This window comes from Brevibacillus sp. HB1.2 (assembly GCF_013332495.1).
Classification (GTDB): Bacteria; Bacillota; Bacilli; order Brevibacillales; family Brevibacillaceae; genus Brevibacillus; species Brevibacillus porteri.
The window spans coordinates 1-114,137 of record NZ_JABMIU010000011.1 but is presented as its reverse complement, the minus strand read 5'-3'; the positions used below and the strand labels follow the sequence as shown (position 1 = coordinate 114,137).

121 protein-coding genes and 2 riboswitches (1 of these 123 running past the window's edge) are annotated in these 114,137 nt (G+C 46.9%); of the genes, 92 read left to right on the top strand and 29 right to left on the bottom strand.

Going from position 1 to position 114,137, the window contains the following annotated elements:
• The 4 genes from HPY28_RS22110 to HPY28_RS22095 all read left to right on the top strand — a co-directional run.
• Positions 1–135: the 3' end of a sulfite exporter TauE/SafE family protein gene (locus HPY28_RS22110; RefSeq protein ID WP_173622922.1), read on the top strand. 690 nt of this gene lie to the left of the window's left edge; the window shows 135 of its 825 coding nt (coding positions 691–825); its start codon lies off the left edge, out of view; its stop codon occupies positions 133–135.
• A 24-nt stretch (positions 136–159) separates the two neighbouring features.
• Positions 160–1,614 carry a bifunctional metallophosphatase/5'-nucleotidase gene (locus HPY28_RS22105; RefSeq protein WP_174231420.1) on the top strand — a complete coding sequence of 485 codons (1,455 nt, stop codon included), beginning with the start codon at positions 160–162 and terminating at the stop codon, positions 1,612–1,614.
• A 47-nt stretch (positions 1,615–1,661) separates the two neighbouring features.
• Positions 1,662–1,901, top strand: coding sequence for a DUF6154 family protein (locus HPY28_RS22100; protein ID WP_007715645.1), 240 nt, complete (start codon positions 1,662–1,664; stop codon positions 1,899–1,901).
• 124 nt (positions 1,902–2,025) lie between these two features.
• Complete coding sequence (locus HPY28_RS22095; protein ID WP_017251406.1) at positions 2,026–2,328, top strand: YunC family protein; 303 nt, start codon at positions 2,026–2,028, stop codon at positions 2,326–2,328.
• A 73-nt stretch (positions 2,329–2,401) separates the two neighbouring features.
• Here the strand turns inward: HPY28_RS22095 and HPY28_RS22090 are convergent, their stop codons facing one another.
• Positions 2,402–3,415, bottom strand: a complete 1,014-nt coding sequence (locus tag HPY28_RS22090; protein WP_174231419.1) for a DUF2804 domain-containing protein — start codon at positions 3,413–3,415, stop codon at positions 2,402–2,404.
• 159 nt (positions 3,416–3,574) lie between these two features.
• Here HPY28_RS22090 and HPY28_RS22085 point away from each other — a divergent pair, with 159 nt between their 5' ends.
• Entirely contained in the window at positions 3,575–4,669 is a 1,095-nt protein-coding gene (locus HPY28_RS22085) for an HD-GYP domain-containing protein (protein ID WP_017251404.1), read from the top strand.
• Here the strand turns inward: HPY28_RS22085 and corA are convergent, their stop codons facing one another.
• From corA to HPY28_RS22070, 3 genes are read right to left on the bottom strand one after another with little or no spacing between them, the layout of a single operon-like run.
• Positions 4,670–5,605, bottom strand: a complete 936-nt coding sequence (corA, locus tag HPY28_RS22080) for a magnesium/cobalt transporter CorA (protein ID WP_174231418.1) — start codon at positions 5,603–5,605, stop codon at positions 4,670–4,672. It lies immediately after the preceding gene.
• The gene (locus tag HPY28_RS22075) at positions 5,568–5,744 is read right to left on the bottom strand and encodes a hypothetical protein (protein WP_173622924.1); all 177 of its coding nucleotides are present in this window, start codon (positions 5,742–5,744) and stop codon (positions 5,568–5,570) included. The genes corA and HPY28_RS22075 overlap by 38 nt, the downstream gene beginning before the upstream one ends.
• Before the next feature lie 47 nt (positions 5,745–5,791).
• On the bottom strand, positions 5,792–6,472 hold the full coding sequence (locus HPY28_RS22070) for an NAD(P)H-binding protein (protein ID WP_174231417.1): 681 nt from the start codon (positions 6,470–6,472) through the stop codon (positions 5,792–5,794).
• A 118-nt stretch (positions 6,473–6,590) separates the two neighbouring features.
• Between HPY28_RS22070 and HPY28_RS22065 the strand changes: the two genes are divergently transcribed.
• Both HPY28_RS22065 and HPY28_RS22060 read left to right on the top strand, forming a co-directional pair.
• Positions 6,591–7,382 carry a hypothetical protein gene (locus tag HPY28_RS22065; RefSeq protein WP_174231416.1) on the top strand — a complete coding sequence of 264 codons (792 nt, stop codon included), beginning with the start codon at positions 6,591–6,593 and terminating at the stop codon, positions 7,380–7,382.
• Between the two features lie 124 nt (positions 7,383–7,506).
• Positions 7,507–8,823 (top strand): globin-coupled sensor protein, encoded by a 1,317-nt coding sequence (locus HPY28_RS22060; protein WP_174231415.1) that lies wholly within the window; start codon positions 7,507–7,509, stop codon positions 8,821–8,823.
• Between the two features lie 20 nt (positions 8,824–8,843).
• Here HPY28_RS22060 and HPY28_RS22055 read toward each other — a convergent pair whose 3' ends face one another.
• Positions 8,844–9,311 (bottom strand): cysteine dioxygenase, encoded by a 468-nt coding sequence (locus HPY28_RS22055; RefSeq protein WP_173622925.1) that lies wholly within the window; start codon positions 9,309–9,311, stop codon positions 8,844–8,846.
• A 401-nt stretch (positions 9,312–9,712) separates the two neighbouring features.
• Between HPY28_RS22055 and HPY28_RS22050 the strand changes: the two genes are divergently transcribed.
• The 17 genes from HPY28_RS22050 to HPY28_RS21970 all read left to right on the top strand — a co-directional run bounded on the left by HPY28_RS22050 (position 9,713) and on the right by HPY28_RS21970 (position 28,433).
• Entirely contained in the window at positions 9,713–10,903 is a 1,191-nt protein-coding gene (locus HPY28_RS22050) for an MFS transporter (RefSeq protein WP_174231414.1), read from the top strand.
• 51 nt (positions 10,904–10,954) lie between these two features.
• A complete protein-coding gene (yunB, locus tag HPY28_RS22045; protein ID WP_174231413.1) occupies positions 10,955–11,680 on the top strand; it encodes a sporulation protein YunB in 726 nt (241 codons plus the stop codon).
• Between the two features lie 133 nt (positions 11,681–11,813).
• Positions 11,814–12,809, top strand: a complete 996-nt coding sequence (locus HPY28_RS22040; RefSeq protein ID WP_174231412.1) for an ABC transporter substrate-binding protein — start codon at positions 11,814–11,816, stop codon at positions 12,807–12,809.
• On the top strand, positions 12,806–14,992 hold the full coding sequence (locus tag HPY28_RS22035) for a sensor histidine kinase (RefSeq protein ID WP_174231411.1): 2,187 nt from the start codon (positions 12,806–12,808) through the stop codon (positions 14,990–14,992). The genes HPY28_RS22040 and HPY28_RS22035 overlap by 4 nt, the downstream gene beginning before the upstream one ends.
• Positions 14,993–14,999: 7 nt before the next feature.
• Positions 15,000–16,379 carry a sigma-54-dependent transcriptional regulator gene (locus HPY28_RS22030; protein WP_174231410.1) on the top strand — a complete coding sequence of 460 codons (1,380 nt, stop codon included), beginning with the start codon at positions 15,000–15,002 and terminating at the stop codon, positions 16,377–16,379.
• A 158-nt stretch (positions 16,380–16,537) separates the two neighbouring features.
• Positions 16,538–17,470 (top strand): c-type cytochrome, encoded by a 933-nt coding sequence (locus HPY28_RS22025; RefSeq protein WP_174225580.1) that lies wholly within the window; start codon positions 16,538–16,540, stop codon positions 17,468–17,470.
• A gap of 240 nt (positions 17,471–17,710) precedes the next feature.
• Positions 17,711–18,409, top strand: a complete 699-nt coding sequence (locus tag HPY28_RS22020) for a hypothetical protein (RefSeq protein ID WP_174231409.1) — start codon at positions 17,711–17,713, stop codon at positions 18,407–18,409.
• Positions 18,410–18,437: 28 nt separating this feature from the next.
• Positions 18,438–19,220: a hypothetical protein gene (locus tag HPY28_RS22015; protein WP_174231408.1), complete on the top strand. Its 783-nt coding sequence runs from the start codon at positions 18,438–18,440 to the stop codon at positions 19,218–19,220.
• 85 nt (positions 19,221–19,305) lie between these two features.
• Positions 19,306–19,848 carry a YdbC family protein gene (locus HPY28_RS22010; RefSeq protein WP_174231407.1) on the top strand — a complete coding sequence of 181 codons (543 nt, stop codon included), beginning with the start codon at positions 19,306–19,308 and terminating at the stop codon, positions 19,846–19,848.
• Entirely contained in the window at positions 19,845–20,507 is a 663-nt protein-coding gene (locus HPY28_RS22005) for an HAD family hydrolase (RefSeq protein ID WP_017251389.1), read from the top strand. The genes HPY28_RS22010 and HPY28_RS22005 overlap by 4 nt, the downstream gene beginning before the upstream one ends.
• Before the next feature lie 73 nt (positions 20,508–20,580).
• Positions 20,581–20,729, top strand: a riboswitch (FMN riboswitch).
• Positions 20,730–20,840: 111 nt separating this feature from the next.
• Positions 20,841–20,985: riboswitch (FMN riboswitch) on the top strand.
• A 133-nt stretch (positions 20,986–21,118) separates the two neighbouring features.
• Positions 21,119–22,225 (top strand): bifunctional diaminohydroxyphosphoribosylaminopyrimidine deaminase/5-amino-6-(5-phosphoribosylamino)uracil reductase RibD, encoded by a 1,107-nt coding sequence (gene ribD, locus HPY28_RS22000; protein ID WP_174231406.1) that lies wholly within the window; start codon positions 21,119–21,121, stop codon positions 22,223–22,225.
• 19 nt (positions 22,226–22,244) lie between these two features.
• On the top strand, positions 22,245–22,901 hold the full coding sequence (locus HPY28_RS21995) for a riboflavin synthase (protein WP_173622933.1): 657 nt from the start codon (positions 22,245–22,247) through the stop codon (positions 22,899–22,901).
• 16 nt (positions 22,902–22,917) lie between these two features.
• Entirely contained in the window at positions 22,918–24,117 is a 1,200-nt protein-coding gene (locus HPY28_RS21990) for a bifunctional 3,4-dihydroxy-2-butanone-4-phosphate synthase/GTP cyclohydrolase II (RefSeq protein WP_173622934.1), read from the top strand.
• A gap of 15 nt (positions 24,118–24,132) precedes the next feature.
• Positions 24,133–24,597 (top strand): 6,7-dimethyl-8-ribityllumazine synthase, encoded by a 465-nt coding sequence (gene ribH / locus HPY28_RS21985; protein ID WP_017251385.1) that lies wholly within the window; start codon positions 24,133–24,135, stop codon positions 24,595–24,597.
• A 124-nt stretch (positions 24,598–24,721) separates the two neighbouring features.
• Positions 24,722–26,224, top strand: a complete 1,503-nt coding sequence (locus tag HPY28_RS21980) for a spore germination protein (protein ID WP_017251384.1) — start codon at positions 24,722–24,724, stop codon at positions 26,222–26,224.
• Between the two features lie 5 nt (positions 26,225–26,229).
• Entirely contained in the window at positions 26,230–27,318 is a 1,089-nt protein-coding gene (locus HPY28_RS21975; protein WP_174231405.1) for a GerAB/ArcD/ProY family transporter, read from the top strand.
• Positions 27,315–28,433 carry a Ger(x)C family spore germination protein gene (locus HPY28_RS21970; protein ID WP_173622937.1) on the top strand — a complete coding sequence of 373 codons (1,119 nt, stop codon included), beginning with the start codon at positions 27,315–27,317 and terminating at the stop codon, positions 28,431–28,433. Before HPY28_RS21975 ends, HPY28_RS21970 begins: the two co-directional genes overlap by 4 nt.
• A gap of 23 nt (positions 28,434–28,456) precedes the next feature.
• On the opposite strand, the gene HPY28_RS21965 is transcribed toward HPY28_RS21970, so the two are convergent.
• The 3 genes from HPY28_RS21965 to HPY28_RS21955 form a co-directional block, all read right to left on the bottom strand.
• Positions 28,457–29,989, bottom strand: a complete 1,533-nt coding sequence (locus HPY28_RS21965; protein WP_174231404.1) for an aldehyde dehydrogenase family protein — start codon at positions 29,987–29,989, stop codon at positions 28,457–28,459.
• A gap of 3 nt (positions 29,990–29,992) precedes the next feature.
• A complete protein-coding gene (locus tag HPY28_RS21960; RefSeq protein WP_174231403.1) occupies positions 29,993–30,604 on the bottom strand; it encodes a TetR/AcrR family transcriptional regulator in 612 nt (203 codons plus the stop codon).
• A 107-nt stretch (positions 30,605–30,711) separates the two neighbouring features.
• The gene (locus tag HPY28_RS21955) at positions 30,712–31,719 is read right to left on the bottom strand and encodes a M23 family metallopeptidase (RefSeq protein WP_017251379.1); all 1,008 of its coding nucleotides are present in this window, start codon (positions 31,717–31,719) and stop codon (positions 30,712–30,714) included.
• 206 nt (positions 31,720–31,925) lie between these two features.
• Here HPY28_RS21955 and HPY28_RS21950 point away from each other — a divergent pair, with 206 nt between their 5' ends.
• The 4 genes from HPY28_RS21950 (at position 31,926) to lipA (ending at position 36,937) form a co-directional block, all read left to right on the top strand.
• Positions 31,926–32,477, top strand: coding sequence for a DJ-1/PfpI family protein (locus HPY28_RS21950; RefSeq protein WP_017251378.1), 552 nt, complete (start codon positions 31,926–31,928; stop codon positions 32,475–32,477).
• Positions 32,478–32,613: 136 nt separating this feature from the next.
• Entirely contained in the window at positions 32,614–33,741 is a 1,128-nt protein-coding gene (locus HPY28_RS21945) for a metallophosphoesterase family protein (protein WP_174231402.1), read from the top strand.
• The gene (locus HPY28_RS21940) at positions 33,738–35,933 is read left to right on the top strand and encodes an ATP-binding protein (protein WP_174231401.1); all 2,196 of its coding nucleotides are present in this window, start codon (positions 33,738–33,740) and stop codon (positions 35,931–35,933) included. The genes HPY28_RS21945 and HPY28_RS21940 overlap by 4 nt, the downstream gene beginning before the upstream one ends.
• A 101-nt stretch (positions 35,934–36,034) precedes the next feature.
• Positions 36,035–36,937, top strand: a complete 903-nt coding sequence (lipA, locus tag HPY28_RS21935; RefSeq protein ID WP_017251375.1) for a lipoyl synthase — start codon at positions 36,035–36,037, stop codon at positions 36,935–36,937.
• A gap of 70 nt (positions 36,938–37,007) precedes the next feature.
• Here the strand turns inward: lipA and HPY28_RS21930 are convergent, their stop codons facing one another.
• Positions 37,008–38,000: a YhcN/YlaJ family sporulation lipoprotein gene (locus HPY28_RS21930; RefSeq protein WP_174231400.1), complete on the bottom strand. Its 993-nt coding sequence runs from the start codon at positions 37,998–38,000 to the stop codon at positions 37,008–37,010.
• Between the two features lie 79 nt (positions 38,001–38,079).
• On the opposite strand from HPY28_RS21930, the gene HPY28_RS21925 reads away from it, so the two are divergent.
• Positions 38,080–38,745 (top strand): YutD family protein, encoded by a 666-nt coding sequence (locus tag HPY28_RS21925; RefSeq protein ID WP_174231399.1) that lies wholly within the window; start codon positions 38,080–38,082, stop codon positions 38,743–38,745.
• Positions 38,746–38,812: 67 nt separating this feature from the next.
• Here the strand turns inward: HPY28_RS21925 and HPY28_RS21920 are convergent, their stop codons facing one another.
• The 3 genes from HPY28_RS21920 to glpX all read right to left on the bottom strand — a co-directional run bounded on the left by HPY28_RS21920 (position 38,813) and on the right by glpX (position 40,699).
• Positions 38,813–39,289 (bottom strand): hypothetical protein, encoded by a 477-nt coding sequence (locus HPY28_RS21920; RefSeq protein WP_174231398.1) that lies wholly within the window; start codon positions 39,287–39,289, stop codon positions 38,813–38,815.
• Between the two features lie 153 nt (positions 39,290–39,442).
• The gene (locus HPY28_RS21915) at positions 39,443–39,712 is read right to left on the bottom strand and encodes a DUF3055 domain-containing protein (RefSeq protein ID WP_017251371.1); all 270 of its coding nucleotides are present in this window, start codon (positions 39,710–39,712) and stop codon (positions 39,443–39,445) included.
• Positions 39,713–39,724: 12 nt separating this feature from the next.
• Positions 39,725–40,699, bottom strand: coding sequence for a class II fructose-bisphosphatase (gene glpX, locus HPY28_RS21910; protein WP_173622943.1), 975 nt, complete (start codon positions 40,697–40,699; stop codon positions 39,725–39,727).
• 270 nt (positions 40,700–40,969) lie between these two features.
• On the opposite strand from glpX, the gene HPY28_RS21905 reads away from it, so the two are divergent.
• The 4 genes from HPY28_RS21905 to HPY28_RS21890 all read left to right on the top strand — a co-directional run bounded on the left by HPY28_RS21905 (position 40,970) and on the right by HPY28_RS21890 (position 44,594).
• Complete coding sequence (locus HPY28_RS21905) at positions 40,970–41,404, top strand: DUF86 domain-containing protein (RefSeq protein ID WP_017251369.1); 435 nt, start codon at positions 40,970–40,972, stop codon at positions 41,402–41,404.
• A gap of 108 nt (positions 41,405–41,512) precedes the next feature.
• Positions 41,513–42,142 (top strand): helix-turn-helix transcriptional regulator, encoded by a 630-nt coding sequence (locus HPY28_RS21900; RefSeq protein ID WP_026043310.1) that lies wholly within the window; start codon positions 41,513–41,515, stop codon positions 42,140–42,142.
• 307 nt (positions 42,143–42,449) lie between these two features.
• Positions 42,450–43,679, top strand: coding sequence for a DUF4073 domain-containing protein (locus HPY28_RS21895; RefSeq protein ID WP_174231397.1), 1,230 nt, complete (start codon positions 42,450–42,452; stop codon positions 43,677–43,679).
• A gap of 135 nt (positions 43,680–43,814) precedes the next feature.
• Positions 43,815–44,594 (top strand): TIGR01457 family HAD-type hydrolase, encoded by a 780-nt coding sequence (locus HPY28_RS21890; protein WP_174231396.1) that lies wholly within the window; start codon positions 43,815–43,817, stop codon positions 44,592–44,594.
• Here the strand turns inward: HPY28_RS21890 and HPY28_RS21885 are convergent.
• Positions 44,589–45,104, bottom strand: a complete 516-nt coding sequence (locus tag HPY28_RS21885) for a phosphatidylglycerophosphatase A family protein (RefSeq protein ID WP_017251365.1) — start codon at positions 45,102–45,104, stop codon at positions 44,589–44,591. The genes HPY28_RS21890 and HPY28_RS21885 overlap by 6 nt on opposite strands.
• A gap of 164 nt (positions 45,105–45,268) precedes the next feature.
• Between HPY28_RS21885 and HPY28_RS21880 the strand changes: the two genes are divergently transcribed.
• From HPY28_RS21880 to HPY28_RS21870, 3 genes are read left to right on the top strand one after another with little or no spacing between them, the layout of a single operon-like run.
• Positions 45,269–46,354 carry a protein kinase family protein gene (locus HPY28_RS21880; protein WP_017251364.1) on the top strand — a complete coding sequence of 362 codons (1,086 nt, stop codon included), beginning with the start codon at positions 45,269–45,271 and terminating at the stop codon, positions 46,352–46,354.
• Positions 46,311–47,270, top strand: a complete 960-nt coding sequence (locus HPY28_RS21875) for a 2-hydroxyacid dehydrogenase (protein ID WP_174231395.1) — start codon at positions 46,311–46,313, stop codon at positions 47,268–47,270. Before HPY28_RS21880 ends, HPY28_RS21875 begins: the two co-directional genes overlap by 44 nt.
• Positions 47,267–48,187, top strand: a complete 921-nt coding sequence (locus HPY28_RS21870) for an alpha/beta hydrolase (RefSeq protein ID WP_174231394.1) — start codon at positions 47,267–47,269, stop codon at positions 48,185–48,187. The genes HPY28_RS21875 and HPY28_RS21870 overlap by 4 nt, the downstream gene beginning before the upstream one ends.
• A 51-nt stretch (positions 48,188–48,238) precedes the next feature.
• On the opposite strand, the gene HPY28_RS21865 is transcribed toward HPY28_RS21870, so the two are convergent.
• On the bottom strand, positions 48,239–48,466 hold the full coding sequence (locus HPY28_RS21865) for a NifU family protein (protein ID WP_007715787.1): 228 nt from the start codon (positions 48,464–48,466) through the stop codon (positions 48,239–48,241).
• A 195-nt stretch (positions 48,467–48,661) separates the two neighbouring features.
• Between HPY28_RS21865 and HPY28_RS21860 the strand changes: the two genes are divergently transcribed.
• The 10 genes from HPY28_RS21860 (at position 48,662) to HPY28_RS21815 (ending at position 58,279) form a co-directional block, all read left to right on the top strand.
• Positions 48,662–49,585 (top strand): PLP-dependent cysteine synthase family protein, encoded by a 924-nt coding sequence (locus HPY28_RS21860; RefSeq protein ID WP_174231393.1) that lies wholly within the window; start codon positions 48,662–48,664, stop codon positions 49,583–49,585.
• Position 49,586: 1 nt separating this feature from the next.
• Complete coding sequence (locus HPY28_RS21855) at positions 49,587–50,720, top strand: bifunctional cystathionine gamma-lyase/homocysteine desulfhydrase (protein WP_017251361.1); 1,134 nt, start codon at positions 49,587–49,589, stop codon at positions 50,718–50,720.
• Positions 50,721–50,749: 29 nt separating this feature from the next.
• A complete protein-coding gene (locus HPY28_RS21850; RefSeq protein WP_106834341.1) occupies positions 50,750–51,085 on the top strand; it encodes a YuzD family protein in 336 nt (111 codons plus the stop codon).
• Between the two features lie 133 nt (positions 51,086–51,218).
• Positions 51,219–52,361, top strand: a complete 1,143-nt coding sequence (locus HPY28_RS21845; RefSeq protein ID WP_254613172.1) for a hypothetical protein — start codon at positions 51,219–51,221, stop codon at positions 52,359–52,361.
• A gap of 184 nt (positions 52,362–52,545) precedes the next feature.
• Positions 52,546–53,439 (top strand): hypothetical protein, encoded by an 894-nt coding sequence (locus HPY28_RS21840; protein WP_174231392.1) that lies wholly within the window; start codon positions 52,546–52,548, stop codon positions 53,437–53,439.
• 144 nt (positions 53,440–53,583) lie between these two features.
• Positions 53,584–53,925 (top strand): hypothetical protein, encoded by a 342-nt coding sequence (locus HPY28_RS21835; protein WP_173622947.1) that lies wholly within the window; start codon positions 53,584–53,586, stop codon positions 53,923–53,925.
• 140 nt (positions 53,926–54,065) lie between these two features.
• Complete coding sequence (locus tag HPY28_RS21830; protein WP_174231390.1) at positions 54,066–54,971, top strand: ATP-grasp domain-containing protein; 906 nt, start codon at positions 54,066–54,068, stop codon at positions 54,969–54,971.
• Between the two features lie 15 nt (positions 54,972–54,986).
• Positions 54,987–55,745: a carbon-nitrogen hydrolase family protein gene (locus HPY28_RS21825; protein WP_173622949.1), complete on the top strand. Its 759-nt coding sequence runs from the start codon at positions 54,987–54,989 to the stop codon at positions 55,743–55,745.
• A 424-nt stretch (positions 55,746–56,169) separates the two neighbouring features.
• Complete coding sequence (locus HPY28_RS21820) at positions 56,170–57,039, top strand: tetratricopeptide repeat protein (RefSeq protein ID WP_017251352.1); 870 nt, start codon at positions 56,170–56,172, stop codon at positions 57,037–57,039.
• A gap of 10 nt (positions 57,040–57,049) precedes the next feature.
• Positions 57,050–58,279: an AAA family ATPase gene (locus HPY28_RS21815; RefSeq protein WP_173622950.1), complete on the top strand. Its 1,230-nt coding sequence runs from the start codon at positions 57,050–57,052 to the stop codon at positions 58,277–58,279.
• A gap of 161 nt (positions 58,280–58,440) precedes the next feature.
• Here the strand turns inward: HPY28_RS21815 and HPY28_RS21810 are convergent, their stop codons facing one another.
• On the bottom strand, positions 58,441–59,508 hold the full coding sequence (locus HPY28_RS21810) for an NAD(P)/FAD-dependent oxidoreductase (RefSeq protein ID WP_017251350.1): 1,068 nt from the start codon (positions 59,506–59,508) through the stop codon (positions 58,441–58,443).
• A 173-nt stretch (positions 59,509–59,681) separates the two neighbouring features.
• On the opposite strand from HPY28_RS21810, the gene HPY28_RS21805 reads away from it, so the two are divergent.
• Positions 59,682–59,945 (top strand): YuzB family protein, encoded by a 264-nt coding sequence (locus tag HPY28_RS21805; protein ID WP_173622952.1) that lies wholly within the window; start codon positions 59,682–59,684, stop codon positions 59,943–59,945.
• Positions 59,946–60,050: 105 nt separating this feature from the next.
• Here HPY28_RS21805 and mqnE read toward each other — a convergent pair whose 3' ends face one another.
• Positions 60,051–61,154, bottom strand: coding sequence for an aminofutalosine synthase MqnE (mqnE, locus tag HPY28_RS21800; RefSeq protein WP_017251348.1), 1,104 nt, complete (start codon positions 61,152–61,154; stop codon positions 60,051–60,053).
• 336 nt (positions 61,155–61,490) lie between these two features.
• On the opposite strand from mqnE, the gene HPY28_RS21795 reads away from it, so the two are divergent.
• From HPY28_RS21795 to HPY28_RS21775, 5 genes are all read left to right on the top strand, one after another.
• Positions 61,491–61,712: an aspartyl-phosphate phosphatase Spo0E family protein gene (locus tag HPY28_RS21795; protein WP_017251347.1), complete on the top strand. Its 222-nt coding sequence runs from the start codon at positions 61,491–61,493 to the stop codon at positions 61,710–61,712.
• A gap of 147 nt (positions 61,713–61,859) precedes the next feature.
• The gene (gene erpA / locus HPY28_RS21790) at positions 61,860–62,219 is read left to right on the top strand and encodes an iron-sulfur cluster insertion protein ErpA (RefSeq protein ID WP_017251346.1); all 360 of its coding nucleotides are present in this window, start codon (positions 61,860–61,862) and stop codon (positions 62,217–62,219) included.
• A 175-nt stretch (positions 62,220–62,394) separates the two neighbouring features.
• Positions 62,395–62,979 carry an RNA polymerase sigma factor gene (locus HPY28_RS21785; RefSeq protein WP_173622953.1) on the top strand — a complete coding sequence of 195 codons (585 nt, stop codon included), beginning with the start codon at positions 62,395–62,397 and terminating at the stop codon, positions 62,977–62,979.
• Positions 62,954–63,871: a hypothetical protein gene (locus HPY28_RS21780; RefSeq protein WP_174231389.1), complete on the top strand. Its 918-nt coding sequence runs from the start codon at positions 62,954–62,956 to the stop codon at positions 63,869–63,871. The genes HPY28_RS21785 and HPY28_RS21780 overlap by 26 nt, the downstream gene beginning before the upstream one ends.
• Positions 63,872–63,990: 119 nt before the next feature.
• The gene (locus tag HPY28_RS21775) at positions 63,991–65,472 is read left to right on the top strand and encodes a DUF4153 domain-containing protein (protein ID WP_174225562.1); all 1,482 of its coding nucleotides are present in this window, start codon (positions 63,991–63,993) and stop codon (positions 65,470–65,472) included.
• A gap of 27 nt (positions 65,473–65,499) precedes the next feature.
• Here HPY28_RS21775 and HPY28_RS21770 read toward each other — a convergent pair whose 3' ends face one another.
• The gene (locus HPY28_RS21770; RefSeq protein WP_174231387.1) at positions 65,500–66,090 is read right to left on the bottom strand and encodes a hypothetical protein; all 591 of its coding nucleotides are present in this window, start codon (positions 66,088–66,090) and stop codon (positions 65,500–65,502) included.
• A gap of 54 nt (positions 66,091–66,144) precedes the next feature.
• On the opposite strand from HPY28_RS21770, the gene HPY28_RS21765 reads away from it, so the two are divergent.
• From HPY28_RS21765 to HPY28_RS21750, 4 genes are all read left to right on the top strand, one after another.
• Positions 66,145–66,450: a metallophosphoesterase family protein gene (locus HPY28_RS21765; RefSeq protein WP_254613171.1), complete on the top strand. Its 306-nt coding sequence runs from the start codon at positions 66,145–66,147 to the stop codon at positions 66,448–66,450.
• Positions 66,451–66,569: 119 nt separating this feature from the next.
• Positions 66,570–66,953, top strand: coding sequence for a cupredoxin domain-containing protein (locus tag HPY28_RS21760; protein ID WP_017251340.1), 384 nt, complete (start codon positions 66,570–66,572; stop codon positions 66,951–66,953).
• A gap of 392 nt (positions 66,954–67,345) precedes the next feature.
• Entirely contained in the window at positions 67,346–67,705 is a 360-nt protein-coding gene (locus tag HPY28_RS21755; RefSeq protein WP_007716752.1) for a hypothetical protein, read from the top strand.
• A gap of 42 nt (positions 67,706–67,747) precedes the next feature.
• Positions 67,748–68,368: a hypothetical protein gene (locus tag HPY28_RS21750; RefSeq protein WP_017251339.1), complete on the top strand. Its 621-nt coding sequence runs from the start codon at positions 67,748–67,750 to the stop codon at positions 68,366–68,368.
• 30 nt (positions 68,369–68,398) lie between these two features.
• Here the strand turns inward: HPY28_RS21750 and HPY28_RS21745 are convergent, their stop codons facing one another.
• Both HPY28_RS21745 and HPY28_RS21740 read right to left on the bottom strand, forming a co-directional pair.
• A complete protein-coding gene (locus HPY28_RS21745) occupies positions 68,399–68,689 on the bottom strand; it encodes a hypothetical protein (RefSeq protein WP_017251338.1) in 291 nt (96 codons plus the stop codon).
• Positions 68,690–68,804: 115 nt separating this feature from the next.
• Positions 68,805–69,815 (bottom strand): NAD(P)/FAD-dependent oxidoreductase, encoded by a 1,011-nt coding sequence (locus tag HPY28_RS21740; protein WP_017251337.1) that lies wholly within the window; start codon positions 69,813–69,815, stop codon positions 68,805–68,807.
• Positions 69,816–70,164: 349 nt separating this feature from the next.
• Between HPY28_RS21740 and HPY28_RS21735 the strand changes: the two genes are divergently transcribed.
• The 6 genes from HPY28_RS21735 to HPY28_RS21710 all read left to right on the top strand — a co-directional run bounded on the left by HPY28_RS21735 (position 70,165) and on the right by HPY28_RS21710 (position 73,736).
• Positions 70,165–71,355 carry an NAD(P)/FAD-dependent oxidoreductase gene (locus HPY28_RS21735; RefSeq protein ID WP_017251335.1) on the top strand — a complete coding sequence of 397 codons (1,191 nt, stop codon included), beginning with the start codon at positions 70,165–70,167 and terminating at the stop codon, positions 71,353–71,355.
• A 4-nt stretch (positions 71,356–71,359) separates the two neighbouring features.
• A complete protein-coding gene (locus HPY28_RS21730) occupies positions 71,360–71,611 on the top strand; it encodes a hypothetical protein (protein ID WP_017251334.1) in 252 nt (83 codons plus the stop codon).
• Positions 71,612–71,676: 65 nt separating this feature from the next.
• Positions 71,677–72,153 carry an NUDIX domain-containing protein gene (locus HPY28_RS21725; RefSeq protein WP_174231385.1) on the top strand — a complete coding sequence of 159 codons (477 nt, stop codon included), beginning with the start codon at positions 71,677–71,679 and terminating at the stop codon, positions 72,151–72,153.
• 181 nt (positions 72,154–72,334) lie between these two features.
• A complete protein-coding gene (locus HPY28_RS21720) occupies positions 72,335–72,478 on the top strand; it encodes a YuiA family protein (RefSeq protein WP_238144523.1) in 144 nt (47 codons plus the stop codon).
• 203 nt (positions 72,479–72,681) lie between these two features.
• The gene (locus HPY28_RS21715) at positions 72,682–72,942 is read left to right on the top strand and encodes a YuiB family protein (RefSeq protein WP_017251331.1); all 261 of its coding nucleotides are present in this window, start codon (positions 72,682–72,684) and stop codon (positions 72,940–72,942) included.
• Positions 72,943–73,100: 158 nt separating this feature from the next.
• Positions 73,101–73,736, top strand: a complete 636-nt coding sequence (locus tag HPY28_RS21710; protein WP_017251330.1) for a 3D domain-containing protein — start codon at positions 73,101–73,103, stop codon at positions 73,734–73,736.
• A gap of 89 nt (positions 73,737–73,825) precedes the next feature.
• Here HPY28_RS21710 and HPY28_RS21705 read toward each other — a convergent pair whose 3' ends face one another.
• Both HPY28_RS21705 and HPY28_RS21700 read right to left on the bottom strand, forming a co-directional pair.
• Positions 73,826–74,596 (bottom strand): cobalamin-binding protein, encoded by a 771-nt coding sequence (locus tag HPY28_RS21705; protein WP_173622960.1) that lies wholly within the window; start codon positions 74,594–74,596, stop codon positions 73,826–73,828.
• A 12-nt stretch (positions 74,597–74,608) separates the two neighbouring features.
• Positions 74,609–75,085: a divergent PAP2 family protein gene (locus HPY28_RS21700; RefSeq protein ID WP_015892987.1), complete on the bottom strand. Its 477-nt coding sequence runs from the start codon at positions 75,083–75,085 to the stop codon at positions 74,609–74,611.
• A gap of 153 nt (positions 75,086–75,238) precedes the next feature.
• On the opposite strand from HPY28_RS21700, the gene HPY28_RS21695 reads away from it, so the two are divergent.
• The 6 genes from HPY28_RS21695 (at position 75,239) to HPY28_RS21670 (ending at position 80,162) form a co-directional block, all read left to right on the top strand.
• The gene (locus HPY28_RS21695; protein WP_017251328.1) at positions 75,239–75,613 is read left to right on the top strand and encodes a DUF309 domain-containing protein; all 375 of its coding nucleotides are present in this window, start codon (positions 75,239–75,241) and stop codon (positions 75,611–75,613) included.
• A gap of 49 nt (positions 75,614–75,662) precedes the next feature.
• Positions 75,663–77,159: a leucyl aminopeptidase gene (locus HPY28_RS21690; protein ID WP_017251327.1), complete on the top strand. Its 1,497-nt coding sequence runs from the start codon at positions 75,663–75,665 to the stop codon at positions 77,157–77,159.
• Between the two features lie 46 nt (positions 77,160–77,205).
• Positions 77,206–77,637 carry a CoA-binding protein gene (locus HPY28_RS21685; protein ID WP_174231384.1) on the top strand — a complete coding sequence of 144 codons (432 nt, stop codon included), beginning with the start codon at positions 77,206–77,208 and terminating at the stop codon, positions 77,635–77,637.
• A gap of 30 nt (positions 77,638–77,667) precedes the next feature.
• Positions 77,668–78,264 carry a sulfite oxidase-like oxidoreductase gene (locus HPY28_RS21680; protein WP_174231383.1) on the top strand — a complete coding sequence of 199 codons (597 nt, stop codon included), beginning with the start codon at positions 77,668–77,670 and terminating at the stop codon, positions 78,262–78,264.
• A 695-nt stretch (positions 78,265–78,959) separates the two neighbouring features.
• Positions 78,960–79,538 carry a zinc metalloprotease gene (locus HPY28_RS21675; RefSeq protein ID WP_017251324.1) on the top strand — a complete coding sequence of 193 codons (579 nt, stop codon included), beginning with the start codon at positions 78,960–78,962 and terminating at the stop codon, positions 79,536–79,538.
• Positions 79,539–79,556: 18 nt separating this feature from the next.
• Positions 79,557–80,162 (top strand): hypothetical protein, encoded by a 606-nt coding sequence (locus tag HPY28_RS21670; RefSeq protein WP_017251323.1) that lies wholly within the window; start codon positions 79,557–79,559, stop codon positions 80,160–80,162.
• A gap of 499 nt (positions 80,163–80,661) precedes the next feature.
• Here the strand turns inward: HPY28_RS21670 and HPY28_RS21665 are convergent, their stop codons facing one another.
• On the bottom strand, positions 80,662–82,374 hold the full coding sequence (locus HPY28_RS21665) for a methyl-accepting chemotaxis protein (RefSeq protein ID WP_173622962.1): 1,713 nt from the start codon (positions 82,372–82,374) through the stop codon (positions 80,662–80,664).
• Between the two features lie 609 nt (positions 82,375–82,983).
• On the opposite strand from HPY28_RS21665, the gene HPY28_RS21660 reads away from it, so the two are divergent.
• Complete coding sequence (locus tag HPY28_RS21660) at positions 82,984–83,406, top strand: PLAT/LH2 domain-containing protein (RefSeq protein WP_017251320.1); 423 nt, start codon at positions 82,984–82,986, stop codon at positions 83,404–83,406.
• Between the two features lie 252 nt (positions 83,407–83,658).
• On the top strand, positions 83,659–85,455 hold the full coding sequence (locus HPY28_RS21655; RefSeq protein ID WP_371813523.1) for an FG-GAP-like repeat-containing protein: 1,797 nt from the start codon (positions 83,659–83,661) through the stop codon (positions 85,453–85,455).
• A gap of 59 nt (positions 85,456–85,514) precedes the next feature.
• On the opposite strand, the gene HPY28_RS21650 is transcribed toward HPY28_RS21655, so the two are convergent.
• Positions 85,515–87,332 carry an APC family permease gene (locus HPY28_RS21650; protein WP_017251318.1) on the bottom strand — a complete coding sequence of 606 codons (1,818 nt, stop codon included), beginning with the start codon at positions 87,330–87,332 and terminating at the stop codon, positions 85,515–85,517.
• Between the two features lie 209 nt (positions 87,333–87,541).
• A complete protein-coding gene (locus HPY28_RS21645; RefSeq protein ID WP_238144522.1) occupies positions 87,542–88,432 on the bottom strand; it encodes a hypothetical protein in 891 nt (296 codons plus the stop codon).
• A 127-nt stretch (positions 88,433–88,559) separates the two neighbouring features.
• On the opposite strand from HPY28_RS21645, the gene HPY28_RS21640 reads away from it, so the two are divergent.
• Complete coding sequence (locus tag HPY28_RS21640; protein WP_173622964.1) at positions 88,560–89,153, top strand: YdeI/OmpD-associated family protein; 594 nt, start codon at positions 88,560–88,562, stop codon at positions 89,151–89,153.
• A 79-nt stretch (positions 89,154–89,232) separates the two neighbouring features.
• On the opposite strand, the gene HPY28_RS21635 is transcribed toward HPY28_RS21640, so the two are convergent.
• On the bottom strand, positions 89,233–90,054 hold the full coding sequence (locus HPY28_RS21635) for a DUF2785 domain-containing protein (protein ID WP_017251314.1): 822 nt from the start codon (positions 90,052–90,054) through the stop codon (positions 89,233–89,235).
• Positions 90,055–90,317: 263 nt separating this feature from the next.
• On the opposite strand from HPY28_RS21635, the gene HPY28_RS21630 reads away from it, so the two are divergent.
• Together HPY28_RS21630 and HPY28_RS21625 are read left to right on the top strand one after the other, a co-directional pair.
• Complete coding sequence (locus HPY28_RS21630; RefSeq protein WP_017251313.1) at positions 90,318–90,893, top strand: sigma-70 family RNA polymerase sigma factor; 576 nt, start codon at positions 90,318–90,320, stop codon at positions 90,891–90,893.
• On the top strand, positions 90,883–91,953 hold the full coding sequence (locus HPY28_RS21625; RefSeq protein WP_017251312.1) for a hypothetical protein: 1,071 nt from the start codon (positions 90,883–90,885) through the stop codon (positions 91,951–91,953). Before HPY28_RS21630 ends, HPY28_RS21625 begins: the two co-directional genes overlap by 11 nt.
• 275 nt (positions 91,954–92,228) lie before the next feature.
• Here HPY28_RS21625 and hcp read toward each other — a convergent pair whose 3' ends face one another.
• Positions 92,229–93,524: a hydroxylamine reductase gene (hcp, locus tag HPY28_RS21620; protein ID WP_174231382.1), complete on the bottom strand. Its 1,296-nt coding sequence runs from the start codon at positions 93,522–93,524 to the stop codon at positions 92,229–92,231.
• 145 nt (positions 93,525–93,669) lie between these two features.
• Between hcp and HPY28_RS21615 the strand changes: the two genes are divergently transcribed.
• Positions 93,670–95,169, top strand: coding sequence for a nitrate/nitrite transporter (locus HPY28_RS21615; protein ID WP_069848614.1), 1,500 nt, complete (start codon positions 93,670–93,672; stop codon positions 95,167–95,169).
• 83 nt (positions 95,170–95,252) lie between these two features.
• Here HPY28_RS21615 and HPY28_RS21610 read toward each other — a convergent pair whose 3' ends face one another.
• Positions 95,253–95,960, bottom strand: coding sequence for a Crp/Fnr family transcriptional regulator (locus HPY28_RS21610; protein ID WP_017251308.1), 708 nt, complete (start codon positions 95,958–95,960; stop codon positions 95,253–95,255).
• A gap of 185 nt (positions 95,961–96,145) precedes the next feature.
• On the opposite strand from HPY28_RS21610, the gene HPY28_RS21605 reads away from it, so the two are divergent.
• The 10 genes from HPY28_RS21605 to HPY28_RS21560 all read left to right on the top strand — a co-directional run bounded on the left by HPY28_RS21605 (position 96,146) and on the right by HPY28_RS21560 (position 103,582).
• Entirely contained in the window at positions 96,146–97,186 is a 1,041-nt protein-coding gene (locus HPY28_RS21605; RefSeq protein WP_173622969.1) for a hypothetical protein, read from the top strand.
• The gene (locus tag HPY28_RS21600) at positions 97,173–99,347 is read left to right on the top strand and encodes a molybdopterin oxidoreductase family protein (protein ID WP_174231381.1); all 2,175 of its coding nucleotides are present in this window, start codon (positions 97,173–97,175) and stop codon (positions 99,345–99,347) included. Before HPY28_RS21605 ends, HPY28_RS21600 begins: the two co-directional genes overlap by 14 nt.
• Complete coding sequence (locus HPY28_RS21595; RefSeq protein ID WP_173622971.1) at positions 99,340–99,909, top strand: 4Fe-4S dicluster domain-containing protein; 570 nt, start codon at positions 99,340–99,342, stop codon at positions 99,907–99,909. Before HPY28_RS21600 ends, HPY28_RS21595 begins: the two co-directional genes overlap by 8 nt.
• A 16-nt stretch (positions 99,910–99,925) precedes the next feature.
• Positions 99,926–100,459 (top strand): Rieske (2Fe-2S) protein, encoded by a 534-nt coding sequence (locus HPY28_RS21590; RefSeq protein ID WP_007716653.1) that lies wholly within the window; start codon positions 99,926–99,928, stop codon positions 100,457–100,459.
• Positions 100,443–100,646 (top strand): hypothetical protein, encoded by a 204-nt coding sequence (locus HPY28_RS21585; RefSeq protein WP_017251304.1) that lies wholly within the window; start codon positions 100,443–100,445, stop codon positions 100,644–100,646. Before HPY28_RS21590 ends, HPY28_RS21585 begins: the two co-directional genes overlap by 17 nt.
• 28 nt (positions 100,647–100,674) lie before the next feature.
• Complete coding sequence (locus HPY28_RS21580; protein WP_174225548.1) at positions 100,675–100,992, top strand: hypothetical protein; 318 nt, start codon at positions 100,675–100,677, stop codon at positions 100,990–100,992.
• A 57-nt stretch (positions 100,993–101,049) separates the two neighbouring features.
• On the top strand, positions 101,050–101,562 hold the full coding sequence (locus tag HPY28_RS21575; protein WP_254612919.1) for a hemerythrin domain-containing protein: 513 nt from the start codon (positions 101,050–101,052) through the stop codon (positions 101,560–101,562).
• Between the two features lie 163 nt (positions 101,563–101,725).
• The gene (locus HPY28_RS21570; RefSeq protein WP_017251301.1) at positions 101,726–102,010 is read left to right on the top strand and encodes a DUF4183 domain-containing protein; all 285 of its coding nucleotides are present in this window, start codon (positions 101,726–101,728) and stop codon (positions 102,008–102,010) included.
• 107 nt (positions 102,011–102,117) lie between these two features.
• A complete protein-coding gene (locus HPY28_RS30755; protein WP_017251300.1) occupies positions 102,118–102,519 on the top strand; it encodes a DUF4183 domain-containing protein in 402 nt (133 codons plus the stop codon).
• A gap of 163 nt (positions 102,520–102,682) precedes the next feature.
• Positions 102,683–103,582, top strand: a complete 900-nt coding sequence (locus HPY28_RS21560; RefSeq protein WP_174231380.1) for an SDR family oxidoreductase — start codon at positions 102,683–102,685, stop codon at positions 103,580–103,582.
• A gap of 7 nt (positions 103,583–103,589) precedes the next feature.
• Here HPY28_RS21560 and HPY28_RS21555 read toward each other — a convergent pair whose 3' ends face one another.
• Positions 103,590–104,189 (bottom strand): undecaprenyl-diphosphatase, encoded by a 600-nt coding sequence (locus tag HPY28_RS21555; protein ID WP_174231378.1) that lies wholly within the window; start codon positions 104,187–104,189, stop codon positions 103,590–103,592.
• Between the two features lie 142 nt (positions 104,190–104,331).
• Positions 104,332–105,009, bottom strand: coding sequence for a hypothetical protein (locus HPY28_RS21550; protein WP_254613170.1), 678 nt, complete (start codon positions 105,007–105,009; stop codon positions 104,332–104,334).
• Positions 105,010–105,273: 264 nt separating this feature from the next.
• Between HPY28_RS21550 and HPY28_RS21545 the strand changes: the two genes are divergently transcribed.
• The 8 genes from HPY28_RS21545 to HPY28_RS21510 all read left to right on the top strand — a co-directional run bounded on the left by HPY28_RS21545 (position 105,274) and on the right by HPY28_RS21510 (position 114,095).
• Positions 105,274–106,119, top strand: a complete 846-nt coding sequence (locus HPY28_RS21545) for a MurR/RpiR family transcriptional regulator (RefSeq protein WP_026043306.1) — start codon at positions 105,274–105,276, stop codon at positions 106,117–106,119.
• A 129-nt stretch (positions 106,120–106,248) separates the two neighbouring features.
• The gene (locus HPY28_RS21540) at positions 106,249–107,580 is read left to right on the top strand and encodes an ABC transporter substrate-binding protein (protein WP_174231374.1); all 1,332 of its coding nucleotides are present in this window, start codon (positions 106,249–106,251) and stop codon (positions 107,578–107,580) included.
• 29 nt (positions 107,581–107,609) lie between these two features.
• Positions 107,610–108,557: a carbohydrate ABC transporter permease gene (locus HPY28_RS21535; RefSeq protein ID WP_174231372.1), complete on the top strand. Its 948-nt coding sequence runs from the start codon at positions 107,610–107,612 to the stop codon at positions 108,555–108,557.
• A 17-nt stretch (positions 108,558–108,574) separates the two neighbouring features.
• The gene (locus tag HPY28_RS21530; protein WP_069848585.1) at positions 108,575–109,402 is read left to right on the top strand and encodes a carbohydrate ABC transporter permease; all 828 of its coding nucleotides are present in this window, start codon (positions 108,575–108,577) and stop codon (positions 109,400–109,402) included.
• Between the two features lie 23 nt (positions 109,403–109,425).
• On the top strand, positions 109,426–110,388 hold the full coding sequence (locus tag HPY28_RS21525) for a GNAT family N-acetyltransferase (protein ID WP_174231370.1): 963 nt from the start codon (positions 109,426–109,428) through the stop codon (positions 110,386–110,388).
• Positions 110,389–110,418: 30 nt separating this feature from the next.
• The gene (locus HPY28_RS21520; protein WP_174225543.1) at positions 110,419–112,032 is read left to right on the top strand and encodes a glycoside hydrolase family 3 protein; all 1,614 of its coding nucleotides are present in this window, start codon (positions 110,419–110,421) and stop codon (positions 112,030–112,032) included.
• Positions 112,033–112,070: 38 nt separating this feature from the next.
• Positions 112,071–112,985, top strand: a complete 915-nt coding sequence (gene murQ, locus HPY28_RS21515; RefSeq protein ID WP_174225542.1) for an N-acetylmuramic acid 6-phosphate etherase — start codon at positions 112,071–112,073, stop codon at positions 112,983–112,985.
• Between the two features lie 174 nt (positions 112,986–113,159).
• Positions 113,160–114,095 (top strand): cation diffusion facilitator family transporter, encoded by a 936-nt coding sequence (locus HPY28_RS21510; protein WP_069848577.1) that lies wholly within the window; start codon positions 113,160–113,162, stop codon positions 114,093–114,095.
• Positions 114,096–114,137 lie beyond the last annotated feature (42 nt).

Sequence of the window (114,137 nt, the reverse complement as noted above, 5' to 3'; positions counted from 1 at the left end):
CCAGGAGCATGGGCGGGCGGAAAGCTCGGAGCGATTGTTGCCAGTAAAATGAAGGGGCGCACCATCGTGCTATTTTTGCGTGTTCTGATATTGGGAATTGCCATACAAATGATCGGAGAAGCGATTTTTGGATAATGAGACGAGAGGGAGGGGAAAGTCGTGGCTGACACCTGTACCTTACACATTTTGCACACGAATGACTTGCACAGCCATTTTGATACGATGCCGCGAATTGCAACCTGCCTGAGGAAGCACCGAGAAGAGTGGGAGGCCAGGGGAGAGCATGTGCTGACGGTCGATATTGGAGACCATATGGATCGAATGGATATCCGATCGGAAGCGAGCTTTGGGAAAAGTAACGTCGAGATCATGAACAGAAGCGGGATTCAATACGCGACGATTGGAAACAACGAAGGCATCACACTCCCAAAAGACAAGCTGAATGAACTGTACACAGATGCGCGTTTTGCGATCATTACGGGCAATCTGTTTGAACCGACAACAAATTCTGTCCCGTCTTGGGCTGTACCATACGCCATTCATACCGTAGGCGAGCTGCGGCTGGCGATCTTGGGAATGACGATTCCCTTTGGCCCTTCCTATCAAAGTATGGGATGGGAGATCAAGGAACCGATCCCGATTTTGCGTGAGCAGATTGCGGCACTGCGCTTGTCTGTGGATGTTGTCATTTTGCTATCGCATCTTGGCTATCAGACGGATTGTGTGCTGGCAAAGGAAGTCGATGGGCTCGATATCATTTTGGGCGGACACTCTCACCGGACGCTGCCTCATGGAGAACGTATAGGCGGTACCTTAATCACACAAGCGGGGCGATTTGGCGAGTATGTCGGTCATGTAGAGCTCGTCTGGAACGGGATTCATAATGGCATCAAAGACGTGCGCGCAGAGCTTTTTCACACAGAACAGTACCAGTCAGACGAATCATTGAGCCAGTTCATTGAGAGTGAAAAAGTATGGGCAGAGAATCGTTTGTTTCAGCCGATAGTTCAATTGGAGCAAGACATGCACATAGGCTGGACGGAGGAGACCCCCTATGGTTCCTTCATCGCAGCGAGTATTCGTAAATGGACGGGTGCTGAGATCGGCATGGCAAATGGAGGGCTGTTACTTGCTGATTTGCCGCGGGGTAGCTTGTCCTTTGCCGATTTGCTGCACAGTATGCCTCACCCGATCAATGCCTGTGCGGTCACGATTACAGGCGAGCAGCTCACCACAGTTCTGGAGCAAGCGATTCAACCGGAAATGGTTCACCGGGAGCTGCGAGGGTACGGTTTTCGCGGTAAAATAGAAGGCTGGATGTGTGTGGACGGATTGTACATCCGCTACAGTGAGGATGACCAACCGCAAATTATCCAGATTGAAGTCAACGGGCAACCGCTTGATCGCGAGCGTCTGTATCGAGTCGGGACGATCGACATGTTTATGTACAATCGCATGTTTCCCGATTTGCTGCTCGGCAGTGAGGTTACATTTTTCTTGCCCGAGATGCTGCGTGAAGTGCTCGCCACCACGATAAAGGATCAACAGATGCTGCAAAATGCGTTTCGTCCACGTTGGGAAAAGATATCGTCAACGTCAAAAAACCAATCGTAGAGACCGGTTTTTCGGGAATGCTATCGAAAAACGGGAGGAGACGAGCGATGCGCTTCATAGATGAAGTATACGAGCTGTACAGAGGACATTTTAATGGCGATGAAGAAGACATTACAGCAGTTGTCGTCGGCATTCTCGCGGAGCAGTCTCGGGATGATTTGCTGGACTTGGTCGAGGAAATGGACGAGGAAGAGCTGTTTCATATGCTCGCGACGTATATGATTGAAGTCATGAAACGAAAAGTCGCGATGGAGGATGAGCACTTTCCGACAAGCGTCATGCATTAACGTAAGATCAAGTTCGTGATCAAAACATAACTTTTTGAACCACCTCTTAGAGACCTCACCTTTCTCTTCTGAATGTCATAGGATGGTAACGCCAACAGACAGGAGAGAAAAAGGAGGAATCTTGATGGTCGAGGTAGTGCCAATCCACTTTCCAGAGGGGACGGCTATTGCTGTCACCGTTCGATTGCCCAAGACGACGCTATTGGCTGTAACGACCGATCATGGCTACATCATGTGTGGAGCACTGGATGTGGGGCTCTTGAACGAGCGGTTAGCAGCGAGGGAAATTCTTGCCGGTCGTGCGGTAGGGGTCAAGACCATACAGGAATTGCTGGATGCGCCGCTGGAGTCTGTGACGACGACGGCGGAGCAGAAGGGGATTACGGCTGGTATGACTGGTCGGGATGCTGTTGTGAAAATGCTGTAAACAAAGAATGGTTTGCCCATAAGAAAAAACCTTTGTCCCATGACAAAGGTTTTTTAGTTTTTTCTGGCCTTGTTTACCAACGGGCTGATTGTTCTTCACAGATTCCGATCTTGCTTTGCACCGCAATGGTTTTTCCATCATCTGTTGAGATCGTCCCGTCGTAACGGCCGATTACTTGATGCAAAGTGGTTCGCACCAACGCAAAATTTTTGTGCTCGGTTCGAGCAAAGAGCGGCGTAAAGGTGAGGCGTACCGCAGAAGATTCTTCACTCGCAAGCGTCCAAGGGAGCATCCGGTTGTCAGGATCGTAGGAAAAACGAATCTGTTCGCTCAGCTTGTAGAGGACACCATCAATCATCAAGCCATTTTCCGTCATACCCGTTCCGTCCGTCCAGCCTCTGCCAAAGTTAAAGCCTGCGACACCCTTCGCGTGACGGAAAGAGCAGGTCGTCCAGTTCCAACGAGTGTGGTATGGCCAAACGCCACGTCCAAAATCCAGACTGGCAAAGGTATTCTGCCGATCGAGCAAATAGGTTTTCCCGTTATAGGCAATGGTGCCGTGCACAGGCCGGGCCGTTTGCTTCGAAGTGAACTGAAAGCGCTCCGCACTCCACGGTATCACGACATTTAAGGATTCGGATGGCGGATCAATCACGATGTCGAGCGAGAGAGTTTTATCGCCGGGACATATGGCAGTCGCTTCTACGCTCGTTCCGCTGGCTCCTGGCTGAAAGGAGACAGAGAGCTTGCGACTCACAAAATGACAAGGCTCATCTACGGTGGCACCCAGTCGAATCCCTGCACCAAAAGGAACCGTTACGGCACTGTCCGCGGTCTCCCCTGTCGTTAGATCAATAAAATGGACAAAGGCAATGCCAGCGTAATCCAGATTGACCATCGCAATCGACATCGCACATTCAGGTGCAGTGATAAACCAAAAATTCCATTTTTTCCGGCGAAGCCAATGCCCGCTAAATTGGCAGTCATGCAACGGATAACGGGACCAACCAATCGCTTCGGGAAGCAAGCGGCCATCCTGATCACATAATGAAAGAGGCTGCGTTAATTCTTTTTCGATAAGCGACATACGATCGTCTCCCTTGCAAACAAGGATTCTTCCAGACAAACTCGTCTCCAGTGTCTTTCCTCGGTAGACATAAAAAGAAAATCTAGAAAAAATTTCATGTAGAATCAAGTCGAATCACGCTATAATAGGGATACCCTGAGGAAAGGCGAAGGAAAGGAAATGCGACTGAAATCCATTCAAAAATGCCAGCCGGGTGATAAACTGGCTCGTTCCATCTATACAGAGAACGGAACGATTCTCGTTGGCGCTGGAGTAGAACTAACCCAACGAATGATAACTCGACTCAAAAACAAAAACGTGAACAGTCTCTACATCCAAGACAAGCGCACGGATGATATTATTGTGGAGACAGTCATTTCCGAAAATACTCGCAGACAAGCAATGTCCATGATTCACGATACATTCCGAACCGTTCATCAAGTTCCGGATAAATGGCAGCAGCTTTTTTCGGACAAGGGTTTGGGACGTAAGCTGCGGGATGTCATGCAAACCGTTGCGGATGAATTAAACAGTAGTGATTCAGCCATGAATTTATTGGCAGATGCTTGCGCCTTCGACAATTACATATTCACGCACTCATTTAACGTTGCCTTGTATAGCACAGCTCTCGCCATAAATACTGGCTGCTCGGAAAAAGATGTGTTGGAGATTAGTATTGGCGGTATGCTCCACGACATAGGAAAAGTGCATATCCCAGACGACATTTTGCAAAAACCGGGCCGCCTTACGCAAGAAGAATTTGAAATCATGAAAAGACATGCAGAGATCGGTTTTGAAATGCTGCGTCGTCAAGACGACATCCCTTTGCTTGCAGCCCACTGTGCTTTTCAGCATCACGAGCGCTGGGATGGCTCCGGTTATCCGCGGCACCTGAAAAAAGAAGAGATTCATCCGTTTGGTCGCTTGATGGCAGTGGCCGATGTATTCGATGCCCTGACGTCACATCGGGTATACCGTCGCGGAATGCTCCCTCATGAAGCGATGGAGGTGCTCTACTCCGGTTCAGGCAAACTGTTTGACCATGTGTATGTAGAGGCTTTGCGAAATACGATTGCACTCTACCCTGTTGGTCTGACCGTCAGCCTGAACAATGGTATGTCTGGTGTCGTCGTCGATTCGAACAAAGGAATGCCGAGCCGTCCGATCGTCAGAGTCCTGGTGGATGAAGAAGGTCGGGATGTCGAGCAACCCTATGAGTGTGACTTGTCCAAAATGCTGACGCTCATGATCATCGCCTGTGGAGATTTGGTATAATCAGAGCCAGTCTTTCTTTTTGAAAATGAAAAACATCGTCGTACCGATGGCCGCCATACATCCCAGCACGATGTAGTAGCCGTAGGGTGAACGCAACTCAGGCATCACATCAAAGTTCATCCCGTATATACCGGTCACAATGGTCAACGGCATAAAAATCGTCGTCAAGGCGGTAAAAACACGCATAATATCGTTGGCTCTGCCAGCAAGCGCCGCTTGATACGCTTCGCGCAAGTTTCCGATGAGTTCGCGAAAAGCTTCAAAGCTCTCTACAATTTTGCTGGCATCCTCTACAATATCGCCAAAGTACTTCCGCAAATAAGGTTGAATCAGCGGGAGTTCTTTTTTATGTAGGGCGTCAATCAAATCCCGCTGGGGAACGAGCATTTTACGGGCGTACAAGATTTCACTGCGCAGCCCGATAATTTGATCCAGATGGGATTTTTTCGTGTGCATCAAAATTTGTTCTTCCAGATCTTCAAGCAGGTCTTCAATTTTTTCCGTCACATCAAAGTAACGATCGACAATTTGATCTACCAAGTAGTACAGAAACGCATCGGGCCGATTGACTTCTTTTTCTCGGATGATTGACAGCATGGTAGTGAATTCGGGGGCCTCCTGCTTCGTTACGGTGATAATGGTGCTGCTGCCCAAAAAAATATTGATCTCGCGTAAGAAGATATCATGATTGTGGAAGGTAATGCCATTGATGACCATAAAGTAATGATCATCGTAATGTTGCAGCTTGGGCCGCTGTTCTTCCTCGTCGATGCAGTCCTCGACAGCCAGATGATGCAGTCCGAACAGCGGCTGTAAAATATCCAAATCGAATGGTGCGGCATGAATCCAGTAAAACCCGTTCACAGGTGGAGTAGCAGCCTCTTCGATGTCTTCTATCTCAGTGATGATTCCGTTTTGTACGAGTCTGATCTTCATGAACGATTCTCCTGCTAGTGGATTCGGTTGCGGCGGGTAGACGGGGCCAGATCTGTGTGAGAATCAGTTCATAAGCAGAACGAAGTGCTCGGCGACTAGGCGGAGCCTGTGATGCACGCTGTTGCTTGGGAGTCGTCATGCCAATTCGCCTCCTCGATAAAAGCCTTCATCCTATACGTATGAACGTCAACTCGTCCTTTTTCCCGCTGCGGCTAACTGTGGTAATTCCCTTGATTCGTACACATGCGCACCTGCCAGTCCAAGAGAGGCGATGTGATGCATGGCTCCTGCGACATCTGTTGCAGTGACAGGTTGATAGGCGCGTAACGGTCCGATCCAGAGAAACGAAAGTGAGTGTGATAGCTTCGCACCGAGCTCTTCCGATCGCCGGTGTTCCTGTCGCGGGCCCAGTAAAAGGGAAGGGTGGAACAAATGCAGACTCGGAAGCGCCAACTCGCGCAGTGCTTCCTCCAGCTCACCTTTTACACGATTATAGAAAAAGACGGATCGGCTATTTGCGCCGATTGCTGTGATGATGAGAAACTGGCTGGCTCCTTCTTTTTTTGCCAATCGAGCAATTTCGAGCGGGTACTGATAATCCACTGTGCGAAACGCCTCGCGACTACCAGCCTTTTTCATGGTTGTCCCCAAGCAGCAAAAGATGTCTGCTCCTTCTAAAAACTGTCGGCAATCCCCCAACTGACGAAAGTCAATGACGACTGTCTGCAAGCGAGGATGCGTGAAAGGGAGCGCGTTGCGGACGACAGCGATGATTTTTCCATATGCGTCATCTTTTAAGAGATGTTGTAGCAATGCACGGCCGACGAGTCCGGTCGCTCCAAATAATACCGCACGTTTCATTGCCATAGTGTTCCTCACTTTCTGCGATCCCTCTCTCTTATTTTACCGTTTCGAGCGGTTTGACCAAAGCCATTTTTTGCATACTACAGGTAAGCTGAACAGATGAAAAGGTGGATGTATCGATATGTGGACAAACAAGAGGGTAGGTATGATTGGCTGTATCGTATGGATGTTGACAGGAGCCGGGTGGGGACAAGTCGCTCTTGCCTTGGAGGGGAGAGACGTACAGCCTCCTCCAACTGTGTTCGAGCAAATCCAGATCAAACGGCAGGATGTGACAGGCGATGGTCGGCCGGATTTCGTTACGTTGCTAGGAAAGAGGTTTGCGGCAGACAGTCCTTACTTCGAGCACCTAAAAATCATGGTTCAAGATCCCGTTGCGAAAAAAACAACCTTTTTTACAACACCGTATGGCGCTTATCAGCCGGAGATGTTCTTTTGTGATTTTACCGGCGGGGGTGTGCAACAAATTTTACTTCAGGCGCCCACTGGGGGTAGTGCAGGGACGTCTGAGTTTTATTTGTTCGCAGACAAGGACAATAAGCCGGCGATTCTGCCTGTTCCTCAGCCCTTGACGATTTCGGGCTCCTACCAGGATCAATACAAAGTGTCATTGACGATCAAGGAGACGGGGGAGACTGTCGTTCTGGATTTGTCAGATCGCAAAAAAATCTATGAAGAAAATGGAGTATACAAGAACGGGAAGCTAGTTTCTCCAGTAGAGGTCATGCCTAACACGTTCAGCGTACTCATGCCCATCGATGAGAATCGTGATGGTATTTGTGAATTAAAAGGAGAACAAAGAGTCAGCGGTGTAGCCAATGCGGATACGATCGCGTATGTGGAGTCGTACTGGAAGTGGGACAAGACAAGCTGGAAGCTGCAACGGGCAGTCGTGAGGAAAGCGGAAATGTAGGTGTTTGCTAGGCTCAAACAACCGCCCATAGCCCATGTGGGCGGTTTACACCCGTTTGCAAAGGGGTATATAATTGAAAGGATATTTCAGAGATATATGTACTCGGATAAAAGGAGTTCAGGCTATGAGCACATGTCCGTTTTCCACCTTTTTTGGTTTGAAAGGGAAAGGAAAAAGTGAATCTTTTTTTCAGGGGGTGAAGGAAAAGGGGGAAGTGCACATTGTAGGGAAAAGTACCCTCGCGAAGCAACTAGCAATGATCAATTTGACCGAAGAAGAATTGGCCATTGTGAAAGCACTTCAGCCACTTATCATTCAAAATATTGACGCTATTGTCGACTATTTTTATACCAGTATTGAAAAAGAACCGCTTTTAATGAAGATTGTAAACCAAAACAGTACGATTGAACGGTTGAAATTAACGTTGAACCGCCATATCTGCGAAATGTTTAGCGGACGCATCGACAGCGCTTACATTGAACAGCGCAGTAGAATTGCGGTTATTCATATGCGAATAGGCTTGGAACCAAAATGGTACTTGAGTGCATTTCAAAACATGATGGTTTCCTTGATTGATCTCTTGCATAAAAATATCGCGGACAAGGACGAATTCGTACAAGCCCTCACGGTCGTCACGAAGATTCTCAGCATCGAACAGCAAATTGTGCTGGAGGAATATGAAAACGAGCATGAAAAGGCGCGGCGAGCGGAACAAGACAAAAAGGACGAGCTGCGAACCCTCCTGACCAATTCTGCGCATGAGCTGGCAGCGGTCTCAGAAGAAAACAGCGCGTCTGTTGTACAATTGACAGAACAGTCGAGAGAAGTGCTTCGTTTTGCTGAAAATGGCACGGGCTTTTCCACGAAAGCACAAGACCTGTCCCGTGAAGGCAAAGAAAAGCTGGAAAAACAACAGGAACAAATGTGCTTGATTCAGAGCAGCGTCAAGCAAATCTCGGAAGAAATGAACGCGATGGAGAAAAACGCAGAAAAAATCCAAGGGATTGTAGAGGTCGTGACGGCAATTGCTGAGCAGACGAATCTTTTGGCGCTAAATGCTGCGATTGAAGCAGCACGTGCGGGCGAACAGGGACGCGGATTTGCCGTCGTAGCTGATGAGGTACGCAAGCTGGCAGAACAGACCAAAAAGTCGGTTTTCGGTGTGCGTGAGCTGATCGAGAAGACGAACCAACAGACAGTGGTCCTCTCGTCTGTCGTGGTAGAAATTCAGGCGCTGGTCCAATCGAGCACTGCGGTAGTAAACGAGACGAATGCCTTTTTTGAAGGAATCATGAGCGCTGTCTCAGACAGTAAAGAACAGAGCTCACGGATTCAGCGGGAGCTGGAAAACTTCTTCAAAGTCATGGAAGATATGAACCAAGCGGTGGCACAGGTAGCCAGCTCTGCGGATGAACTATCGGAAATAACGGAAAACCTGTAAAAAATAGTAAGTTTTTTAGTTCAAAGGGAACAATAGTGGCGGCAATTACGCAATGGAGGACTGTAGACGTTTAGGGAAACAACCGGACTTTGTCCATTGTTGCGAATAGCGTGGATTTCCCCAGGCTCTACAAAATAGTATTCACCCGTACTGACATGAGTGGTTTGTGCTCGTTGTACTTCATTTTCATTATTCGTTTGGACATAAATCATATTCGTTAGCGTACCTGAGACTACCAATTCCCATCCAAAAGAGTCACCGTGATTATGGGGAATGGATTCCTGATCTGTCGGTAGATGGATCAAGACAACCTCTACATGTGGCGTGGAGAATAATACTTTGCGTCCATAGGGCAGGTTTAGTGGCTCCGGGATGTATGGACCGAGTTGTTCCATGCAGGGAGACAAGGAAATGAGAGCGTGTCTAAGCTGGGCAGGAGTAGGTGAAACGAGGGACCCAAATGCTTGTTCCAGACGTTCCAGATTCATAAAAAACCTCCCAAACGAAAGTCATACTTCCTACACCATATGATCAAATTTCAAGAGTAGTGATAGCCTGAGCTCGTCCAAAAGGGAATTATTTACCATTATTATTACATTGTAAATCAACAGGATTACTTGAATTTAGGGCGCTTTTAAAGAAAAAGCGTCCTTTTTTGTGCTATCGACAATCTGCTGGCCCACCACCTATTATGGAAGTACGGCAATAAATGCCGTACAGGACGATTTGGGGAACGTCCCCCTTCCGAATGTTTCGAGTAACATAAGCTTTTTTTGATTTTCATTCAAGAGGAGGCATGCGCATGTCAACTGCCATAATCAGTGTACGCACCCACTAGAGGGGGGCGTTGATTCAAACCACCTGTCATGATCGGGAGGTTTGGATGTAGATGAATATGAAATGGTATTTGTATGTCAATGCGTTGTCCTCCTTGGGATCACGGATGAATTTGATTGCGTGTAGCGCGTTGATTTTTACATTTGAACATAGTGCTTATTGGATGACTGCTTTTTTCGTTGCAAGACAGCTAGGGGGGATGCTGTTTAGTCCTCTGGCAGGCATGTTGGCTGATCGAATGGACAGAAGGCGTACCATGATCGTAAGCGACTTGGGGGCCGGTCTTGCTATTTTGGCCATCGCATTTTATCCGACACCGTATCTATTAATCGCAGCGGCTTTTCTCAATGGAATGCTGTATACGCTGTTTCATATTAGCTTTCAGGCATCCTTGCCACAAATATTTGGGAGTGAGCAACTGGTTCAGGTCAATGGATTAAAGGTCAGGCTGGAGTCATTGGTAGGCATCATGGGCTTCATGCTGGGAGGATGGCTGACAGATCACTATGGTTATACGATTGTGATCGCTTTGGATGCTGCCAGCTTTCTTTTCTCTGCATGGATTCTGACGAAACTTCGTTGGGAGGAGAAGGAGAATGCTGCGCTTGCTACTTCATCTGACGCGGATATCAGAGGAAAAGCAACGAGTGGCTTTCGTGTCACCCTTCGTTACTTGCGGGACACACCCGTACTTCTGACGATTAGTCTGTTAGCTTTTCTCGTATCGCTGAGTACATCTGCGTATAATTACGGGTTGCCTTTTTTGGCGGATCAGTTGCGCGGTAGTGACGCTACCTTGCACGGATTGATGTGGACGGCGATGAGCGTCGGAGGTTTGATTGGCTCCTATGTGGCAGCTCGTTTGCAGGTGAAGTTGGTGAATGGGATGCTCGCTGCTTATGCTGTTTTTTCCGTGGGGATTGTAGGTGCATTCGCGGCAAACCATGCTGTGGCTGTGCTATTGCTCTTGATTTTCGCGGGTCTATTTTCCGGCGCAGCACAGGTTTATGAGAGCACACTTTTGCAACAAGCCCAAAATGAGCTGCGCGGCAAGGTGATGGGGGTGCAGGGGCTCTTGAGTCGAAGCGGGTACTTCGCTGGTTTTCTCATGGCTCCATTCTTGGCGGGTGCCTTCACTTTATTGGGGATGCTGGTCTTTGCTCAATTGATGTTTGTCGCAGGGCTGATCGGATTTGGCTTGTACCTTGTTATTTCTCCCAAAAAATCGAAATCGGTCTCCTGATACACGTAGTCTTTTTTTCACCTTCTAGCCATAGGATGTACCAGTTGGGAGGTGTCGGGATTGGCCGTATTTCGACCCCGGCGGCGTTGGAGAAACCCGCTTTCACGTACGAAAGCGTTTTTGATCGCGTTGGTTATCTTTTTTGTTTTGACGATACAGACACTTGTGTTTTTGCAAAATCGATTGGAGCCTACTCTCTTGATCCTGGCTACGCAAAAAGCTGAACAATTGGCGAAAGAAGCGATAACAGATGCCGTAACCAAGCGGATTTCACAGCAAGGCGTCGACTTCAATCAGATTGTCAAAATCGAGAAGAACAACGAGGGGCAGATTCAGGCGTATCAGTTCAACTTCAAGGAATATGCGAGAATCGTGGGCGAAACAACAGCGAGAGTCCAGAACAAGCTCCAAGAGTTCGAACAAGATAAAGTAGACCGCACGATCCCGTTTGGTTTGGCTACCGGAAACTCCTTTTTGGCATCGATGGGGCCGAATTTGCCAGTGACTTTCGTGCCCATCGGCTCGGTCAAGACCAAGCTGGAGACAGAGCTGAAAGAAGCAGGCATCAACATGGTGCTGGCGACGGTATATATTTTTGTGGAGGTCGATCTGCGCATTGTTATCCCTTTTGCGACTGAGGAGCAGACGGTCACGACGAAAATCCCGATCACCCACTCCTTGATCATTGGCGATGTACCGACGTATTTGTACAACAACCCGGAAGGCAAGCCGGATGTGCCGCGGATTCCTGGGGATGTACCGAATAGCACTCCGTAATCGCGGAATAGGAAAAAGCGGCAGCTCTTGGCTGTCGCTTTTTTTGTTTTTTTTCGTTAGAGACCAAGGTTTGTTAATTATTCACATTTTCTGCAATCATTTGCCGCTATGATGAGAGATGGATGTGATACCTATGAAGAAACAAAGGAAAATCCTCTTTCTCATCTTGTTAGTGGCAGGAACTCTGCTCGATTGGTCCAGTAGTCAGCAAAAACAGGACGTCGATCTTTACACGATAGGAATTGTGATTGCCAATGAGGATAGAAAAGATAAAGTAGCGGGATTAAAGGCGGGATTGCAATCGTTAGGTCTCAGTGAAGGCGCACGTGTTCAGTATGTGCCCGTTTATTTGAATGCGGTTCAGACGCTAGAAGAGGAGCGCTCCCTTGTCCAGGACTTGATATCAAAAAAGCCTGATGTAATCGTAACGACAGGAGCGCATGAGACCTTTTTGATTCAACAGGAGACAACGACGGTTCCGATTGTTTTTATTGGTGTCGCCTCAATGGCAGAGCTACCGCTTGTTGAGACTGAGGGAACGGTTACGTGTGGCATCAGTAATGGCCAAATGAATGTCATTGGGAAAAGATTGGAGCTGACAACTCGTTTGTTGCCTGACGCCAATCGCTTTCTGGTCATTGCCGATTCTCATGCTCCTACGACAGAGCAAGCCATCGTAGAAGCACAATCAGCTGCTGTTTCGCTTGGCATTCGCTTACAAGTGAAGCAGGTTGCCTCCCCAAAAGACTTAGAGCAGTTGCTCAGTGGGCTCTCTCCAGGAGAATACGATGCCATGCTCCCTTTACCTAGCTACGTTCTGGAAGATGCGCTTATCGATTGTTTACCTCTTTTGATCGAGAAGCAATTGTTTGTCATGGGCGCATACCCCGAGCAGGTGAAGGCTGGTTTGTATGCCGCTTACGGCGTTTCTTTTCATGCACAAGGCATGCAGGCTGCTCATATGGTGGCTCGGGTGTTGGATGGAGTCCCTCCTACCGCTCTGTCAATCGAATGGCCGAATGACGTGCGGTTAGCTATCAATGCCACTTCCCTGTCTAAGCTTCCTATTACCGTAACCGACCAACAGTGGTCACTGGCACAAGAATGGTATGGAGTGAGGAACAAATGAGGAGGAGCAGACTACCGCGCATCAATCGACTGAAGACAAAAATGCTCCTGTTTGGGCTATGCATGTCCATCATCCCTTTTCTAATTCTTGGTTATTTCAATTTAAATACCAGTAAAGAAAAGGTTCGAGAAGAGGTAGACAGAGCCAATCAGATCTACGTGGAAAATACGTTGGCGCAGTTAGATATGCTTTTTTTACATACGACCCAATCCATGCAGGTGGTTCAGCAGCGTTTTCTCAATGAGCGCCCTAGCGATGACGATGCTTATTTCTTGCTGAATACGTTATTGAAAACGTCACCTTACATGGAGGAAGTCGCGCTTTTTCATCAGGATGGAGAGCCGCAGTATTTGCTGAATCGCTGGAAACACCATAGGCAGGACACACCCAAGGAGAGAGACACCCAACTTCTTTCCACGATCCAGTCGGGAAAACCATACATCGGAAGCATTGTCCGATCAGCAGAAGGGAAGCTACTGGTAACTGTCGCGATCCCTCATGTATCTGCCAACGGTGTAAAAGGCGGCATGTACGCAAAGCTCAATGTAAAACAGTTACTCGAACAAGTCACACTGCGAGCTCGCTATGAAAACGAGGCCTATTTGTTCGTCACAGATGGGAAAAGCGATAGGTTTGCCGATCCGTTTATGCTGGGAAAGCCTTCTGATGGCTCTTTGACCTATTATGAACAAGCGGTTCCTCCCTCCTGGACACTACCAGATCGAATGGAAAAGCCTGTTATCCGTACGTATCAAGCTTCCAATGGAGATGTCATGGTCAACTATGCCATGCGCTCTTCGGTCACACATTGGGTCATTATGCTGGAGCAGTCGAGCCAAACGGCGTTTGCTGCCTTTTCAAAATTGGAACAATCTCTGCTCTTTACGACCTTATTTATCGCTCTGATCGTTCTGGGGATTAGCATTGTGTTCTCTGTCTCGTTTAGTCGATTAATGGAAAAGATCGAATCGGCTGTGCAAAAAATCGCAGGTGGCGACTTATCCGTACGAATACCAGTGACGACCTCAGATGAAATTGGCAGGCTAGCAGCGTCCTGTAATGCAATGGCACAAAGTCTGGAGATGAAGACCAATCAGCTTCTCGAAGAAAAGAAACGGCTTGATCTCGTCGTCAGTGGTATGGGGATGGGGCTGATTCTCGTAGATGAGTCGTTTCGCATTCGCTGGATTAACCAAACAGCGTCGGCGTGGTTCCAGGATGCGTCTAATCTCCTGGGAAAAGACTGCCATCAGACGATTGGTCAACAATTCAGTTCATGCAGTGGTTGCATGCTCCGAACGCGACAAATGGTAAACGAAAAACAGACTGACCTTATTTCCTCCAGAGTCGATCAGGATGGACGTGTCCGTTCTTATCGACATCAGGTTTTCCCTCTGCATCCGGAGAAAGAGTCGTCTGCTTTTCTAGAGGTCATCGAGGACATCACGGAGAAACGAGAGCTAGAAGCCGCTATCGCACAAGCGGACAAGCTCGCTGCTATTGGACTATTGGCGTCGGGCATCGCCCATGAAATCAATAATCCATTAGGTATTCTGTCGGTGTATGGACAAGACTTGCGAGACCGTCTCGTGGACGAGGATATTCGAGATTTGCAGGATACAGGAGAGCTTACCCAATACTTGGACACGATGGATAAACAAATTAACCGTTGCAAGGAAATCACGACCCGATTGCTGCATTTTTCGGGGAAATCACCCGTTACCGTAGAAAAAGTAGATATTCATCAAGTCCTATCAGACATTCTCATTCTTCTGTCCCATGAAATACGTGTCAAACAGGTAACGGTGAACCAGTCTCTGTTGGCCTCTGCTCCGTATCTTCTCGCTACGCCTGGACAACTTCAGCAGATCGTGCTCAATTTGTTAACCAATGCGCTGTACGCGACCACAGAGCGAGGAAATATCGAGATAGCAACTGATTCTCCATCGAATGATCGACTCCGTCTGTGGATCAGAGATGATGGATGCGGTATACCCGCAGCAGATTTGCCCCATGTTTTGGAGCCGTTTTATACAACCAAGCCTCCTGGAAAAGGGACTGGTCTCGGGTTATCGGTCTGCTACGGGATTGTGACGAATTTAGGCGGAGAAATCGAGATCGAAAGTACACCAAACAAAGGCACGACTGTTACGGTCATCCTGCCGTCAGCAAAGGGGGAATGAACAAAAGATGCACGCAGACACACGTATACTCATCGTTGATGACGAAGCAGATTTCCGCCATCTATTAACCAGTCGATTAAAGAGAAAGGGATATACCACGCTGGAAGCATCTGACGGAATCAGCGCACAGAAGCTAGTAACCAGCGAAACGATTCATGTCATTCTGCTTGATTTGAAAATGCCCGGGATGGACGGCCTCTCCTTTTTGCAATGGTGCAAGGAAACCTCTCCTGCCATTCAAATCATTGTTGTGACCGGACACGGAACAATCGAAACAGCTATCGAAGCGATGAAGCGCGGCGCTTATGATTATTTGACAAAGCCTTACAACCTCAATGAATTGGAGGTTTTGATTTCCAAGGCCGTCGAAAAACAGCTGTTGACCGAGGAAAACCAACAGTTGAAAGAAGCGCTATCGACAAACGGGAAAACGACGTTTCAAATCGTTGCGGAAAGCCCGAGGCTAAAAGAGGTCCTAGCAACTGCTAGGCGAGTAGCCAGCACGGATTTTCTCGTTCTCTTAAAAGGGGAAAGTGGAACAGGGAAGGATGTCATCGCGAGACTCATTTATGAATGTAGTGAGCGAGCAGCAGAGGCATTCGTACCGATCAATTTGGGGGCGATACCTGAAACGATGCTGGAAAGTGAACTGTTCGGGCACGAAAAGGGAGCTTTTACAGGCGCAACGGCGCAGAAAAAGGGACTGGTAGAGATTGCCCATCTGGGGACGCTCTTTTTGGATGAAGTAGGGGATTTGCCTTTTCCTTTGCAGGTCAAGCTGCTCCGTTTTCTGGAAACCGGCGAATTTCGCCGAATAGGGAGCCCGATTCTGCACAAGGTGGATGTTCGTATCATTGCTGCTACCAATGCTGATCTGGAGAAGAAAGTGGAAGAAGGAACGTTTCGATCCGATCTTTATTTCCGGCTGCATGTCATGGATATAACGATTCCACCTCTCATAGAGAGAAGAGAGGACATTTTGCCACTGTCGGCTTTCTTTTTGAATCGACTCAAGCGTAAGTATCCAGTCAAACCGCTTTCTGTGAAAGCGCAGGCAGCTCTTTTGGCCTACTCATTTCCTGGGAATGTTCGGGAGTTGGCTCATATGATCGAACGGGCTGTCGTTTTGGCAAAAGGGGAGGAAATTGACGACAAGGATCTCTTTCCTCACGAACAGCCAGTACCTCACAACCCGTCAGATAGGAAGCTTATTTCATCAGCAGAATCTGGGGAGGAAGAGGCGTTTTTACTGAAAAATGTAGAGCGAGAACATATCAAGCATGTGCTGGACGTTCTGCAATGGAACAAAACCAAGACAGCGGAAAAGCTGGGGATCAGCGTACGCAATCTGTACCGAAAAATTGAAGAGTATGAGCTGCGACCGTGACATTTTGTCGCGTACTGACCATGACATTTTGGCATGGTCTTTTCTTTTTCTTGCTATTCGGAAGCGTTAGGCCGTTCGTTTTCCTGCATCTATCGTATGGCACGCCTCTTGCTACTCTCCTGTAGTGAATGCACGATCAACATGGAGGAGTGAGACCTATGATTAAAAAAGAGAAGACAGGCTGGAAGAAGCTGTCTATGGTAGTAGTGGCGATGCTGGTTTTTGCAGGCTGCGCTACACAGCCGACTGCTCAACCCACCCCAACAGCGAGTGAGGCCAAAGATAAAACAGCGAGTGGGGCAACTGGAGCGAGCAATCTAGATACCTACACCCCGCCTAGTATGGACAAGGTACCAGAGGGGCCATTGGGAGAATCGATTAAGTATGGACATAAGTTAATGAATGAAACGAGTACAGCGATCCCTGAATACACAGGGAATAAGCTCTCCTGCTCCAGCTGTCACGGGAATGCCGGAATGGATGCTACCTCTCCTTTAACGGGTGTCACCGCAGTCTATCCCCAGTACATTCCAAGGTCTGGCAAAGTGCTTACCATTGAGGATCGCATTAATGGTTGTTTTCAACGAAGTATGAACGGAAAGCCATTGCCTTACAACAGCGATGAAATGAGAGCGATGGTTGCCTATCTGACGTATATCTCAACAGATGTACCAGTAGGAATTAAAGAGCGTCCGTGGATAGAGAAAAATGATATGAAGAGCGTACCTCAACCGAATGTGGCAAATGGAGAAGCACTCTTTCAAAAATCGTGTTTGCAATGCCATGCAGCTGATGGTTCAGGAACAGGACCAAACTCTGGACCAGCGCTATGGGGAGATAACTCCTTCAATATTGGTGCAGGTATGGCCCGAATTTCCAAAGCTGCTGGCTACATTCAGCGCAATATGCCTCTAGGTGAAATGGGCGGTATCAAGCAAGGCTCGTTAACGGATCAAGAAGCAGCGGACCTAGCAGCCTATATCTTGTCCAAGCCACGTCCAGACTTTGCCAAAAAGGCACAGGATTGGCCAGCTGGAGGAGTTCCAAAGGATGTGCCGTATGAAGTAGACAGCGCCAAGAAGAAGCAATAGGAACTCGGCATCTGACCCCTAAAAGGGGCTGTCCCTTTCGTTTGCACATAATTTGAGCAACAGTAGATGAAAAGAACAGAGGCAGTTCTCAAGTAGAAATATCTACTGTTGGGATAGCCTCTGTTTTTTGTGCTTAACAATACATTGTGAGAATTATCTCTATTTTTATGGAATATTTGTAAAATATTGGTATAATAAACCGGAATAGTAAAAATATAAAAATAAGGAAGGTAAACGGGAATGAACAAAAAATCAAAACTGTTTTCAGTAGCAATGGCTACAATTATTGGTGCTTCTCTTGTAACTTCTGGGGGATTACAAGCAAATGCAAAAACTGATCATAATATTGGCAATATTCAGGGTGGCTATTATTACATCGATGGAATTGAGTATAAAGTACCGAACAGCGAGATTTATAATTTCGTAAATGAAAATAGAATCACGAATTTGCCGCATGTTACCTCAAATACATCAACGACGTCATATAGAGGGGATGCGCGTAAAGTAAGACCCACAGCTGGGTGTGATCAAGGTGAATGGGTATTTACAGCGAAAAGAACAGCAAGCGGCTTCAAACTAGGGGATTCTGGAACGAGAGTTATCAATAAAACCAGTAGAGATTTGACTGAAACGTCGAAATTAAGTTTCAGCACTACGATTTCAGGTAAAGTTACTGGATCAGGAAAATGGAATTGGGGTGTAATCGAAGCGACAGCAGGCTTCGAAATAGGCGGTAGCATAACATGGACGACAGAAGAGTCAACTACCATTACAGTAGGCCCTGGTGAGTGGGGATGGATTGATTATGGTGCTTATACGGAGACTTGGGAAGGAGACCATTACTATGTAACCCCCACTTGCAAAATTCAAGACAAAAAGAGAATCAAGGTAATAGGTCCAAAACACAAAGCCAAACTAGCAAGAACTGAAAAATTCTAATTACTGCTAAGAAGGAGAAGAGTTGAGAATGAGAAATAGACTCCTAATACCCATAATACTCCTAGCTGTATGCAGCCTCTTATTAGGGTGCCAAGAAGATAAACTTAAGGATCCGAACGATAAAGTGCTACCTAATAATACTGCAGCTCCAAAACCGGAGGATCATGCATTAAAAGAAGTGGAGTGGGTAAAGGTTGTTGATCCACCTCAAAATGTCTCTTCTCCTTCTGAAGCTGTCGTCCATCAATACGAGGTTGGGTTTAGAGATGGAACCACAGAATTTCCTAAGAAGGATTCTGTCATTTTCGAAACGACCCTTGGAGAAAAGAGTATAGTGGCTATACGTTCTCCAGAGGGGAAAAACAATTTTGCTGTTTTTTTGTATGAACATAATCCCTCATCTAGTTGGGGAGTTTATGGGCTTGTAAGGTTGTTGGGGAATACAGAGTTTACAGATAAAGAGGGTTTACAATTACCTTTCGAAAAGTTCAATGCAACAAAAATGAATATTCCAGAAAAAGAAGTGAATGCTTGGGTGTTTGCAAACGAAAAAGAGATCGTTACGATTACCGTATATAAACGCTTTCCGTTTACACCCAGTTCTGATCGAGAAACAGTCTTACTAAAAAATGGCAACGAAGCATATATAGGTAAGGATCATTTGAATAATAGCTACTTGTATTACTTTGATACTGAAAAGATAATTGTTGTTTCAGGTAATGTAGCCAAGCAGAAATTTATTGATGCAGCAAATTCTTTACCCCCTGTTACTTCTGCATTGTTTCCTAGCCCGAAGAAAAAGGAACAATAAAGGAAAATCCGTAGTGTGTGGAGAAGAGCGACAGTGTAGAACTGTTGCTTTTCCTTTTTTGTAAAAGATCGTAGGAGGCTTGGAAATGCTGATCAAATGGATTACATGTAAAGTAACGGAAAATCAGAAGCAATCGTTTTCCCATGCCCAAGCGAAATGGAGATCATTAGAGGACATAAAAGGCTTTCTGGGACAAGTCGGAGGGTGGAATCAGCATCAGCCGTTGGAAGCTTGTATTCTTACTGTTTGGGAGAGTAGAGAGCACTATCAATCTTTCATGGAGCAGGATCACGATCCTATTTTTCATCAGACAGGGCAGAGCCAGACATATGAAGCCATTTCTGTACAGCTTTTCTCGAAGCTCACAGACAGCGATGATCGTCAGTTGCTGGATGGATTAGAGAGCGCTCAAGTTCTTCGCGTAGTCTGTGGAAGCGAAAACAACGTACTCGCAAAAGCTGGGGCAGAGCCGGGAGGGATCGTTGGACAAAGCCTGAAGGACAGCAAGCAATATATAGCGGCGATTTTCTGGATTAATGATCAACTGGCACCGACGGGCGACGCTCAAGCCTACACCGTTGCTCTTGAACAGACATGGCGAGTTGTTAAAAAAGGAGACCACAAATGAGTAAATCCTATCCAAAAGGCATTATTTTCGATATGGACAATACCTTGCTGCAATCCCGAATCAACTTTGCCGCGATGAAACGGGCCATTTTTCAACTGTGGGCGAACAATGGAATTGTAGAGCCGACTCTCGATTGGGAGAAGTATACCGCATCACAGCTCATTGAGATTGGCAGAAAATCGGAGCAGATGACGAGTGAATTGGAACAAGCTATGTGGGAAGCAGTAACCGCGATTGAGAAGGAAGGCATGCATGGAGCTGTATTGGAGAAGCATGCGGTGGAAGTGCTGGATCGCTTGAAAGAGAACTACTATTTGTATATCCTGACCAACAACGCCTACGCCGCGGCAGAGGAGGCGTTGAACGAGACGGGAATCGCCTCCTACTTTGACGAAATCGTCGCCCGCGAGCAGATGACGACCTTGAAGCCATCTCCATCGGGCATTCACTATATTCGCAGCTGCAAGCCGGGCTGGCCTGTTTCAGCTTGGACGATGATCGGGGATTCGTGGATCGATGGTAAGGCAGCCTGTGACGGACAAGTCGCTTTTATTGCCTATCAAGGGAACGAGCAGGATATGGAGCAAAATGGCGTTGTGCCAAGGGCGTACATAAATGATTTGAAACAACTCCTGACTGTCCTTGAAGAGTGCGAGTAAGGGGAATGTGCACTTCTCCAATAAATGATTACAGACAATAGCGAAAAATGTGCTATACTTTGCCTAACTGAATACCAGCCTTCAGGGTAGGGTGCAATTCCCGACCGGCGGTAATGACGAACGCACGTCTGAGCCCGCGACTCGCTATCGTAAGCAGTTGATAGCGACTGACTTGGTGCAAATCCAAGGCCGACGGTACAGTCCGGATGGGAGAAGGTATTTGGAACGGCCTGTTTCGCTGTTTTTTCAAAAAACGGTAGAAACAAGGCTTCTTTCTGAACGCCCTGAGCATAATATTCATGGGCGTTTTTATTTTTCATAAAACCTCATAGCGACAATCTTCAGGGCAAGGTGAAATTCCTGACCGGCGGTAATGGCGTACGTACGTCTGAGCCCGCGACTCGCTGACCACGCTTGCAGCGACTGATCTGGTGAAAACCCAGAGCCGACGGTACAGTCCGGATGGAAGAAGATTTTTGTGCTTTCTTCATTTGTTTTTTTCGAAAAACGGATGAGGTAAGGCTTCTTTCCCTATGCCCTGAAACGCTTTGAGGTTTCAAGGGCTTTTTGCGTTGTGCTTGGCTGGAATGCTGGACAGAAAGGAGTGCGGTATGGAACAGGACAGCAAGTACATGGAACTGGCGCTGGAACTGGCACGATCGGCACGAGGCCAAACCAGTCCGAATCCCATGGTCGGAGCTGTGGTTGTGAAGGATGGAACCATCGTGGGAATGGGAGCACATCTGCGGGCAGGAGAGCCCCATGCGGAGGTGCACGCACTGCGGATGGCTGGGGAAAAAGCGCAAGGTGCGACCGCGTACGTGACGCTTGAGCCTTGCAGTCATTACGGGAAAACACCGCCGTGTGCAGAGGCGTTGATTACAGCTGATGTACGTCGTGTTGTTGTAGCGACACTCGACCCGAATCCGCTGGTGGCGGGACGAGGAATGGAGATGCTGCGGGCAGCAGGGCTGGAAGTGGCGGTGGGCGTGAGCGAAGAGGAAGCGAGGATGCTCAATGAGGTCTTTTTCCATTACATTCAGACCAGACGTCCATTTGTGACGGTAAAGACGGCCAGTACATTGGACGGGAAAATCGCTTCGTTCACGGGACACAGCAGGTGGATTACTGGAGCAGAGGCTCGGGCAGAGGTGCATGAACTGCGCCGGCAGCACGATGCGATCCTGGTCGGGGTTGGGACGATTCTCACTGATGACCCACTGTTGACGGCGCGCCAGGAAGAGCAGCGTTTTGGAAGCCAGCCAGTTCGAGTGATTTTGGACAGCCAATTACGGACGCCGCTGGATGCCCATGTCGTCCAGAATGCAGATGCGAAGACGTGGATCTTTACGACAGATGCAGCCCCAAGGGAAAAGCAGGAGCTGCTTGTGGCAAGAGGAGTAAGGGTCATCACAACGGCAGGGCCAATTCGCGTGGAAAAGGTGCTGGATACGTTGGGTGAGCTGGGGATTACCTCGTTGCTTGTGGAAGGCGGGCAGGAAGTCAATGGCTCCTTTTTGCAGGCGAGAGCGATTCAAAAGGTCGTGAGCCATATCGCGCTAAAGCTGATCGGAGGAAGTGGCGCGCCTTCGCCATTCGGTGGTCAAGGCTTTGCGACGATGGGAGAGGCGGTACCGCTGACAAATGTCTCGATCACGCCGATCGGGAAAGGTGATATACAGATCATCGGGTACCCACAATGGGAGGATCAGACGTAGCAAATGAGGAGGAGAGAGCATGTTCACGGGACTGGTCGAAGAAGTGGGCGTGTTGGAATCGATTCAAGGGAACGAGCAGGCGAGTCGACTGGTCATCCGCGCACAGCAGGTACTCGAAGGGGTGAAGCTCGGGGACAGTATCTCGGTCAATGGCATTTGCCTTACGGTTACTTCTTATACGAATCGTCAGTTTAGCGTCGATGTGATGCCAGAGACGATGAACAAGACGAGCTTACGGCAATTACGCAGCGGGCAGCGAGTGAATTTGGAGAGAGCGATGCGACTGGGTGACCGTTTTGGCGGGCATATCGTCTCCGGACATGTAGATGGGACCGGAATGGTTGCTTCACGAGAGGTGAATGCGAATGCTGTTGTGTTTCGGATGGAGGCCCAACCGCAGCTGTTGAAGTATGTTATTGCCCGTGGATCGATTTGCATAGACGGCATCAGTCTCACCGTGGTGGACGTAAACGATAACGGTTTTACCGTTTCGATCATTCCGCATACGCTGGCGAATACGAGTCTTGCAGACAGACGACCTGGGGACTTGGTAAATCTCGAAACAGATGTTATCGGCAAATATGTGGAGCGTTTGTTAGGCTATCAAAATCATGGCGGTACAGAAAAATCTGGCGGGCTCAGTCTAGCCTTTTTGCAGGAAAACGGCTTCGCGTGAGGAGGAGGGAGAAAGCATGTTTCATCGCATAGAAGAAGCATTGGAAGATTTGCGTCAGGGTAAGGCGGTCATCGTGGTAGATGATGAGGATCGGGAAAACGAAGGGGATTTTGTCTGCATGGCCGAAGCGGCTACGCCTGAAATGATCAACTTCATGGTTACACATGGGAGAGGACTCGTTTGCGTACCGGTGACAGAAGAGCACGCAACTCGCTTGCAGCTCCATCCGATGGTGAAGTCCAATACAGACAAGCAAGGAACGGCTTTTACCGTGTCCATCGATGAAGGGAGTACACACACAGGGATATCCGCTCATGAGCGCTCTTTGACGGTCTTGGCGATGCTGGACGATCAGAAGACGGCAGAAGATTTCCGCAGACCGGGACATATTTTTCCGTTGATCGCGAAGTCTGGCGGTGTATTGCGCAGAGCGGGACATACGGAGGCGGCAGTTGATTTAGCTCGCTTGGCGGGGAGCATTCCAGCGGGAGTCATTTGCGAAATTATGAACGAGGATGGCTCTATGGCACGTCTGCCGCAATTGGTAGAGATCGCGCGCCGCTTTGATCTCAAGCTAATTACGATTGCAGACTTGATCGCGTATCGGATGAGGACGGAATCCATGGTGAAAAGGGAAATCGAAGTGCAGCTTCCGACTGCCTACGGTGATTTTCGGATGGCGGCCTATACGAACGAGCTGGATGGAAAAGAGCATGTGGCTCTCATCAAGGGAGAGATTGGACCGGATGAGCCTATTCTCGTCCGCGTTCACTCGGAGTGCTTGACAGGAGATATTTTCGGCTCTCATCGCTGCGATTGCGGTCCACAGCTACACGCTGCTTTGGAACAGATCGAAGCGAGCGGACGCGGCATTTTATTGTACATGCGCCAAGAGGGCAGAGGTATTGGCTTGCTGAATAAGCTGCGTGCCTACAAGCTGCAAGAGGAAGGCTTGGATACCGTAGAGGCCAATGAAAAGCTAGGGTTCGCCGCTGATCTGCGCGATTACGGTATCGGTGCGCAAATTTTACGTGATCTAGGAGTGCAACGCATGCGGCTTTTGACCAACAACCCACGAAAAATCCGCGGGCTTATCGGTTACGGATTATCAGTGGAAGAACGGGTGCCGCTTCAAATGCCGGAGCATCTGCACAACAAAAAGTACCTATCAACAAAACAAGAGAAGCTGGGTCACCTGCTTCATCTGCACGGATAAGGAGAGGGAATAAGCATGAAAACATTCGAAGGACATTTGATTGGAACAGGTTTGCGTGTAGGGATTGTGGCAGGACGCTTTAACGAATTGATCGTGAGCAAGCTGGTCGGAGGGGCTCTCGATGCCCTGAAGCGTCATGGCGTAGAAGATGAGCAGGTAGACGTGGCATGGGTACCGGGGGCATTTGAAATTCCGTTGATCGCTAAGAAAATGGCGGAATCCGGTCGCTATGATGCGGTTGTTACATTAGGAGCTGTCATTCGTGGCTCCACTCCGCACTTCGATTACGTCTGCAATGAGACCGCAAAAGGAGTTGCGTCCTTATCTCTATCGACTGGGATACCCGTTATTTTTGGTGTTTTGACGACAGATAATATCGAGCAAGCCATCGAGCGAGCGGGAACAAAAGCAGGCAACAAAGGCTGGGAAGCAGCAACGGCAGCGATCGAAATGGCTAATTTATCTAAGCAGTTTGCTTAATCATTTCATAGGGAACGAGATGTTTCGACGGGGGCTACGGCTCCCGTTTTCTATTTTTTTGGATAAAATCACCACGGACAGGTCAAAGTAAGAAAGATTTTCCTGAAAAAAGGGGGGATCTAGCGTGAAGCCGACTGATTGGTGGAGAGCGCAAGTACAGGCCATACAAGCAAAGCGGCGCATCGGTTCGGTTCATGCGCGGCGAAGCGAACAAATTACACCCGATATGGTAAAACAATGCATGCAAAACGTGGATGACCTCAGTAGCTTGTCATTGAAGATGAATGACGAAGAGGTACACGTTTTTTTTCTCGATACGCTGGTGGATGTGTCCCAGATTTATGAGAATGTCTTTCTTCCGTTGCAGCGTTCCGATGGTAGAGATCCGATGCAGGCGCTTCCTTTCTCACAGGAATGTCTTCTTGACGATATGGAGACGTTGATGAGTAACTTGCTACGCGGTCATACCATCTTGTTTTTCCTGGAAAGAGACCTCATTCTGCATGTGAATACATTTCAGGTCGCGCACCGTTCCATTACGAAATCCGAGACAGAGGCGACCGTCCTTGGACCGCAAGACTCCTTTGTTGAAATGCTGGAGATCAATTTGTCTTTGCTTCGGAGAAGACTGGCTACGCCTCATCTGAAAGTATCGAGCTACACGATTGGTACCCAGGCGCAGAACAAGGTAGCTGTGATTTATTTGGACAATATCGCGAACGCGGAAAATGTGGAGCGCGTGAAAAAAAGGATCGACAATGTCATTTACCACGGATTTGTCGGGATGCCTATATTGAAGCAAATGCTGGAGGACAAGCCATACTCTCCGTTCCCGCAGTTTGGCTTGACGGGTCGGCCGGACAATGCAACAGCAGCTTTGTTGGACGGTAGAATCGTGATCATGCTGAATGGCAGTCCGGATGCCGCGATCTGTCCGACTTCCTTTTTGGAGATGTTTAGCAGTCCTGAAGACTTTTACAATCGCTGGTCAACGGCGAGCCTGCTGCGGATGATTCGCTTTTTCGGTTTATTTATCACCATTATGCTCACATCCAGTTACGTCTCTGTCTTGACGTATCATCCGGAAATGCTTCCCCCCGCTTTACTGACGATTTTGTCTGAATCGCGCAGCCGGGTGCCATTTCCGCCTATGATCGAGGTGCTCATTATTGAGCTTGTCATCGAGATCCTGCGGGAAGCGGGGATACGCATGCCGACTAAAATCGGCCAGACCATCGGTATCGTTGGCGGTATCGTGATCGGGACAGCGTCTGTACAAGCGGGGTTAGCCAGTAATATCTTGATCGTCCTTGTTTCTGTATCGGCACTGCTTTCTTTTGTGCCACCCAATTTTTTGATGAGTAATGCGATTCGGCTCGTTCGTTATGGTTTCATCTTGATGGCAGGTGCATTGGGCATGTACGGCCAGATACTGGCACTGGCGTTTTTATTCGCGCACTTGCTCAATCTGACTTCACTCGGGACGCCGTACATGGCTCCGGGGGTTCCGCGTCAATGGACTGATTTGATGAATAGTCTGGTACGTGCACCATTGAGGTTTATCGTCAATCGCAACCGCATGTCCCGGGCAAAGCAAAAGCATGTCCGGCCAGTTGGGGAGGACTAGGGTAGATGGATAGAGGGAGAATTCACAGCCTGAATCCGATCCTGGTAATCGGATTGATTATGAATACGATGGTAGGGGTTAATTTACTTGGACTGGCTCATCATGCGAGCAAAATGGGCTACAATCTGTGGTGGTCTCCGATTTTGCTGGGATGTATCGTCAGCTTAACGCTAATCCCGATGATGGCCTTGTGCCGTCGCTATCCAGAGGATAATCTTTTTCGGATTCACGAAAAGCTGTTGGGAAAATGGCTGGGAGGCTGTTTCAATATCCTGATTATCGTCTACGCCATTCTGAATGTATCTACTGCGAATGAAGGATATATCAGGTTGGTGCAAACCTCCATGCTGAACAATCAGACTGTCACATTGCCCTTGCTAGGATTGACATTAGTCATGGTCTACATTACAAACGGCGGCATCAAATTGATCGCGCGCTTTTGCCTGCTAACGTTCTTTTTTACGGGCTGGATGATTTTTCTTTTGCCGTACGGATTTCAAAAGGGAGGAATGATGCATATTTTTCCTCTTTTTCATACAGATTGGCGCAGTATAGCCGAAACGGTGCACAATTCTTACGCGAGCATGCTTGGGTATGAATTGGTCTTGTTTTTTTACCCCTATATCCAAGAGAAGAACAAGGCACACAAGCATGTGCTAATTGGGGTATGGATCGTTGTTTTGTTGTACGTCATGATTCTGCTCACGAGTGTGTCTTATTTTTCCGAATGGCAAATGGACAATCTCATTTATCCCATTTTGAATTTGTTTAAGGCTGTAGAGCTGTCTTTTTTGGAGCGGATCGAAAATCTCGGGATTGGTCTCTGGGTCTTCCTCATTCTCAGTACGAGTACGGGATACTTGTGGGTTGCGCGTACCGGCCTCGAAGAAATGGCAGACAAGACGAGGCTGTGGCATCTACTTGTACCGACAATCATTTCGTTTCTATTCATTGTGGGGCCATTATCTGTAGAAAAACAACGCTACATTTATGACAAGGTGACTGTTTATATGGCCTATGGATTGATCTTGTGGCCGATTTTTTTGTTATTGCTGCATTCCTTGAGGTTTGGTAGAGGAGAGCGAGTATCATGAAGAGGGCGAGCTGGCTCATTGTTTCGGTTATCCTCTTGCTCAGCCTTTGCGGTTGTGGGCGCGAACTCGAACGGCCGGCACTGGAAGACATGGCCATGATTGGGGTTATGGGCTTCGATTATGTGGATCGTGAAAAGATAGATATCACCGTAGCGGTACCGGTTCCCTCCAAAAATAAGGAATCGACACAGGTGTACTCGACTCATGCCTCGATGACGAGCGAGGCAATGCTGAATCTCGCAACAAAAGCAGAGAGGACCATGTCCCTCTCGCAATTGCGTGTGATTTTGTTCAGTGAAGAATACGCCCGCAAAGTCGGGATTGGAAAAGTCATCCTTGATCTCTATCGCAATCCGATTGTAGGAGAAAATGTATACATTGCCGTCGTAAAAGGAAAAGCGAAAGATGTCATCAAAGGAACCTATAACCACAGGCCGGAAATCAACACGTATTTGAACAACTTGCTTCGTCCGCGAGTGGAAACGGCCTTTTCGTCTTTTTCGACCATTCACGATTTTGTTTTTATGATGACCAGCAACACGATGGACCCCAATCTTCCTTATCTCATTCACAGCAACGGAGAGATTCAGATCATCAAGGCGGCTCTTTTTCGAGTAGACAGGATGATCGGAATGTACACGCAGCGAGAGGGGAAGCTGGTTCAGGGGTTTTTGGGAAGAGAACGCTTGCCCCGTATGAGCTTCGAGTTCCAGCACGAGACGAAGACAGGTAAAAAACAAACGGAAAAGGTCGTCTTCGATTTTGTGCGAGCAAAAACGAAGGTAAGAAGCAAAGGCAGCCTGAAAAAGCCTGTCATCAATATCGAGCTTCGGATAAGAGGGATGCTGGTAGGCTATTCAGGCAGCAAGGATTTGGAGAAGCGGGCTCAATTTCGGACCATGGTTCAAGAACTTGAGAAAAGAATCAAAAAGGAAAGCATGGAGATGCTGGTACGTTTTCAAAAGCAAGGGGTTGACCCGGCGCAGCTCGAGGAGAGCATTCGCCAAAAATATGATGGCAAATGGACACGGCAAACGGGTCTCGCCCTTTATAGAAAAGCGAAAATCAACGTTAAGGTTCATGTGGATATCGTCGGTTTTGGCACACTGAAATAAGGAGCGATAGCATTCCGGCGTGGTTAGAACAGACGCTTGAATTCGCGCCAGATCGCACCCAAAGTCCGACGATTTACATTTTGGAGCTTGCCGTACAAGAGGTTCGTCAATCCAACAAAGGTGAGCTCCTGATCTTTCGTATACGGATACCAATTGAACTCACGCTTGCGTTTGCCCGGATCATGGATGACAGAGATGCTGTGCGTAAAGGCTTGCAATCCGGAAGGTCCGCGATAACGGCCGATGCCACTCTGTTTGACCCCGCCAAAAGGAAGATGGGGATTGGCGTAGCTGATAATGACGTCATTGATACACACATTGCCGCTTTCGAGCTGACGAGCTACGCGATCCGCTTTTGTTTTATCGGCTGACCATATCGAGGCATTCAGCCCGTACGGTGAGCTGTTAGCCAGGCGGACAGCCTCCTCTTCGGTGGCAAAAGTCATGATCGGCAATACCGGACCAAAGGTCTCTTCCCGCATGATTTTCATGTCAGATGTCACGTTTGTGAGAATGGTCGGCGCGATATACATGCTGTCAGAGGAAGGGAGTCCTCCGGTGACTGCTGTCGCGCCCGCAGCCAGTGCTTCGTTCACATGCTCACGGACAATTCCGATTTGTTGGGAAGACGTCATCGAACCGACCTCGGCCTGATTCGGATAACTTTGGCGCAATGCTTTTGTCTTTTCGGTGACCAGCTTGAGAAATTCAGGATAGACCCTTTCATGGACAAAAAGCCGTTCAACAGACATACATACCTGTCCGGAGTTCGTAAAAGCCCCCCATACCGCACCATTTGCTGCCCGTTCCAGATGAGCGTCTTCAAACACGATCATCGGGTCTTTTCCGCCAAGCTCCAGTTCTACCGGGATCAAATGCTCCGATGATGCCGCCATAATTTTTTTGCCTGTCGCGACAGAGCCTGTGAAAAAGATTTTATCTGGGCGAGCAGCTACCAGCGCCTGTCCAGCTTCGCGTCCTCCATGCAGAACGGTAACGACTCCATCCGGCATAGAAACAGCGGAAAACACCTCTTCCATGAGCAGTCCGGTAGAAGCAGTCACCTCGGAAGGTTTTAAAATAACGGTATTGCCTGCTACGAGGGCAGATAATACGGGAATAACGGCAAGCTGAAATGGATAATTCCACGGAGAGATAACCGCGACGACACCCATCGGCTTGTAGTGGATATACGATTTCTTCGGCCACAGCACGAGGGAGGTTGGTACCGGCTGATCGGCAAGCATCTGATAAGCATGTTTTTCATAAAACCGAATCGTGTCGACAGTGACGAAAATTTCGGTCATGTACGCTTCCAATGTAACTTTTCCGGTAGCCTCACTAATTTTTCGGGCGATTTCTTCGCCGTGATCGACTAAATAGTGCCGCAGCCGTGTCAAATAGTCCAGACGCTCAGCCAACGATGTAGTGGACCAAGCTGGAAAGGCGAGACGCGCACATGCCATCGCGTCTTTTACTTGTTCTGGAGTCGCTTCCTGTAAAGAACCAAGCAGCTCACCAGTGGCGGGATTTTGCATGGACATGATTGCCATCATGATTCACCTCGATTCAGAAGAGAAGAGTGTATGCATCAAATAGGCAAAGGTCTGTTCAAAACGGGCAATCGCTTCTTCCGGCTTCTGTGACTCATCGAGCAAAAATTGAAAAAGGAATCCGTCGATTGCAGAGTAAATGAGGGAGATTGCGGAGTCTTCGTCGATGGTCAATGAGGATTGTTCTTCGCACTGTAACCGTACGAGCATACGAGAGATGAGCTGATGCAGACGGGACCGAATGACTTTTACCAGCTCACCAAACGCAGGAACGTACATGGCCTGAACCTGCAAGTCATACCAGAGTCGATGCAGCTTCCGATCCTCTTGTAGACTCCGGCACAAGACACGAGCTAGAGCTGCTGACCATTCACCAGATGGAGCTGCGATCACTTCGCGTTCCAACTCTTCCATGAAACGTCCTTTGTAGCTAGAGATGACAGCGAGCAAAAGCTCTTCTTTGCTTGCGAAGTAATAATGCAGAATGCCAAGTGAGACGCCAGATTCCTTGGCTATGTCGCGCAAGGAAACATGTGCATACCCTTTTTCAGCCAGACAAGCAGTCGCTTGCTCAATCAAAAATGCCCGTTTTGCTTCGGCTTTTTTCTGGGTAGTCACTTTTTCACCTCTTTTTTTGGACGACTGTCCAGTTTTTCTATTTTTATTGTATTTTTACGGATGATGTCTGTCAATGAAAAGAGCTGCCCATAAAAAAAGAAGCGGCTTCATTGCCGCTTCTTTTGCCGTTCCCAACGACGTAAATACGGATAAGGATCAAATGACCAATCTGCGCCACCTGTTTCCCGATACATACCGTAGTGCAAATGGGGAGGGAATTTGCCTGAGGTGCCGGGCTTCCCATATCCAGAGCTGCCGATATATCCGAGCACTTCTCCTGGCTCCACGATGTCACCCGGCTTCAATCCCTTTTTAAACGAGGAAAGATGTGCGAAGTAATGGTACACATTGCCCATGTCACGCATGCCGATCCGCCATCCGCCAAACCTGTTCCAGCCGATTACCTCAATGACTCCGTACGCTGTGCTGAGTACTGGGGTGCCGTGACTCGCAAAAATATCGGTCCCCTCGTGGATCCGACGACCACCCCAGCCACGTGGAGCCCCCCATGTACTGCGGTAGCTGTAATCGTACCTCGCGGGGATAGGAAAATGCCGCTCATCCAGGTGCAGATGGTGATACTTTGCATACACCTGCGCGAACTGCCTGATCGTCTTCACAGAACGATCCCGCTGGTAGTACGACCAAAGACCAATTTGCCAATCCTCGTGGGAGAAGCCGTATTGGGATAGGTAGTGAATGAAGGTAGTGAGTGCATCGAGATCGTTGTGACGATCTGCGACACCATCGCCATCTCCATCCATCCCGATGCCTTTAAAAAATTGGATGGATACCGGATTCGTATCCTCTGCATCAGGATTGAATGCACCTGCCCAACGATCGCTTGGAATGTCCACGGCTGTTAGTCGTGAAACGTTTTCTTGCTCCTGCTTCTTCCGGCGTATTTTCATGGTTCGCTCGTATTGATCAATGGCTGCTAAATAATTCCACGGAATGCCGTACATCGATTCCAAGCGCAAAAAAACTTGCAAGCGCTCTTGCAGAACCGGGTCTTGCTCATTGGCGGAAGGAGCAACTCCGGCGACGGATTCTAGTGGTGAAATAGCTGCAACCACGCACAAGCTGATCTGAATGATTAGGCGGAAAACTCGCATGCCGTCTCCCTCCAGCCTCGTAGTCTTTTGTTGTAGTTTCTGCCAGTTGGAGTGGATTATCCAAGATACTTTTGGAAAGCGTTTTGGTTGTTGTCGAGGAAAGTTTTGTAAATTTGCAGGATAGGAGGCAGGAGCATACCGTACAGCCAAAGAATTGAAATCAGGAGGAGTGTATTCCTTAAAAATCGTCATGAGGAGGCTGTGTGATGAGCAAAAAAGTGTTGATTGTAACAGGTGATGCTGTAGAAGCACTGGAGGTTTTCTATCCGTATTACCGCTGCTTGGAAGAAGGGTATGAAACGGTCATTGCAGCACCCAGCGTGAAAACCCTACACACCGTTTGCCATGATTTCGAAGCACACAGTGAGACATACACAGAAAAGCCAGCTTATCAGCTTCCCGCCCATGCTGCATTCTCAGATATTAACCCTGAGGCGTTTGACGCCTTGATTATTCCGGGTGGACGGGCACCTGAGCATATCAGGCTCAATGAGCACTTGAAGCCGATTGTGGCGCACTTTTTCGAGACCAACAAGCCAGTCGCAGCCATCTGCCATGGTTCCCAAGTATTGACCATCGTTCGCGAGCACTTAGCCGGACGTGAAATCACAGCTTACCAGGCATGCAGACCCGATGTAGAGGCGTGCGGAGCGATCTACCAAACAGAAACGCTCCATGTCGATGGCAATCTTGTTTCCGGACATGCATGGCCAGACCTGCCAGGCTTCATGCGTGAATTCCTTCGTTTGCTCAAGTAAAAACCAAATCCCCCCAACTTCCGTCACTGCTGGCGGAAGTTTTTTCGTTCTGATAGATGCTTTTCATCCAGCCTTTTCCTCTGTATCATAAAGGGAAAGTATGTTCGTCTGTTTCATGTGAGGAGTGGAATTGATCGTGCTGTCATTTATTCATACAGCGGATGTCCATCTGGATGCGCCGCTTCAAATGTTGGGGGAGCGTTACGAGCTGCGTCAGGATGATTTTCGTCAAACGATGAAAAGAATCCGTGACCTCGTCCGAGAAAAGGAAGCAGACTTCTGGCTCATTGCCGGAGATTTGCTGGAATACCACGGGGGAAGACGATCAACTGCGATGTTTTTACGTGATCTTTTTGCCAGCATCGCACCAATTCCTGTTGTGATCGCACCTGGCAATCACGATCCGTGGCGAGCAGATTCGTTTTATCAAACGTTGGAATGGTCAGGGAACGTCTACTGGTTTACACCCGAGTGGGGTGTGTATGAATTTCCCGAAAAGTCGTGCGTGATCTATGGCTGGGGCTTTGGGCAGCCACATGTGTACGAGTCGCCACTTGAGACGTTTCCAGGCAAATTGGAAGGGTATACCCATCATTTGATGGTTCTGCATGCCAGTGTGCTTTCCGATTCAGGTACCGAAGAGCATCATCCGTATGCGCCTGTCACCTTGCAGCAGCTCGTACAGACGGGCATGGACTATGTTGCGATGGGACACATTCACAAGCCGGAGCAATTCATACATCCTGTCAAAAAACAACCGTTCGCAGCTTACCCCGGCTCTCCAGAAGGATTGACGAGTAAGGAAGCGGGAGAACGTAATGTTTTGTATGGAGAGCTAGATCATGATGGCAGATTGCGGCTCACGGCGATTCCTGTCCAGTCACGCAAAATTAGAAAGCTGGATATCAAAGGGAATGGAGTCGAAACGACTGAGCAGCTCATTGATCGGATGGAGCAGCAACTCGCAGAGGAAAAGGATTCCGATATGATGTACATCACGCTGACTGGAGAACGTGCTGCGCATTTTCAGCCTCCATTGTCCGTCCTTCAACAGCGATTTTCCCGTTTTTTTGTGCTGCAGCTGACAGACCGGACCTGGCCTGATGTGGATGAGGACAAGCTGATCGCAGAGGGTGGCGTCTGGGGGAGATGGCTTTCCAAGCTGGCAGAGGCGGAGTCCCGTGCGCAAAATGAGGACGAGCGAGAAATCGTCAGATTAGCCAAGCAAGAGGCTTTGGCGCGGATTGGAGGGACCATTCGATGAAAATAGAGGAGCTAGTGCTGGGGGGCTTCGGAAAATGGCAGGATGCTACCTTTCGTTTTGCTCCAGGCATCAATCTGTTTTATGCCCCTAATGAGTCAGGAAAATCAACGATCCTACAAGGTATTTTCGCTGCCTTGTATGGAATGAAGCGTGATTACGTCAAATCGGCGAGATACTTGCCTGAATATGAAAAATACCGTCCGTGGCAGAGTGGTGCGTACGAAACGATCATTACGTACAAATTAGCGGGCAAAACCTATCGCCTCCATCGTCAGTTGACGAAGGAACGGGAGGATGCGCGCCTCTTTTTGGACCCCGAATGGACGGAAATGACTGATCTTTATTTGGAAGACAGACGCAAGGAACGGAATTTTATCGAAAAGCATACGGGCCTTACACGCAGTCTATTTACGGATTTGACGTGGATCAGGAGGGAACCGCTTCAGGCGGCTGAGCATTTGATTCCGACTTTTACGACTGCGGAAGAAGCCAATCCGGCTGTCCAACTAATTTTGGCGGAGCTGGATCGGGAGGTTGCAGTCATCGGCAAAAAAGAACGGGCCGAAAATACACTTTTGGGAAAAGCCGCTACGAAGGTGGCGCAAAAAGAGCAGGAGAAGGAAAACGCAAAAGAAGCGTGGCGAACGATCAGCCAACTGACGCTGCAAATAGCGGAAGCCACAGAAGAATGTCAGCAATTAGAACTGCGGCGCAGCAGATTGGAGCAGCGTCTGGATCGCTCAACCGGACAAGCAAAAGCGTTGCAGGAACGCTGGCAACGAAGCCATGCCCCTGTCAGTCAACAAGACTGGACGTGGTGGGAGAAAACGGCTCGCTCTGAAGCCGAGCTGGCTATTCACGAAGAGGTAAGACGTGATTTCACTCAGGTAAACATGCCGACGGTAGCCGTACAACAGAGTGATGACCAGCTCATACCCTTACAGCACGATTATGAAAAAGGCGTACAATTGCTCAAACAGCGAGAAGCATTGCATATTCGTTTGGCGTCACTGGCTGTATCGGCCCTTTCTACAAGTCCGCGAAGTACAGCATCACGAAGGACTCGCCAAGGCAATCAGGCGAAAAGGAAGCGGGGAGCTGCACTCATGTGGGGCGGCGCAGGGATATTCTCTGTTCTCGGGGTAATCAGCTTCGTGAGTGGACATCCCGTTCTGGGAGGAGTTTCTGTGACTGCCGCTTTGTTGCTGTTCGGCTTTGGGGTTTTCTTGCTGCGAGTAAAAGGGAGTACGGGCGAACCGAAACAGATAGCAGAAAATGATACGGTACAGGAAAGTCAAAGAGTACAAGAAGAGATCGCTTCGCTCGATGCTGAACTCGCCATACTTGTTCAGAAATGGGGGGCGAGTAATTGGGATACATTTTTGGAAAGACGGGAAGAGCTACTGAAAAGCACGCGCACGCAACAATCTGAGCAGCTACTATCCGAGATGGCGAAAACGAAGCAGGAGGCTAATCTGTCTGCAAGCTGGGGGGAGGCACTTCGAACCCTACTTGATCAGGAGAAAAACGCGCTTGAGACAGAGCAAGGCAAATTGCGTATCGAGATGGTGGAGATTGAGGAGAGACTGCAGGAGCTGCGGGAACAAATGGCTAGAGGAAATGGGGAGATGGCGGTTCATGAGAGCCTGTCATTATCTCGCGCGACTGATGAGCTTGAGGAAGCGCAGGCAGCACTTCGTCAGCTGCAAAATAAGCGGGATGCCCTTCAGCTGGCTCGGGAAATGCTCCAGGAGGCAGTAGGGGAATGGAGACGGGATAGCACTCCTGCTGTAAATCAGCAGGCTTCGGAGATCATCGAGCATATTACAGGGGGAGCGTATCGGGATGTCAGACTCGATCCCCGTGACGGATTTGCCATCCGTTTGCTTTCGCCGACCAAACAAATGGTGCTCGAACAGGACCAATGTTCCACGGGGACCATTGATCAGCTATACCTTGCCCAGCGTTTGGCATTGGTGCATCATGCCAAGCAGTCGGAGCCATTGCCGCTGTTTTTCGATGATCATTTTGTCCATTATGATGAAGAGCGTCTGCGTCGAACGCTTGACTATGTCGCGATGCTGGCACAAGAACAGCAAGTGTTTCTTTTCACCTGTCATGAACGAGAGCTGCGTATGCTGGAGCCATTGCTTCGTCAAGAGAACCGTCATACCGTGCATCGGATCGGGTAATTGTTTCCGGGGGAGGAAAGAGGTTGCCCCTCCGAAATCCAACCTCTATAATGGAGATTGTTATTGTCTTGTATCATGATGTCACATGAGGAGTGAGCCCTATGACGCAACGCAAGCCGGAGTGGCTCAAGATCAACCTTGTTTCAGGATCAGAACTAGCCAGCTTTAAAGAGCTTAAGCAAACCATGCGCACGAAGACGCTACATACCGTTTGTGAAGAAGCAAAATGCCCCAACATTCATGAATGCTGGGCAAGCGGTACAGCAACTTTCATGATTTTGGGTGATATATGTACCCGAGCCTGTCGGTTTTGTGCAGTAAAAACGGGACTACCGACGGAGCTGGATACAGCTGAACCAGAACGTGTAGCAGAAGCAGCAGAACAAATGCGTTTGAAGCATGTCGTTGTTACTTCCGTTGCTCGTGATGATTTGGCAGATGGAGGCGCACAGATTTTTGCCGATACGATTCGTGCGATTCGTCGTCGACTGCCGTTTGCCTCTGTAGAAGTATTGATTCCCGATTTTATGGGGAACTGGGATGCGTTAAAAGTGGTCATGGACGCAAAGCCTGACGTACTAAACCACAACATTGAGGCGGTTCGCCGGATGTCAGATCGCGTACGGGCAAGAGCCAAGTACGATCGGACGCTGGAACTGTTGAAAAAGGCGAAGGAATTCCAGCCGAGCATTCCGACGAAGTCCAGTCTGATGATTGGTGTAGGCGAGACGATGGAGGAAATCATCGAAACGATGGATGACCTGCGTTCTGTCGATGTCAACATCATGACGATTGGCCAGTATTTGCAACCGACCAAGAAGCATTTGAAGGTAGAAAAATTTTATCATCCAGATGAATTCGCTCACTTGAAGGATGAAGGCATGAAGCGTGGCTTTAGTCACGTGGAGTCAGGTCCATTAGTACGCAGCTCGTACCACGCTCACGAGCAGGCGAGTGCCGCGAAGGAAACGATTGCGAAAGAATCCATGCCGAAAGCGCAATAATAAGTAACCCCCTCAGCCGCCCTACACGAGCGGAAAAGAGGGGGTTTTTCACTATATGGGGGAGAGGGCTTTAGCGACTGGTTGTAGCTTTGTGAGTTGCCTTCACGTTATGGGATGTTCCACCCATACGTTTGATAAGCGTTTCAATGCTTTTCGCATCTTCTGTACGTGCTGTACTCACGTTGCTGGAGCGGCTTGCTACACGAGCGATTTCTTGGATGTCATTCGGATTATCGGTAACATACACTTTGTAATAGCGTGGGGAAACCGATTCAGCGTTCATTTTTGCCTGTTTTTTCGCTGTGTGAGCATCTGCTCCTTGTGTGTGCACACCTACAAAAACTTCTTTATCCGTTACCAAGACCGTAGAACGCTGAACGCCAGGGCAACTGGCAGTGACATTCCCTACAGCTTTTGCCAATGCATCACGGTCTACATAGACGTTTGTTACACTGGCGGTTTTCATATGCTGACGGTCAGTCTGCGCATAGCCCATGCGTGGCATTCCGGTTTGCATGACTCCTGCTCCACCGCGATTCCAAGAATGCTGTTGATAAATGGAATGGTGTCTTCCAGTCGGAGTATTGTAAACACCTGCTGTACCCGTACCCATACCAGCTTTATGATCCGTAAAGGCATTGTACGGTCTCATCCCGCTGGTGAAGGCGTTGTAGTTGTTTACATTTGCTCGTGGAGAGGTACCATTTGGATAGACACCGTTGTTAATCCCAGCATTGTTGGTCAGTCCCATGCCATCGTAGTTGCGGACGTGAAGCCCGTCACGCATGCCATCGTAGCTGCGGGTGTGAATGCCGTCGAAATTTGTGGTGCTTGTCCCATTGTAATTACGAGTGTGATGATACCCGTCAATGTTTGTCGAGCGCATGCCATCGTAGTTACGGACGTGCATTCCATCAAAATTTCGAACGTGCGGAGCAGACTGGTACGACATCGTCTTGTTCGGATGCGTGTAGTTAGGCGCAGCATTGTTGTAACAACCAGTAGCTAAGAGCGCAATCCCTGCAATCGCAGGATACAACCATGTCTTTTTCAATGGTAACACCCCCTACACGATAGAATGTCCAAAGGCACAGGTCAGTTATCGTGGGAAATTTAGCTCATGTTGCGTGAAATATGATAAGATGGACATAGTATACATGCGTAAGGAGGAAGCGAGTTTGATTCGCACGCAAGCCGGTACTTATGAAGTCATGGAAGTAAATCGAGACGGCTGGAACCTTGAAGCGTTCAAGGAGCGCTATAGCGACATCCTCGACAAGTACGATTATATTGTAGGGGACTGGGGCTATGGTCAGCTTCGTCTTCGTGGGTTTTATACTGACGCTAATCGCAAAGTACCGTTCGAGCAGCGGATCGCCGCTTTGGATGAGTACCTGCATGAGTTCTGCAATTTTGGTTGTCCGTACTTCGTTTTACGCAAGGTAAAAGCAAACGTTGGCAACGGTGACGACCAGAGCGGGCATGACGAAGCTGGCTTTGATGTCATCATTGATATTCGTCAGGACATCCCCCGTGAAGAGGGTGGCTCTTCGCCTTTTGTAGAACGAAAAGATCGCAGACGCTATCACCCGCGTCAAAATAAACAGGATCGCCAGAACAATGCTGGCGCTGATCGCAATGGGGCAGGGAGAAACGAGCGCGGGGAGAAGCCAAAGTTTCAAAAGGATCGACCCGATAAAAACGGCAAGGATTCCAACTCACGAGAGCGCCGTCCCAATCAATTGAAACCCAATCGCGAACGCGATAAAGTCCCAACAGGACCAAATACGCCGAAACGTGAATCCTAAAAATGACTCAGAATAACCGAAGCATAAAAAAGAGCCCTGTATGTCAGGGCTCTTTTCGTTTTTCGATCTAAAAACCGCCGCCAAAACCACCGGGTCCGCCAAAACCACCGGGTCCGCCAAAACCACCGGGTCCGCCAATACCACCGAGTCCACCAATACCACCGGGACCACCAAAACCACCGGGTCCACCAAAACCACCAGGACCACCAAAGCCACCGGGTCCCCAACCAGGCCAGCCCCATGTGGGCCAATAGCCAGGCCAGCATGTATTGCATCCCCACCAAGGATATGGCTGTGGGACGACAACGACTTCAGGACCTCGTCTTCTTCGGAAAAAGACTGGATGTGCCTGATCTTCTGGAATGTATCGAAAATCCTGGTCTGCTGAGTAATAAGGTGGTTGGTCATATTGAGCGGGAACAAATTGGTTTTGATCGTATTCGTTTTGATCATATTGAGTTTGATGGTATTGGTTTTGGTCGTATGAGCTTTGGTCGTATGAGTTTTGATCGTATGAGCTTTGGTCGTATGGATAAGATTGCATGATGCGATTCGCACTCCTCTCGTTATCTGTCTGTGCATCTGTGCAGTAGCAGTATACGAGGCATACGCCTGTAAGGAGCATTGTCCAGTAGGAAATGGGCGGGAGCTACAAATAAAAAAAGGAAGAGCCCTCAATCGCTCTTCCTTTGGTGAATTAAATAGCTGCTTCCAAAAATGATTTCAATTCTTCTGCTTCACTCTCGTTCAAGTTGAACGCGAATTCCAGATAGCCTTCTTCTTCCAGATCATCATGTCCAATAATAGCGGAGCGTCCATTTTGAATGTTGATGACAATCGCCTTCCCATAAAAACGGTTGGTCGTTGTAATCGCGAGGTCAAAACGTGTAGCTTCGCCCGTGAAGCTGACAAAGCGCGTTCGCGTATCCTCAGCTTCGTCGTACAAGTAAAACAAATCATTTGCCATATAGGTATCCCTCTACTTCCATAAAAGATTTGGTTTGTGTTCGGTATTGTGTACAGCGCGGACAAAGCGAATGGTTTTGGTTTGGGCACGCATGACGATCGAATGAGTTTCCACCATATCATCACCGAGATAGCGCACGCCTTGCAACAGCTCTCCATCAGAGACGCCTGTTGCCGCGAAAATGGCGTCGTCCCCTTTGACCAGATCGTTCAGCGTCAAGAGCTGTTCCGGATTGTCGAGCCCCATTTTGATGCAGCGTTCGCGCTCGAGGTCGTTTTGCGGCTTGAGCTGGGCTTGCATGTCGCCACCCAGGCACTTGATCGCCGCGGCACTGATCACGCCCTCAGGCGCACCACCGATACCCAAGAACAGGTCAATCCCTGTATGCGGCAGACAGGCAGCAATCGCAGCACCTACATCGCCATCTCCAAAAAGCTTCACTCGCGCACCCTTTTCACGAATGGCGTCAATAATCGCCTGGTGGCGGTCGCGTTCCTGAATAATGACCGTTACATCTTGCACGCGCTTGTTGTTTGCTTTTGCTACAACCTCTATCATTTTATCCACGGGATCGTAAAGGTTGATTTGTCCGGCAGCACGTTTGCCGACGGCCATTTTCATCATGTACATGTCTGGTGCATGCAACAGTGTTCCACGGTCGCCGATGGCGATAACAGACATGGCATTGTTGTGACCCTTGGCGACAATCGTCGTTCCTTCTAGCGGATCAACCGCCACATCTACCTCAGGCCCGCCTGCTTCCGGATTACCGAGCTTTTCACCGATATAGAGCATGGGGGCCTCATCCAGTTCACCTTCGCCAATGACGACGGTACCCCTCATGTTAATCGTATCAAACATGGCGCGCATGGCGCTGGTCGCTGCTCCATCTGCTTCATTCTTTTTCCCGCGTCCCATCCAGTGAGAAGAGGCGAGTGCAGCCATTTCCGTTACCCGCACAATTTCCAGAGCCAATTCGCGTTCCACAGTGTGTTCCTCCCCTTATGCTTGCCGACAAAAATTCACCCCATCATTGTAACATAAAGTGAACGATCACAACTGCGTGATCAAAAGACGAACGTGATTCGTGACAGGTCGTACAAATTTGGTATACTGAGGGATGAAAAGAGGTGAAACCGGTGAGCAATTCCTATTTGCAGGAAGGGGAATTGGTGCTTCTCGTCCTGGTGCTAACATTTGTGTTTACCGTTTACTACTCAAAACGCAAATCAAAAAAGCGAAAGTAAGGAGAAATATATGTACGACGTGAATACAAAACGAATCGACCAAGTATTGGAACATATGTCTCGTATGCTTGATCTGTTGGACAAGCTCAGCGAACGAGGAGCCAAAGCGGTTTTGGCAGATGAAGTAGCTGTTGCAGCGATGGAGCGAGCCCTGCACTTGTCTATCGAAGGAATAGTGGATGTCGGAAACGCGCTGATCGACGGATTCATTATGCGCGATCCAGGAAGCTACAGCGACATCGTGGAAATTTTGCGGGATGAGCAAGTCATCACGGATGAACAGGCTTTGATCCTGACACGTGTTACTGATTTCCGCAAGCATCTGGTTAATGATTATACAAGTGTGCCGGTCAATGAGATGTACAGCCTGGTAGAAGAAGCTGCCGGTGCCATTCGTCAGTTTGAGCCACAGGTGAGAGCCTTCTTGAAAAAAGAACTGTTTTAAAATGTTTTCATTCCAACACTAGGTAGCGGATATTTTATACAAAAGACTTTCGTTTGTTTACTAAAACGTCTTGATCCACTACAATAGGGAGAAAGGACGGTGATACGTATGACAAACGAAGGAACGTCCACTCGTGATCAAATCCTGCACATGCTCAAGGTCAAAGGTTCACTCCCTGTCAGCGACATGGCCGTCGAGCTAGGGATTACTGAAATGGCGGTTCGACGTCATTTGAACACCCTGGAGAGAGATAATTTGATCAAGTCTACGCTTGTTCGCCAAGCGATGGGACGCCCAACGAATGTTTATTCATTGTCGCAGGAAGCAGACGAACTGTTCCCGCGCAATTATTCTCATTTGACATTAGATTTTTTACAAGACATAAAGGAAATCGATGGTTTGTCCAAAATAGAAATGCTATTTAGACGCCGCGAGAATCGCTTGGAGGAGACTTATCGCTCCCACATGCAAGGTGACTTGGAAAAGCGTGTAGCCAAGCTAGCCGAGCTGCAAAACGATAAAGGCTACATGGTGGAATGGGAAAAGGACGAAAATGGAGACGGCTATCGGATTCAGGAGTTCAATTGCCCAATCTCGCAAGTAGCTCGTGAATTCAACCAAGCGTGTAGCTGTGAACTCTCGTTGTTCCGTCGGGTCTTGAATGCCAATGTCGAGCAAACCACGTGCATGGCAAAAGGCGGAGACAAATGCGTGTTCCACATCAAGGAAGCGAAATAACGAGCTATAACGAAAGTCCACTCAAATCGGGTGGATTTTTTTCTTTTGTTTACAAGATTTCCCCGGCACAGGATTCGGTTAGGATCCTGTGCCTTTTTTCTGTAAACAGGCAGGTATTAAGTACCCTTTTACTACATTCTCGCAATCTTAATGTTGTTTTAACGTTTTCTTTATGTTGGACATCTACTATTTATGGTGTAAAAAACAACAAAACACAGGGAAAACAACAGAAAGGCGGAATGATAGCAGGATAATATTGGTTATTCGGGTGGGTGTCGTGACGAAAACAGATGAGGAGTGATCCGTAATGAAAAAAATGGTATCAAGTATAGCTGCTTCTGCCATCTTGTTGGGTGGAATCCTTCCAGTCGATGATTCCGCTCATGCAAAAGAGAAAAAGATGACGATGACATTTGACGTGATCAGTGACATCCAAGGAGACCTCCGAGATTTTGATCACGTTTTGCAAGACATCAATGAGGAAAATTCAAATTCCGAAGCGCTGATCATTAACGGTGATATTACTCCTCGCGGCTATGATTTTGAATATCAAGCCGTGCAAGATGTACTCGATAAAAATCCTCACCCTGAAAACGTGTGGTACAGCATCGGTAATCATGAGTTTTATGTGCCGAAGTGGAAGAATCCCCAAACGCTTGCACAAAGTAGCTGGCCAAACGGCACAACGGAAGAAGAGTTGTTCGATAACTTCTACGAATTCAGCGGAGAAGACAAAGTCTATCACCAGAAAGAAATCAATGGATATCCCTTTCTCTTTCTCGGCACAGAAAAATACATGAAATACCACGATTCAAAATTGTGGGATGAAGTATACATGAGCGACGAGCAACTGGATTGGCTGAAAGAAAATCTGAAGCATTACAGCAAGCAGGACGAGAACAAGCCCATTTTCGTATTCTCCCACCATGTGCTTCCAGACAGTGTCTCCGGCTCCAAACAAAATCCATACATGAACGATTACCTGAAGGTGGACAAGCTCCTTGACATCTTGAAAGACTATCCGCAAGTCGTTTTCTTCACGAGTCACACCCATTGGGATCTGAACCTACCGGACTGGGCAGGCAAAAAGAAAGTCAAAGGCGGAGACAAACGCGGTTTTACCGTCGTAAACACGGGCGGGATTGAAACGGGATGGATGTCAGCCGGTCCAGACGGCGGCGAAAAAGTCGCGCCGGATGGAGGGGCTTTCAAGCAAGGACTGCGCTTGCAAGTGTACGGTAATGATGTCGTCATCCAAGCGTATGACTACCAACACGACAAAGTCATTAAGAAGCTCGGCATCCATAATGGAAAAATCGAGCAGTTGCCGCCGGATGTACAGGCAGATGATGATAATAATGTGCTTGTCAACGCGACGCCATACATGGAGTACGCAGTTGGCAAGCAAAAAAACTGGCGGGATTTTGATCCCGAAAATCCACCGACATTTCCAGGGAACCAGACCGTGTATGTCCGTCATAAAGGGGAAATGAACCTAGAAGACGGCAAGCCAATCATGGTTAAATTCAAGAAATAAGTGGACTTCCGTGCATTGTTCGTTAAAAGAGGGCCGATCGGGTCCTCTTTTTTTGCGATAGAAAGGACGAAGGTTTACACTAAGAGGGGAGAGCTTGTACAACCGGCTTACGAAACAGATGGGAGATGGAACAACGTGAAACCATATAAAGGCTATTTACTTGATCTGGATGGAACGATTTATCGGGGAAAAGAAGCGATTCCGGGAGCCGCAGCATTCATCACCCACTTAAAAACTCATCAGATTCCGTATTTGTTCCTGACCAACAATTCTTCAGCCTCTGCAAAGCACGTGGCGGAACGGCTGGTGGCAATGGGCATAGAGGCAGAGGCTCGGGACGTATATACCACGAGCATGGCGACCGCTACTTATTTACGAGAGCAAGCACCAGCGGGTACACGCGTCTACGTGATTGGAGAGGCGGGCTTGCATGATCAGCTGACGGATGCAGGTTATGTGATTACAGAAGAAGATCCGGCTTATGTCATTGTTGGGATTGATCGTACTTTTACGTATGAAAAGCTGGCGATCGCCGCACGCGCTATCCGTGCAGGAGCAACCTTTATCGCTACAAATGCAGATGCAGCCCTGCCGACGGATGCCGGACTGTTCCCAGGCAATGGTTCACTGGTGGCAGCCGTCTCCGTTGCGTCTGCGACCAAACCAATCGTGATTGGCAAACCAGAGTCCATCAGCGTCCGATATGCTCTGGATCAGCTTGGTACTGCTGCGGCTGACACGCTGATCGTCGGGGACAATTTATATACGGACATTGAGGCAGGTGCCAACAGCGGCTTGGACAGCTTGCTCGTTTTGACAGGCTATTCCACCCGCGAAGAAGCAGACAAGCATCATGCTGCGCCTACCCATATTGCCGAAGATTTGCCTGAATGGCAGCGACGAATCTCCCTATGATTCTGCGCATTCTTCCTGCTGCTTCTGGCGGTGGGCAATACGGCTGGAGGCGGCTGCTGCGACCGCACCGACGAGATCGTCCAAAAAAGTATGGACACCAAAACGCTTGTCGTTGAGGTCGGCGAGTTTGCCGTGCTTCAGCTTGTCTACATAACCGAAGTTGGTGAATCCGATGCTCCCGTACAGGTTGACGATGGCGAGGGCGAGTACCTCGTCTATGCCATAGAGAGGCTCGTCTGATTCAATAATCGCCTGGAGCGGAGGCAGCAGCTGCTTTTGTTCTGCGAGAATGTCGAGTTGAATCCCAGTCAGCAACGCGTTTTGGACCTCACGTTTTTTCAAGACGGCAGTAACACTGTCCAGACACATGTCCAAGGTGATGTCAGGGATATATTTTGACTGTAGGAACATGACAATTTCAGCAATGTCGTTCATACTGACTCCTCGTTTTTCCAAAAGCTCAATAACGAAGTCCAGACAACTCTCACTATTTAGTGGATGCTCACTCATACTTGGGGTTCCTCCTTTTTCACGTGCGTGTTCAAAAAGTCGACTTTTCAGCACCCAGAAAGTCGGCATGAATGTATCTAGTATCTGCATACAGATAGGCACCTATCCCGATCTAACGACATACAATGCCAGAAGAGCAGTATGCAAGGAGGGTGAACGACTGTATGGAAGAAAAAGAGCTTCTTCAGGAGAAGTACGGTTTTGAACTCCAGGGATATCGCACGACGGGTGCAAGCAAGGTACTGGAAACGGATCGAGGCCTTTACTACATGTTCGAGGCGCCAGCCGGATATAAATACAAAAGCAAGTTTATTGAAAAAGTAAAAAATCATTTGAGTCAACAGCAAAACATTCGCTTGTTAAAGCTGGTGAATACAACAAGCGGGCAGGCTCACATCGTTGATGATGAGCAGCTTTACTATTTATACAGAGGCGTGCGGGAGGCGGTTCCTGACAATCCATTTTATGCCAGTGGCCAATCACTCGCACAGTTCCATCTGGCCACGAGTGATTTTTCATCTGACAAGATGTTTATCCCTTATAGCTCTCTTGGCAACTGGCCGAGTATGTGGCGTAAAAAGCTACGGAATTTTAATGAGTACCGGGATGAGATGGATGAGGATAATGTAGAGCTCGCGCCAATGGATGAATATTTGTTGACCTGCTTCACCTACATTACTCAGCTTGGTGAATTGTCCGTTCAATATTTGTTGGATGCTGGATACGATAAAGTTGTGAAGGAAACAGCTAGTCTCGGGAAAGTAGCCTACCAAAATTTTGATCAAGGGTATATGCTATGGAAAGAGAAGGATGTACGTCTAATGGCAGGTGAATGGAACTGGGTTCTTGATATGCGTACTCGTGATGTTGGGCAGTGGATCAAAGCCGAGACAAAGCGAAACGGCTGGAATGAAGAGGCTGTGACCAGCTTTCTCGACGGCTACAACAGCGTCTCTGCACTACAGCCAGCTGAATATGCCGTGATTTATGCGCTCATGCTCTACCCAGGCAGGTTCTTGAGGCTCGTGGAGACCTATATGGAGTTGCCAGTAGAAGAGCGCCAGGAAGTCAACATCCAAGCATGGCAAACGCAGTTGGAAGACGAGCTAACCAAAATGGAAGACGGACTTCGAAAGTACCCCCTATTCATTGCACAGCGTTATGACGTATCCATTCCACAAATTGACTGGTTGTGGAGGAAAAAAGATGATCAAGCAACAAGTTTTCGTTACGAGGAAACTCAATCCTGAAGTGATCGCGATGCTTGAAAAAGTAGCCGAGGTCGAGCAATGGACAAAAAATGCGCCGATCCCGCGTGAGTTGTTGCTAGAAAAGATTGAACATGTAGATGCCGTCTTGACCATGCTGACAGAACGCGTGGATGAGGAATTTTTGGCGCGTACAAAACGACTCCGAATCGTGGCGAACATGGCGGTCGGTTACGACAATATTGATTGGGAAGCGTGCAGGCGACACGAGGTCATCGTAACCAACACTCCTGATGTGCTGACAGAGTCTACAGCCGATTTGGCTTTCGCTTTATTGATGGCAACAGGCCGCCGATTGACGGAAGCCAATCGATTTTTATTGCAGGGGGAATGGACATCGTGGAGTCCGACCCTCATGGCTGGACAAAATATATATGGTTCGACTCTGGGGATTATTGGGATGGGGCGAATTGGGGAAGCTGTGGCGAGACGCGCCAAAGGATTTGGCATGCGGATCTTGTATCACAACCGGAATCGCAAACCGCAGGCTGAGCAAGAGACAGGAGCACGGTATGCTGATTTGGCGGAGCTTCTGCAAGAGTCCGATTACGTCGTTCTGCTTACACCGCTGACAGAGGACACACGCATGTTAATGGGGGAAAAACAATTTTCGCTCATGAAAGAAACCGCTGTGTTTATCAATGTTTCTCGTGGTGGGACAGTCGATGAGTCCGCATTGTATCAAGCGTTGGTAGACAAAAAAATATGGGCGGCAGGTCTGGACGTTTTTGCGGTCGAGCCTGTCCCGATGGATAACCCGCTCTTGCAGCTGCCAAATGTAGTCGCATTGCCACATATCGGTAGTGCAACTGTGCAAACGAGGGCGGAGATGGCGAGGCTGGCTGCTGCTAACATCGTAGCTGTACTAAGTGGGAGGGAACCTCTGACTGCCATATGAACATGTTCTTTGTAGGAATCACAGGACTCTTATTGCTACTCTTGATTGCAGCAGTAGCCGTGTCGTTTCACGTAACCTGGCGCTTGACGCATCCCGTACGAAAGTCGGTTAACATGGACCCCCGAGATTTTGGGATTGAACAGGTGGAATCCATCGTTTTTTCGAGCAGGGAAACGACCATTTCGTTAGCTGGATGGTACTTGTCAGCTGAAAAAAATGGGAAAGTCTCCAATGGACGTACTGTAGTCTTCGCCCATGGGTATAGCCAAAACAGATTAGAACCGCATCTTCCCGCTCTGTCACTAGCGGCAAGACTTGTTCATGCCGGCTTTGACGTCCTGATGTTTGACTTTCGAAATGCGGGTGAGTCCAGCGATGCGCTGACTACGATTGGTCTTCGGGAACAGCAGGATTTGCGGGGGGCCATTGATTTTGCGGCAGCCAAGAAGCCGGAACATACACTGGGTCTCGTCGGATTTTCCATGGGGGCGGCAACCTCCTTGATGGTGGGAGGAGTGGATGAACGCATCACTGCGATTGTAGCGGATTCTCCATTCTATTCCTTGCGTGAATACTTGGTTGAGAACTTGCCGCAGTGGACGGGCCTGCCTCGCTTTCCATTCAACTGGCTCATCCTTACCTTGTGTCCTATATTGCTAGGAGCTAATCCGCGTGACGTCAATCCGTATCAGGCAGTCAAGCAAGCGGAAAAACCCATCCTTTTTATACACGGAACAGGCGATACGACGATCCCCATGGTGAACAGCGAACGACTATTTGAGCTGACGCAAGACAAAGATTCCGAGATTTGGATCGTACCGCGAGCGGGTCACGTCCGCAGTTATCCGTTAGTTCCAGAGGAATACGAGAAGCGCGTCGTAGCTTTTTTGGAAAAGGGAATGGGGAAGAGGAAATGAAAAAAGCAGCTACGCGGTTGCTGTAGCTGCTTTCATGTCGATGTGACTGGATTAGAATACTTGTTGAACTTCCTTGATGCCTGGGATTTCTTCCACCAGTGCACGCTCGATTCCTGCTTTCAGGGTGATGGTAGAGGAAGGGCAGCTACCGCAAGCACCCATCAGGCGCAGCTTCACGATGCCATCTTCTACATCAACGAGTTGTACGTCTCCGCCGTCACGTTGCAGGTAAGGACGCAGTTTATCGAGAACTTCTTGTACTTGATCCATGATATCCATGTTACATTCACTCCTTTCCAACCTCTCCTTTATTATAATCATACCATGGTGAGAAATCCATGGCTTACATGCCCTGTTGACACTTTGAAGTTCCGCTGACACACCGAAGTTTAGTAGCATGGACTTTTTGTAATCTTTGCATGTTATAATGAAAAAGAAAGAAGCAAGTACTTCAATATAAGGAGTCAGATCTTCGTGAACGTATTTCGTAATGTGAAGGAACTGATTGGTAATACGCCGATCGTCGAAATTACACAATTTGAGCTCCCTGAAGGTGTCCGCTTGTTCGCCAAGCTGGAATATTTTAACCCAGGAGGCAGCGTAAAAGACAGACTCGGCATGGAGTTGATTCGTGCCGCAGAGGAGAATGGCCAATTGGCCCCAGGTGGTACCATTATCGAACCGACAGCAGGAAATACAGGAATTGGTGTAGCGCTGGCCGCTGTAGGAACTGGTTATAAAGTCATCTTCTGCGTACCAGCGAAGTTTTCCGAGGAAAAGCAAGATCTGATGCGTGCCCTCGGAGCAGAAGTCGTCAATACACCGACAGAGTTGGGGATTAAGGGTGCAATTGCCAAGGCAAAAGAACTCGCAGAATCGATTCCAGGTGCTTTTGTACCACAGCAATTTGCTAACCCGGCAAATCCAGACGCACACTACAAAACAACAGGTCCGGAAATTTGGAGTCAAATGGACGGCCAAGTAAACGTATTTGTGGCAGGCGCTGGCTCTGGCGGTACTTTCATGGGTGCTGCTCGTTACTTGAAAGAACAAAACCCAAACGTAAAAACGGTAATTGTCGAGCCAGAAGGTTCCATCTTGAATGGGGGAGAATCCGGCCCGCATAAAACAGAGGGGATCGGCATGGAGTTTTTGCCTCCATTCATGGATACGAGCTACTTCAATGCTATTCACACGATTCTCGATGTGGAAGCATTCGATCTGGTCAAGCAGCTGGCTGCCAAGGAAGGCTTGCTCGTAGGCAGCTCCTCAGGTGCAGCTATGGCAGCGGCACTGCGCGAAGCAAGAGAAGCTGCTCCAGGGACGAATATCGTTACACTGTTTGCTGACGGCAGCGAACGTTATCTAAGCAAGAAAATTTACCAGGGGGGAATTTAAGATGCGTATCAAAACTCGTCTGATCCACGGCGGAATCGATGGAGATCCACATACAGGAGCCGTATCCGTTCCAATTTACCAGGTAAGTACTTATAAACAGGAAGCAATTGGCGTTCACAAGGGCTTCGAATACTCCCGTACCGGGAACCCGACTCGTCACGCTTTGGAAACATACATCGCAGAAATCGAAGGCGGCGCTCGTGGCTTTGCATTTGGTTCTGGTATGGCGGCACTCTCTACCATCCTCTCCATGTTCAACAAAGGCGACCATCTCGTGGTAGGTGACGATGTATACGGTGGTACTTACCGCGTCGTTACACGTGTATTCTCCCGTATGGGTCTGGAAGCAACCTATGTAGACACGAGTGATCTGGCAGCAGTAGAGGCGGCAATTCGCCCGGAAACCAAAGCAATCATTATGGAAACACCGACAAACCCGCTGCTGAAAGTAAGCGACATCAGCGCGTTGGCAGGCATCGCGAAAGCAAAAGGCGTGCTGCTCGTGGTAGACAACACGTTCATGACACCATACTGGCAAAATCCGCTGGATCTCGGTGCTGACATCGTGTTCCATAGCGCAACGAAATATTTGGGCGGACACAGCGACGTAGTAGCAGGTCTGGTCGTAGCAAAAGATGCGCAAGTGGGCGAAGACCTCCATTTTGTGCAAAATGCAATTGGCGGAGTGCTCGGGCCACAAGATTCTTGGCTCTTGCTGCGCGGTATGAAGACGCTGGGAATTCGGATGGAAGAGCATGAGCACAACGCACGTACGATAGCAAAATGGCTGTCTGAGCGCAGTGACATCAAACGCGTCATTTACCCTGGACTGTCCAGCCATTCTGGTCATGAGCTGATTCAAAAGCAAGCTCGTGGCTTTGGTGGTATGATTTCCTTCGACGTAGGAAGCGCAGAGCGTGCTGACGAAGTGTTGGCAAAGGTAAAATACTACACGTTGGCTGAATCACTGGGTGCAGTGGAGAGCTTGATCAGCGTACCTGCACGCATGACACATGCATCTATCCCGGCAGAGCGCCGTGCTGAGCTGGGCATTACGGATGGCTTGGTGCGCATCTCTGTTGGTATTGAAGATGTTCAGGACTTGATCGAGGACCTGGAACAAGCATTGTCCTAAGCTAGCTGACCCGGGGGAGGGCGGATATAGTGACTGTCGATATCAAGGTTTTTGGGACAGAGCAATTGTGCGCAAGCTGCGTCAATTTGCCATCTGCAAAGGAAACAGCCGAGTGGCTGGAGGCGGCACTCTCTCGCAAATATGGGAGTGACAGCATCCGCATCGTTTATAGCGACTTTCAACAGCCGCAGACAGACGATGACAAAAGCTGGGCGAATCGCATTATCGAGGAAGATTTATGGTATCCGCTTGTCGTAATTTCCGGGGAAATTGTCGGTGAGGGAAATCCGAAATTAAAGGATATCTATGAAAAGCTGGAGAACATGGGCGTGCAGCCGATTGCTTCTACAGCCGATGCCGAATAACAGCATAAGAGCAACCACAAACATTTTTTACAGCGACCAGATGCATGAGCCTGGTCGTTTTTTTTATCTGTGAGAAACGACATTGTTCATTTTTTCGTCTACTGAGTATTATGATAAAAAGGATAATTTTGGGATGAATAGGAAAAGAATGGTGATCGGTGCTCTGGCATGTACAATTTGCTTTGCCGGTATGTTAACTGCTCCCTTGCCTCAAACGCAGGCAGCAGCAGCTACCTATCAGATTACATACAAGCTACCGCCGAATCCGGAAAAGTACTTGTTTTTGAATAAACAGATGGTCTCTATTACGAATCCGCAACCGCTTCCAGTAGGGGTGCGTCCCTATTCGTCTGGTGACTCGGACATGCATGGTGGTGGTGATCCACAATCACTAAACAAAATGTACTACTCTTATAACCTGAAATTTCAAACCTCGAAAAAAGGATTTCTATGGAATGTGTACGATTTTATCGGAACACTTCCCCCAGCTTATCCCGCAGATGTGAATCTGGCTGAGCTGGACAATCGGATCAGGAGCCTCGAACGTCTAACAAGTGAAGACGAACAAGTAATCCAAAGTCGTGCCCAAATCCATATGGATGCTCGACTGAAGCCACTCATCCAGGCTGGATACGTCATGCCTGACGAAATTGATGATGAGATGGCAACGAAGGAATTCGTCGCAACGGTACTCTACCGTATGTTTGGAGCAACCCGACCCTATCATGGGGGGATTGACCTGAAGGACTCGGAGAATGTTGCCGTTCGGTGGGCAGTCGAGGTAGGCTTGCCTGGATTTGAAGTCGATAAAGAAGGATACATTTATCCAAAGTCACCACTTAGCATGGACCCTGGTCCGAACGAATACGGGCAGGAATATGCTTATGAACGCTTGTTTCACTTTATCACGCTCGTTCTGCCGGGGAAAAAGACGGCCGAGGGTTGGGAGTATTACCAAGTCAAGCTGTTAGATGGCATGCTGCCTGTTCAACTCCGTGAGTTCATCCTTGTGAATGGCAAACCATATAAGGACAACGGAGAGTACTCCATCGATGAAACGAAGGAATACCAGAATGCAAGGGGAAAAATTTTTCAGTATTTCGTTCCGCGTTTCCCCAAGATGCTGGAGTTGGCACGCAAGGATGCGATGAAGCCCCGCGTATGGGACTGGAGCCGTGATCTCATCCACCATCCGAAGTTTTCCAAGCAAGTGGCTGCCTATCGCAAAAATAAAAGCAGCAAAAACGTAGATGCCGTCTATCAGGCAGTCAGATAGCATTACAATCTGAACATTCGTCAAGACTCGCCAGCCATTATCAAAAGTGTGTTAGATAACGTCAAGTAATGGGCTGTTTACTATTTGTATATCATTCGTAAACCTTTTGTAACGAAATGGAACAGGCGTCGTCCTATAGTAGTAAATGTAACCAATAACTTACCATTTAGTGGAGGCCATAACGATGAATAAAAAATGGATGAAGCCTGTTACATATTTGCTGCTTGCAGGGGTTGTAGGCGTAGCTGGATTTTCTGCAATGAATACACAAGTAGCTCACGCAGACTCTGAAAAAGGAAAGCTTTTCTCGGCTGCGGCTGAACTGAAACTCGACAAAAACACCTATGTGATCGATCAAAAAACGGCTGACGTCAATGGCGATAAAAAGGATGACATCGTATATCTGGTCGGCCAAAAGGAAAAAGCAGATGACATCTATGCTTCCAATATGAACATCGTAGTGAAAGACGGAAAATCCGGCGCTTATAGTCAAACGGATATCAAAGAGCTGGGCGGCTATGAAGGCGAGCTGACTCTCGTAGACTTCACGGGTGATCATGTTGCAGATGCCTTCGTTAAAACAGCGACTGGCGGAAGCGGCGGTGTTTACAGCCACGTAATCGCTACTTTTGAAAACAACAAGCCAGCCGTGATTTTTGGTGAAAAGGAAAACGAAGGAATCCGGTACGAGGGGAAATTCGTAGATGGCTTTAAAGTAGAAGGCAAAGGCTTCCATCTGGATAAGCCGCTGACGCTTGATGTGAGTGCCAACCAGGATGTATACGTAGCTGCCAAGCTGTATGACAAAGCAGGCAAAGTACAGCCAACAGAAGATGCTGTTTCTGTATTCTCCTATCCATTCGGTTCCCTGACTCCAGTCGATATGGATGCGAACGGTACATTTGAGCTGGTAGGAGAGCAACGACTTGTAGGTATGAACAACACAGATACCGTTTCCCGCATTAATTCTGTTTGGGGCTACCAAGGTGACGGCAAATGGAATCCATGGGAAGTAGAGTATTCTACTTTCTTGAAAAAACACCCGGGTGAAGCGATCAACACGATGATTGAAAAGTAAAAATTGTAGAGCTTGATACGCAGCCTCCTTTTCATGACGGAAATGAAAAAGGAGGCTGTTTTTCGTTACCAGCGAATGGTTCTACTAACCGACTTTTTCTCATATGGATTTTGGGTACAGGGGTAACCAAAGGAGGAAGAGCGGATGGACCAACCGATTGCTCGCTACTACGAGTTGAAGGAAATTCAAAAGCAGGTAGAGGAAGAGTTGAACGAGCTGCGGGGGAAACTGATTGAAGCTTACAGCGAAGCAGGCAGCGCAGAGGAAGGCGAATTCAAGCTGCTGATCTCCTATCAGGAGCGGCGAGAATACAATGATGATCGCCTCTACAACGCCTTGCCAGATCCTTCGCTTTGGCGCCTCATGTCGAAGGCGGATACCGGGAAAATTTCGAGTTTGCTCAAGCTGAATGTCATCCATGAGAAGGTGTTGGCAGACACCTTTGAACCGAAAAAAGTACCCGTTTTACGTGTCCAAAAGCGATAAACTAGCAAAATGAGGAAACCGTCAGGACTAATCTTGACGGTTTTTTTGCATGGAAAGAATTATTTTGTATAATGGAAGGATATAGAAAATCCCTGTTTTTTCCTTACTTTTTCTCTAGCATCTGGAGGAGGATCGTGCAGATGAAAGTCTTATTTTGCAGCCAGCCATTTCAAGAAAACAAAGTCGATGAAACCTACGAATATGAGTATACGTGCGCAAAACAACTCGGCTTGGACATTCATCTGATCAGCTTGGAACAACTGATATACCATGACAACCCGTTAGCGGCTGTGAAACAAATACAACCCGCTCCTGAAAAAGTAACGGCTATCTACAGGGGATGGATGCTAAAACCATTCCTGTACCAAAAATTGTACAACGCCCTGCTAGCCCAAAATATAGAGTTAATCAATACACCCGAAAAGTACGTGCATTGCCATTACCTGCCTGAATCTTATGAAGTCATCAAAGATTTCACACCGCTTTCGGTCTGGCTGTATAAGGAAGAGATAGACGCGTCATTTGAGAGCGTGCATCGGATCGTAAATAGATTTGGTCAGTCTCCGATTATGATCAAAGATTTTGTAAAATCTCGAAAGCACGATTGGAATGAGGCTTGCTATATCCCCGATGCTTCCGATAAAGAAAAGGTACAGCAAGTGACCAATCGATTTCTGGAGCTGCAGCAGGATGAGTTGAATGAGGGAATCGTCTTTCGAGAATTTGTGAAGCTTCAATTTTTGACCCATCACTCGCAGAGCAACATGCCATTATCTCAGGAATATCGCGTTTTCTTTTTGGATGGCGAACCCATGTACATGGCAAATTACTGGGAAGAAGGACAATATGACGATACGCCGCCAGACCTCCAGACATTTTTAGAGGTAGCGAAAAAAATTAAGAGCCGCTTTTTTACCATGGACATCGCAAAGCTGGAAAATGGCTCGTGGACCATCCTCGAGCTAGGGGATGCACAGGTGTCTGCTCTGCCCGAACAGGCTGACACATTTGAATTTTTCACAAAGATAAAAGGAAATCTAACATAGAAGAGGTATCTACCCATGAAAATAGGTTTGGCCCAGACGAGGTTTCCCCAATCAGCGGCGGAGGGGCTTGCGATCATTAAGCAGCAGATGAGAAATGCCGCCAACCACAACTGCGATCTGATTTGCTTTCCTGAATCCGTCATTCCGGGGCTGCGAGGAGTAGGCTATGAAGTGGAAGCCTACGATCACCAGATTCAGCTGGGAGCACTAGGGGAGATTCGTGCGATGGCAAAGGCATGCAAGCTCGCCGTGATTTTGCCGATAGAATGGAAGGATGAGCGCGGGTATCATCTGGTCGCCTTTGTCATCGGAAAAAGTGGAGAAGACCTCGGGATGCAAATCAAAAATCAGATTGATCCAGATGAGGATCTGTTCGATTATGTTCCTGGTGAAGGGCGCCAGTTGTTTGAAATGGAAGGCGTGGCTTTTGGAATTGTCATCTGTCATGAAGGATGGCGGTATCCAGAGACGGTACGGTGGGCGGCACGCCGCGGGGCAAGTATCGTTTTCCATCCGATGTTTACAGGGGAAGTCAGCAATCCCGATTTTTACAACGGGGCAATGGTTTGCCGAAGCTTGGAAAACAACATCTACTTTGCCAGCGTGAACTACGCGATTCCGAATCAACAGGTGACAACGGCTTTGATTTCGCCTACGGGGGAACGACTGTGTGTCGCAGCTTCAGGGAGCGAGGAACTGCTCGTGTATGAGATTGATCCTGCGAGAGCGACCCGATTATTGGCCCAGCGCTTCCAGCCTGAGTTGGTTGATTAGTTAAAGAAAGAGTGTGAATGAATGAATCCAGAATTGTTTCAACCGAGTCTGAAGCCTGGTGTAAACTATGAAACCAAATCGTACAATCTGACCTCTTATCTGTATGCATGTATGATTGGTGGTTTTTTACCCGCGCTTGTGTTGGGGATGCAAAATGCAGTATGGTTACGGGCTAACCCTCTGTTGCGTAGCATCATTTTGGTAGTGGGAATTATTCTTTATTTCGTCTTACCACTAGGGATACTCCGATTTTTTTTAGGGACATGGATTGGGATTGCGTATTACTTTTTAATGGAACGAAGATATAAGGTTCATAAAGGAATCCATGCCACAATTCAGCCAATGCTCCAAACAGCTATTGGGTGCTCTTTCGTAGGCAGGATGCTCGAAGTGGCTTATATAGTAAAAGGAGTGCCATTATTATATGGATCTTGAAGTTTTGGAGAGTTCTGTCCTCTATCAGCTAGGCGAGCACTACTATGAGATGGGGCGCTATGAACAGGCAAGAGAACAATTTAAGCAGGTATTGGCCAAAAACGCAACGCATCCCAGGCTGCTGTATATGATGGCATATTGTGAATACCAACTGGACAATTACGAAGAAGCCTATGAGCTTTGTACATACGCCATCAATGAGGGCTTGGTCACAGAATATGTATATAATACCCTTGGACTGATTCTGATACAGCAAAAAGAATGGTATGAAGCGGAGCAGGCGATGCTTTTTGCGTTGTCCTTAAACCCCAGCGAACCGAGTATCATTGCTACGTATTCGTTCTTGATGTACGAGACGGGCCATCTAAAAAAGGCCAGGCTGCTGATGGAAGAAGCGAAACGCCTAGACCCGATGGACTCAACCGTACTGCAATACCAGTTTTATATGAGCATGATCGACGGAAAGAAAAAAGAAAAGCACGAAGCGCTGACAGGGTATATGCAAGTAGCCGAAGACGATTTGTACAAGCTAATCAAAATTGGAGAAGAGGCTTACTTTCGAGATGATTACAAAACAGCGAAGGAAGCTCTGGTCCAAGCTTTTATGCTAGACCCGACAAATTCGCGAGTAAAGGAACTTCTGGACGGAATTGAAAAGGAGACCCATTTCCTATTTTTTCCGAACCGGATTGTGCGTAAGCTGGGAGGACCTATTGGTTCATGGATAGCGAGTGTGGGGCTCATTTTACTGGCTATTTACTTGTATCCACCAGCATTTGGGGCTATTCTTCTCTTTCTGCTCATCTTTAATGTTTACACGTGGATTTCGGGGTTTGTTTATAAATTGTTTGTAAAGTGAGGAATTTCGTTTGAATAAAATCGATGTCGTCAAGCAAATGGCAGAAAGCAATCCGGAAAATGGGTCTGCATGGTATCTGTTAGGTCTGGAATATGCGCAGATTAACAAAAATAACGAAGCGCTGCAAGCGTTCACCCAGGCGCTTCGTTATAGCGATCATGCACTTCAGCAGCAAATCATAGTAGAGCTAGGAAAGATTGCTTCTGCAAACACTACATCTAGCCAGTCTTCCATTAGCCAGCGCTCCATGCCACAAAAGGCTATGGTAGGAGCCTCAGAAGCTACCCAAGAAGTGGATAACCAGGAACAACTTCATGATGACCACAATTCATTTCAAGTCATTCCTGGCGGACAAGTAGGAAGACGGGATAAGGTGAAGGATCACGTGACCTTCGAGGATGTTGGTGGTTTGCACGAAGTGAAGAATGCCATTCATATGAAAATTATCAAGCCGTTTGTGTCTCCTGGACTGTTCGAGCTCTTCAAGAAAAAAATAGGGGGTGGAATCCTCCTGTATGGGCCTCCAGGATGCGGGAAAACGTTCATTGCCAAAGCCACAGCAGGGGAATGCCGTGCCCGCTTTGTGCCCATACATATTTCGGATATTCTCGATCCTTATATCGGCGCTAGTGAGCAAAACCTCCGAGAGATCTTCTCGTCTGCGAGAGCGAACAAGCCGAGTGTCCTGTTCCTCGATGAAATGGATGCGCTCGGTTACAATCGCAGCCGTGCTTCGTCTAATACGATGCGGACAGTTGTTGATACGCTCTTAACCGAGATCGAAGGGATTGATACCAGCACAGATAAGATGCTCATCATCGGTGCGACCAATATGCCATGGGATGTAGACCCTGCCTTTAAACGTCCGGGTCGTTTCGACAAGATGATTTTTGTCTCACCTCCAGATGAAGAAGCGAGGAAGACCATTTTTCAAATCAAGCTGGCCGAACGTCCAGTGGTTGAGATCGATTACGACTGGTTAGCCAAGGAAACGGACCTGTATTCTGGGGCAGACATCGAGAATGTCGTCGAGATTGCTACAGAAATGGTGATCGCGGAAATTATGAAGTCAGGTGTTGAACGCCCAATCCAGATGAATGATTTGAAGCAATCCATTGCATCCACACATCCTTCTACCATTGACTGGCTGCGAACAGTCAAAAATTACGTGAAATATGCCAATCAGGGCGGGCTGTACAATGATGTAGAGTCATTCTTATCTCGTTATAAACGGATTTGATATAATTCTAAGCAAAAAGCTTATTCCAAAAGAAAGTCTGGAATAAGCTTTGTTGTTTTATTGTTCGAATTATTTGACGATAGAACCTCGATGATCAGCCAGGTTCCTTAGATGATACAAAAAGAAAACCTGTTAGACCATCCGGCCAACAGGCTTGTGCTTTATCCCATATGCTTTTTGTACATCCATAGCTGACCGCTCTTGATGACACGAGCCATCTGACCGACTAGAGACATTTTCCCCATGCTGGCAAAGCCTTCCTTTTTGCCGAGGGAACCGAGGAAGCCTTTGTGCTTGAGAGCAGGCAATGAAGCTGGATACTCCTCACCTTTGATGTCTTTTTTCAACATCAAGGCAATTTGATCGCCCTGGATCTCAGCTGTTTGTGCACTTGGCGCGATGATGGTGCTTGCACAGTCACCCACCACATACACGTTCGTATGGGATTGGATTTGATGATACTGATTTAGTTTGGCGCGTCCGATGTTATCTGTTTCGATCGGCAGAGAGCGCACGATTTTGTTCGCTTGAATACCTGCTGTCCATACGATAACATCACTTTCAACAGGCTGGTTGTGGTTGTACACGATCCCTTGCTCGATGCTAGTGACATTCGCCATGGAAACAAGCTGTACATCGTGCTCAATGAACCATTGAGATGCGTATTCCTGAAGCTTTTTCGGGAATGGGCTCAAAATGCTTTGACCGCGGTCGATGATGCGTACATTCAGGTCGGGACGGCTCTCGCGTAGCTCAGCAGCCATTTCCACCCCGGAAAGACCACCACCCACAACGCTAACCGTGCCGTATGGGTTCACATTATTGATTGCCATGTATGTGTTGCGGGTAGCTCCCATGGATTGAATCGAACACGTAAATTGTTCAGCACCAGGGATATCATGGTAACGATCCTCACAACCCAATCCGATTACAAGCCAATCGTAGGAGAGGGTGTCCCCGTTAGTAAAATTGACGACCTGCTCGTCCAATTCCACACCAGCAATTTCACCGTATTTGACGGTCAGGCGTGGATCGTTTGGAAAATTAACACGCAGGTGAGATTCCGGTGTAGTACCTGCCGCCAGAGCGTAATACTCTGTTTTCAAGCCATGAAACGGCATACGGTCTACGAGGGTTATAAACACGTCATCTGGTAAATCAGGGGACAGGACTCGCTCAATAATACGAAGACCCCCGTATCCTCCTCCAAGGATCACAAGTCGTTTCATAGAAGGTCTAGTCCTTTCTTCTGTCCGTTTTTTACAGCACCCACTCTATTTTTAGTCTCTTTCACTAAAAATGCAAGCAGAATCTTTTTCCCGTTTTCTCCGCTGGATTTTTATCAAAGTCGCGGTACAATAAAGTACGTGATGATGTCGAAATAATCGGTAGGTGACAATAGATGAAACCACTAGTAGAATTTTGCGCGAGCAATGTTTCCTCCTATACGCAATCCGTCGTGGATGCATTGGAAAATGATCCTGATCTGGACGTGGACGTACTCGAGTACGGCTGTCTGGGGTATTGCGGTGAATGCTACATGGAGCCATTCGCGCTCGTAAACGGCACATTGGTACAAGCTCCAACAGCCGATGAATTACTGGTAAAAATCAAGAAGAAATTACGTGAGGAAGAAGAGTTGCTGAATGCAGATTTTCCTCTTTAGGTTGTTCTCTTAGGATGTTCATTGGGGAGCATGATCAACCGTGCATGTTTCAAAATAGTAAAGCTGATGCCCAAGTGAAAGGGAGCATCAGCTTTTTTTCATGGATTAATGTTCTTTGATTACGTTGTAGAAGGTATCGCGTTCCAGCGCACGTTTTCCTGCGCCTTTGATCAACCAAACCAACTCATCTACAGTCAGAGCTTGTTGGGTAAGTGCACCGGCTGAGTGGCTGATACGCTCCTCGATCAAGGTTCCGTGAGCATCGGAAATTCCCATTTGCAGAGAAAGTTGTGTGAGCTGGGTACCGATGTTGATGAAGTATGCTTTGATATGCTGGAAGTTATCGAGCATCAGACGGCTGATCGCCATTGTTTTCAAATCATCAATGGCAGAGTTGCGGCGTTTGATACCAGCTGTTGCTTTGATCGGTTGAACAGCCAATGGAATGAACACCATGAAGCCGTTTGTGTCATCTTGCAGCTCGCGCAGGCGGAGCATGTGAATCACGCGCTCTTCCAATGTCTCGATGGAGCCGTACAGCATGGTGGTATGTGTTTTCAAGCCCAACTCATGAGCCGTGCGGTGTACTTGCAGGTACATGTCTGTACTTGCTTTTTCCGGGCTCATTTTCATACGATAGCGCTCAGTCAAAATTTCAGCGCCACCACCTGTAAGGCTTTGAAGACCAGCTTTCATCAGCTCTTGCAAAACCTCGCGGATGGATAGACCGGAAATGCGGGAGAAGAACTCAATCTCTGCACCTGTATACGATTTAATCGTTACATCCGGGTACGCTTTTCTCAAGGTACGAATGGTGTCGAGGTAGTATTCAAATGGCTTGTGCTGGTTATGTCCGCCTACGATATGGAATTCACGGATACCTGGATGGAAGCGAGTTTCTACATAATGAAGCAACTCATCTGTGCTCATCGTGTAGGCACCCTCATCCCCTTCATCGCGGCGGAAGCCACAGAATTTGCAATGAGCTTCACATACGTTCGTTGGGTTGATGTACAGATTTTGCAAAAAGTAAACGTTATCCTGATTCTTGCGATAGTTAACAACGTTAGCCAATTGTCCAATCGTCAAAAGATCGTTGGAATTAAAAAGGGTGACACCGTCTTCCAAGGTAAGTCTTTCGCCATGCATAACTTTTTCTGCGATTCCGGCGAGAGATTTGTCTTGTATGGCAATCGTTTCAAGCGCCATTCCAAACACTTCCTTTCAAAGTCAATGGTTCTTAGATGAAAGAGCTTTAATCCAGTCATACCCAATCGATATTCGTTCCATGGGAGTGGAAAGGCTCTTAGGAATAGAGTAAATCTCGGGCAACAAGAGCACCTATATTATAAACCTCTTGGTAAGTACGAACAATATCATAAGTTCTCCAACTCTCTAGAAGGAAGGTGCGGATGTAAAAATATAACAATTACCGTCGTATTTTTGGTATATTTTCGGAAATAAAGGAATTTTTGTTTGCGAAATTCTAGCTGTTCTTGTAAAATATAGTAAGAAAGCCTGATCTATTACTAGGAGGAGCTTCAAATGCGGGACGTTTTGCTCGAGAAAATCGAACTCCTTCGACAGCGTATGGTATATATGGGGTTAGAGTTTGGGTTAGATCATCCAGATGTCCTCGAATACAGTATACAAATTGATCAACTACACAACGAACTGAACCAGATCGATCATAGTCTGTCTAAGGCAGGGAACCGGAAGAAAGCTTATAGATTTTATCTAATGGAAAACAATGCACATTTTGCATAGGAAGGGGAAACCCTTCTTTTTTATTTTGAAAAGAATGAACGCGTAAAGTGCAGGGGAACCTTGTGGGAAGAAGCGTTTCTTAGTAAACTGAATATACTGGTTGTAACAAGTGCAGGAATAATGAGCCTGTGAAGGAGGGAAAGAAGCATGATTACATTGACAGAGCGCGCCAGTCTGAAAGTAAAAGAAATGCTGGCAGCAGAAGGTAAGCCCGATGTGTTTTTACGGGTAGGTGTCAGAACTGGTGGTTGCAGCGGCTTTACCTACGGGATGGGCTGGGACGAAGAGATAAAAGAAGGCGACGAGACCTTCGAGCAAAACGGTGTGAAAATTGTTGTCGACAAGGACAGCTATCCATACATTAAAGGTACAGAGATTGATTTCAAGGAATCGATGATGGGCGGAGGCTTCTCCATCGAGAATCCGAATGCAGTCGCTTCTTGTGGCTGTGGATCTTCGTTTAAGACGGCACTCGCTGAAGGTAAAGCGGAGAAATGTGACGACTAAGGCCTTTTGCTAGTATTTGGTGATTAAGAGTAATAGAAACCTCTTTGACTTGTGCAGATATTGCGCATGAGTTGAAGAGGTTTTTTTGTTGGGAGTATTCGGTTAAAAAATTTCCAAATCGTGTCACAAAATGACGCCTTTGTTTGTTATACGTGCGAATCGGAGGTGAGAGGGATTGGATCATAACGAAATGGAGCATGCGCTAAAGGAGGTCAGAGCCGGGGATATCGACCAATTTGGTTTGATCATCGATGCGATGCAAAAGCCGTTGTTCGTGTACTGCTATCACATGCTGGGACACCGACAGGAAGCGGAGGATGCTGTCCAGGAGGTTTTCTTGAAAGCATTCGAGCAGCTGGACAGCTATCGGCACACTGTTTCTTTTTCGGCATGGATGTATAAGATTGCGTATCATCATTGTCTGAACCTCTTAAACAGAGCGAAGCTGAATCGTGTGTTCACTTTTTTGCGAGCGGGGATTCAGACGGTCAGTCGCCATGAGGGAGAAAAGAAGGTAGAAGATACGGAGTATTTGAACAACCCTCTTCATGTAGCAATAGCAAAGCTATCTGTAAAGGAGCGTAATCTCCTGATTTTGCGTGTGGTGGAAGACCGAAGCTACGACGAGCTGGCCTTGTTGTTTGATACGAAGCCAGCTACGCTGCGCAAACAGTATGAACGGGCATTGAAAAAGTGCAAATCCTACATGCTCGTGAATGAAGGCGGTGATAGACATGACTCGATCTCAGCAACCCGATGATTGGAAACAACAGTTAACTGCCGCCGCCGATGATTTCGATGTCAAGGAACAGGTCCTTCAAAAAATGAAGGAACAAAAAATGAGGTCGGAGGGGAAGCAAGTGAAAAAAAGATGGGGATTACTTATCGCAGCGATTCTTGTGTTTGGGGGAACATCCGCATATGCAGCCATGAAGGTATACGAATTGAAGAATGAAAAAGGGGAAGCCGTTGTAAAAGTGCAGCAGACTGCTACTCCACAACCGCAAAGTAAATCTGGAAACTGGAAGAGTTTTCAAGATGTAAGGGATTCGCTTAAGCCAGGAGAGGGAGCAGCTGTATATATGGCTGGCCCAGATAATCCGAAAAAACGTGTTTCTTTCACCTATATTCCTGTTATTCATGAATCCACACCGCCACTACAGAAAGAAGTGGGGAGCTTTTATGAGGTACCAGCTGAGCTAGCGGGTGGTTACAAATTTGTAAATGGGCATGTAAATTACCCATTTGATTATAGCCAAGCAGAATTATTCGAAGAAATGTACAAGGAAGCAGAGAACGAGAAGAAGCAAATCGTTGTGCGAAAGGTATCTCCTAAGTCAAATTTTGATAGAGTCTATACGTTGTACAAAGGGAGTGAAGGAAAAGAGCGGGACGGGGACGTATACATCGCCATCACGAATTTTGAAGGTGTGAAATACATCGAGGAAGAAGCAGGACAGGATGCCATCGTAGAAAAAGTGAAAGTGCAAAACTATGAGGGACTGTATATAGCTGGCAAGCTAATGGATGGAACCGAAGAAAAGGTCGTAAAGGTCTATCAAGAGGACAAGAATAGACTCATCGAAGTGGTTGCCATGAATCCTGTTCTGACGAAAAAAGATTTACTGATGATTGCCCAGAATTTAAAATAGATACACCTAACCAAAAATGTAACATTTATCCAGATGCGCGCGTATTTACAAGAGCAGCTCCTTATTGGAGTCTGCTCTTGACTTTTTTAAGGAAAAAGCATGAGTAAGGAGTGAAAAAGGTGGCTGATGTTACGCAAGAACAAAAAGGCTTACAGTGGCTATTGCTGGGGGCATTTGGGATCGGCTTACTGTTTGACTGGATGTTTTACGGTAAAGGATTTGGCATCTCTTATCTATTGTTCGTAATCGGCTTGTATGGTCTTTTTATTTGGCAGGCTAGGCAACGCATTCCTATACGCTTTTCTCGAAAGCAAGTATTCGACTGGATATGGACGCTTCCGATTTTTCTATTGGCCTTTACCTTTTTTCTATTTTCCAATCCGCATTTTCATCTGTTCAACCTGTTATTGATTCCGTTTTTATTCGTGATCCAAACGATTCTGATCACCAAGCGTCATCAAGCGAAATGGTATGAGGCAGGCTTTTTCATGGAGATGTTGGAGATGCTGCTCCTTTTCACCCCGAAGTATATGCGGATGCCTTTTCGGTTGTCAAAGGAATGGATCAAGGGTAGGGTGAACCAGGAGAAGTATGGGGTGATGAAGAAGGTTTTCATCGGAATCGGCATCTCGGTGCCTCTGCTGGTGATTGTACTCTCCTTGCTCTCGAATGCGGATAGTGTGTTTGGACATTTTCTGGGTCAAATACCGCGAAGGGTCATTGATGTCCATTCACTTGAAGCAATCTTTCGAATGATGCTAATCGCGATCATTACGATCCTCGTGTTTGCTTACATGTATTCTCTTTTCGGGAAACGAGAAGAAGTAGTGGAATTGCCTGTGCCTGAAGAAGAAAAGAAGATCGTCTGGGACGGGGTTATCCTTGTAACGATTCTGGCGATCATCAATATGGTGTACACAGCGTTTACATACATTCAGATTTCGTATTTGTTCAGCGGGGCAAAGCGAGTTTTACCAGATGAATTGACGTACGCCGAGTATGCTAGAAATGGCTTCAATGAGCTGGTGACGGTTACTGTTATTAATTTCTTGATTCTCCTATGTACGATGCACTTTGCATCACGGGCAAAACCAATGCTCTACCGGATCATTCAAGTTCTGCTGAGTATGCTGACGATTTGCACAGGTTTCATGCTCGTGTCCGCCTATTTTCGCCTCTCACTGTATGAGGATGCTTACGGGTATACGCATACGCGGCTGTTAGCTCACGTTTTCATGATCTTTCTGTTTGTGTTGTTTATCATTGCTCTCTTGAAAATTTGGCGCGACGGTTTCTCCCTGATCAAGTATTACGCGATTGTGACACTAGTGAGTTACGTCATTCTGAACTACATCAATATGGACGTCATCATTGCCAAAAACAATGTACAGCGCTATCATGCGACTGGACACATCGACATCGAGTATCTGAGCGAGCTGTCTTATGACGCCATACCAGTGGTTATAGAGCTTGTGCGGGATAAAAAGGTAGAAGAGAGGTTTATGGAGATGCTACAGGAGCGAAAAGAGATTTTGTATGAGGACAATAGCTGGCAGTCCTTTAATCTCTCGGAGTATCGTGCAAAGGCTTATCTTCCATGAAATGAATGAGGGCGGAGACGAGGTGATCTATCGTCTCCGTTTTGTTTGGAACCAAAAGAGGTAGAACAAGACTCCTCCTGAGATGATGATGACAATAACAATAACTATGGCAAAATAATCATTCCAATTGAGATTTGCTGAAGGGACAGGCACTGTACCAGACCCCAATACTTGCAAGTCTTCTCCTGCATCTGCTTTGAGGACTGTTCGTGTACAGATGTTGGTTTCTAGCTCATTTAGCTCCCCATAAAACGCATAGACAAGATATTCTTGCCCCAATTGAAAAGGAATGCCACATGCGCCTCCAAGCCCATCGGTGACAATCAAGACTTGTTGCTGATCTACTCCTTTCCAAGTGGACTGTACCTCGAACATAACGTCAAAACCTTCCCGAACTGGTTTATCCCAAAACGAAAGCATACCAATCCAGTCTGTACGCTCATTCACCTGTAGCACCTTCCCTGTAAAAACAGCAGCAGACAAGTCCTTTGCCGTTAGTGTGTCGGGAGGTCTGGCACAACTACAGGCTGACGCAGGGAAAGGGTGGATGAAAAAGGTAAAAAGAATCGCTATCGAGAAAAGAACTGCTATGGTACCACGATTTTTTTGAAGCATCATGACTGATCCACTCCTATTAACCATAAGACGGGTGAGAAGGGGAATTGTTCCAAAATGATGACGACGATTGTTTTGTGTATCCTGATGGGAATGATATTTTTGGCCCACTCTCCCAATATAATCTCATTGATTCACAGTGAGAGTTTGAAAGCTGACCTTCTCTTGACCGGACATACTCATGGGGGACAAGTTCGCTTGTTCAATTGGACTATTGGTGCCTACAAGCATTTTCATGTCGGGCAAAAAGAGGATCAATCCGTTGGCGTATTTGGCATCAGTCGCGGGCTTGGTACTTCAAGACTGCCAGTCCGGCTGAATTGCTTTCCAGAGATCACGGTATACGGGATCAATCGATCATGAGCGCTCGTGTTCATCAATCGTTCCCCAATTCGTCACTGTTCGTTCACACGATCCCAGATTTTGGATTGATTTCATCGAGTAAGATGGAAGTGTAGAAAAAGAAGAAAGAAGGGGTCATTGTGAATAAGAAGTGGGGTCTGTTGGTTTCTTCAGTTGCATTGTCTGCAATGTTGATTACAGCATGCGGCGGAGGCAAGGATCAAGCTGCTAGCACGGATGCAGCGGCTCCTGCAGCGACTACTGGCACACAAGTGAATATCGAAGCTAGTAACTGGAAATTCAATCAAGAAACCTTTGAAGTAAAAGCTGGCGAAGAGTTCACGCTCAACTTCAAGTCGACAGAAGGCTTTCACGGTATTGGTATCCAAGGGCTGGATGTAGACATGCAAAAAGATGGCAGCAAAACGATGAAAATCGATACAGCTGGTGAGTACACTATCTTTTGCAACGTGATCTGTGGACCGGATCATGGAAAAATGGTTGCAAAATTAGTCGTGAAATAATTCGATTCTCTTATTGGAATATAACAACAAACAAGCACTTTGGCCTGCATAGCGAGTCAAGGTGTTTTTTCATTTCAATGGTAGGGACATACTACATGGGTAGCCACTCACGAGTAAGGGAGGGAACCACATGTCCAAGCACAACAACAAAGACAAACGTCCAACAGAAGCATCCGCCGGCTCACGCAGCACTCCTCCGAAAACGGGAGAGAACACCGGGCATAATTTGCGGAAAGAAGATCGATCGTAACAGATAGGCTTAGCAACAAATAGGCAGAAGTCCTCCCATGACGGAGGGCTTTTTTGCTCGTCATATACATGTTTTCACGATTTTTGCACAAGGTAAGGAGGAAAAGTTTTCAAGTCGGTGATGCGATCCAAAAAGGAGATGAGTGACACTGGATAAGAAACACTACTACGTGACCTTACAAGCAGGAACGACAGTGGCAGAAATCCGTGATGAAAAAGGCTCTGCCACGTACGATTTTGAGATCGAAGCGACCGATGTTCAAGTAGGCATGATGCGAGACTTGTTCAATAACTGCGTCCATGGGGATTTCATGATGTGGATGCATGGGCATACACTATGGTCTGACATGCCGGATCGGGACAACGACGAATACGATGACAACCTGAGGGCCATCTACCAACTCATTTATCAGTATGGCACCGAAAAAACAAAAAGTGATCTCGAGCAAATGGGTCTTGTAAAGCTATTGGGGCTGGATAGAGAAGAGTTGCGCCCTTTTTAACGGATCAATGATAGACGTTTTCTACCAGAAGGAGTGAATCGTATGAAGATGTGGAAGCAAGGAATGATGACAACAGCGCTGGTAATGGGTCTCGCCATGCCAGGTGTTGCGTTGGCCCAAGATGTATCGGCAACAGTTGCCCAGGTGATCAAGCCGACTCACAGCCATGATGAGCATGGAGAGAAGCACATGAAGGTGCGAAACAGCTCCAACAGAGGCGTTCATCAAAAAATGTACATGCTCTTGCTAGCGGAAAAATATGCACCGGATAGCGTGGAGAAATGGCAGGCAACGTTTAAAGAACGTGATCGTTTAATGAGCGAGTTCGAGGCGCTAAGTGACGACCCGAAGTGGCAGGCGAAGCGTGAAGAACGGAAGCAACTGATTAACAAGCTGAATGAACAGGTGAAAAAGGGCGAAATAACCAACGAACAGATGGAAAAGCAGTTCAAGGAATGGAAAGACAAAAACATGGGGCCAAAAGAAGAGCGTGACGCCCGAAAAGCTCGGATCGAGCAAATGAAAAAAACACACGAAGCTTTTGACTCGGCGATCGAATCTGGCGATACAGCCAAGATTAAGGAGTCACTTCAGCAAATGCTAGAACAAATGCAAGCAAACAATTCTCGCATGGCGGAAAAGCTGGCCATGAAGAAAAAATAACGTTTCGAACAAAAAAAGGACGTGACCGACTTACTGGTACGCGTCCTTTTTCATATCGGTTACAAGCATAGCGGGGGTCCATTCATCCAGGAAGACCACCTGTTCGGTTTGGCAGGAGGGACACCAGCCTGTATGGACGCATTGGTGGCGCGTACGATCTATGTAGCCGTTGTCCATCTTGGCATCGTCTATCTCCCGGTACGGGCTGTAGCTCCCATAAAAGTCATACAGACGGCCTGCATCTTGCAGAGCTTGACCGCACGTTGAACAGGTTTGTTGGAGCGGTGTAAAGCCATTGCAAACTGGGCAGAGATGATTCAAAGCGTAATCGCCTCCTCGTTGTTGCTTCTACTGTGCACGCCAACAAAAGCGGTTATGCAATGGAATGAAAAATCCCTGTCGCAGCCAACGGAGGCACAACAGGGACGAAACATTTTTACGATTTGAAGTTGTCCATGCTTGAAGAATGACCAGGCTGCAATTTGGCATCCGGATTAAAGTAGGAAACCGCGTTGTTTACAGCGGTAGGGGCCTCACCAAATCCGACAGCGATCAGTTTGACCTTACCAGGGTAGGTTGCGATGTCGCCTGCTGCGAAAATGCCTGGAATGTTTGATTCCATGCGGGTATCGACCACGATGGAGCCTTTTTCGAGCTCCAGCCCCCAGTTCTTGATCGGACCGAGAGAGGAGATGAAGCCGAAGTTGACAATGACTGCGTCGACTTCCAGATCGACTTCTTCTTTTGTCGTGCAATTGGCCAGCGTGAGTTTTTCGATGCGCTCCTCGCCGTGCAAAGCTGCAATTTCGTAAGGTGTCGTGACGTTTACTTTGGAGGACATGAGCATTTCTACACTGTGTTCATGTGCGCGGAACTTGTCTCTGCGATGGATGAGGTATACTTCTTTTGCGATAGGTTCTAGCATGAGGGACCAGTCCAGAGCGGAATCACCGCCGCCAATAACAGCTACACGCTGTCCCTTGAAGGAGTTCAGATCGGTAACAAAATAGTGCAGATTGGATTTTTCATATTTGACGGCATCTGGGTGTTCCAGCCTGCGAGGTTCAAACGCTCCTACCCCAGCAGTGATGATTACGGATTTGGAGTAGTGAGTGCCTTTGTCCGTTGTGATTTCAAACACATCGTCTACTTTTTTTACGACATTTTCCACTTTCTCTTCCAGGCAAACGGTTTGCTGAAAGCGGGAAATCTGATCTTTCAGATTATTGATCAAATCTTGTGCTAAAACCTTTGGAAATCCGGCTACATCATATATGTACTTCTCCGGATAAAGAGCGGATAATTGCCCACCTAGCTGGGGCATGCTCTCAATGATTTTTACACTGGCCTGCCTCATCCCGCCGTAAAAAGCGGTAAATAACCCGGCAGGGCCGCCACCAATGATCGTAATGTCGTAGATTTGCTCGTCCTTTTGCAGAAAATTCAATCCAAAGCACCTCCGAATTAATCGTAAGCGAACTCCTCAACCATTATAACCCATACAAGTGGAAAAACAGGAGAGAAAATTCGAAAGATGATAGGCAAAAAACCCTTGCAAATCCAATCGGTAGCCGATAAGATGAGGATGACTGTAAAGAAATTGTCACATTTTTCTACGTCTGACTTTGTGCATTTTTTCACAGAGTGGTTCGGATGGCAGTACAGGGCAATAATTCCGATACTACAAGGATCATGAAATGGGGCATCTTAATAGGTACCAGACCACGTGAAAAATCGCACAATCTTCCTAAAGTTACCATGAACTATGACATCATACATGATTGGAAGGGATACTGATGGGTACACCCAAAATCCTGATTCTTGGCGCTGGATACGGTGGTTTGCTCACAACGTTGCAGCTACAGAAAAAGCTCAACTACAATGAGGCGGAAATCACCTTGGTCAACAAGCACAACTATCACTACATCACGACTTGGCTACATGAGCCGGCTGCAGGTACAGCACCAGCGGATCATGCTCGCGTCAGTCTGGATGGCATCTTGAACAAAGACAAAGTCAACTTTGTCAAAGGAACGGTGCAAGCCATTCAGCCAGAGGAGCAGACCGTCACGCTCGAAAATGGCGAGGTGCTGGCGTATGACTATCTCGTCATCGGATTGGGTAGCGAGCCAGAAACGTTCGGAATTGAGGGACTCAAGGAGCATGCGTTTAGCATTCGCAGTATCAATGCGGTCCGCAATATTCGCGAGCACATTGAATACATGTTCTCCAAATTTAAAAATGAGCCGGATCGTACGGACTACCTCACGTTTGTTGTGGGTGGAGCTGGCTTTACAGGTATTGAGTTTTGCGGAGAGCTCGGCGATCGTCTGCCAGAGCTGTGCCGAGAATTTGATGTCGATCCTGAACTGGTGAAAGTCTACTGCATTGAGGCAGCACCAACTGCATTGCCTGGCTTTGATCCAGAGCTGATCCAATACGCAATGGATGTATTGGAGAGAAAAGGCATCGAGTTCAAAATTGGAACACCGATCAAGCAGTGCACCCCGGATGGCGTGCTGTTGGCTACCGGAGAAGAAATCAAATCGAAGACGGTGGTTTGGGCAGCAGGTGTCCGCGGCAACAGTATCGTGGAAAAAGCAGGCTTCGAAGTCATGCGAGGTCGCGTCAAGGTAGACGAATATTTGCGTGCGCCTGGTCATGAGAATGTTTTTGTGGTAGGGGATTGTGCCTTGATCTTCAACGAAGAAGGACGTCCTTACCCGCCAACTGCGCAAATCGCGGTACAGGAAGGCGAGACGCTGGGTGAGAATCTCGCTGCCTTGATCCGTGGCGATCTCCCTCAAAAATTCATCCCGCATCTGCAAGGGACACTTGCCTCTCTTGGAAAAGGTGAGGGCATCGGGCAAGTTGGTTCGAAAAAGCTGTTCGGCAGCACAGCAGCCATGATGAAAAAAGCGAGCGACCTGCGCTACTTGTACAAAATTGGCGGCGTCGGTCTCGCACTGAAGAAAGTAAAGCTGTAAAACGATGCGTCACGCGAGCATTCAAGTCCGGGGGCTCATGGTCCGCGAAGAGATGGATCGGTACAATGCCTTGATGGAAGTGGGAGCTTTTCTGGAGGAACAGGGGCGACACGATTTGGCATGGCATGTACAGCGTGAAGTAGATATTCTCATCCTGCCTGCCATCGACCGGCTCAAGGAAAAGGGCCGCGAGAGGGATCGGGAAAATCTACGATACATGATCGATAATGGGCTCCTTGATGACGAGGATGATTGATAGGTACCCCCGGCAAAGAAGAGCCGGGGGTTTCCTTTAGCCAGGACGTGGAAGGAGCGAGCTGGATGCGGGAAGGGAAGGTTTGGCTAGGCGCCTGCGGGATTGTTATTCGCGGGCAAGAAGCACTGGTTGTCAAAAAAACGTACAGCGGACTAAAAGGACAATGGTCATTTCCTGCGGGATTCGTGCAGGAGGGCGAGACTGTAGATGAAGCAGCAGTGCGTGAGGTGTTGGAAGAAACGGGTGTCGAGGCAGTCGTACGACAAGTAGCGGGAATCCGTTCTGGCGTCATTCGGGAGTCCATTAGCGACAATATGGTCGTATTTTGGATGGATTACATAGGTGGGGAGCCGCGCCCGCAGGAAGGTGAGATCGCGGAAGCGAGATTTATGTCGATACAGGACCTGCTTCAAGACCCGCTGTCATCGACTTATTTGAAAATCATATTGCCGGACTATATCAAACGTGAGCAAGGAATGACAGGTCAATCATTTGATATCGATCCCATTTTTCAATACACATCCTATAAAATCTTTAAGTAATACTGCGAATAAACTAGATAAACCGCAATGTTTCCGCTTACATTGCGGTTTTTTTATGGTTTTTTCGCAATGAACTGTATTGTGAACCAAGGGGAAATTCTGATATAGTTAGATACATCAAAATAATCTGAAAATACATGCAATTAATTCTCACGCATGTATGCCGAAAGGGGAGCTCAACATGAGACAAAAACAAGAACAGTGCCCGTACTGCCACGGCCAAGGGTATTTCCAACTGCTCCTGGGGGGCTCGGAGAATTGTCCTAACTGTGACGGAGCTGGTACACAGGAAGCTCAGAAGGAAGCTGTTTCTTTTCATCAATAGTGATTAAGGAACCTCGCATAGAAACCGTCGAAGCGAATGCATCGGCGGTTTTTTCTGTCAGGCCATACACATACGATAGGGTTCTCTTATTGACCGATCCCTCGCCTTTTTGCTACACTTAATACCGAAAATAGCCCGTCTTTCCTGTATTTGCCGAAAAAGTGGCAAAAGGTGGAGAAGGTGGCAGGAGGTCTTTTTCGTCGATGAACTTGATGCAATTTATGGTATCCATTGTTCTGTTCTCCGTGCTAGGGTTTGGCATTGGGTTTATTTTAAACATGATTTTGAAAACAACATGGTTTCCAGTTGTGATCGGCGTGGGTGTAGTTGTAGGTGCGCTTGTCTATCAACAAATCGTTCCGGGAATATGGGATTCGCTCATTCTGGGTTGCGGTATGGCAGGTACAGTGGCGAGTGGCTGGACCATTCAAACGCTTCGCAAAAAAGGATATCGGATGTTTTAATCAAGTACAAGCAGGCCTTTGTTTCGGGCCTGTTTTTCTTTTGGTATTTTATTGGAAAAACATATAACTGACTGAATATTTCTGTAATCAACCAAAATTTGTGTATACTTTCCTCCTCGTCGGGACATGACTAGAAACGAGAGGAGGTTTACCAAGAAATGAATGGAAAGCAGTTCGTAAGTATCGTCGCGCTGTTCATCCTGGTCTTGACGGCCTTCGCAAGCGATGGATACAGCTATAATGTTGTGGGAGACCACGGAGTCTCATCCACTTTTGGAATCAAGGAAATGAAAGAGGGGCAACATGTCGTCAAAAAACGGACGGTATCAGCCAGTTCTCTTACTCAAGTGATTGATAAAGCGGATGTATTTCACGATCAATATCCAAAAGTACGTGTAGTTGCGACCGGCTACTATGCTGGATACGAGTCGACGGGCAAAAATCCATCTCACCCGTCCTATGGCATTACATATTCAGGTGTAAAAGTTCGTAGGGACGACTATTCCACGATTGCAGCTGATCTGCGCGTTTTCCCGCTGGGGACCATTTTGTACATCCCCGGTTATGGATATGGCGTTGTAGCTGACAAGGGTGGAGCGATTCGCGGCCATAAGATTGACCTGTATTTCGAGACCAAGCAGGACGTATTCTCGCAATGGGGGAAAAAATCGGTGGACGTGTATATCGTAAAAAAAGGCGAAGGCAAAGTAACGGAAGCTTTTCTGAATAGCTTGAATGAAAAAGGAATCGCAGCCATGGCGGAACCCGTCAGCGGCCAACAACAAACTGAATAGCAACTAACGAAAACAAATGGATGCCGCATCGGTGGCATGAAAGAAAAAAAGAAAAAACGTTCAAGGCACAGGCTTTGAACGTTTTTTTGTCATTCTGTATGAATCAAGTCAACCAGCTTCTCCAGTCCTTCCAAAATGCGAGGAGAAGGGCGGCAATAAAGGCCCTCTTCCAACAAGTGGACCTGATTGTTTCGAATCGCAGTCATGTTCATCCACTCTGGGCGGTTTGTGATCATGTCAGGCTTGATTCGCTTCAGTTCAATTCCGCACCAGACGACACAAATATGATCGGGATCGCGTTCCATGACCATTTCTCGGGTAGCCTTGACGTTCGCGACAGGATAATCTGCAAAAATATTAGTGGCACCCGCAATCTCACTTACATCAGTCAGCCAGTTTTCCTGACCAGGTGTGTAGATGGGATTCGGCCACCATTCCCAGTACAGCTTCGGGCGTTGAGCGTACTTCGCGGCCTTTTGTCGGATGCTTTCAATGGTTTCGTCAAATTGAACCGCAAGCTGCTCGGCTTGCCTCTGTGTTCCTGTTGCCTCACCGACGAGTCGGATATCCTGAGCGATTTCTGCGATCCGGGAAGGGTTCAGGACGATATGAGGAATGTCTCTATCGCGCAGTGCCTCTATATTTTTCTCCATGCCAGGAACAGAGAGTGACGCTACGACCAGATCCGGTTGGAGGGCAGCGACCAGGTCCATATCGATTGTCAAATCGGGCCCAACCCGGGGGAGATGCTGCCACTCCAGCGGCCAGTCAGAGTGATCATCCAATCCGACGACATGCTCATGCAGGCCTAAATAATAAAGGATTTCGGTATTGCTGGGACAGATGGAAACAATGCGCATGGGAGCCCTCCTTTAAAAAAACGGATGGAGCAATAACGCAATCATGACGCCTAACCAACCGCCGATCAAAACCTCGATCGGTTGATGACCGAGTAGTTCTTTCAGTTTTTTTGCTTTTTCCTGGCTAGGTCGTACTTTTAACGATTTCATTCCTTCTAACAGGTGGTTGAATTCATCGACCAGCTTATTTAAGACAACGGCTTGCATACCGGCATGGCGGCGGACACCTGCGGCATCAAACATCACGATTACGCCGAGAATAGCGGAAATAGCGAACATGTTGCTGCCGAAGCCTTCACGCAGTCCCACGGCTGTGGATAGTGCCGTCACCGCAGAAGAGTGGGAGCTGGGCATACCGCCTGTACTCATGAGTAGTGACCATTGCCACGTTTTCGTTGCAAAAAAATGGAGGGGAATTTTGATAAATTGGGCGATCCCTATGGCTAGCAGTGCTGCCCATAAGGGGAAGTTTTCAAAAAAATCCGCCACGGAAAATCCATTCCTTTCTACTGTGCGCTTATCTCTAGGATTATTGTAACAGAAGGGCGTTGTCTTAATCCGTGAAGTTTTTGTTTGGATGTAAAGTCATTGCCAATCTGTGTTACCATGAAGACGGAAGGTTCGAAACGGAGGCATGCATCCATGGGGTATCCCGAGCAGTATTTGCAGTTCATTGAAAAATTCAATGATGGAGAATACTACGAATGCCACGATCTGTTGGAAGACATCTGGATGGAAGATAAGTCAGACAAGTTTCTGCAAGGATTGCTGCAATTGTCAGTCGGACTGTATCACCAAGAGTACGGCAATATAAAAGGTGCTCGCTGGATGTTAGGCAATGCACGAAAGTATTTGACCCGTTACCAGCCAGTTCATTGGGGACTGGACGTAACAAGAGTTCTTCGTTACATAGATGAATGCGAGAAATTGTTGCCGGAAAAGGATGTCATTTCTTACACAGAGGCAAAAGCCATGACGTTTCCACCCTTGCGCTTATATGTCGACACATCATGTTAAACAAATGTGCCCATATAGTATCCTACCACACAGAAAGAGGGAAGAGTATATGAAAGTAGCAGTAGAAAAACGCATACAGCTTGTGAATATTGCGTGTGATGAACTGATTGTTCCGCTGTGGAAGGGTGAGGAGATTTCGCAAGTATACCCGGAATTGGACGAAGCTTTTGGAGGCAGTCTGAGTGGTTTGCAGCAGGACAAGGAAGTTACGGGTGAGGCAAAGGAAATTACGGTTGTTCACGGAATGAGCAACGTAGCTGCGAAAAAACTGTTGATCGTCGGGATGGGTGAACCAGGGAAATTTGATTTCGTCGCAGCCCGAAATGCATGGGGACGTGCAGCCAAAACGGTTGTGGGAAAAGGCAACGGCAAAACAGTAGTTATTGATTTGCCAACAACAGAGCATCTGAGTGCTGATCGTCTGGCGCAGGCAGTGACAGAAGCCTTTGGACTTGCCGAATACAATTACGAGGGCTATCGTCAAAAGGCAAAGCGTGAGTCTGACCCAATTGCGACGGTGCAAATTTTGTCAGCAGATGCCGATGCTTCATTGGTACAGGCAGGTGTTGCACGTGGTTCGGCGCTCGTATCCGGGACGAATCTGGCGCGCACGCTCGTCAATGAACCAGCTAACTACTTGACTCCACGCGCTTTGAAGGATGCGATGGTAGGGGTAGCAGAGCGCTATGGCATGACTGTGGAAGTAATGGAAAAAGCGAAGTTGGAAGAGCTGGGGATGGGCGGAGTGCTTTCTGTAGCACAAGGCAGCGAGCTTGAGCCTTACGTCGTGGCAGTCAAATATCAAGGAAGAGACACGTGGGACGATGTCATTGGCCTGATCGGTAAAGGCGTGACATTTGATACAGGTGGAATTTCCATCAAGCCAGTAGCAGGCATGGAAGACATGAAGTCGGACATGGGTGGAGCGGCTTCGATGATCGGCGCATTGGAGGCACTGGGACAGATTAAACCAAAAGTAAACGTACTGGCTGTCGTCGGTACCGTGGAAAATATGCCATCCGGAACGGCATTCCGTCCAGGGGATGTCATCACGACCATGAGCGGCAAAACGGTAGAGATCATTACGACAGACGCAGAAGGTCGCCTCGTACTGGCTGATTGCATCACTTATGCAAAAGAGCAAGGTGTGTCTTGCTTGGTAGATGCCGCTACCTTGACAGGTGGTATCGTGGTCGCGCTCGGTCATTTCTGCTCTGGCGCCATGACTAATGATAAAGTACTGTTGGATGAACTGATGAAAGCAGCAGATGTGGCAGGTGAGCGTTTGTGGCAGCTCCCTACCTTCGATGAGTACCGCAGCCTGAACAAGAGCCGTTTTGCCGATTTGAAAAACTCGGGTGGACGTTATGGCCACGGTATCATCGGTGGTGTTTTCCTGCAAGAATTCGTTGGCGACACACCGTGGGTACATCTGGACATCGCGGGTACGGCGTACACAGCAAGTGCTGGCGACATGCAACCAGCTGGCGGTACCGGAGCGATGACGCGGACCATCGTTGAATTCGTTTCCAGTCGTAGTAAATAAGAGGTAGTTCAACTTCCAAATTCAAAATAAAAAGGAGTGTTTTCACATGGCTCAAAATCCAAGCAACGAAGCACGTCGTCAACTGCTGGAGGATGCAAAAACGATCGCAGTAGTGGGGCTGTCCAACAAGCCGGACCGTACCAGCTATATGGTATCGCAAGCCATGCAGAACGCGGGCTACACGATCATCCCGGTCAATCCTGTCATCGCGGGTGAAACGGTTTTGGGTGAAAAAGTATTGGGGAGGCTGATTGAGATTGATCAGCCAGTAGACATCGTCAATGTGTTCCGCCGCAGCGAAGACATGATGCCTGTTGCAGAGGAAGCATTGAAAATGCAGAACAAGCCAAAAGTGTTCTGGATGCAACAAGGCATTGCCAACGAAGACGCGGCTAAATTGGTTGCAGATCAAGGCATCGAGGTTGTGCAGGACATGTGCATCAAGGTAGATCACGCCCTTTTGCGGGTTGGAAAATAAGAGACTGACATTCGAGGGAGTGGAAACAACATGTTTATCAACCCAGCGGCAGATACCAAGCGCGATCGCATTCCACCGAATCAAAAACAGACGACAGGCTTTCCTGTCCTGCACTATGGAGAGGTTCCGGAATATACAGATCTGTCTACGGAGTGGAGTTTTCGCCTTTTTGGTCTCGTCGAAGAAGAAGTAACACTGGCCTACGAACAAATGATGGCTCTGCCAAAAGGCGGCACGACCAACGATATTCACTGCGTGACAGGCTGGAGCAAGCTGGACAATGAATGGGAAGGCATTCCCGTGGAGGAAGTTCTGAAGCTGGTGAAGGTGAAGCCGGAAGCGAAATACGTCATGCTGCACGCTGAGCACGGATGGACTGTGAACATTCCGCTGGTCGACTTCATGAAAAGCGGTAATCTGTTCGCCACGAAACATAACGGTGAAGACTTGACCCCTGAGCACGGATGGCCGCTGCGCTTCGTCGTCCCGCATCTCTATTTTTGGAAAAGCGCCAAGTGGGTGCGTGGGATTGAGTTTATGGAGAAAGATAAGCAAGGGTTTTGGGAGAAGAATGGGTACAATATGTATGGCGATCCCTGGAAAGAGCAGAGGTTTGCTTGGGATTGATTTGAGAAAAGAGGCGGTGATGATCCGCCTCTTTTTTGTTTTAAAGGATTTAATTTCACAAGCTACTCGTCTTATTCCATCTAAGGCTTCGTCATACGACTCTATGACAAATTCGAAAACACGGTATAACAAGTACAAATGATACTACCTGACGAATGCCGGGATCCTACAAGAAACGATTTTGAATGGCAAACTGCTAAAGCAATCGAACTTGATTCTGAAATCCTTATTTAGGATTGGCTCAAAATGTCATGTGGCCCAATTGTGGACATAATTTCTATGTCGGCCGAGCGGTAGCACCACAAATACCAGAGTTTTTTTAACTATGTTCTCGTAACCATTCGTGTTTGACAGGAAGAATGCATTTACAATGTGGTACATTGAAACGTTTGAATGTCAAGTGCAGCTTAACAATTTGTACGCCCCAAGTAAAAGGCGAAGGGACGTGCATAGTTGTTACGGAGGGATCATAGTAGCAAATAACCCGCTAGGCTTAGTGTCTTAGCGGGTTATTTTGGCTTTTACAGTGAGATCACAGTCACGTAGCTAAAAATGAATTGTATTTTTTGTTTTACAGGAAGAAAAAGGGAATTATTATATAATTATGGAAGCGTAGAGAAGGTGAGAGAATACCTGATTTTACGTGTTGTTATTTCCATTAACTGTATGCAACAATTTAAAAAAGGAGCATAAAAATGAATAAAAAAAGAGTATTTGGTTTAGTCTTACTAGGAGCTTTTTCTTTAACCAATGTAGCATATGCGGAATTGACGAGGGGTGATGCATTTTTTGATACTACTCCAACATCAAGTTATGTCAAGGACATTGATACCTATATCACTGCTTCAGTTTCAGATGAGAAACTACTAGGTGCTGTTACTGAAGCTATAGAAGACTATGAGGGTATTTCTGGAGCTAATATTAACTATGATACATCCAATGCGTCTTCTTCTAATTACGATTTGAGGGTTACTGCAGGTCAATATGGATTGGATTATGCTGGAGAGACCCGCTTATATTATTTAGACAGCAATGATAATTACGAAAGACATTACGGGACTGAATCTTGGGATAGAGTTAAAATAATTCTAAATCGTGAATATATGGATTACTATAACTACAGTTCTGCAAACCGCAGAAAAACTACAATTCATGAATTTGGTCATGGACTTGGCTTAGTCCATCAAGCGTCTAATTCTATAATGGAGCAAGGAAAGTTGAGCCTTACTGATCCTACGACATTAGACGAAAATAATTTATCCTGGAAGTACTAGGAGAAAGCAGGTGGAGTTATGAAAAAATTAATCGCTGTTTCTGTTGCTACAATTGCTTTGTTAGTAGGAGGAGCATTTTCTTATAAAGAATTAAACACTTCTGAAAAAGATTATCGAGTTGCTATGAATCAAGCCGATTTTATTTTGTTTGAAAATATCGAAGAGGTTGAAAAGTACTCGGGCTATATAGTACAAGTTGAATTTACTGGAAAGAGATCATTAAAAGAATGGAATCTTGGCGAAGGTGATGTAAAAACTGCTTCAGAGTCCGAAGTAAAAATACAGAAGGTTCACAAGGGAAGTCTTGAAGAAGGAGATACAATCTCTGTATATGAGCCTGCTTATTTCGAGGGTGATGTTTTTGATACAGTTGAAGGCTATAATCTCATGAATGAAGAAGGTACCTACGTATTATTCTTGAGAGATACAGGTGATAAAGCAGGATATGCAATTATCGGAATGTATCAAGGTAAATATGATATCAGTGCAGGTATGCAGAATACAAAGGCTAAAAAAGCACAACCAACTGATACTTACCGTAGTTTAGAGGAAAGTGAATATTTTGGTGAAAATGTTGAGCAGTTTAATAAATTGAAGAAAGAAGTTTTAGAGAAGTATAATTAGCTATTAGTTAAATGGTTGCTAACTCATTTGTTGAGTGGTTCAATGATCGTGGAGTAGGGAAGAATTATTATGTAATAAATAAAGAATTTAACAAAGGTCCATTTACAAGCAGAAAAGATCACATTGTTTATACTGCTATTTCAGACTTTGAAATTATGGAGTATGATAAGTGATTTATTAATTTATCTAACTAAGCACCCACGTGGTGCTTTTTATTTTGGAGGTGGGTGAAATGTAGTGCCTCAGTATGTCGACCGGAGCTCAGTCACTCGGACACGTATTTTTAATTGCACCACCTTCTAAAATGAAGATATGGGGAAAGCAAGGCGAGTGCCGTCCCGCTGATCGCAAGACAGGTCACTACCTTGCCATTATGTAAGCTTTTTCGCACGTGGCTTGACAATTTGTCTTAAAAAAACGAGTGAGATCAAAAATAGATCAGCATCGAAAAATCCTCGCTATCTGTGCAGATGCGAGGATTTCCATTCATATCGTTATGCTATGCTAACTTAAATGTACCTGTAATTTCCTGAAGCTCCTGTGCCAATATATTTAGAGATTGGGTTGAAGCTGAAATTTCCTCCATTGTAGCCAACTGCTCCTCAGAGGAAGCGGCAACCAACTGTGAGTTCCCAGCTGTTTCTTTGGAAATCCGCTCAAACTCAGAAACAGTAGCAGAAATCTCTTCGGAACTGGCTGACATCTCTTCTGCCAAAGCTGATACCTCTTGAATTTGATCGGTGACGTCCTGGATTTTGTTTACTATTTTCTGGAATGATTCACCTGCCTCGTGGACGACGCTGATCCCAGATTGAACATTTTGGTTTACTTTACTCATCGTGCCTACGGCATGGTTCGTATTGTTTTGAATCTCGTGAACCAAGTGTGCAATCTGTTTTGCTGATTCCTCCGATTGTTCAGCAAGCTTTCTTACTTCATCAGCCACAACAGCAAAACCTCTTCCATTCTCTCCCGCTCTGGCAGCTTCAATCGCTGCGTTTAACGCCAATAAATTGGTCTGCGAGGCGATGCCGGTAATCACATCTACGATTTTGACAATCTCTTCAGAGCGTTCACCCAAGAATTTTATGACATTGGTTGAGGTATCTACAGCCTCCTTGATTGAGTCCATCTGCTCGACAGCTTCTCGAATCGAAGTATTCCCTTGTATCGCTTCCTCCGAAGCCTCTGTGGAGGAGACAGACACCGTATAGGCTGATTCTGCAATTTTTTGGATGCCTACTGCCATTTCTTCCACGGATCGCGCACTCTCCTCTGACCCGTGAAGCTGTTGCTCCGCGCCATTGGCTACTTCCTGAATCGCAGTTGTAACGACAGTAGTGGCTTCCGCTGTTTGTTCCGCGCTAGCTGCCAACTCTTCCGAGCTCCCTGCTAAGGAAAGGGCATTGTCGTTAATTTTGCTGACAACGGTACGCAGTCCAGCGATCATTTGATTAAAATCTTTGGTAAGTGTCCCAATTTCGTCCCTGGATTGATATTCTCCGAATACGGTAAGGTCGCCAGCTTGGGCCCGGCTCATCAGTTCCTGTATTTTTTTTACCGGTTTTGTAATCATATTGCTAATAACAACACCAATTACCGCTAGTAGAATAACAAACACGATGACAGCAACAAGCATGAAAGTAGCTTCAGTTTCGGCATTTTGCTTGTTTTCTGCATTGACCTTCCTTGTATCATCGCTCATGTAGTCCGAGAATTCCTTCATCACATCGAAGGTCTCTTGCTGCACAGCGTAGACTTTTGTTAGGTAATACTGATAGGCTTCCGCGTTCCTGTTGGTTGTAGCAAGTTCTATTGTTTTATTTCGTTCAGTAACGTAAGTGTCATACAATCCCTTGAATTTCTTGAACAGCTCGCTTTTCTTCTGATCGAAAGCGATGTTGTCCAGATCGGCTATTACTTTTGCATTATCATTTTTCACTTGTTCAATATTGTCTATTAATTCTTTATTCCTTTTCTGGTCTGTGGTAACCATTAGTTCCATAAAATAAGAGGCATTGGTCTGCATATTGGTGCGGATCTTGCTGATCGACTCGACAGCATAAAAGTTTTCGTTATACAACGTTTCCGAGCTTTCGGCCACATCTCTTGTGGAAATGTACCCAACCCCTCCGACTGCGATCAACATCATTAATGCTAGGACAATAAGCGTAAAGATTTTGTAATACAACTTCAAATTTCGAAAGAACATCCGCTCTCACCTTTCTTATGAAAATACGATATGCTTGTTGTTTTCCGCTATTTTTGAAACTTTAAACATTTTTCGTAGACTGCTAAACTCGATAACACCGACGGATAGAAGCAACGGCTGACCGAGGAGGGCATTTTTTTACCTGTTTAATGGTTACACAAGTATATGTACGGCGATCCCTGGAAAGAGCAGAGGTTTGCTTGGGATTGATTGAAAAAAAGTGGAGAGGCACTTTCCTTATTTTTAGGGAGGTGCCTTATCTTGTTTGTATATTCCATCACTTCAAAGGATTGAATCTTGCTCAAAGCTACATAGTCTTTTCGAGAGGAAAAAAAATTCTTTTTCATGGCCACTGATCATTTTTATAACAAACAATGCGTCATCATATTAATTTTCAAGCTATAGACTTCACAATTAAAGATATGATTTTATCTTTTTACCGACAGTCTTGCTTTATTGAGGAAACGGATGACCCTGGAAGAGGAGTCAGGAGTCCAAAGAAGTAGTAAGGCAGACATGAAAAAAATATATATTGGAAATATTTACAATTAATTATATATGTGATAATTTATATATTGTAAAAAATACCAAAATATGGAGGTTTTACCGTTGAAAAAAATAGCTTCCTTATTTACTGCTATCGCTATTCTTGTATCTGTAGCTCCTATTTCTTCATTTGCTGCTCCCCAAAATGCTAGCACACAAGCTCTGAAAAATTATACTTTGGAAATTAAGACATCTGATGATCAAGATTCAGGCACTGACGCTAATATTAAAGTCACGATAAGAGGTTCAAAAGATTCTTTCACAAGAGAGATTAATGGTAGCTTTGAGCGAGGTGATCTTGAAACGTTTTACATTTCAGGAAAAGACGTTGGAGAAATTAGATCAGTTACTTTAATTCAAGATGATAATGGCCATAAGTCAGACTGGAAAGTTGAATATGTTATCCTGAATAATTTGAAAAAAACGGTGAATTCATGGGTGGGACTAAATGGAAATTCTGGTAGTCTGGACATTCCTTTAAGTTAAAATATTGGTCAAGCCCCTGTTGCTCAGCTATTAGTCTGGGCAACACTGCTGTAGTTACATTAGTAAATGTACGGTGACTCGCAGAAAGAGCAAAGGTTTGCTTGGGATTGATCATACAAGTTAGAGGGGCGGGAAACCGCCTCTTCATTTGTTTTATTAAATTCACATTCATGCCTAAACAGCAATATCATGATGAAGGGCATTTGCATAGTATGCACCACGTGCATTTTTTAGCCTTTATTGGTGTTTGGCGTGAAGCATTTCGATCAGGGAATGGCTGCCTGTATTCCTGTAAGAAAGGGTGAATCCAAATTGGCCTGCCCATTTTTTCAACCCTCAGTCGAATATAATACGGGAGGAACATCTCCTTCCAGCATTACTTCTGCAGATTTTAATGGAGACGGTTTAATAGACCTGGCTGTAGTGGATATTGGGTCCAACGATGTTTCTATTCTTGTCAACAATGGGTCCGGCGTGTTTTCCGTATCGCAAACGATACCGTTCAATACTTTGTTCCCTGGGTCTTTATTAGGGCAAATTGCAGCAGCAGATTTTAATGGAGATGGCTTCATTGATTTGGCTGTAACGGATCAAACTCCCAATGACCGAGTTTTTATCCTTTTGAATAACGGGGATGGCACTTTTGCTGCACCTGTAGCTTATAGTACAGGTGTGTTTCCTGCTGTTTCGCAATCTTTTGCAATTGCTACAGGTGACTTTGATGGTGTAAACGGTGTGGACTTAGCTATAGCAAATGTAGGCCAAATTACAGGAACTAGTTTCATTACTGTCTTGTTGAATAATGGATCAGGTGTATTTACCATGGCGCCAGGGAGTCCATTTGACACTAATCCTGGTTTGGCCCCTTTTGATATTGTAGCGGCTGACTTTAATGGAGATGGGAGACTTGATCTGGCCACTGCCAATCGAGACACGAATGATGTAACGATATTTAGTGGGAATGGGAACGGTACGTTCCAAACTCCTGGAGTGAGTTTCTCTGTACTTCCAGGGGGATCATCCCCCATTAGCCTTGTAGCTGCTGATTTAAATGGTGATGGGTCTATCGATATTGCTGTCGGGAATATTGCTACGAGTAATGTAACCGTCTTTCTAAACGATGGATTCGGTTCTTTTACAGAAGCAGCAGGAAGTCCCTTTACCTTGGGCGCTAATGCATTTCCTTTTGATATAACAGCGGCTGACTTTAATTGTGATGGAGTCATTGATTTGGCTACCCCAAATGCGGGTTCCGATAACGTTTCTGTACTCATAAACAACGGGTCAGGAGGGTTCTCGACTCCCTTTCAGTTCCCTACAGGAGCAGGTCCTTTCAGCATTACAGTAGCTGATTTTAACGGAGACGGAAGAGTTGACATTGCTACTGCAAACGAGGATTCGAGCAATGTTTCTGTTTTGCTCAATGGATGCGTGCAGCCACCAACCTGCCCACCTGACATGGTAGTACCCTGCCCTATCGTAAACTATCCAACACCTGTTGCCACCTGCCCCGGAGTCACTGTTACCTGTTCTCCGCCTTCTGGCTCCCTTTTTCCAGTGGGAGACACTGTTGTCACCTGTACGGCACAAGATATATTTGGGAATACGGAAGTATGTTCATTTACTATCACGGTTATTGACGAGCCTCCAACCATCAATTGCCCTGAGGATATCACAGTCCCTGTTTTACCTGGGCAAACGTCCGCTACGGTTACCTATGAAGTCACTGCCACTGATACTTGTGGGGTGACCTCTATTACCTGTCATGGGATCACACGGTCCTTTTCTCCTCCTGCCCCCATTGCAGTTGCAACTTTTACCATGGACTTTCCTGTAGGGATGACGATGCTCACCTGCACAGCCAGGGATCAGTCAGGAAATATGGCCTCTTGTAGCTTTGTGGTTACCGTCACTTCTGGAGTCTCTAACAGTATTCAGCCAGAAATCATTCGAGTAAAAAAAGTGTATGATTGGGTAGTCTTTCAATCTAATTTTAGGCTCATACTGGATTTAAATCGTAGTCATGATGATCAAGGAAATCAAAAATGAACCCGTCTCCTTACAAGGGACGGGTTTTTTTAGTTGTTTATGGTTTAATGGATAACGCTTCATTTCTTTAAGCGATATGGAACCGTAGCGATTTTTACATCTTGGCGGGCAAATAAATACGCGCGGATCAATAAACTTGTCTGGTTATGAAGTAAGTTATGCCACCAACGCTTGGTAATAAACTGCGGAATCATGACAGTAACATGATCCGTTTCTGCCTTTTTCCACTCAACGGTGTCAATAAACTTAAACAAAGGTCTTATGATACTGCGATAATGTGAACGCAGGACAATCAAACGTACTCCGGGATTCCAGAGATCCCATTTTTCTTCCATTTTCTTCATGTCTTCATCACTGAACCCGACGTAGACAGCGATAATATCATCTGACAATGATTGCGCATAACTAATGGTGTTTTTCACCACCTGCGAAATCCCTGCCACAGGAATAACGATTACACTCCCTTTGGGTTCGGGTTTGTCTGTTTCCATATCAAGTCGTAACTCATTTGCTAAATCTCTATAATGCTGATTGATCTTCCTAAAGATGAAAATGACGATAGGAAGGAAAATAAAAATCGGCCAAACCTGAGAGAGTTTTGTAATCAAAAAGATGAGGCAAATGGTAAGGGTCGTTAGCATTCCTAACGTATTGATAACAAAAGGTAGTAGCCACCCTGGGGGCTTTTTGGAAATCCAGCGTTTCATCATTCCGGCTTGAGACAAGGTAAACGGGATAAAAACCCCAAGGGCATATAAAGGGATTAAGTTTTCCGTTTCTCCTTTAAAAGCAATCACTAATAGTGCTGAAAGAATAGCCAAGAAAATAATTCCGTTTGAAAACCCAAGACGATCTCCCCGAACCATGAACATATTTGGCATAAATCTGTCTTTGGCTAACATAAAGGCGAGTAAAGGAAAGGCTGCAAAAGCAGTATTAGCGGCCAGGAATAAAATAAGGGCTGTAACAGCCTGAATCGAGTAATACACGATTCCTCGTCCAAAAACAGCAGAAGCAATTTGAGATACTACCGTTTCCTTTGGATTCGGTGAAATACCAAACAAATAAGCCAATAGGCTAATGCCCATGAACATAACACCGAGGATAAGCCCCATTATGATAAGCGTTAATGCTGCATTTTTCGGTGCTGGGTCCCTGAAGTTGGGAATTGCATTGGATACGGCTTCTACCCCTGTTAATGCCGAACACCCTGAACTAAACGCTCTCAATAGCAGGAATAAAGTTATTCCCGGAACAACTGTCCCATATTCTGGGGGATGAGCTTGAACATTTCCAGCCAACCATTGAAAACCGCCGCCAATAATTAAGACGAGGATAGCGACAACAAACAAATAAACAGGGTACATTAAAATCGTTGCCGATTCTGTTATTCCACGTAAATTTAATATCGTAACGATTGCAATCATGAACAAGGCAAGTAGAACGCGATGTTCATGTAGCACTGGAAATGCCGAGGTAATAGCGTCTGTAGAAGCAGACGTACTAACAGCAACCGTTAGAATGTAGTCCACGAGCAAAGAGCCACCTGCAACCAGTCCAGTAGTAGTTCCTAAATTGTCCTTTGCGACAATGTATGCTCCACCACCTGTTGTATAAGCAAAGATGGTTTGACGGTAAGACAAAATGAGTATGGTTAAAAGACCAACAACCGCAATGGAGATGGGGATAGAGTACCACATCGCTACTGCACCCAAAGTAATTAACACGAGAAGAATCTGTTCTGTACCGTAAGCGACAGAAGAAAGAGCATCAGATGAAAGAACCGCCAAAGCCTTTACTTTATTTAACTTTTCTTCGGCAAGTTCACTTGATTTCATAGGTCTACCGAGTAAAAATCGCTTGAATTCTGAGATCATGTGTATTCCCCTATCTGACATTTCTCGTTAGTTTTCCCACAGCTACAAAAAAATGAGTCCATTTCTTTGTTTCCCATGGATTGGCAACTATGTAAGTAGGTAGGCTAAAAAAACGGGTTCTTGTCCTTTAGCTTCATGCTTTTGGACAAAACCCGTTGCAATCATGTAATGGGAGTCTTTTACAGGAATGACTCCTCGGAACAAGTCATTCACAGAATACGTTGAAACAATCGAAAATCGGGTGGACTGCACCCTGCCATACGGTAAAGTCTCAGATAACTGTACGCGTATTTATAAAAATGGCCATGTCTGCTTTCAGCTAACGCCTGTTCCCAGTAAGAAGGTTCTAATGGATTCAACTCGTTTGCCGTAACTGCCGACTCAGATTCAACCCGATTTTCCTCGAGTGTATTTGCATAAGCCAAGAGGTTGATTCTTGCGTAAAAGGCCGGATCGAGATTGTCGTGTACATCATGGCGATAAGCTTGTTTCATTTCTACAATGGCGTGACCATGCGTAAGGATATGCCCCAACTGCATATCGCCTTTCTCCATTTGCACCGGTCTCTGAAAGTTATGGAGTAAGTCAAGCACAGTCTCCGGAGTCAGCTGCAATCTTACACCAGTATAAGGTACGCCGTCAGGATCAATGACGATATTCTCTCCATTCACAGTAACAAAACCAGGACCTGATGCTTGGAAACTACCAACAATTTTCCCCATGGCATCAAACAATTCGGCAGTTGCCGGAATAGCGGAACGAGAGAGCATGCTCAGCAAATAGAACGTGTAAATCACGTCATGACCAAGCGCATGGCATGTTTGGTTCTTTTGGACAAGCAGTCTCATCATTTGAGCAGGAAAGTCCTCGTATTCGTTGTTTGCCCGATACTGCTGTTCGTTTGCATGTTCTTCCACAATTTTATCAAGATTTTTACGAATCAACTCTTCTAACTTGGCAGGTACAAGTTTTTCTTCCAAGAGTTCAGTCAAGGCGATAACTGCACACGCCCAATGTCCTTCCCACATATTGCTTTGTGACGATTCGATCATTTTTTGGCAAGCCCATTTCCTATAGAAATCGATATCCAAATCAATCACCTCTCAATCTGATAGAGCTTATTCTTTAAAAGAAGGAACCTGAATACATGATGATAGAATAATACAAATACCATAATGTCAAAACTAAAAATTGACATGACACCAACTAGATGAGAGGTGTTCCTTGATGACAACAAGTAAAACGAATCCTAAGGTTGATGAATTTTTAAGCAAGGCGAAAACGTGGAAGGCTGAATACGAGAAGTTGAGAAGTATTGTCCTTGACTGTGAGCTGACTGAAGATTTTAAGTGGATGCATCCTTGTTACACGTTTGAGAAAAAAAACATTGTTTTAATACATGGATTTAAAGAATATTGTGCGCTACTGTTTCAAAAAGGTGCCTTGTTAAAAGATCCAAATGGGATTCTCATTCAACAAACGGAGAATGTACAGGCCGCGCGCCAAATCCGGTTCACCAATGTGGACGAAATCATGGAAATGGAAGCTATTTTGAAGGCCTATGTTCAGGAAGCCATTGAAGTTGAAAAAGCTGGCTTGGAAGTGAGCCTGAAAAAGCACGAAGAATACATCATTCCTGAAGAATTGCAAATGAAAATGGATGAAATCCCTACCTTGAAAACTGCTTTTGAAGCATTGACTCCGGGACGGCAAAGAGCCTACATTCTTCATTTTTCAGCACCCAAACAAGCCAAAACGCGAGAATCAAGGGTTGAAAAATGCATGCAGCAAATTCTCGATGGAAAGGGATTAAATGATTAGTATATTTGATGAGGAAATGGTGAAGAAGAGGCGGGAGAACCGCCTCTTTTTTTGTTTTTGTATTCGTTTCATTCCTCTATCAGGAATAGTATACTTTTTCTATTTTATATAATGTCTGCTCGATGGTTGGGCAAAGATCGGCATCTCCTTTGTAAAATTTCAAACGAAAGTACAAGCTCTTCAAAAAATTCTTTCTATTGATTTTTTGTTTAAAGGCAGGCAGAAATTCGGAACTCTTATCTACATCTCCAAAACTTTGAATCCATTGCTCTACATAACTCTGGCTAAGCATTTTTCTATTCAGAATACTAACAATGGCTGTTACCATTCTCTCATCTTCCCCATCGGAGTAAATTCGATCGGTTATGGTCATCTTTTCGTAAACCAAATCGAGGATGGTTATGAGGTCACTTTTATCCAACTCGGAACATTGAGCTAAATCATCTAATGCATCCGCTGCATGGGCTATGGCATGAGCCCAACCTTTTTCTTCATCATATCCTCGGTAATCTCGCTCTTCACGTACGTTGAAAAATACTTTCTCTTTTATCGCATGGATGTTCTCTCTGGAGAGAAAGGGTGATTCTCTATGCCGCATGAGGAGTAGGGGGATGACTAGCATAGAGAAAGAGCGGGTAAAGACAGAGTCTGTATTTGTTTCACCAAGCTTAAAAAGCAAATGGTTTTTATCTAGAATGATTGGTATCAGTTGTTCTAGTTCATTTGCAGTTAGAGAATTACCAGGAATCCAATGTGATAAGGTTGTATAAATGAGGTCATCACGTAATGTGGCATCCAAAGAACCAATTTCATTCATCATTTCTACTACGAATTGAAATGTATCGGATGGTGTTTGGTAGCCATTTTCTTTTATGAATATTAGCTTTTCTTTTACATTCATTTTACATGCTCCCACTCTTTATTCTTCGAACTGACTTTGTGGCTTTACTTAGTGATTATTGTCATTTTAGATTTCGACATAAATAGGTTATCAACCTCCAAAACATGAGCAGTTCTGACTGTGGTGGGGTGAGATGTAGCAGTACGAGCACGCACAGAGATCCTAGGATACTCACCTTTTGCAAAAAAAATAAGAAGAGGACCGAACCTTTTTCCGAAAGAGAGACAATATAGTGTGTAAGCTTACTCAGGAGGGCCCTCTGAATGGAAAATGAAGAGATGTATCAATTACTTATAAAAATGAAAGAGGGTGATGAACAGGCATTTCATACAATGTATGATGCTACCTTTCAGGACGTATACCGGACCGTCTCCTTTCTGGTGGATCAAAAGCAGGATCGGGAAGATGTCATGAATGAAATCTATATGCAAATGTGGACCTCACTTGCTAATTACGATACGAACCGTCCTTTCCAGTTCTGGCTGCATGGCCTGGTAATCCGTCAAGTGCAGAGATTTCGGGTCAAGAGCTGGAGGAGATTCCGCATTTTTGAGCGGATCCGTTCCTTCTCCCGGGAAGAGTCTTATTGGGATGAACATACTGCGTTGATGGATGGGAGGAACCAACTGATATCCCAGTCCATACGAAAACTGACCGACAAACAGCGGACAGTGATTATCTTCCGCTTTTATCATGACTATACTCTTGAGGAAATTGCGACGTTGCTGGATATTCCGTTGGGTACAGTCAAGTCCAGATATCATGCTGGCCTCCAGGCGCTTAGAAAAGACTTCGGGAATCTCCCCCTGGAAAGGATGGAAAAGATCAATGACTATTGAACATAAAATCCGTGAACATCTGCACGAAGAGGCAGAAACGATGGAGTGCCCGCCGGCCATTTCCAAACGTATAGAACAATCCTATTCTCACTTTTTGCAACGAAAAAGGAGCGAAATAACGATGAAAAAACGTTTAATTGGTGGATTAGTTGCTGCTGCGATTTTGATTCCAACCGCTGCATTTGCGGCCCCTGTGGTGATTGACATGCTTACTCGAGCACCAATGACTTCTGAACAAGTCAAGCTTGATGAGGTTGGCAAGGCAGCACTTGAAAAGTTGTACAGCGCAATTCCCGAAGCAAAATCGTTTGAGATTATCGATGCGAGCTACCTTGGAGACTCCAGTGATTCAACCAAAAAGGTCCAACTAAGCATCGTCCTGCAGGAAAAAGGAGGAACTGGCAAAAAGCTTACTCTTCATACAAACGGTATTACGGGTGAGATTCAAGACCTGACTCAAGAGAATTGGGAGCCTAAGGAGAAGGCGCTCATTACTTTACCGGATCAGGAAATCCAGGCAAAGGTAGATCAGCTCATTGATAAATTGTATGGCAACATCAAAGATTACGAGGTTGCCATGGAGCAAATGGACAATCCAGATCAAAAAACATTTATCTTGAATTACACCAAGAAGGGATCAGAAGGATTTGAAGGAGGGGGTTACCAAGCATTTGTTCAAGGTAATACCATTAGTCTTTCTCCGGTAGCTCCTGCACCATCAAACAAGGAAGTAGAAGGTTATTTTTCTAGAGATGGTAAACCTGATTATACTGCTGATAACTTCTTAAACGATGAAAAACTGTTTTCTTTACTAAAAATGAGCCCGACAGAGTTAAAAGAAGAAATAGCAAAAGGGAAATCTGTTGTAGAGGTTGCAGCATCTAAAAATATCTCGAAACAACAAGTAATTGATGTGATCGCAAAAACACAGGCTGAAAGACAACTTCAAGATGGAAAAAATAAAGTAACAATCAGCGATGATTTACTGAAACAAATGATGAAAGCTGTTGAACCAAAAGTCATACACGTGATTGAACACAAAACGGAAACGGAATGGTAGAAATAACAAGTCAAGGTGAATGAGGTTTGAGCAAGCCGCAAAAAAATCGCTCGAACTCTACTACTTGCTACCGGATATAGACTTTAACGAGGTAGAGCAACCAAAACCGCGGCTTGTTTACCGCCTCAGCGGAGACAAAGGATTTGTCGACGCACATGAATCTTCCAGTCGTTGGGTGCACGAGCGAACCCAACATAAGAGATGCGAATGAAAAAAACGGCTGTCAGTGGTTAGTCTTACAACTAACCTTCTGCCAGCCGTTTTTTCTATTTTGCCTACTGAGTGATTCCCAGCATTTGATTCATATCTTCTTGGGCATCACCAATCAATTGGATATGGAACAAGTCTTGTAGTACTTGCAGAACACCGGGCTGAATGAACTCAGGCAATTTTGGGCCAATCCGTATATCTTGTATCCCCAGGCTAAACAGACCGAGCAGGATGGCAACCGCTTTTTGTTCAAACCAGGAAAGAACGATACTTACCGGCAGCTCGTTCACTTCACATTCGAAGGCTTCGGCTAATGCAGCTGCAATCGTAATGGTAGAAACCGAGTTATTGCACTGTCCCAAATCGATATACCTTGGGATGTCGGTACCTGGCACGATGCCGAAATCTACATCGTTAAAACGGAATTTTCCGCAGGAGGTAGTAAGAATGACTGCTTCTGGCGGTAAGGACGTAGCCAATTCACGATAATACTCGCCTCCCTTGCCAGGAGCGTCACAACCAGCGATGACGAAGAAGCGTTTGATCTTTCCTTCCTTGACTGCCTGAATGATTTCAGGGGCGATGCCGAGGACCGTTTTGTGATGATACCCGGTCGTCAATGTCAGTTCCGATTCGATGGAAGCCTCAGGAAGAGACAATGCTTTTTCAATGAGTGGCGCAAAATCGTTATCTACAATTTTCGTCACGTTCTCCAATCCGGTTATATCATACGAAAAGAAACGATCGGCGTAGCTGCCTCGAATGGGCATCACACAGTTTGTTGTAGCGAGTATGGCACCTGGAAATTTCTCGAACAATTGACGTTGATCGTACCATGCTTTCCCGATGTTACCTTTCAAATGAGGATATTTCTTCAGTTCGGGATAGCCATGTGCAGGCAGCATTTCGGAATGCGTATACACATTGATTCCTTTACCTTCTGTCTGTTTTAACAGCTCTTCGAGAGCAAACAGATTGTGCCCCGTAACAATGACACACTTTCCTTCTATTTTATTTTGCGAGACTGTGATTGGCTGCGGGACTCCGAAATGATCCGTATGAGCCCGATCCAAAAGCTCCATGACTTTGATGGCGGCTTTGCCTACTTTCATGGCCATTTGCAAATGTTCATCCAAGTTAAAATTCACATTCGTCAATGTAAAATAGAGAGCTTCCTGTGTAATCCCATCTACTTCAGGATCGATATAGCCTAGTTGACGAGCATGTGTTGCATAAGCGGCAATTCCTTTTAAAGCAAAAATAATGGTATCCTGAATACTCGCAAGATCTTCATTCTTTCCACAAACGCCGATGACCTTACAACCACCTGATGGAGTCTGTTCACATTGATAACAAAACATGTATAATCCACTCCTTCGATTCAAGATTTCGCTTTGATTATAAGCGGATTGCCTGGAAGGAGGCTGTGATTAAAATCACAACGGGAAAAAACATTGCCTCTTATCATAGTGGATGAAGAAGATTCCCAAGTTGAGGGGTGTTGTTATGGTACGAAAATGGCAGTTGCCGTTACAGACGTTAAGTCTTACGGTCGGTTTCATGGTATGGGTCATTCTGTCATCGCTCATGCCTTTTATCAAAGAAACCGTACCCATGAGTGCAAGCGAGGTGGCGTGGGTGACAGCGATTCCAGTCTTGCTTGGATCGTTGCTGAGAATCCCCGTAGGATATTGGAGTAACCGATTTGGCGCGAGAATATTATTTAGCATAAGCTTTCTCTTGCTGCTGGCTCCTGTTTTTTATATTAGCCAGGCGACCACTTATACAGATTTGTTAATCGGCGGGCTATTTTTGGGGATAGGTGGAGCGGTGTTTTCCGTTGGTGTCACGTCTCTCCCTAAATACTATCCGAAAGAGAAGCATGGTTCTATAAACGGAATCTACGGTATGGGGAATATTGGTACAGCGATAACCACTTTTGCAGCGCCAGTTCTGGCTAAATCGTTTGGATGGGCAAGTACTGTACAGATGTTTCTATTATTGCTTGCGGGATTCGCTGTACTTACCTTCTTGATGGGGGATAAAAATGAACCGAAGGTAGTGACGCCTCTTGGTCAGCAGATCAAGAGTGTCTACAAAAACGAAAAGCTATGGTTAATCAGTTTGTTCTACTTTATTACATTTGGTTGCTTCGTCGCTTTCACCGTGTATCTCCCGAATTTTTTAGTGAGCCATTTCCAATTGGATAAAGTAGATGCAGGTATGAGAACTGCAGGGTTCATTCTTTTGGCGACACTGGCGAGACCATTGGGAGGATGGCTAGGTGATAGGTGGAACCCCTTCAAGGCATTGATGATTGTGTTTGCCGGGCTCGCCTTGTCTGGTATTGTCTTATCGTTTTCGCCATCGATTTTAATGTATACGGTAGGGTGCTTGTTGGTAGCGATATGTGCCGGAATTGGTAACGGTGCTGTGTTCAAATTAGTGCCGATGTATTTCTCGCGACAAGCGGGGATTGTAAATGGGATCGTATCTGCCATGGGGGGATTAGGAGGATTTTTCCCGCCGTTGATCTTAACGCTGCTGTTTAATCTGACGGGGCATTACGCGATCGGTTTCATGGCTTTATCGCAGTTTGCACTGGCAAGCTTGGTCTTGGTGATGTGGATGTTTTATCAAGAAAAGCTGCAGCTCGCCGCCACCATTATGGAAAAGACGGGAGAGGCGATACTGATTACCGATACACGCGGAGTCATTAAAAGTGCGAACCATGCTTTTACGAAAGTGACCGGTTATGAGATGAATGAGGTGATTGGCAAGTCACCCAATATTTTAAAATCAGGCAGACAGGGTGCCGACTTCTATCAAAAGATGTGGGACTCGATCAAGAAGAATGGCTATTGGCAAGGAGAGATCTGGAATCGCCGGAAGAATGGGGATCAGTATCTCCAATGGTTAACGATCAGCGCGATTCTGGACGATGCAGGAGATGTTGAGTACTATGCGGGCATGTTCAGCGAGCTTGCGGAGCAAAGACATGGATAAAGAAGCTTGAATCACTTATGAAAAAAAGTCTTGGACGGACAAGTCCAGGACTTTTTTCGTGTAGATATGTATGTAGAGTTTGCTCACATTTGGCAAATATCAGGAGGGCAGTCATCACAAAAAATGGCTTCTTTTAAATAGGCAAGGTCTTTAATCAAGATAAACCCCTGAGGAAGCAGATCAATGGTGTCCTGTTTTTTCAGATCGGAAAGCATTCGGTTGACACTTTCTCGTGTCAGGCCAATGAATTGTGCCAAATCACGATTGGTAAGGGAAAGGTCGATGAGGATTCCTTCGGGGTGTGGCTTGCCGTACGTGTTACTCATGCGGATTAGCGTTGAATACAAGGCGCCGATTTTGCCATTGAGTAGCAAATCACGAAATTTAGACTGCATCCGTCTGTTCATCAATCCCATCCAACGCAGGAAGTCTACGCAAAATTGACCGTTTTTGATGAGCATTTTCTCCAACCCTTGTCGCGGGATGATCCATATCTCACCCTCCATCAACATGGTGCCTGTGGAGGTGTACGTCAATTCCTGTTCGAAGAGCCCGGAGACGCCGACTAGCTCTCCTGCACCAAATACTTGCAGCGTCAGTTCTTTTCCATCGTTCGTGTTTTTTGTGAGCTTAATTTGGCCCGACGAAATTAAGAATAGCTGATCGGCTCTTTCACCATCCAAAAATAGAACGGCTCCGGGAACGAAATTTTTCCTAACAGAAAACGTTTCAAGGCTATTCACAAAATCGGAAGAAATCTGCTGTACAAACGTTGTGCCATTTCCGGTCATGTGGTCCCTCCTACAGCAAGGATACAAAGGTAACTCATTATATCATCCGAAATTGATGGTTTGGGAAGAGGAAATCGTCCTGATTGTGGCAGGGGTGTGAGGTAAATCACAACCTGGGTTACGAGTCATTGCTACAATGACCTCAAGCGAAAGGAAAAAATGAGCAGCAGCAGGGAGGGTGTTGTATGAACTATCTATTTGCTTCCAAGGTGGCGAAGCGTGCTTTTATCATCATTGCTTGCTTGTTCGTCCTAAGTTACGTGGGAACACGTTTTTTCACTCATATTGATCTGGCGCTTTACGGCTATATGGTGGGGACTCTTGTCTTTATTGGTGGCTTCCTATACCGATTTTCTGCGTGGGCAGATCGCCCGCCAACGAATGTCATTTTGAAAAAGGGGTTACGACTTCTCTTTCGTAAAAGCACGGCGAATACAACGGTAGATCATCTGGCCATCTATCGCTTTATTTGGAATCGGGGATGGTACCGCTGGACTCAGCACATTTTGCTGGGATGGGGATGCATCTTGGCCGCGTTTGTCACCTTTCCGTTAGTTTTTGGCTGGATGTATTTCACGATGACGGACAACGGCTACTATCAGGTCGTGTTCATGGGTGTGGATATTCTGACCGTACAAGCAGATGGCTGGATTGCCTTTCTCTTTTACAACGCACTGAACATTACTGCTTTTATGGTCATCGGTGGAGCAGTCATGGCATTGTATCGCAGATTCAAGAACATGCAGGCACGGGCTGAACAATCCTTTGTCTACGACTTTTTACCTTTATACCTGCTACTGTTTATCAGTGTGACAGGCTTGATGTTAACCGCAAGCAACATGTTCTTAGGGGGCTTTGGGCACCCGGTTATATCCGTCACACATCAATTCGCAGTGATTGTGACCTTGATTTATCTGCCATTCGGAAAACTGGCTCACATACCGTTCCGCCCGATGAGTGTGTTTGCACGCAATTATCGCGAACACTATGGCGAGCAGGAAATGAAAAAGTGCAAAGTGTGCAGCAATGAGTTTGTTTCTGCGGAACAGTCGGCAGATGTGATCAATGTACTGGGTAAAAACGAAATGGCTTTTCAAATGGAAGAAGGATTCCACTTGGCTGAACTTTGCTTGCCGTGCCGCAGAAAATACCGGATGTTCCGTTTCACAGGAGTTCCTACGCACGAGATCAATGCCAGGGAGGCAAATCAGCATGCCAAAGGATAAATTTTTTAAAGTGATTGAAAATAAGATACATCCAAACGAGAAATTGGTCAGCACGCACTGCTGCTACTGCGGTATGCAATGCGGGATGAACCTGCGTGTAGATACAACGACGAACAAGATTATCGGCGTGGAGCCACGGTACGATTTCCCTGTCAATCTGGGTAAGATGTGCCCAAAAGGGGTGACGGCTTATCAGCAGGTGAACCATCCAGATCGGATACAGCGGCCGTTGATTCGAACAGATGCATCATTAAAAGGCACGGCGGAAGGATTTCGGGAAGCGTCCTGGGAGGAAGCACTTGACTTGATCGTTTCCAGGTTCAAGGAATTGCAACACAACTATGGCAAAGATACCTTGTCTGTTTACTCTGGCGTTTCCATGACGAACGAAAAATGTTACCTCACAGGTAAGTTTGCACGGGTCGCCTTGCAAACCCGCTATATTGACTACAATGGCCGCTTCTGTATGTCCTCCGCTGCGGCAGGATTGAATCGAAGCTTGGGGATTGACCGCGGTTCTACCGTTCCCTGGACGGATATTCATCAAACAGACTGCTTGTTTTTGGCCGGTTCAAACGCGGCAGAGTGTCATCCAACCAGCATGTTTCGTATTTGGGAAGTGCAAAATCGAGGCGGTTATCTGATCGTAGCCGATCCAAGGGAAACGCCTTTGGCACGTCGAGCTGATATCCACCTGGATCTGCGGCCCGGTACAGATTTGGCACTGGCAAACGGAATCGTTCATCTCCTGATCAAGAATGGGCATATGGATGAAGACTTTATTCGAAATCATACGAATGGTTTTGAAGAAACAAAAGAAGTGGTTGCTACCTTCACACCGGAGTATGTCAGCGAAATAACAGGGGTTTCGGTGGAGAAGATTGTGCGGGCTGCCGACATTTTCGGGAGGGCACCCGATGCGATTGTGATGTTTTGCCGTGGTGTGGAACAGCAGTCGAAAGGGACGGACAACGTATCGGCCTATACGAACATGTCGCTCGTCACAGGCAAGATTGGACGTCCAAAATCAGGTGTTGCAACCCTTACTGGTCAAGGAAACGGTCAGGGGGGGCGGGAACACGGGCAAAAAGCCGATCAATTGCCTGGCTACCGCAAGCTCGACAATCCCGAACATGTGCGTGAAATAGCATGTGCCTGGGGCATTTCCCCGGAAGAGATGCCGCAGAAAGGTGTCTCTGCCTATGAGATGTTCCAGCTGATGAAGGATAAAACGATACGCAGCTTATACTTACTCTGCTCCAATCCGGTTGTGAGTGCGCCAAATCTAAACCATGTTCGAGAGTCCCTGAAAAGTCTAGATTTTATGGTTTGCTGCGACTTTTACTTGTCCGAATCAGCTGAATACGCCGATGTCGTTCTTCCTGTTACGACTTGGGCAGAAGACGATGGTACGACTACCAATCTCGAAGGTCGCATCATTCGTCATCGTCAGGCACAGGAATGGTTTGCCGAATCCAAGCCTGACTGGTGGATTCAAATAGAAATTGCCAAAAGAATGGGGCGCGGACAATACTTTACGCACTTGAAGTCTCCTGAGGATATTTTCAATGAAATACGTCAGGTCTCCAAAGGCGGAATAGCTGACTACTACGGGGTCACCTACGAGAAAATTGATCAAAACAATGGTGTTTTCTGGCCGTGCCGCGAGGAGGGCGACGAGGGACAGCCCCATTTATTCCTGGATAAAAAATTTTATCACCCGGATGGCAAAGCCAAAATATGTGCGCTGCCTTATCGTCCGCCAGCGGAGGAGCCGGATGAAGAATATCCTTTGCGGTTAACGACGGGACGAGTTGTGTTCCACTATTTGTCCGGGAACCAGACAAGACGAATCCCGTTTTTGAAGGACATGTATCCTGATCCTCTGCTAGAGGTTCACCCAAAAACAGCGACACGTTACGGTATTGAACACGATGAGATGGTTACTCTGAAAACGAGAAGAGGCGAGGCGCAGTACCGCGTGAAAGTTATCGAGGCGATTCGAGAGGATACGGTGTTTGTTCCTTATCATTGGGGAAAAGCGCAGTCTATCAATCTGTTGACCAATCCGGCATTGGACCCTTACAGCAAAATGCCTGAATTTAAAGCGTGCGCCGCGAAAATCATCAAGCACAAGCATGGAGGAGTTCGCCATGGGTAAACAAGTCTTATACATCGAAATGGACAATTGCATCGGTTGTCGAAGCTGCTTGGCGGCATGTACACAGTGTGGAGGTCACGACAACCGAAACCGAAACTACGTACTGGATGTGGACCCGTTTATCAACAGACAAACGATTCCTCTCATGTGCTTCCATTGTGTTAATCCTGCTTGTGCCCGCAGCTGTCCTGCTCAGGCGATTCAAATCGCAGATAATGGGGCCGTATTGTCAGCTTTGGTAGAGAAATGCATCGGTTGCCAAAATTGTACGATTGCCTGCCCCTATGGAATTCCCAAATTTGATGAAGAACAGAATCTCATGTACAAGTGCGATCTATGCTACGACCGTACGAAAGAGGGAATCCCGCCGATGTGCGCTTCGGTTTGCCCGACAAACACCTTGCAGTGGATTGAGGAAGCAGAGCTGGGAGAAAAACGGGCACAGATTCCTTTGGCCAATGGCAAATGGACTGCCAGCCACGACCCGGATGTGCTGGAAGGCGAAACCAATGTGAAAATTAGCCTGCCTGGCATTCTGCAGGGCAAACAGAAGCTATTCTAGAGGGGAGAAATACCTTATGGAGAACGAGAAAACCCGCCCCATTCCGTTGAAGGATGACAATTATACACATAACATCAATCGTTCCAATGAGCGTAGTCTGGATCGACGGAGTTTTATGAAAACAATGGTAGGAGCAGCCGGGCTTTTCGCGGCATCTACTCTGCCATGGGGGGCATTAGCTGCCAAGGAGCTGATGAGTTCATCCAGCAAGTCGTATCCCACACAAAAAATCGCGAATCTCAGCGATATAAAACCCGGAGATGCGATCGAGTTTGCTTATCCAGGAGAGCATGACAGCGCGTTGTTCGTATATGTGAAGGAAAAGGAATACAAGGCGTATCAAAATGCATGTACCCACCTACGTTGTCCGGTATTTTGGGACCGAGATGAGAAAGAGCTGCTATGTCCTTGCCATCATGGGAAATTTGATATCGCCACAGGTAATCCGCTCGCTGGTCCCCCAAGAAGACCACTTCCGGAAATTGTGCTTCAAGAGAAAGATGGAGCCGTATACGCTGTAGGGGTGAAGAGATATGAAGAGCAGCTATAGAGGTGTCATCCTATTAGCATTGATCTTGTTCGCCAGCATTGCTTGCACCCAGTACACAGTCAATATGTATTTTGCACAGCGATATATGGAGGTGCTATTGCTCAGCGGTGCAACGGTAGTGTTGTTCCCACTGGCATGGATGGTATTTAGAAAAGACCAGCGGGATCGAAGAGAACAAAGGAAATAATCTGGGGAAGGGAGTGCGATCAGTTGCCATGAATCCTAGTAAGAGAACGATTGCCGAGCTTCACCAAGAGCTGCCTGCCTTGGTGGATAAAAAGATGGGGATACTCATTCAAGATTTGGCGGATAATGCCGAACCACACAGTCCGGCTCTCTTGGAAAGGCAGCTGGCAAAATGGGAGATCACGGAGGATGAGGAGCATCTGCGACTCTATTTTAATCCTTGCCAGTTTGTGGCGATTCCCATCCAGAATGGACCGGTTGTTTTTTCGCAAGAGGATGACTGTATTCAAATGGTTGCTAGGGACAATCGGGGACAGCTAGCGTATCGCATTTCTTTTGGTAACTAACTCCCACTAGTAGATGGAGGGATTGTAATGGGACCACCGCCTATAGGATGTATGGGGATGATGCAGGAGTTTGAAGGGAGAAGGAAGCTGTGTCCAGCTCTGGAAAAATTGAAAGAGGAGCACCTATCATTAGCTGAGCAGATGAATGAGCTCGTACATCTAGCAAATAACCTGAAATCTAGAGCAGAACCTACTAGAAGAAAAAAAGGCTTAACAGAGCTTCATGAGCTGGCGTCCTCGTTTCGGGCCGAACTGGAGAAACACTCCAGACGCGAGGAGGAAGACCTGTATCCCCTGATGGCTAACTATATCGAACGGGAGATGGGACCGATTGCTGCCATGGAGGAAGAGCATGATCTTATTCATGAAAGCCTGATGTCCTTCATGCGAATCGTAGAAAAGGAAAAGTCTGAACCTGTTGAAGTAGAAGCTGTCCACACTCATTTGCTGAAGTCAGTAGAAATACTCTTGGAGCATTTCTTTAAAGAAGAGAGTGTGCTGTTCCCGATGGCAGAATACGTATTGAGTGACGCAGAGAAAGAGCAGTTACGAGTACTGTTTCAAGAGTAAAAATCATGGCGCCCTCCTACTGAAAAAGTAGGGGGGTGATTTTGTTTTCCAATCATATTCTTTCGAGGGAAAATGTGCATGTTTCTACTGTCATTTGTCGGTTTCAATCGGATAAAACCAATCATTAACTAGTAGGGAATAAATAGAGGAGGGGGTGTTCAAAGTGCCGATTATAAAACCTTATCTAACCTCATTGAGATTTACGTCCACGATGAGTGCTGGAACTGGTACTGGTGCTGCGTTTGCTATTGCGGCAACTGCATTTACCACTGACACTGGCGCTGCTGCGACAGCATTTCCTAGTACGTTTGCTTTTTACAATCTCTACGTCAATGGAGTGCTTCAGGCAGGTAATACTTCCACAATCACAACGACAGCGATCACGATTCCAGATGGAAATGCCGAAAACGGTGGTACACCCATAGTTGTAGAATTTGTCGTTAACTAAGGTGAATAGGTTGGTGGCCCCAGGTGGATGAAATGTGCCTGGGGTTCACTCATGTGTGTAAATCGGAGTGAACGGTCGAAGCACTTCGAGAAAGGACGAGTGATTTCATGAGGCGCAATGTCACACAGTCATACACAGTGAGGAGACAGTGTCTGCAAATCGTCGCGCCATTAGGTTGTCCCGGGATTTTTCCAGTAAAACCCTCCCCAACGTGTCCTCCCTGTCCTCCATGTCCATGTACTCCTGGTTTAATACGAACAGAAACCTATCAGTATACGGCCATTTCAGATGGAGCCAAAAACATGTATACCAACAGTGATGCTGTCATGCCATTCAGTACTTCCGGCATTCTGGACCCGAATGAAGTTTCTGTTGTGAATCTATTCATCAATGGAATGCTACAGCCTCCCAATTTATATGTTGTCCAGCCGGGAGTTTTGATTCTGAGTGACATTCCTGTACAAGGAGTTCCTCTTATTCTTCAGTTTATTAAGATGATTGTTTCATAAATGGTTGCTTCCATAATGGGAAAAGGTCATGTCATACATACATGTCATTTTCCTTGATCGGCTCGACAGACTGGGGAGGTTTGATGGCGTACACGGCGCACGCGGTGAAGGGTAGGCGAATATCATGGCGATATCGACTGAATCCGTACAGGAGGTATTTTTCATGTATCCGAGATACCCATATTACAGTTACAAAACTACTTGCGAAGAGACTCCCCTCACGTTTCCGCCGCAGCATCAGGATCGACAACCAGGGATGGAATACTTGATGGTCCCGCGACCGATTTTCGATAATCCTGACTATATCGGAAGCGGAAAGCTTCGGGGAAAGGTAGCGATCATAACTGGTGGAGACAGTGGGATTGGCCGTGCTGTAGCCGTTGCGTTTGCGAAGGAGGGGGCAGCTGTAGCGATTCCTTATTTGGATGAGCACATTGACGCCGAGGAGACCAAGCAAGTCGTTGAATATTACGGAGGGCAATGTTTGCTGCTGCCGGGAGACTTGCGCGACGAGGTTTGGTGTCGGGAGGTTGTACGCCAAGCGGTTGCCTGTTTCGGCAAATTGGATGTGCTTGTCTTGAATCAAGGTGTACAGTTTCCACAATCTAGCATCCTCGATATAAGTCGCGAGCAACTGGAAGACACGTTTCGCACCAACCTTTTCCCCCTTTTTTACATCACACAAGAGGCGTTGCCGCATTTGCAGCCAGGCAGTTCCATTATTAGTACAGCATCGGTTACTGCCTATGCTGGTCATCCGCAATTGGTTGATTATTCAGCAACCAAAGGGGCTATCGTCTCCTTTACCCGCTCGCTGTCCCTTCAATTGGTCAAGCAAGGCATCAGGGTGAATGCAGTTGCTCCCGGTCCAATCTGGACGCCGCTGCAAGTATCCAGCTATTCCGCAGAGTACATCACGACTTTGGGTGTCGACACACCGATGCGTCGCGCAGGGCAGCCGTTTGAGCTCTCTCCGACCTATGTTTACCTGGCCTCGGATGATTCGGGATATGTCACGGGCCAGGTATTGCATGTTAATGGTGGAACGATGACAGAGACATAGCGGTGAATCAAAAGTCTCTCGTCTTCGATTTGGCTGGCAAGATCGCTTGCTCTCCTTTTTCATACAAAGCAAGTAGCGTATGGACAAAGCTCAATCTCGGCACAATCATATAGACGGCCAAGGCAGACCCAATGCTGATCAGGGCACCCACGATGACATCTGCAGGAAAATGAACGCCTACCAAAATGCGAGAGAGGCCGACACAAGCAGCAAGTAGCATCCAGAGTGGCCCCGTTGTCTTTTTAAAAAGCCAGTAGGTCATGCAAAAGGAAAAAAACAGGATCGTATGGTCGCTGGGAAACGAATTGTCGACCGCTTTTTGTACTAATTGATTGACGTCAGCAAGCTCTGCGAATGGCTGATTATTCGCATGAAAGCTTCCGGCTACTTTCCCGAATAGCTCGGCGATGACAAACGTAAACGTCGCACAAACGACCATGATGCGATTCTCATGTTTTCTCGTAAACCAATACATCAAAGCGCTCAACGCCAGAATAAACACCGTATATTCTGCTACGTAAAAAGCCACAGGATTGAGAGCTGGATACTCTTTCCCTAAGTCATTAATCAAGCGAAAGTAGTGAATGTTGATTTCCATGCCATTCATTTTTGGTGATCCTCCTTTACATATAACAGGAGAATCGTAATCGATAGGAGAGAAATGGGAAATTGATTTACCTTACAAAATATTACGGGGTTGTAAGGTTGGTTTCATAGCATCAAAAAAGAGACGGCAGAACCGTCTCTTTTTAATTGGATGAAAGGTCCCTCTTATTTTTTTTGCCTTCTAATTCTGCTTTGGGGTAGATATCTTTTTGGATAGCCTTTAATTTGCCGACACGATCCATGGTCACGTTGATGTAATGATCCGGAGAAGTGTAAATCACGAGAATCTGTGTCTTGTTATCCTGGACAGTAGAGGAGAGGATCTGTGAGAACTTGTATTTTTCTGCTTGCTTTCCAAACAAAAGTTTGAGGTGCTCCTTGCCTTTTTTGATTGCTTCCTCATCACCTATTCCTTTCGAAGAGGAGGGTCCGTTTTGAAGGTCGATGCGGATCAGCTCTCCTGTACTTGCGTTTACATGGACAACTCCGAAGTCTGGGGTAGTACCCTCTGGTGTGCTCGACAAGATCACTTCCAGACGTTCGATAGGACCAGAAGTGGTGACGACACTCTCTTTTACGATAGAGGCGATGTGATAGTTCTTCAGGTCAGGGATGACTTCTTTGACGTGATTCAGAGTCGCTTTTGCTTTTTGATTCAGATCTTTTATGGAAAGCTCTTCTAACTTGCTCGCAGTTACAGTTGCTTTCGCTTTGTGGGAAGAGGCTGCTGCGGCTTCGCTTGACAGAATAGGTGTGTTTGGCAAAAGGAGTGCCGCTATCAGGGTGAATGCTAGTGTCTTACGCTTAGTCAATTTGATCATCCCCATTATTTTTCAATTGGGTGTACATGGATTAATACGGAAAGGGATTCGTATAAGTAACTGTAAAAATTGTGAAATATTTATAACAGGACGAACATAGGGAGAACGTGTCGAAAAATAGTTTTGAAATTTTATTTCAAATCTGACAATTCATATTGATATTTTATTTCAAGTGTCTATAATACAAAATATGTAATGAATTACCAAAGTCACACTTGAATGTAAGCGCTTAACAAATTCGTGGACTAAAGGGGTGGTATCGTGTTGAATGGCGGGTTGCTGCGCATCCGCGAATCGTTGCACAATATCAAGCGTTCTGAACAAAACGCAGCGCATTACATTTTAGCCAATCCGGATGAGGTGATTCGTCTTTCCATCAAGGAACTCGCGGAAAGAAGCGAATCCAGCACAGCTGCCATCATACGCATGTGCAAAAGTATCGGTGTAGATGGTTTTCAGGAGTTGAAAATCAGAATAGCGGGTGATCTGCAATCGTCTACTGCTCAGGATGAATACAAAGAGATTCTTCCCGATGCTGATAGGTACACCTTGATTGAATCGGTTTCGCTCAACAACATCCTCTCCTTGCGGGAAACGATCAAAATTTTGGATGCAGAAGCAGTGGAGCAGGCGATTGGTGAGCTGTTCCGAGCCACTCGTATTGACTTTTATGGAGTGGGTGCTTCGCAATTGGTTGCGCAGGATGCCCAACATAAATTTTTGCGCATCAATAAAATGTGCACGGCCCATTCAGATTCCCACTTGCAGCTTACTTCGGCAGTCACCTTGACGGCTGGTGATGTGGCAGTCGGCATCTCGAATTCGGGGGAAACCGCGCAGATCATAACCACGATGAAACAAGCCCGAAAATCGGGTGCTGTGACCATTGGCATTACCAAATACGGTACAAACTCCTTGGCGGAATGCGTGGATATTCACTTAACCACGTTTTCAACAGAAGCGGATGAACGCAGTGCCGCCACTTCCTCACGAATCGCACAACTCAATGTGATCGACATCTTGTTTAGAGGTGTTGCTGCCAAAAATTACGATGTCTCTGCTGCGTACTTGCGCCAGACGCGTAAAGCTGTTCGGGAGCAATACAAATAAGCAAATCCTCCTTAGCATACACAAAATCCTGCCTTTATCCTTTTATCCTTATCAGTAAAGTACGTTAGGCGTTTGGAAATATCGTTAGCTATGCAAGCTTTTTACTTATTGCAATCGGGGAGGTTTTCCATGAAAAAGAGAAGGTTTCTCTCAGTACTCGGTTTGATTGGCTTAACCGCAGCATTGCTTATTTCTGGATGTAGCAGCCAGTCCTCCACACAGCAGGGGGACAAAGTCGAATTGTATATGGGCTACAGCTCTGATCCACCTACGAAGAAAAAGATGGAAGAAATTATTGCAAAATTCGAACAATCACATCCTCATATCAAAATCAAAACGATGACGGCTCCTTATGATGACTTCTATCAAAAGCTGACGACTCAGATCGCGGCCGGGAATGCGCCTGATCTTTGGCAGAGCGACGGGACAAAAGTATTTGGTTACGCCCAACGCGGCGCGATTCTCGACATCACCGACTACGTCACGAAAGAAATCAACAAAGAGGAGCTCAACGGTCTGGAGTTCAACAAAGACTCAGATGGGAAGTATTGGGGTGTGCCGCAGGGCATCCAAGTGGGAGCCCTTTTCTACAACAAGGATTTGTTCGACAAAGCGGGCGTATCATACCCTACGGCTGACTGGACCTGGGATGATTTGAAGGCGGCTTCCGTCAAGCTGACCCTCGATGCCAACGGGAAACATGCAGACGATCCTGCTTTTGATAAAAAATCAGTGAAGCAGTACGGCTTCGCGTTTTTCGGTAGCTCACGCGGTGCGTTTAACATCTTGAAAGCGTATGGTGGCGGGGTATTGGACCCGACGTTGAAAAAATCGATTATCAACAGCCCGGAGAACAAAAAAGCGGTCGAGTGGATGGTCGACGGCATGCAGCGCAAGCTATTCCCGAATCCGGCTGATTTGAAGGCGTTCCAGAGCAACTTCAAAGCGTTTTTGAGCGGGGCTGTAGCGATGCAAATCGATATTTACGCAGCAACAACCTCGATGAATGGTGCAGGGTTGAATTATGATGTTGCTCCCATGCCAAAAGGACCGGACGGCAAACGCTTCGCACCTGTAATCGCCAACTCATGGGTCATCAATAAAAAAGCAGAGGAGCAGAAGGTCAAGGCCGCTAAAGAATGGATCACCTACTGGACGACATCTGATGAAGCACAAAAAGAGTGGACAGAAGTAGGGGAAGCCATTCCGGTGAAAAAATCAGTGGCGAATTCCGAAATGTTCCTAAACCCAGCCACGAAGCCAGAAAACAAAAAAGTCTTCCTCGATACCTTGGAGTTCGCAGGCACGATTGATACCAACGCTGTCTTTACCGAGTGGGTGAAGGTGTTCACGGATAATCTGGCGGAGCTGTTCATGGATAAGTACGGAACGGATGAATTCATCACGAAAACAGACGAAGGCATTCAAAAAGTTCTGGATGACTTCTTCAAGAAGCAGTAGTCATCAATCAGTGAGGATGTGTGCCAACCATGCTAGAGCTGCAAACCAAGCAACAGGCGAAGCCTGCTGTGAAAAAGAGAAAATGGTTGGATAGCGAGGGGAGATGGGGACTGCTCCTGGTCTCCCCTTATCTCATCCACTTTCTCGTATTCGTCGTGGGAACATCGGTCGCGTCATTGTACTTCAGCTTTTCGGACTACGATATTTTAAATCCGCCCAAATGGACTGGCTTGGACAACTATGCAAAGCTGTTTGAAGACCCGCTGTTTTATCGCGCGTTATGGAATACGGTCTATTTTACGATCCTGTACGTTCCGGCCAAAACGTTTTTGGCGTTGTTGCTAGCAGTTGCCCTGAATCAAAAGCTGAAGAGCCTGAAATTTTTCAGGATGGTTCACTTTTTGCCGGTTATCTCCTCATGGACGGTGATCGCGTATGTAGCGGATGCGGTGTTTAACCAGCGGATCGGTTTTGCCAATGCTTTTCTGTCTAAACTTGGGCTAGCCCCGCAAAACTGGCTGATTGATGAATTCTGGGTCATCCCGGTCTTGGTTCTCATCGCCATTTGGAAGTCAGTCGGCTACATGATGATTATTTTTCTCGCTGGGCTGCAAGGAATTTCTTCTGACATGTATGAGGCAGCCTCGATTGATGGAGCAAACGCCTGGCAAAAGTTTTGGCGGGTGACAGTCCCGATGATTTCCGGCACGACGTTTCTGGTCGTCATCTTGAATACGATTTACTCCTTTCAAAACTTCGAGCAGATTTTTGTTATGACCGGGGGCTCTACGGAGGCAGGCTCGACAGGTGGTGCGAACAACGCCAGCCTCGTCCTGATGCTGTTCATGTTCCGCCAAGCATTCAGCTTTTTCAAAATGGGCTATGCTTCTGCCATTGCGTGGGTGTTGTTCCTTATCCTGCTTGCCATTACGCTCATCCAATTCAAGCTGCAAAAGAAATGGGTTCATTATGATTAAAAGGCAAGGAGGTAGCCATGCAAAAGCGTTTTCCTCTAAATAAAATCGTTGGATACCTGTTTGTCATAGCGAGTGCGTTGATGATGCTGGTTCCGTTTTTAACGACCGTGTTTAACTCGCTGAAAACTTACAAGCAGTACATGCAATTTCCGCCAGAATGGCTGCCCAATCCAACACAGTGGAGCAACTATACAACCGTGTGGGAACAGGCGAATTTTAGCAGCTATACGATCAACAGTCTGATTGTCGCGATTCTTTCGGTGATCGGAGCCTTATTGTCCAGCTCAATGATTGCCTTTGCTTTTGCCAGGCTGCGCTTTCCTTTCCGCGACACGCTGTTCATGATCGTGCTGGGAACGATGATGATCCCGGGGATCGTCACGATCGTCCCGCAGTTTATTATCTTTAAAAATTTGGGACTGCTCGACACGTTGGCTCCGCTTTGGATATTGGAGTGGCTCGGACAGCCGTTTGCCATTTTTTTAATGAGGCAAGCATTTTTGAACATCCCGAAAGATTACGAGGAAGCGGCAAAGCTGGATGGTTGCAATCCGTTCCAGATTTATTGGCGGGTGTTTTTGCCGATGTGCAAGCCTTCCTTGGCCACACTGGCGGTCTTTACGTTTATGGGGAAGTGGAATGAGATTTTGGCGCCCGTCATTTACCTCATTTCGGATGAGAACTTTACGCTGCCGATCGGAATTTTGTCTTTGAGCGGTCAGTACAAGACAGAGGATCAACTATTGGTAGCGGGGGCCCTGATTAGCTTGATCCCGATTTTGATCGTGTTTTTGTTTGCGGAGAAATATTTTGTGGAAGGCTCCAAAACTTCTGGATTGAAATAGGGCGTAAAGGAGGTAAGCATCCTATGCAATACGTACCTTGGGACGATCTATATGCGGACGCTCTGTGCGAGCTGTGGAATCAGGAGTTGGGTGATCGCTTTCCCATGCGGCCTGCGCTCATGCGGCAAAACAGCTTCGAAGATCAGAATGTAGTCAAAGCCGGGTCGTGGATTGCGATAGATGCTGTGACGCAGCGTCCCGTCGGTTTTGTCGTGGCCAAATGCTGGCAGGAAAAGCTCGACATTCAGTTGGGGAAAGGCATTGGTTGGATACAGGTCTTACTCGTGTCTACAGCACATCGCGGGCAGGGGGTCGGACGTGAATTGCTGGCAAGGGCAGAAAATGCGTTGCGAGAGCAAGGCGTGGAAAAGGTTTTGCTGGGGCGCGATCCATATCATTATTTCCCGGGCATACCCGATGAATCTACGGACATAAAAGCGTGGTTTGAGAGGCAAGGGTATCACTCGGAGGATCGATTGGAGAACGATCTGTTATGCCAGTATCTCGAACCAGCGGAGCTAGAATTACCAGAGGTACCAGATGGCCACTTTCGACTGTTGACGAGGGCGGACCAAGATGCCTTTTTGGCCTTCTTGCATCGATGCTTTCCTGGACGATGGGAGTATGAAGCCATTCACTATTTCCAGCGGGGAGGAACCGGACGTGAATTCGTCGTGGTGGAGCTGCACGGTGAGATCGTCGGTTTTTGCCGGATCAATGATGCCGACTCTCCGTTTATTGCCCAAAACGTATACTGGGCACCTTTGTTTGCGGATGGGCTGGGCGGTATCGGTCCATTGGGCGTGGATGCGGAGTATAGAGGACGAGGCTTGGGACTGGCGATTGTGGAGGCAGGCATTGTAGCTTTGCGGAACCGGGGTATCCCAAACATTGTCATTGATTGGACGACGCTGGTCGACTTCTATGGGAGGCTCGGGTATCACAGCTGGAAGCAGTATGCGAAGTACGGCAAAGCATTCTCTTAACAAGAGCAAAGAGGTAGGGAGGGGGATTCCATGCAAGCCGAACATATGACAGTGGAACAGAAGGTCGGGCAACTGCTGATGATCGGTTACCCTACGTTGGATATTCCTGAAGAAATGGAAGCGTGGATCAAACAAAAACAGATTGGCAACGTGATTCTTTTTAGCCGCAATATCGGGACACCGGAGGAGACCTATCAACGGGTACAGAAACTCCAGAGCTGGGCGTATGAGTCTGGGCATCCCTATCCACTGTTGATCGGGACCGATCAGGAAAATGGCGTGGTCTCCCGCCTACAAAAAGGGGCGACGCGCTTTCCCGGAGCGATGGCTTTGGGTGCCACAGGGAATCTCGATCAAGCCAAGCGTATCTACCAGGCAACAGGTGAGGAGTTGCGTGCAGCAGGGATTTCAGTCAATTTCGCCCCGACGGTCGATGTGAACAACAATGCGGACAATCCGGTCATTGGGGTGCGGTCTTTTGGAGAAGCACCAGAGCAGGTGGCGCGGTTTGGTGAGGCCGCCATACAAGGCTTGCTTGCGAGTGGTGTCATTCCCGCTATCAAGCACTTCCCCGGTCATGGTGATACGAGCATCGATTCTCATGAAGCTGTTCCTGTGCTCGAACATGATCGGACGCGACTGGATCAGGTTGAGTTGGTCCCATTCCAACGCAGTATCGCGGCAGGAGTCCCCATGGTGATGGTTGGACATATCAGTTTGCCGAGAATGGATGAGTCGGGTTCGCCTGCTACGTATTCCAAGGAGATCGTGACGGGAGTATTGCGTGAGTCGCTCGGATTTGATGGGGTTGCAATAACAGATTGTATGGAAATGGCGGCCATTGCGGGTACCATCGGGGTTCCAGAAGCGGCGGTGCGTTGTGTGCAGGCTGGGATCGATCTTGTTCTGGTTTCCCATACGCATGAAGTTCAGCAAAAAGCGTATGAACGACTCGTTGCGGCCATTCATTCGGGGGAACTATCAGATGAGCGGGTCAACGAAGCTGTAAATCGCGTGCTTCAATTAAAGAAACGATTTCTTTCCTGGGAGCATTGCTTGGGAAAAACAGGCCCTTCCTTTGATCGTGTCCAACATGCAGACATAGCGAGAAGTGCGCTCGCGCAAGCCATAACCTTGGTGAAAAATGAGCATCAACTGCTTCCTTTACAGAGAAGCACACAACCGCTCGGGGTGATTTTTCCGGGGATTACGAACCTTACGTTGGCAGAGGATGGGCAAGCAGCTTCTGGTGATTTGGTCGCACCATTGAGAAAATATCGTGAAGTTGAATACCATATGATGTCGACGCTCAACCCGACAGTGGATGAAGGGGAGATGGTGGCGAATGTGATGTCGGCCATGGAGCAAATCGTTGTTTTTACGTACAATGCCCATATTTTTAAAGGCCAATCGCTGCTGGTGAACCGGCTCGTTCAACAGGGGAAAAAGGTCGTGGCTGTCGCCCTGCGAAACCCGTATGATCTCTTGGTAATGCCCGAGGTCGATGCGTATCTCGCCGTTTACGACCATACGAACCAAGCGATAGAGCTTGTGGCAGACATTTTGTTCGGGGAACGAAAGGCCGCTGGACATCTTCCGGTCAGTCTGTTTCCGTCGGAGAAAAAGCAGCATGATGTGGGGTAGAAAGAGAAGATGAGTGTAGATGGGTGGGAGGTAACTGGATGAAGTTTCGCCTGCGTGACTTAACGACAGAAACAAGAAATCGGAATACGGAAGAGCTGGATAAATTCTCTACGATGGAAATTGTCCAGATTATGAATGAAGAGGATAAAACAGTTGCGTTTGCCGTTGAAAAGGAGCTGGCTTCGATTGCAGCGGCCGTTGACTTGATCGCAGAATGTCTGGAAAACGGTGGAAGGCTCTTTTATTTTGGAGCTGGAACAAGTGGGAGATTGGGCTTGCTCGATGCTGCTGAATGCCCGCCAACCTTTGGGACGGACCCCTCATTGGTGCAGGGCATCATAGCAGGCGGGGAAAAAGCTATCGTCAGGGCAGTCGAAGGAGCCGAAGACGTGGAGCAGAACGGCAGAGAAGATGTGATCGCCTATGGCATAAAGGCAGGAGATGCCGTGGTGGGCATTGCAGCGAGTGGTCGGACACCCTATGTCATTGGAGCATTGGCGGAGGCAAGAAGGCAGCATGCGAAAATCATTTCGTTGTCCTGCAACCAGGTGGCGCAGATCAGTCAAGGTGTGGATGTAGCGATTAATGTGGTAGTAGGGCCAGAGGTGGTAACCGGCTCGACTCGCTTAAAAGCAGCGACGGCGCAGAAGATGGTTCTCAATATGATTACGACCGGATGCATGGTGCGGTTGGGGAAAGTGTACAAAAATTTGATGGTCAATGTGCAGGTAACCAATGAGAAACTGAAGGAACGGGCAAAACAAATCGTGGCAGAAGCGACCAATGTCTCCACCGATGAGGCGGACGGACTGTTGCATAAGGCAGACGGTGACGCAAAACTGGCGATCGTGATGCAAAAGACCGGATTGCCAGTAGAGGACGCAAGCCGTTTGCTCACGCAGTACAAGGGGAATATTCGACGGATTTTAGAAAGAAATCACAATCAGGAATGATCAGCCTAATCCTTTTGGATGAGGCTTTTTTTGTCTTGGTACGACATAACTGGTAATGAAAATCACTTGTATGATCCATAAAATGTTCATTTGAATATTGTCGGAAAAGAGGATATGATTACATTAATTCTTAGATTATAATTTTTATAATTTAAATGGACAGAGGTGATACGTATGAAAAAGGGTGATTTTCATCATCTTGATCATGTGAAAGAACAGCAAACATCGAAGAGAACATTGTGGATCACGCTCCTATTGACGTTGTTTTTTACGATCGTGGAGGTTGTGGGAGGCTTGATGTCCAATTCACTCGCGCTCCTGTCCGACTCCGCCCATATGATTTCTGACGTCTTTGCTTTAGGGTTGAGTATGACCGCTATTTATATGGCGACACGTAAGCCGAATAAGAAGTACACGTTCGGATTTCTCCGTTTTGAAATTATTGCTTCGTTCTTGAATGGCTTGGCTCTTGCCGTGATTTCGATCGGGATTGTGATTGAAGGGATCAAGCGGATGATCAATCCGCAAGACGTTGATTTGCAGTTGATGCTGACCATCGCATCCATCGGTTTGGTTGTAAACATCGTGCTGACCATCGTACTTTCCCGCAGTATGAAGGAAGAAGACAATCTCAATGTAAAAAGCGCACTATGGCACTTTATTGGAGATTTGCTCAGCTCCGTCGGTGTGATTACGTCGGCGATTCTCATTTACATGACGGGCTACTACTTGTTCGACCCATTGATCAGCTTAGTGATTGGTGGAATTATTTTTACAGGTGGTGCCAAAATCATTCGTGAGTCGCTGCTCGTGTTGATGGAATCTGTTCCAGAGCAGTTTGATCTCGAGCAAATCCGTCAGGACCTCAGTGAGGTAGAGGGCGTGGAGGATGTTCATGAGCTGCACCTGTGGGCGGTATCCACGGAGCATTACTCCCTGACAGCGCATGTGTTCGTCCGTGAAGGCATCCAGCCGTATTGTGTCATTCTGGCGATCAATCACATTTTGCAAACGAAGTACGGAATTGACCATTCGACGATTCAGATCGAGCACCCGACGATTCTGGATCACGGGGAATATGGCAAGCAGTTTTTGCTTCAGCAAGCATAAAAGACCATAAGAAAAAGGCTAGTCTCCAAGGAAGCTCAGGAG

What these genes read in the sequence shown, in the direction of transcription:
- HPY28_RS22100 (WP_007715645.1), top strand. Translation starts at nt 1,662, where the DNA reads ATGCGCTTCATAGATGAAGTATACGAGCTGTACAGAGGACATTTTAAT.
- HPY28_RS22095 (WP_017251406.1), top strand. Translation starts at nt 2,026, where the DNA reads ATGGTCGAGGTAGTGCCAATCCACTTTCCAGAGGGGACGGCTATTGCT.
- HPY28_RS22090 (WP_174231419.1), bottom strand. Translation starts at nt 3,415, where the DNA reads ATGTCGCTTATCGAAAAAGAATTAACGCAGCCTCTTTCATTATGTGAT.
- HPY28_RS22085 (WP_017251404.1), top strand. Translation starts at nt 3,575, where the DNA reads ATGCGACTGAAATCCATTCAAAAATGCCAGCCGGGTGATAAACTGGCT.
- corA (WP_174231418.1), bottom strand. Translation starts at nt 5,605, where the DNA reads ATGAAGATCAGACTCGTACAAAACGGAATCATCACTGAGATAGAAGAC.
- HPY28_RS22075 (WP_173622924.1), bottom strand. Translation starts at nt 5,744, where the DNA reads ATGACGACTCCCAAGCAACAGCGTGCATCACAGGCTCCGCCTAGTCGC.
- HPY28_RS22070 (WP_174231417.1), bottom strand. Translation starts at nt 6,472, where the DNA reads ATGGCAATGAAACGTGCGGTATTATTTGGAGCGACCGGACTCGTCGGC.
- HPY28_RS22065 (WP_174231416.1), top strand. Translation starts at nt 6,591, where the DNA reads ATGTGGACAAACAAGAGGGTAGGTATGATTGGCTGTATCGTATGGATG.
- HPY28_RS22060 (WP_174231415.1), top strand. Translation starts at nt 7,507, where the DNA reads ATGAGCACATGTCCGTTTTCCACCTTTTTTGGTTTGAAAGGGAAAGGA.
- HPY28_RS22055 (WP_173622925.1), bottom strand. Translation starts at nt 9,311, where the DNA reads ATGAATCTGGAACGTCTGGAACAAGCATTTGGGTCCCTCGTTTCACCT.
- HPY28_RS22050 (WP_174231414.1), top strand. Translation starts at nt 9,713, where the DNA reads ATGAATATGAAATGGTATTTGTATGTCAATGCGTTGTCCTCCTTGGGA.
- HPY28_RS22040 (WP_174231412.1), top strand. Translation starts at nt 11,814, where the DNA reads ATGAAGAAACAAAGGAAAATCCTCTTTCTCATCTTGTTAGTGGCAGGA.
- HPY28_RS22035 (WP_174231411.1), top strand. Translation starts at nt 12,806, where the DNA reads ATGAGGAGGAGCAGACTACCGCGCATCAATCGACTGAAGACAAAAATG.
- HPY28_RS22030 (WP_174231410.1), top strand. Translation starts at nt 15,000, where the DNA reads ATGCACGCAGACACACGTATACTCATCGTTGATGACGAAGCAGATTTC.
- HPY28_RS22025 (WP_174225580.1), top strand. Translation starts at nt 16,538, where the DNA reads ATGATTAAAAAAGAGAAGACAGGCTGGAAGAAGCTGTCTATGGTAGTA.
- HPY28_RS22020 (WP_174231409.1), top strand. Translation starts at nt 17,711, where the DNA reads ATGAACAAAAAATCAAAACTGTTTTCAGTAGCAATGGCTACAATTATT.
- HPY28_RS22015 (WP_174231408.1), top strand. Translation starts at nt 18,438, where the DNA reads ATGAGAAATAGACTCCTAATACCCATAATACTCCTAGCTGTATGCAGC.
- HPY28_RS22010 (WP_174231407.1), top strand. Translation starts at nt 19,306, where the DNA reads ATGCTGATCAAATGGATTACATGTAAAGTAACGGAAAATCAGAAGCAA.
- HPY28_RS22005 (WP_017251389.1), top strand. Translation starts at nt 19,845, where the DNA reads ATGAGTAAATCCTATCCAAAAGGCATTATTTTCGATATGGACAATACC.
- ribD (WP_174231406.1), top strand. Translation starts at nt 21,119, where the DNA reads ATGGAACAGGACAGCAAGTACATGGAACTGGCGCTGGAACTGGCACGA.
- HPY28_RS21995 (WP_173622933.1), top strand. Translation starts at nt 22,245, where the DNA reads ATGTTCACGGGACTGGTCGAAGAAGTGGGCGTGTTGGAATCGATTCAA.
- HPY28_RS21990 (WP_173622934.1), top strand. Translation starts at nt 22,918, where the DNA reads ATGTTTCATCGCATAGAAGAAGCATTGGAAGATTTGCGTCAGGGTAAG.
- ribH (WP_017251385.1), top strand. Translation starts at nt 24,133, where the DNA reads ATGAAAACATTCGAAGGACATTTGATTGGAACAGGTTTGCGTGTAGGG.
- HPY28_RS21975 (WP_174231405.1), top strand. Translation starts at nt 26,230, where the DNA reads ATGGATAGAGGGAGAATTCACAGCCTGAATCCGATCCTGGTAATCGGA.
- HPY28_RS21970 (WP_173622937.1), top strand. Translation starts at nt 27,315, where the DNA reads ATGAAGAGGGCGAGCTGGCTCATTGTTTCGGTTATCCTCTTGCTCAGC.
- HPY28_RS21965 (WP_174231404.1), bottom strand. Translation starts at nt 29,989, where the DNA reads ATGATGGCAATCATGTCCATGCAAAATCCCGCCACTGGTGAGCTGCTT.
- HPY28_RS21955 (WP_017251379.1), bottom strand. Translation starts at nt 31,719, where the DNA reads ATGCGAGTTTTCCGCCTAATCATTCAGATCAGCTTGTGCGTGGTTGCA.
- HPY28_RS21950 (WP_017251378.1), top strand. Translation starts at nt 31,926, where the DNA reads ATGAGCAAAAAAGTGTTGATTGTAACAGGTGATGCTGTAGAAGCACTG.
- HPY28_RS21940 (WP_174231401.1), top strand. Translation starts at nt 33,738, where the DNA reads ATGAAAATAGAGGAGCTAGTGCTGGGGGGCTTCGGAAAATGGCAGGAT.
- lipA (WP_017251375.1), top strand. Translation starts at nt 36,035, where the DNA reads ATGACGCAACGCAAGCCGGAGTGGCTCAAGATCAACCTTGTTTCAGGA.
- HPY28_RS21925 (WP_174231399.1), top strand. Translation starts at nt 38,080, where the DNA reads ATGGACATAGTATACATGCGTAAGGAGGAAGCGAGTTTGATTCGCACG.
- HPY28_RS21920 (WP_174231398.1), bottom strand. Translation starts at nt 39,289, where the DNA reads ATGCAATCTTATCCATACGACCAAAGCTCATACGATCAAAACTCATAC.
- HPY28_RS21915 (WP_017251371.1), bottom strand. Translation starts at nt 39,712, where the DNA reads ATGGCAAATGATTTGTTTTACTTGTACGACGAAGCTGAGGATACGCGA.
- HPY28_RS21905 (WP_017251369.1), top strand. Translation starts at nt 40,970, where the DNA reads ATGTACGACGTGAATACAAAACGAATCGACCAAGTATTGGAACATATG.
- HPY28_RS21900 (WP_026043310.1), top strand. Translation starts at nt 41,513, where the DNA reads ATGACAAACGAAGGAACGTCCACTCGTGATCAAATCCTGCACATGCTC.
- HPY28_RS21895 (WP_174231397.1), top strand. Translation starts at nt 42,450, where the DNA reads ATGAAAAAAATGGTATCAAGTATAGCTGCTTCTGCCATCTTGTTGGGT.
- HPY28_RS21885 (WP_017251365.1), bottom strand. Translation starts at nt 45,104, where the DNA reads ATGAGTGAGCATCCACTAAATAGTGAGAGTTGTCTGGACTTCGTTATT.
- HPY28_RS21880 (WP_017251364.1), top strand. Translation starts at nt 45,269, where the DNA reads ATGGAAGAAAAAGAGCTTCTTCAGGAGAAGTACGGTTTTGAACTCCAG.
- HPY28_RS21875 (WP_174231395.1), top strand. Translation starts at nt 46,311, where the DNA reads ATGATCAAGCAACAAGTTTTCGTTACGAGGAAACTCAATCCTGAAGTG.
- HPY28_RS21870 (WP_174231394.1), top strand. Translation starts at nt 47,267, where the DNA reads ATGAACATGTTCTTTGTAGGAATCACAGGACTCTTATTGCTACTCTTG.
- HPY28_RS21865 (WP_007715787.1), bottom strand. Translation starts at nt 48,466, where the DNA reads ATGGATATCATGGATCAAGTACAAGAAGTTCTCGATAAACTGCGTCCT.
- HPY28_RS21855 (WP_017251361.1), top strand. Translation starts at nt 49,587, where the DNA reads ATGCGTATCAAAACTCGTCTGATCCACGGCGGAATCGATGGAGATCCA.
- HPY28_RS21845 (WP_254613172.1), top strand. Translation starts at nt 51,219, where the DNA reads ATGAATAGGAAAAGAATGGTGATCGGTGCTCTGGCATGTACAATTTGC.
- HPY28_RS21840 (WP_174231392.1), top strand. Translation starts at nt 52,546, where the DNA reads ATGAATAAAAAATGGATGAAGCCTGTTACATATTTGCTGCTTGCAGGG.
- HPY28_RS21835 (WP_173622947.1), top strand. Translation starts at nt 53,584, where the DNA reads ATGGACCAACCGATTGCTCGCTACTACGAGTTGAAGGAAATTCAAAAG.
- HPY28_RS21830 (WP_174231390.1), top strand. Translation starts at nt 54,066, where the DNA reads ATGAAAGTCTTATTTTGCAGCCAGCCATTTCAAGAAAACAAAGTCGAT.
- HPY28_RS21825 (WP_173622949.1), top strand. Translation starts at nt 54,987, where the DNA reads ATGAAAATAGGTTTGGCCCAGACGAGGTTTCCCCAATCAGCGGCGGAG.
- HPY28_RS21820 (WP_017251352.1), top strand. Translation starts at nt 56,170, where the DNA reads ATGGATCTTGAAGTTTTGGAGAGTTCTGTCCTCTATCAGCTAGGCGAG.
- HPY28_RS21810 (WP_017251350.1), bottom strand. Translation starts at nt 59,508, where the DNA reads ATGAAACGACTTGTGATCCTTGGAGGAGGATACGGGGGTCTTCGTATT.
- HPY28_RS21805 (WP_173622952.1), top strand. Translation starts at nt 59,682, where the DNA reads ATGAAACCACTAGTAGAATTTTGCGCGAGCAATGTTTCCTCCTATACG.
- mqnE (WP_017251348.1), bottom strand. Translation starts at nt 61,154, where the DNA reads ATGGCGCTTGAAACGATTGCCATACAAGACAAATCTCTCGCCGGAATC.
- HPY28_RS21795 (WP_017251347.1), top strand. Translation starts at nt 61,491, where the DNA reads ATGCGGGACGTTTTGCTCGAGAAAATCGAACTCCTTCGACAGCGTATG.
- erpA (WP_017251346.1), top strand. Translation starts at nt 61,860, where the DNA reads ATGATTACATTGACAGAGCGCGCCAGTCTGAAAGTAAAAGAAATGCTG.
- HPY28_RS21780 (WP_174231389.1), top strand. Translation starts at nt 62,954, where the DNA reads ATGACTCGATCTCAGCAACCCGATGATTGGAAACAACAGTTAACTGCC.
- HPY28_RS21770 (WP_174231387.1), bottom strand. Translation starts at nt 66,090, where the DNA reads ATGATGCTTCAAAAAAATCGTGGTACCATAGCAGTTCTTTTCTCGATA.
- HPY28_RS21765 (WP_254613171.1), top strand. Translation starts at nt 66,145, where the DNA reads ATGATGACGACGATTGTTTTGTGTATCCTGATGGGAATGATATTTTTG.
- HPY28_RS21750 (WP_017251339.1), top strand. Translation starts at nt 67,748, where the DNA reads ATGAAGATGTGGAAGCAAGGAATGATGACAACAGCGCTGGTAATGGGT.
- HPY28_RS21735 (WP_017251335.1), top strand. Translation starts at nt 70,165, where the DNA reads ATGGGTACACCCAAAATCCTGATTCTTGGCGCTGGATACGGTGGTTTG.
- HPY28_RS21730 (WP_017251334.1), top strand. Translation starts at nt 71,360, where the DNA reads ATGCGTCACGCGAGCATTCAAGTCCGGGGGCTCATGGTCCGCGAAGAG.
- HPY28_RS21725 (WP_174231385.1), top strand. Translation starts at nt 71,677, where the DNA reads ATGCGGGAAGGGAAGGTTTGGCTAGGCGCCTGCGGGATTGTTATTCGC.
- HPY28_RS21720 (WP_238144523.1), top strand. Translation starts at nt 72,335, where the DNA reads ATGAGACAAAAACAAGAACAGTGCCCGTACTGCCACGGCCAAGGGTAT.
- HPY28_RS21715 (WP_017251331.1), top strand. Translation starts at nt 72,682, where the DNA reads ATGAACTTGATGCAATTTATGGTATCCATTGTTCTGTTCTCCGTGCTA.
- HPY28_RS21710 (WP_017251330.1), top strand. Translation starts at nt 73,101, where the DNA reads ATGAATGGAAAGCAGTTCGTAAGTATCGTCGCGCTGTTCATCCTGGTC.
- HPY28_RS21705 (WP_173622960.1), bottom strand. Translation starts at nt 74,596, where the DNA reads ATGCGCATTGTTTCCATCTGTCCCAGCAATACCGAAATCCTTTATTAT.
- HPY28_RS21695 (WP_017251328.1), top strand. Translation starts at nt 75,239, where the DNA reads ATGGGGTATCCCGAGCAGTATTTGCAGTTCATTGAAAAATTCAATGAT.
- HPY28_RS21690 (WP_017251327.1), top strand. Translation starts at nt 75,663, where the DNA reads ATGAAAGTAGCAGTAGAAAAACGCATACAGCTTGTGAATATTGCGTGT.
- HPY28_RS21685 (WP_174231384.1), top strand. Translation starts at nt 77,206, where the DNA reads ATGGCTCAAAATCCAAGCAACGAAGCACGTCGTCAACTGCTGGAGGAT.
- HPY28_RS21680 (WP_174231383.1), top strand. Translation starts at nt 77,668, where the DNA reads ATGTTTATCAACCCAGCGGCAGATACCAAGCGCGATCGCATTCCACCG.
- HPY28_RS21675 (WP_017251324.1), top strand. Translation starts at nt 78,960, where the DNA reads ATGAATAAAAAAAGAGTATTTGGTTTAGTCTTACTAGGAGCTTTTTCT.
- HPY28_RS21670 (WP_017251323.1), top strand. Translation starts at nt 79,557, where the DNA reads ATGAAAAAATTAATCGCTGTTTCTGTTGCTACAATTGCTTTGTTAGTA.
- HPY28_RS21665 (WP_173622962.1), bottom strand. Translation starts at nt 82,374, where the DNA reads ATGTTCTTTCGAAATTTGAAGTTGTATTACAAAATCTTTACGCTTATT.
- HPY28_RS21650 (WP_017251318.1), bottom strand. Translation starts at nt 87,332, where the DNA reads ATGATCTCAGAATTCAAGCGATTTTTACTCGGTAGACCTATGAAATCA.
- HPY28_RS21640 (WP_173622964.1), top strand. Translation starts at nt 88,560, where the DNA reads ATGACAACAAGTAAAACGAATCCTAAGGTTGATGAATTTTTAAGCAAG.
- HPY28_RS21635 (WP_017251314.1), bottom strand. Translation starts at nt 90,054, where the DNA reads ATGAATGTAAAAGAAAAGCTAATATTCATAAAAGAAAATGGCTACCAA.
- HPY28_RS21630 (WP_017251313.1), top strand. Translation starts at nt 90,318, where the DNA reads ATGGAAAATGAAGAGATGTATCAATTACTTATAAAAATGAAAGAGGGT.
- HPY28_RS21625 (WP_017251312.1), top strand. Translation starts at nt 90,883, where the DNA reads ATGACTATTGAACATAAAATCCGTGAACATCTGCACGAAGAGGCAGAA.
- hcp (WP_174231382.1), bottom strand. Translation starts at nt 93,524, where the DNA reads ATGTTTTGTTATCAATGTGAACAGACTCCATCAGGTGGTTGTAAGGTC.
- HPY28_RS21615 (WP_069848614.1), top strand. Translation starts at nt 93,670, where the DNA reads ATGGTACGAAAATGGCAGTTGCCGTTACAGACGTTAAGTCTTACGGTC.
- HPY28_RS21610 (WP_017251308.1), bottom strand. Translation starts at nt 95,960, where the DNA reads ATGACCGGAAATGGCACAACGTTTGTACAGCAGATTTCTTCCGATTTT.
- HPY28_RS21605 (WP_173622969.1), top strand. Translation starts at nt 96,146, where the DNA reads ATGAACTATCTATTTGCTTCCAAGGTGGCGAAGCGTGCTTTTATCATC.
- HPY28_RS21600 (WP_174231381.1), top strand. Translation starts at nt 97,173, where the DNA reads ATGCCAAAGGATAAATTTTTTAAAGTGATTGAAAATAAGATACATCCA.
- HPY28_RS21595 (WP_173622971.1), top strand. Translation starts at nt 99,340, where the DNA reads ATGGGTAAACAAGTCTTATACATCGAAATGGACAATTGCATCGGTTGT.
- HPY28_RS21590 (WP_007716653.1), top strand. Translation starts at nt 99,926, where the DNA reads ATGGAGAACGAGAAAACCCGCCCCATTCCGTTGAAGGATGACAATTAT.
- HPY28_RS21585 (WP_017251304.1), top strand. Translation starts at nt 100,443, where the DNA reads ATGAAGAGCAGCTATAGAGGTGTCATCCTATTAGCATTGATCTTGTTC.
- HPY28_RS21580 (WP_174225548.1), top strand. Translation starts at nt 100,675, where the DNA reads ATGAATCCTAGTAAGAGAACGATTGCCGAGCTTCACCAAGAGCTGCCT.
- HPY28_RS21575 (WP_254612919.1), top strand. Translation starts at nt 101,050, where the DNA reads ATGATGCAGGAGTTTGAAGGGAGAAGGAAGCTGTGTCCAGCTCTGGAA.
- HPY28_RS30755 (WP_017251300.1), top strand. Translation starts at nt 102,118, where the DNA reads ATGAGGCGCAATGTCACACAGTCATACACAGTGAGGAGACAGTGTCTG.
- HPY28_RS21560 (WP_174231380.1), top strand. Translation starts at nt 102,683, where the DNA reads ATGTATCCGAGATACCCATATTACAGTTACAAAACTACTTGCGAAGAG.
- HPY28_RS21555 (WP_174231378.1), bottom strand. Translation starts at nt 104,189, where the DNA reads ATGAATGGCATGGAAATCAACATTCACTACTTTCGCTTGATTAATGAC.
- HPY28_RS21550 (WP_254613170.1), bottom strand. Translation starts at nt 105,009, where the DNA reads ATGATCAAATTGACTAAGCGTAAGACACTAGCATTCACCCTGATAGCG.
- HPY28_RS21540 (WP_174231374.1), top strand. Translation starts at nt 106,249, where the DNA reads ATGAAAAAGAGAAGGTTTCTCTCAGTACTCGGTTTGATTGGCTTAACC.
- HPY28_RS21535 (WP_174231372.1), top strand. Translation starts at nt 107,610, where the DNA reads ATGCTAGAGCTGCAAACCAAGCAACAGGCGAAGCCTGCTGTGAAAAAG.
- HPY28_RS21530 (WP_069848585.1), top strand. Translation starts at nt 108,575, where the DNA reads ATGCAAAAGCGTTTTCCTCTAAATAAAATCGTTGGATACCTGTTTGTC.
- HPY28_RS21525 (WP_174231370.1), top strand. Translation starts at nt 109,426, where the DNA reads ATGCAATACGTACCTTGGGACGATCTATATGCGGACGCTCTGTGCGAG.
- HPY28_RS21520 (WP_174225543.1), top strand. Translation starts at nt 110,419, where the DNA reads ATGCAAGCCGAACATATGACAGTGGAACAGAAGGTCGGGCAACTGCTG.
- murQ (WP_174225542.1), top strand. Translation starts at nt 112,071, where the DNA reads ATGAAGTTTCGCCTGCGTGACTTAACGACAGAAACAAGAAATCGGAAT.
- HPY28_RS21510 (WP_069848577.1), top strand. Translation starts at nt 113,160, where the DNA reads ATGAAAAAGGGTGATTTTCATCATCTTGATCATGTGAAAGAACAGCAA.